A 115,343-nucleotide genomic window follows, 5' to 3' on the forward strand; every position below is an offset into this window, starting at 1 on the left:
TGCAGGATCAGGCGGGTCGAGTCCGCCTTCGGGTCGCAGCCCACGATGAGGATGCGCTGACCAAGCTCGGTCAGGGCCGCAAGCGTGTTCTGGGATGTGGTGGACTTGCCGATGCCACCCTTGCCGTAAAACGCGATCTGTCGCAGCGAAGCCATCTTGCTCTCCTTCGAACCTACTTTGGAAGACCACCGCGCGAATTGGCGCGAGGCCGTTTCTCTCGTCAGCAATATCGATCGGAAACGCCCCGCGGGTTACGGGAAGGAGCGCATCGCTGGCAGCCGGCCTAGGCGTGCACTCAGCCCTCACTCGCTGTTGCGCCATGGCAGGAGCAACCAGCGTGCCAGTCGCCTCCATTTCCCGCAGGCCTTTGATCTCAATCAAATTCCCGGGGTGTGAGGGGGCTTTCCTTGGCCTTTCGGATGGTGTGTCGAACCCGACAGGTGGGTCTTGTGTGTCGGGATTTGGACACATCCCGTGCGCCCCGTGCGCCGTGGCCGGAGCAATCCCCTCCAAACCTGTCGTTGCCGGGGAGGAACGGAACTTGCTTGACGGTCAATCAGCCCGCTCGCGCGCGGATGGCCGTGGCCATGAACCCGGTCCGCTGCAGCTGGCGGGCCGTGCCGACGACGGGGATCGGCGCGCGATAAACGCAAGTAATGAGCGAGGCGACAGATGCAGATCGGCGTTGAGACGTCCAAGGCGGTGGACCAGCGGCGTGTCTTCGTGGTGGACGAAGACGAGATCACCCGCGCGGCGCTCCAGTTCATGCTGCACGACGAGATCGAGACCCACGAGCTCGCCACCCCCGAAGAGGCCTATGAGAAGGGCCAGGGCTGGCTGATGCCGCACGTGATCCTGCTCGGCGTCGGGCTGCTGAAGGCCCGCGGCGATGCGCTGATCGCGGAGATGAAGGCGAAGTTTCCCGGCGTGCGCATCCTGATCGTCACCGACAAGTCGGAAGAGGCGGTGGCAGTGAGCGGGCTCAAGGCCGGCGCTCATGGCGCGGTGGTGAAGCCGCTGACGCTGGAGAGCGTGCGCAAGAAGGTGGATACGGTGCTCGGCCGCGACGGCGGCGCGCAACTCGTCCAGCTGTCCGTGATGAAGTAGGCCGGCCGTGGCCCACGTCACCTTCTGGGAGAAGCCGGGCTGCGGCACCAATGCCCGGCAGAAGCTCGCCCTTGCCAATGCCGGCCACACGCTGGATGTCCGCAGCCTCCTGACCGAGCCGTGGACGGCCGAGCGCCTGAAGGATTTCTTCGGCGCGACGCCGGTCGCCTCCTGGTTCAATCCGGCGGCGCCGAAGGTGAAGTCGGGCGAGGTCAAGCCCGAGGCGGTGGAGGCCGAGGCCGCCATTGCGCTGATGCTGGCGGAGCCATTGCTGATCCGCCGCCCCTTGGTGGAGGTGGAGGGCGCCCGCTGCGCCGGCTTCGACCGCGAGCCCGTCACCTCCCTGCTGGGGCCGGCCGCGCCGGGGGCGAGGCCCCTGGAAGGCTGCTCCCATCCCGGCGAGGCCCATCCCTGTCCGGCCCCCGGCGAACGGAAGGCATCCTGAACATGAACGCGCTGCTGCCCCCCGCGCGTCCCTTCGAGGCTGCGCTGGCCTACCATGCCCGCACCAAGCACAGCCTGAAGGCCTATGCCGCCGGCCCCGAGACGCTGGACTGGGACATGCAGCCCAATCCGTTCCGGGAGTATGAGGGGGCGCCGCGCACTGCTTTGCCGCTGGCGGCGGAAGAGCTCGGCGTCTCCTTTGCCGAGATGGTGTCGGGAACGGTGGCGCCCGCGTCGCTGGACCTTGCCGGCGTCGCCTTGCTGCTCGAACTTTCCTTCGGCCTCGCCGCCTGGAAGCAGCTCGGCCCCGATCGCTGGGCGCTGCGCTGCAATCCCTCTAGCGGCAATCTGCACCCCACCGAGGCCTATGTGATCGCCGGGCGCATCGCCGGTCTCGACGATGGCGTGCACCATTATGTCAGCCGCGACCATGTGCTGGAGCATCGTTTCGCACCGCCGGGGCCGGACGTGGTGGCGGTGGCGAGCGCCTCCGGCTTCGCCATGGAGCAGAGGTTCGGCCCGTCGGGCGGGGCGCCGTCTCTGTTCCTGGCCTTGTCGTCCATCCATTGGCGCGAGGCGTGGAAATATGGCGAGCGGGCCTTCCGCTATTGCCAGCTGGACCTCGGCCACGCGCTGGCCGCCGTGCGCTATGCCGCCTCCTGCCTCGGCTGGACCGCGCGACTGGTGGAGACCATCCCTAGCGCCGACATCGCCCGCCGCATCGGCCTCGACCGCGCGGCGGACTTCGCGGGAGCCGAGCGCGAGGATCCCGACATTTTGATCGCGCTGGCTCCTGCCGGCGGAGATCTGCCGGCCCTTCCGGCGGTGCCGTTTGGCGGGCGCTGGATGGGGCGCGCGAATGTGCTGGACCGGCATCCGCTCTATCGCTGGCCGGTGATCGATCAGGTGAGCCTTGCCACCCATCGCGCCGGTGTCGATGCGGGGGAGGTGCTTACGGCTCCGGCCCTCCCCGCGCGTGATGTCTCCGGCGAGGCGCGGGCGGCGTCGGTCATCCTCGGCCGGCGCAGCGCGCAGCGCTTCACGGCCAAGGGCAGCCTCATGCCCCGCGACGTGTTCCTCGGCCTCATGGATGCGCTGCTGCCGCGCGCCGCGGCGCCGTTCGATGCCGCCCCCTTCGAAGCCCGCGTCCACCCGCTGCTGTTCGTCCACCGGGTGGAGGGGCTCGCCCCCGGCCTTTATGCCCTGCCGCGCCGGGACGGCGTGATGGCGGGCCTCAAGGCCGCGCTGCGCCCCGACTTTACCTGGGAAAAGCCGGAGGGCGTGCCGGCGCACCTGCCGCTCTATCGGCTGGTGGAAACCGACTGCCGGGGCATCGCCCGCACCGTGAGCTGCCATCAGGCCATCGCCAGCGACAGTTCCTTTGCGCTTTCCATGCTGGCGGAGTTCGAGCCGCTGGTGACGGCTGAGGCGTGGCGCTACCGGCAGCTCCATTGGGAGGCGGGCATGGTCGGCCAGTCGCTCTATCTGGAAGCGGAGGCGGCGGGCTTCCGCGGTACCGGCATCGGCTGCTTCTTCGACGACGACCTGCACCAGCTCCTGGGGCTCGAAGGCGGGGCCTTCCAGTCCATCTACCACTTCACCGTCGGGCGCGCCGCCGTCGACGACCGCATCACCACCGAGCCGGCCTATCCCGGCCGGGGCGCTTGAGCACGCGTCGATCTGATTGCGAGGCAATCAGATCGGATAACGCGTTCTCTTTCTTAGAGTTGGAGGGCGATTCACCGATCAAGTTGTTTCAACTTGATCGGATCGCGCTCTGAGCGGGACGGGAGAGACGATCATGAGACAGCGCACGCCCTTCCGCCGCATCGGCGTCGCGGAGGCGGTGGCCATCGTCGGCACGGGCAAGGCCCTGCTGCTCGATGTGCGCGACGCCAATTCCTACGCCGCCGGCCATGTGGAGGGCGCGCGGAACATGGCGTTCGGCAATCTCGGCGACATTATCGGCACCACGCCGAAGGCGCAGCCGGTGGTCATCTATTGCTATCACGGCAATGCCAGCCAGGAGTATGCGCAGGCCTTGTCGGATTTCGGCTTCTCCGACGTGACGAGTGTGGATGGCGGCTATGAGGCCTGGTTCAACCACACGCAGGCGCAAACGCCCGCCGCCGCGCTCTCGGCTTGGATCGCCAGTCGCGGCTTTCCGCCGGACGGGCTGAACGCCACCGCCGAGAACGGCATGACGCCGCTGATGAAGGCCTGTGCCGAAGGACTCCCCGAGACCGTCGCCGCCCTCATCGCCGCCGGTGCCGCCCTCGACATCCGCAATGCGGACGGCAACACGGCGCTGTGGATCGCCTGCGTGGGCGATCATCTCGACATCATCGACGCGCTGGTGGATGCGGGCATCGCCATCGACAGCGCCAACGACAATGGTGCCACGGCCCTGATGTATGCGGCCTCCGCCGGCAAGGCCGCCGTGGTAGAGAGGCTGCTCGCCCGCGGGGCCGATCCAAGGCCGGAGACGCTGGACGGCTTCTCCGCGCTCGATCTCGCCTCCACCATCGAATGCCTCACGCTGCTGCGGCGCGCGACCAAAGAGGCCAGGGTCGCCACCCCGGCCTGATGCCCGATTGTCGCCTTGCGCCTTGCCCCGTGAACCCTGCGGCCCGCTTGCGCGAGCGGCGGGCATTTTCTTCACGCGAACCGGTATCCACGTCGCTCGAAAATGTTTTATGCCTCCTGCTGTATCGGGACTGAGCGAGGATACGGCGCATGACCTACCGCTGGTGGACGCAGGCCATGGTGGATGCCCTCCTCGCCGAGGATGCGCCCTATGGCGACCTCACGACCGAGAGCCTCGGCCTCGCCGGGCGCGACGCGCGCCTTTCCATGGCCGTGCGCGCTGACACCACCCTGTGCGGTGTTGAACTCGCGCGCGAGCTGTTCATCGCCGCCGGCGCCAGGGCCAACCTGCTGGCGGCGAGCGGGGCGCGGGTGCCGCAGGGCGACACCTTCCTTCTCGCCGAGGGCGCGGCCGGCCCCATCTTCCGTGCCTGGAAAGTGGCGCAGACGCTGGTGGAATATCTCTCCGGCATCGCCACCCTTACCGCCGACATCGTGGCCGCTGCCCGTGCGGTGTCGCCCGAGGTGGCGGTGGTGACCACGCGCAAGACCCTGCCCGGTGCCAAGGCGCAGATGATCGCCGCCATCCGCGCCGGCGGCGCCTTCCCGCACCGGCTCGGCCTCTCCGAGACGCTGCTGCTCTTCCCCGAACATGCCGCCTTCCTCGCCGATCTCGGCGAGGGCATCGCGCGGCTGCGCAAGCAGGCGCCGGAGAAGAAGGTGGTGGTGGAGGTGAAGACGCCGGAGGAGGCGGAGGCCGTTCTCCCCGCGCGGCCGGACGTGCTCCAGTGCGAGAAGATGACACCGGACGACATCCGACAGGTGGTCGCCATCACCGCGCAACGCTCCCCCGGCACGAAGGTCGCGGCGGCTGGCGGCGTCAATCTCTCCAACGCCGCCGCCTATGCCGCGGCCGGCGCCCATGTGCTGGTGACGTCCGCGCCCTATTGGGCGAAGCCTGCCGACGTGAAGGTGGTGATCGGCCCGGCCTGAGCGGCGCCTGCCGCCGACCCTCGCGCCGGATGATCTGCTCTCACCTGTGAATTCGTCCGGCTCCGGCAAGAAATGATCGGACGGGAACATGCGGCTACGTAGTTATACGTATGTTCGATACCGACAAGACGGTGTGTCGCACGTGTCTCGTCTGTCGTGATCCTGTCGAACCTCGGACAAGCTTGCCGGCTGTCGGCTTTGCGACAGTTTCGCAGTCCCCGATTTTCATCGATTCCAGAATGGCTTGCGGCAATGGCACGCGGTTTGCGTGATCCCTGTCAGGCGCTGCTGGCTCAAGTGGGCGGTTTCGATGCTCCGGCTCACCACAGGCGTTCAGGGCCAAGGGACTTAGGGTCACGGGACTTGAGGAAGACACCATGCTCGCGAAGTCTCCATCGGTGACATCTGGGCGCTCAGGCCGGGCTTCGGCGGAGGCCGGCGGTTCGGCGAAGGGGGCTGCGGCCACCCGCACGGTCTTCCTGAACGACACCACGCTCCGCGACGGGGAGCAGGCGCCCGGCGTCGCCTTCACCCGCAAGGAGAAGATCGAGATCGCCGAGGCGCTCGCCGCCGCCGGCGTGCCCGAGATCGAGGCCGGCACGCCGGCCATGGGCGACGAGGAGATCGAGACCCTTCGCTCCATCGTCTCGCTCAAGCTGCCCCTGCGCGTCGCGGCCTGGTGCCGGATGAGCGAGGAGGACCTGTTCGCGGCGGTCTCGGCCGGGGTCAATTACGTCAATCTTTCCATTCCCACCTCCGATCGCCAGCTTCAGGGCAAACTGAACCGGGATCGCGAGTGGGCGCTTGCGGCGCTCAAGCATGTGGCGACCCTCGCGACCAAGCTCGGCTTCACCGTCGCCATCGGATGTGAAGACGCGTCCCGCGCCGATCCGGACTTCCTGTGCCGCGTGGCCGAGGCGGCGCGGGAGGCGGGCGCCTTCCGCCTGCGCCTCGCCGACACGCTGGGCGTGCTCGATCCCTTCTCCACCTATGCGCTGGTGCGGCGCGTCGCCAATGCGACGGACCTCGAGATCGAGTTCCACGCCCACGACGATCTCGGCCTCGCCACCGCCAACACGCTCGCCGCCGTCACCGGTGGCGCCCGCCATGCCAGCGTGACCGTGGTCGGGCTCGGCGAGCGGGCCGGCAATGCGGCGCTGGAGGAAGTGGCCATCGCCCTGCGCCAGACCGCCCGCGCCGAAAGCGGCATCGACCCGCGCGCTCTGCGCCCGCTGGCCGAGAAGGTCATGGCCGCCGCCGGCCGCGCCATGCCGCGCACCAAGGCCATCGTGGGCGAGGACGTGTTCACCCACGAGAGCGGCATCCATGTTTCCGGCCTGCTGAAGGATCGAGGCACCTACGAGGCGCTGAACCCGGAGCTGCTCGGCCGCTCCCACCGCGTGGTGCTGGGCAAGCATTCGGGCCTGGCCGCCATCTCCAAGGCGCTCGCCGATGAGGGGCTGGCGGTGGACGAGGCGCGCGGCCGGGCCATCCTCGCCCGGGTGCGCGACTTCTCGGTGCGCACCAAGGAGACGGTGACGCCCCAGGTGCTTCGCCGCTTCTACGAGGACAGCTTCACCGAAGAAGCGCTGAAGCGCCGCCACGCAGCCGTGATGGGAGCCTGACCCATGATCATGGGAAGTCCGAAGTGGCATGGTAGCGAAGTGCCCCTCGCCGCAGCCGTCGCGTCGGATGCGCCCGCGGCGTCCTTCTCGGTCTGGCAGCTCATCCGCGAGGATGTGAACTGCGTGAAGGCGCGGGACCCGGCGGCGCGTCACACGTTCGAGATCGTGCTCACCTATCCCGGCGTCCACGCCATCATCTGGCATCGGCTCGCCAGCCGGCTGTGGCGGCGGGGGGTGAAGTTCCCGGCCCGCTTCCTGTCGTGGCTGGGCCGCTTCCTGACCAATGTGGACATCCACCCCGGCGCCACCATCGGCCGGCGCTTCTTCATCGATCACGGCGCCTGCGTGGTGATCGGCGAGACCGCCGAGATCGGAGATGACGTAACCCTGTACCATGGCGTAACCCTCGGCGGGACGTCCTGGACGTCGGGCAAGCGCCATCCCACTTTGCGTAACGGCGTTCTCGTCGGGGCCGGGGCCAAGATCCTCGGGCCGATCACGGTCGGGGCGGGCTGCCGCGTGGGCGCCAATTCCGTGGTGATCGAGGACGTTCCCCCCGCCATGACGGTAGTGGGCATTCCCGGCCGGGTGGTGAAGCCCACCTCCGACCGCCGCAAGCTCGGCGACGGCCGCATCGACCTCGAGCACCACCTCATGCCCGATCCGGTGGGCGAGGCCATCGTCTCCCTGCTCGACCGGATCGAGTTCCTTGAGGCGCGCCTCTCGCACCTCCAGGGCGAGCGCCAGCGCGGCCGGCCGGCGAGCGCGGACGAGGCGGCGTGACATCCCGGACTTGAGCTGATCGACAGGAGAAAGAGCGACATGTCCATCATCGACAAGCTGAAGTCTCTCCACAGCGCCGAAGAATTCTTCGAGGTGCTGCAGGTGGAATACCAGCCGGAAGTGTTGCAGGTGCTGCGCCTCCACATCCTCAGGCGCATGGGCCAGTACCTCGTCTCTGCCGAATTCGACGGCATGAGCGAGGAAGAGATCTATTCCGCCGCCCAGACCATGCTGGGGCAGGCCTATGCCGACTTCATCGCCTCCAACCCCATGGCGGAACGGGTGTTCAAGGTGCTGAAGGAGCACGATCCGAACCGCCCCGCGGCCCCCGCCGCCAAGCCCGCTTTCGTCCAGCTCGGCTCGCTCAAGACCGGAAGCTGAGACGGCCTCCTTCGTCCCGCCCGCCGGCTTTCGTGCCCGGCGGCGGGGCCAACCTTCCGCCGGAGCGCCCCGAAGTGCTCCGGCCGGCTGCCCTCTCCCTGCTGATTGTTCGTTGATATTGACGTTGTTTTATTTTTTTCATCCGGCTGGTCGCTCGGCCGTGTGCGGGGAGAGGGCAGATTTTCCTGGGTTCCGGCGCCTCATTGCGCCGATGAAAGCGCGGCTATGACCGCGCTGCGCGCGCCCTGGTGCCGATGGCCGCCGGGCTGCTCCCGGCTCTTTAGCCAGCCATCCGTGCGCGTGCGGACAGAGCGCGCGCTTCGCGCCAGTGGCGCCCCAAATTCCACATTCCACGGCAGATATCGCGCGGTCCCGTCTGCAAACGGCCGGACCTTCGCGCCTTTTTCAAAATCGCACGGTGCTGCACCGGACCGGCTCGGCCCTGTGATGCTCGCCTGGGCTGTGGCAAGCGTGAGCGTTCCGGGTGCCTCCGGCGGTAGGCCGCTGCACCGCTCTGCGGGATGGTTTTCCGCATGGTGCAAAAGAGCGGAAAATCGGGGTGAAACGACCCGTTTTTGCGGCAAAATCCCGCTCCATGCCACTATTTGTGCAGTGCGGCCGGCTTGAACGCCCGGACGGATGGGAGTAGTCAAGCGCCGCGTTCCTGCGGCGGCTCGTCTCATGTGCCGGCTCGCAGCGTTTTCCGGGGACTTGTGATGGCCCGCAACAAGATCGCCCTCATCGGGGCCGGCCAGATCGGCGGCACGCTCGCCCTTCTGGCTGGACTGAAGGAACTGGGCGACATCGTGCTGTTCGACGTCGCGGACGGCGTTCCCGACGGCAAGGCCCTGGACCTCGCCCAGCTCACCCCTGTGGAGGGGTTCGATGCGGGCATCTGGGGCGCCTCCAGCTATGATGCCATCGCCGGCGCCGACGTGGTGATCGTCACCGCCGGCGTGCCGCGCAAGCCGGGCATGAGCCGGGACGATCTCCTCGCCATCAACCTCAAGGTGATGGAGCAGGTGGGCGCGGGCCTGCGCAAATATGCGCCTGACGCTTTCGTCATCTGCATCACCAATCCGCTCGATGCCATGGTCTGGGCGCTCCAGCGCACCAGTGGCCTGCCGCCGGAGAAGGTGGTGGGCATGGCCGGCGTGCTGGATTCCGCCCGCTTCCGCTTCTTCCTCTCCGAGGAGTTCGGCGTCTCGGTGGAGGATGTGACCGCGTTCGTCATGGGCGGGCACGGCGATACCATGGTGCCGCTGGTGCGCTATTCCGCCGTGGGCGGCATCCCGGTGCCGGACCTCATCCGCATGGGCTGGACCAGCGAGGAGCGCATCGCCGCCATCGTCCAGCGCGTCCGCGACGGCGGGGCGGAGATCGTCAACCTGCTCAAGACCGGCTCGGCCTTCTATGCGCCGGCCGCCGCTGCCATCGCCATGGCGGAGAGCTACCTGAAGGACAAGAAGCGCGTGCTCCCGGTCGCCGCAAGGCTCGATGGGGAATACGGGCTCAGGGACATCTATCTCGGCGTGCCGGCTGTCATCGGCGCGCGGGGGGTGGAGCGTATCGTGGAGGTCGAGCTCGACCGATCCGAACGCGCCATGTTCGAAAGATCGGTCGCCGCAGTCGAAGGACTGGTGGAGGCCTGCCTGAAGATCGCACCCGGCCTCGGGAAGTGATCTCGCTCATGACGGCGTGCCGGAAGGCGCGCCGTTTTCGTGCCGGGGTACAACCGGCGTGGTGAAGGAGACGAGTGTTCCCCTCCTCGGGGGAGACCGCATCTTCGCCCCAGTCCTTCGGGCCGGGGTGGTGGCGCGGGTCCCCCTTCTGCGGTGGAGGCGGTTCGGACAGGGTGGTCCCGCAATTGCGCGGGATCCGGGACGGGCCGGGGCGGGGAAAGGGACACATCGCAACCCTGAGGGACACGGAAGATGAATATTCACGAGTATCAGGCCAAGGCGCTGCTGAAGAGCTTCGGCGCCCCGGTCTCGCGCGGCATTCCCGTGCTGAAGGTCGAGGAGGCGGAAGCCGCCGCCAAGGAGCTGGGTGGCCCGCTCTGGGTTGTGAAGTCGCAGATCCACGCCGGCGGCCGCGGCAAGGGCAAGTTCAAGGAGCCCGAGGCCGGCGAGAAGGGCGGCGTGCGCCTCGCCAAGTCCGTGGAAGAGGTGAAGGAGTTCGTCGGCCAGATGCTCGGCCGCACCCTCGTCACCATCCAGACCGGCCCGGCCGGCAAGCAGGTGAACCGCCTCTACATCGAGGAAGGCTCGGACATCGAGAAGGAGTTCTACATCTCCCTGCTCGTGGACCGCGTCACCTCGCGCGTGGCCTTCGTGGTCTCCACCGAAGGGGGCATGGACATCGAGGAAGTCGCCCACTCCACCCCTGAGAAGATCGTGACCTTCTCGGTGGACCCGGTGACCGGCGTGCAGGGCTTCCACGGCCGCAAGATCGCCAAGGCCCTCGGCCTCTCCGGTGAACTCGCCAAGCAGGCCGGCAAGCTCGCCGAGGTGCTCTACACCGCCTTCGTCGAGACCGACATGGCGATGCTGGAGATCAACCCGCTCATCGTCACCAAGGACGGCAACCTGCGCGTGCTCGACGCCAAGGTGTCCTTCGATTCCAACTCCCTGTTCCGCCATCCCAAGCTCACCGAGCTGCGCGACCTGACGGAAGAGGACGAGAAGGAGATCGAGGCGTCCAAGTACGACCTCGCCTACATCGCCCTCGACGGCACCATCGGCTGCATGGTCAATGGCGCGGGCCTCGCCATGGCGACCCTCGACATCATCCAGCTCTACGGCGAAAGCCCGGCGAACTTCCTCGACGTGGGCGGCGGCGCCAACGAGGAGAAGGTGACGGCGGCGTTCAAGATCATCACCGCCGACCCGAACGTGAAGGGCATCCTCGTCAACATCTTCGGCGGCATCATGAAGTGCGACGTGATCGCCAACGGCGTGATCGCGGCGGTGAAGGCGGTGGGCCTGCAGGTGCCCCTCGTGGTGCGCCTCGAAGGCACCAATGTGGAAGAAGGCAAGCAGATCATCCGTGAGAGCGGGCTCAATGTGATCCCTGCCGATGATCTCGATGACGCGGCGCAGAAGATCGTCGCTGCCGTGAAGAAGGATGCTGCGTGATGTCCGTGCTGATCGACGCCAACACCAAGGTCATCACCCAGGGCTTCACCGGTAAGAACGGCACCTTCCACGCCCAGCAGGCCATCGCCTACGGGACGAAGATGGTCGGCGGCACCTCGCCGGGCAAGGGTGGCACCACCCACCTCAACCTGCCGGTGTTCGACACCGTGCTGGAAGCCAAGGAAGCCACCGGCGCCGACGCCTCGGTGATCTACGTGCCGCCTCCGGGCGCCGCCGACGCCATCCTTGAGGCGATCGACGCGGAAATCCCGCTCATCGTCTGCATCACCGAGGGCATCCCGGTCCTCGACATGGTGAAGGTGAAGCGCGCCCTCTCGGGCTCAAAGAGCCGCCTCATCGGCCCCAACTGCCCCGGCATCGTCACCGCCGGCCAGTCGAAGATCGGCATCATGCCGGCCAACATCTTCAAGACCGGCTCGGTGGGCGTGGTCTCGCGCTCTGGCACGCTGACCTACGAAGCCGTGTTCCAGACCTCGCAGGTGGGCCTCGGCCAGACCTCGGCGGTGGGCATCGGTGGCGACCCGGTGAAGGGCACCGAGTTCATCGACGTTCTGGAGATGTTCCTGGCTGATCCCAAGACCGAGTCGATCATCATGATCGGCGAGATCGGCGGCTCGGCCGAGGAAGAGGCCGCGCAGTTCATCGCCGACGAGGCGAAGAAGGGCCGCAAGAAGCCGATGGTCGGCTTCATCGCCGGCCGCACTGCCCCTCCCGGCCGTCGCATGGGCCATGCCGGCGCCATCATCTCCGGTGGCAAGGGCGGCGCCGAGGACAAGATCGCGGCCATGGAGGCGGCGGGCATCCGCGTGTCTCCGTCCCCCGCGCGCCTCGGCAAGACCCTCGTCGAGGTGCTGAAGGGCTGAGGCTGATCCCCCGGCCGGGCCGGGGGATCGCCACACGGATGGACCGGGAGCGGGGACGCCGGGCGAAAGCCGATGAGGCCAAAGCCTTGGAATTCCGCTCCCGCAAGGGCATCCGCCGCGCAATCGCCATGAAGTTCGGCGACTGGCGAGCGCGGTTCGGGTGGGGCGCGGAACCGGCCTTTCGGCTGGTGGCAGCCCTGCCCATATAAAGGTTGTCGAGCACCGCTGTCGAAGGCCGCCACGAGCCTCGCAGGGGTGACGGGGCGTCCGGCAAGGGCCGGGCGCCGGATTTGTGGCAGACGAGCGGCCTTGGGGCTTCATTTTCCGAGCGAAATGCGCTCAAGGAGAGTGAGGCGCCCACGGTCTTCCGGGAACAAGCCCATGTCGCGCGCGGAACAGAACGACGTTTTCCTGAACACCTCCTTCCTCTATGGCGCCAATGCCGCCTGGATCGAGGATCTCTACGCCCGCTATGAGACCGATCCCAATTCGGTCAGCGCTGAGTGGCAGGCCTTCTTCGCGGCGTTGAAGGACGATCCCAACCAGGTGATCGAGAACGCCCGCGGCGCCTCCTGGAAGAAGCCCAACTGGCCGGTGCACGCCAATGGCGAGCTGGTCTCGGCCATGGACGGCCAGTGGATCGAGGTGGAGAAGGCCATCGCCGACAAGGTGAAGGCCAAGGCGCAGAAGTCCGGCGTCGAGTTCTCCGCCACCGAGGTGCAGCAGGCCACCCGCGATTCCGTCAAGGCGCTGATGATGATCCGCGCCTACCGCATGCGCGGCCACCTGCACGCCAATCTCGACCCGCTGGGCCTGACCCCGCCGCGCGAGGCGCCCGAGCTCGACCCGGCCTCCTACGGCTTCTACGAGGCCGACCTCGACCGCAAGATCTTCATCGACCACGTGCTGGGCCTTGAATTCGCGACCGTCCGCGAGATGGTCGCCATCCTGCGCCGCACCTATTGCGCGTCCGTGGGCGTCGAGTTCATGCACATCTCCTCGCCCGAGGAGAAGGCGTGGATCCAGGAGCGCATCGAAGGGCCGGACAAGGAAGTCACCTTCACCCGCGAGGGCAAGCGCGCCATCCTCAACAAGCTGGTTGAGGCCGAGGGCTTCGAGAAGTTCCTCGACGTGAAGTTCACCGGCACCAAGCGCTTCGGCCTCGACGGCGGCGAGAGCCTGATCCCGGCGCTGGAGCAGATCATCAAGCGCGGCGGCAATCTCGGCCTCAAGGAGATCGTGTTCGGCATGGCCCATCGTGGCCGCCTGAACGTGCTGACCCAGGTGATGGGCAAGCCGCACCGCGCGCTGTTCCACGAGTTCAAGGGCGGCTCCTGGGCCCCCGACGACGTGGAAGGCTCGGGCGACGTGAAGTACCACCTCGGTGCCTCGTCCGACCGCGAGTTCGACAACAACAAGGTCCACCTGTCGCTGACCGCCAACCCCTCGCACCTGGAGATCGTCGATCCCGTGGTGCTGGGCAAGGCGCGCGCCAAGCAGGACCAGCTGGGCGACACCGAGCGCACCAAGGTGCTGCCGCTGCTGCTGCACGGCGACGCCGCCTTCGCCGGCCAGGGCGTGGTGGCCGAGTGCCTCGGCCTCTCCGGCCTGAAGGGTCACCGCACCGGCGGCTCGATCCACTTCATCATCAATAACCAGATCGGCTTCACCACCAATCCGCGCTACTCGCGGTCCTCGCCCTATCCGTCGGATGTGGCGAAGATGATCGAGGCGCCGATCTTCCACTGCAACGGCGACGACCCGGAATCCGTGGTGTTCTGCGCCAAGGTGGCCACCGAGTTCCGCCAGCGCTTCCACAAGCCGGTGGTGGTGGACATGTTCTGCTACCGCCGCTTCGGCCACAACGAGGGCGACGAGCCCGCGTTCACCCAGCCGAAGATGTACAAGGTGATCCGCCAGCACCCGAGCGTGCTCGAGCTCTACACCAAGAAGCTGGAGAGCGAGGGCGTGGTGACCGCCGGCGAGGTGGACACCATGCGCAATGCGTGGCGCGACCGCCTCGAGGCCGAGCACGAGGCCGGCCAGGCCTACAAGCCCAACAAGGCCGACTGGCTCGACGGCCGCTGGGCCGGCTTCAAGCCCACCCACGAGGATGACGATCCGCGCCGCGGCAATACCGGCCTGCCGGAAGACGAGCTGAAGGCCATCGGCGCCAAGATCACCACCGTGCCGGAGGGCTTCCAGGTCCACCGCACGATCCAGCGCTTCCTCGACAACCGGAAGAAGGCCATCGAGGACGGCAAGGGCATCGACTGGGCGACCGGCGAGGCGCTCGCCTTCTCCTCCCTGCTGCTGGAGGGCCACCCGGTCCGCCTGTCGGGCCAGGACGTGGAGCGCGGCACCTTCTCCCAGCGCCATTCGGTGCTGCTCGACCAGGAGACCGAGGCCCGCTACAAGCCCTTCAACCACCTCTCCGAAACCCAGGCCAAGTACGAGGTCATCAACTCGATGCTCTCGGAAGAGGCGGTGCTCGGCTTCGAGTATGGCTACACGCTGTCCGAGCCCAACACTTTGGTGCTCTGGGAGGCGCAGTTCGGCGACTTCGCCAACGGCGCGCAGGTGGTGTTCGACCAGTTCATCTCCTCGGGCGAGCGCAAGTGGCTGCGCATGTCCGGCCTCGTCTGCCTGCTGCCGCACGGCTATGAGGGCCAGGGTCCGGAGCACTCCTCCGCCCGCCTCGAGCGCTATCTGCAGCTGTGCGCCGAGGACAACATGCAGGTGGCCAACGTCACCACCCCGGCCAACTACTTCCACATCCTGCGCCGGCAGATGAAGCGGGAGTTCCGCAAGCCGCTGATCCTGATGACGCCCAAGTCGCTGCTGCGCCACAAGCGGGCGGTGTCCAACCTGTCGGAGATGGTGACCGGCACCACCTTCCACCGCGTGCTGTGGGACGACGCCCAGTCGCACCCGGACGAGAGCGCCATCAAGCTCCAGCCGGACGACAAGATCCGCCGTGTCGTGCTGTCCTCGGGCAAGGTCTATTACGACCTGCTGGAGGAGCGCGAGAAGCGGGGCGTGGACGACGTCTACCTGATGCGCGTGGAGCAGCTCTATCCGTTCCCGCTCAAGACGCTGGTGCAGGAACTCGGCCGCTTCAAGAACGCCGAGGTGGTGTGGTGCCAGGAAGAGCCGAAGAACCAGGGGTCCTGGGCCTTCGTGCAGCCCTACCTGGAGTGGGTGCTGGAGCAGGCTGGCGGCGCCGCCAAGCGTCCGCGCTATGCCGGGCGTCCGGCGTCCGCCGCCACCGCCACGGGCCTGATGTCCAAGCACATGGCGCAGCTCAAGGCCTTCCTCGAAGAAGCCTTGGGCTGATCCGACCCCAGTAACGGTCACAAGACCCGCCCCGAAAGAGGACGCGCCGTGCCGCACTTCCTGCTCCGCCTCTCCCCACCGCGCCCGAGCTTTCCCTCGGACGCGAGCGCGGCCGAGATGGACGCCATGGGCGCGCACTTCGCCTTCTGGCAGGCCGAGGCGGAGGCCGGTACGGCCCTCGCCGTCGGTCCGGTGGCGGACCCGGCGGGCATCTGGGGGATGGCCGTCATCGAAGTACCCGACGAGGCCGCCGCGACCGGCCTCTCGCTTCGGGATCCCGTCATCAAGGCGGACCTGGGCTTCACCTATGCGGTGATGCCCATTCTGTCGCTCATCGAGCGCCGGGCGCCACGCCCGGCCCAAGCCGAAGTCTGAGGGAGGCCCCCTCAAGGGGCGAACACAATGACCGAGATCCGCGTGCCCACCCTGGGCGAGTCCGTTACCGAGGCGACCATCGGCAAGTGGTTCAAGAAGCCCGGCGATGCCGTCAAGGCTGATGAGCCGCTGGTGGAGCTCGAGACCGACAAGGTGACCGTCGAGGTGCCGGCTCCGGCCTCCGGCGTCCTCTCCGAGATCGTCGCCAAGGACGGCGAGACCGTCGGCGTCGGCGCGCTGCTCGGCAATATCGGTGCCGGCTCGGGTGCCGAGGCGGCGCCTGCCGCTGCCCCTGCCGCAGCTCCGGCTCCCGCCGCTGCGCCCGCTCCGGCGCCGGCCGCCGCTCCCGCCGCCGCTGTTGCGGCCGGCAGCAACGGCCCGGCCGTCGGCCGCATCGCCGCCGAGACCGGCGTGAACCCGGCGGACGTGTCCGGCTCCGGCAAGGATGGCCGCGTCACCAAGGGTGACATGCTGGCCGCCATCGCTTCGGGCGTTTCGGCGGCTCCCGCCGCCGCCCCTGTGGCGGTGCGTGCCCCCTCGGCGCCCACCGACGCCGCCCGCGAGGAGCGGGTGAAGATGACCAAGCTGCGCCAGACCATCGCGCGGCGCCTGAAGGATGCGCAGAACACTGCCGCCATGCTCACCACGTTCAACGACGTGGACATGACCGCGGTGATGAGCCTGCGCAGCCAGTTCAAGGATGCCTTCGAGAAGAAGCACGGCACCAAGCTCGGCTTCATGGGCTTCTTCACCAAGGCGGTGATCGCGGCCTTGAAGGACATCCCGGCGGTGAACGCCGAGATCGACGGCCAGGATCTCGTCTACAAGAACTACTACAACATCGGTATCGCGGTGGGCACCGAGAAGGGCCTCGTGGTTCCGGTGGTGCGCGATGCGGACCTGCTCTCCGTCGCCGAGATCGAGAAGGCCATTGCCGGCTACGGCCGCAAGGCGCGTGACGGCAAGCTCGGCATCGAGGAGATGCAGGGTGGCACCTTCACCATCACCAACGGCGGCATCTACGGCTCGCTGATGTCCACCCCCATCCTCAACGCGCCGCAGTCGGGCATCCTCGGCATGCACCGCATCGAGGAGCGCCCGGTGGTGATCAAGGGGCAGATCGTGATCCGCCCGATGATGTACCTCGCTCTCTCCTACGACCACCGCATCGTCGACGGCCGCGAGGCCGTGACCTTCCTGGTGCGTGTGAAGGAGACCCTGGAAGATCCCGCGCGCCTCGTGCTGGATCTGTGATTGATAAAATAAGGGAAGCCGTCCGGTTCTGGGCGGCTTCCCAACCCCTTGTGTCTGAAGTCTGGCTTTTCGGAAGTAGAGCGAAGGGCGTCTCTCGCCCGGGCTCCGACGTGGATCTTGCGATCGTCATTTCCGCTTCTGGGGAAGGTGTTCGACTGGCCTTCTGGATCGAAAATGCAGATCGCTGGAAAGCGGAACTTTCCAGACAACTCGGACTGGACGTAAGTGTAAACCACCTCGACTGGAGTCGATCAGTCGGCATTGTCGCTGAAGCTGTCCGAAAAGATGGACAACGGCTTTACTTGAGGGCTGGAGATTAAAGCAATGTCCTACGATCTCATCGTCATCGGCACCGGCCCCGGCGGCTATGTGTGCGCCATCCGCGCGGCCCAGCTCGGCCTCAAGGTCGCGGTGGTGGAAAAGCGCGGCACCCATGGCGGCACCTGCCTGAACGTGGGCTGCATCCCCTCCAAGGCGCTGCTCTATGCCTCCGAGCTGTTCGAGGAAGCCGGCCACAAGTTCGGCGAGATGGGCATCGGCGTCCCCGCCCCCAAGCTCGACCTGCCCGCCATGCTGGCCTTCAAGGACCGCGGCGTGGACGGCAATGTGAAGGGCGTCGAGTTCCTGCTGAAGAAGAACAAGGTCGACGTCTATATGGGCGCCGGCAAGATCCTCGGCCCCGGCAAGGTGGAAGTCACCCTCAATGCCGACGGCAAGGTCGAGGTGCTGGAGACGAAGAACATCGTCATCGCCACCGGTTCGGACGTCGCTCCGCTTCCGGGCGTCACCATCGACGAGGAGCGCATCGTCTCCTCCACCGGCGCGCTGAAGCTGCCCAAGGTGCCCGGCAAGCTCGTCGTGGTGGGCGCGGGCGTCATCGGCCTCGAGCTCGGCTCGGTGTGGCGGCGCCTCGGTGCGCAGGTCACCGTGGTGGAATTCCTCGACCGCATCCTGCCCGGCATGGATTCGGACGTGGCCAAGTCCTTCCAGCGCATCCTCGACAAGCAGGGCTTCACCTTCAAGCTCGGCACCAAGGTCACCGGCGTGGACACCAAGGGCAAGACCCTGAAGGTCTCGGTGGAGCCCGCCGCGGGCGGCGCCGCCGAGGTGCTGGAGGCCGACGTGGTGCTGGTCGCCATCGGCCGCATCCCCTACACCGCCGGCCTTGGGCTGGAGGAGGCGGGCGTCGCCAAGGATGCGCGCGGCCGCGTGGTCACCGACCACCACTTCGCCACCAACGTTCCCGGCATCTATGCCATCGGCGACGTGATCGTCGGCCCCATGCTCGCCCACAAGGCCGAGGACGAGGGCGTGGCGCTGGCGGAGCAGCTGGCCGGCAAGGCTGGCCATGTGAACTATGACGTGATCCCCGGCGTGGTCTACACCTTCCCGGAGGTCGCCTCCGTCGGCAAGACCGAGGACGAGCTGAAGGCCGCGGGCGTCGCCTATAAGGTCGGCAAGTTCCCCTTCACCGCCAACGGCCGCACCAAGGTGAACAACACCACGGACGGCTTCGTGAAGATCATCGCCGACGCCGCCACCGACAAGGTGCTCGGCGCCCACATCATCGGCCCCGAGGCCGGCGAGATGATCCACGAATGCGCGGTGCTCATGGAGTTCGGCGGCTCGTCGGAAGACCTCGCCCGCACCTGCCACGCCCACCCCACCCGCTCTGAAGCGGTGAAGGAGGCGGCCATGGCCGTGGAGAAGCGCGCCATCCACATGTGAGGGCGCGGCGCCTCGGCGCTGCCAATGGTTTGAGCGTGAGCGGCCGGCGGGCATCCCGCCGGCCGTTTGCGTTTCGCGCATAAAAAAGCCCCGGCCCGAGGGCCGGGGAACGGAGGTTCCGTCCGGGAGGAAGCCGAGGCGCGACGTGCGCCGAAATCAGCCGCCCTTCTGGGTCACCGGATTGCTGGCGGTGGTGGTGGTGTCGCCGATGGAGGCGTTGGTCATGCCCGGGCATGCGAGCGCCGGGCCGGCGAGGATGCTCAGGGCGCACACGACGAAAGCGATCCGCTTCATCTTCCTCTCCTGCCTGTCACGGGGTTGGACCCGATGATTAGGCCAGAGAAGGGCGCGGCGGGAAAGCCCTCCGCCCGTACCGCGCGATCACGAACCCGCGCGGCTTGGCCATAGCGCAGACCGTGCGCGGATGGTTTCTCAGCGCGCGGGCGCGTCCGGCTGGGCGAGGATAAGCGCCCAATAGACCTTGTACTTGGAATTGGGGGCATTGGCCGTGGCGATGCCCATGCGGGTCACGCCCGGCTCCAGCATGTTCTTGTTGTGCGAGGGAGAGTCCCGCCAGCCGGAGAAGGCTTCGGCCAGGGTGTGGTAGCCGGCGCCCACATTCTCCACCGCCCGCTTCGCGTCATAGCCCGACGCCTTGATGCGGGTGATGAAATTGCGCCCGCCCACCTCGTGGGAGAGGTTGTCCGCCTTGGCCATGGCATTGGCCTGGTCCTGGGCGAGGCGGCTCAGCGTGTCGTCAATGGTCACCGCCGGCAGGCCGCGCGCGGTGCGGTAGTCGGAGAGGAGCGAGGCCGCGGCGGCGGCGTCCACCGGCTTACCGGTCTTGGCGAGGTTGATGTAGAAGGCCGGCTGGGTGTCGATCTGCTCGGTGGTGGCGCAGCCGGCGATGGCGGCGAGAAGCGCAAGGCCGGCACCGGCGAGGAGTGAGCGGCGGAGGATCTGTTCGCGCATGTCTCGGCTTCCGGCTGGCCTTTTCGGGCGGGCTTTCGGGGGCGGCCCCCGGCGGTCCCCCTGTCTTGTGCGCCGGGAGGGTTGAGGAAGCGTTAGCGCGCGCCGCCCTCCCGGCACCGGCCTATTGCAGCGGATCAGGCGGGGCCGGCGGCGGGGGCACCATGTCGCGGGGGGCGCGGGCGAGGGCGGCCCAGGGCTGGGCCACCATGCCCACATGCGCCTTGCGGAAGCGCGAGAGCACCTGGAAGTGCAGGTCGCTCTTCACGGTCAGCGCATAGTCCACGTTGGCCACCACGCAGCGCAGCTCGAACACGATGCCCGAATCGGCGAACTTCATCAGGAACACCCGCGGCGGCGGCGTCTGGAGCACCTGCGGATGGTCGCAGGCGCAGCCGACGAGGATGTCGCGCACCTCCTCCGGGTCGCTGTCATAGGAGACGGTGACGGCGACGATGATGCGGCCGGTGGTGTTGGAGTGCGTCCAGTTCTTCACCATGCCGGTGATGAGGTCGGCATTGGGCACGATCACCGTGGCGCGCTCGAAGGTCTCGATCTCGGTGGAGCGCACCGAGATGCGCCGCACATAGCCTTCCTCGCCCTTCACGTTGATGGTGTCGCCCACCCGGATCGGCCGCTCGGCGAGCAGGATCAGGCCGGAGACGAAGTTCGAAACGATCGACTGCAGGCCGAAACCGATACCGACGGAGAGGGCACCGGCGACCAGCGCGATGTTCTCGAGGTTCAGCCCCAACTGGCCCATGGCCACCATGACGGCGACGATGGTGCCCACATAGCCGACGATGGTGGCGATGGAGGATTGCAGCGAGGGCTCTAGCCCGGTGCGGGGCAGGAGCGCGCTCGACACCCATTTCTGCAGCCCGCGCGCCGCCGCCAGGCTGACGAGCAGCAGCAGCACGGCATAGACCACGCTCCACAACGTGATCGTGGCGTTGCCGATGCGCACGCCGAAGGACACGCGCTCCACCGTCTCCATCATGTCGGCGGTGGAGGTGCCCCAACTGCCGACGATGAGAAAGGCGGCGACCACGAACAGCTGCAGCTTGAGCAAGCCCGACGCCAGGACGCCGATCAGCTCCACCCGCTCCGGCTTCAGGCCGAGCATGCTGGAGATCATCCGCGCGCGATGGGTCTCGGCCGAAAGCCCCTCGCCGAAGAAGGCGTCGATGAGGGCATAGAGCAGATAGAGCACGCCGAGCACGGCGGCCGCGATGACCATGCGCGCGGCCACGAAGGCGGCGAAGCTGATGTAGCCGGCCACCAGCGCGCCGATGAGCGCGAACACCGCCACCCACACGAACAGGCGGATGTAGCGCGGCGGCGCCTGCGAGGGGCCGGTGGCAGCGATGGCCGAGGGGTCGGTGGTTTCCTTTGCCGTATCCGCATTGGCCTCGGCGCGGGCGGCGCCGACGAGGAAGCGCGAGATGAAGCCGGCGATGAGCAGCGACATGATCGCGCTCGTCACCACCGTCAGCCCCACCGGCGCGAACAGCACCCGGTGCAGGGCGTTGAGCGCGGCGGCGATGGCCAGCGTCCACACGGTGAAGGAGTAGTAGCGGAAGGCGAGGGCGGCGGCCGTGTCCGAGAGCTGCGGAAGGCGGCGCCACGGTTCGTTCGGCGCCAGGAAGGCGCGGCCCACGGCATTGCCGATGGCCTTGATGAAGATGGCGATGATGATGCCCTGCACCAGTTCCTCGGCGCGGGGCGGGATGATCTCGAAGGCGCCGATGAAGGCGATGGCCGCCATGGCCGCGGCTGGCGCGACGGTGGCGTTGAGGAACAGCACCTTCATCGCCTCGCGCGCCGAGCGCAGGCGGGTGAAGCTCTCGCCCTCGCCGGGCGGCGGGGTGCGCAGGCGCTTGCGCAGCAGGCGTCCGCCCGCCACCACGGCGCCCATGATGCCGAGGCCGCCGAGGAGGATGCCGATCACCGCCAGCGGCGACAGGCGCCGCACCGAATAGGCGCGCAGGTCGTTTCCGAAATAGCTCAGGGCGCGGAATTCGGAGGAGAGCGCGTTAAAGGCGTTGGTCCACAGGTCCGGGTCGATGATGGAATCCACCCGCTCGAACAGCTGCCCGGTGAACAAAGCGCGGCGGCGCGAGCTGATGCGGTCGGAAATCTGGTCGCCGCGCAGCACCAGCGCGCGGTTCTGCTTCAGCACGGCGCCGAGATCGGCGGAGATCTTGGTGAGGCGCTCGCGGTCGGCGGCGATGGTGGGTTCTTCGGTGGCGCCTTCGGCGGGCTTGGGGCCGAGGCCGTTGAGCCGGCTCTCCGCGTCCGCGACGCGGGGGGCGATCTGGTCGGAGACGGCGGCAAGGTCCTTGCGGGCCGGGTCGAGGCGCTGGCGCAGTTCATCAAGGTCGCCGGGGCGCAGACCCTCCACCGCGAGGGCGGCGTCGATGGAATCGAGGGCGGAACGGGCCGCCTCCATCTTCTCCCGCGCAGCGACGATGGTCGGATCGGGCGGCACCGGCGCGGGCTTGGCCACCGGCTGCACCGGTGTGGCCTCGCCGGCGGCCGGGGCGCCGGCAGGTGCGGCCGCCGGCGCGGCGGGGGGCGAGGCTGCGGCATTGGGCGTGGCAGCGGCGGGCGCAGCCTGTCCGTGGCCCTGTGTCTGGCCCTGTCCCTGCTGTTGTCCCTGCGCCGGCGGGCTGGCAGCCTGCTGGGCGCCGGCCTGGGCCAGGGGGAAAACCGACAGGGCGAGCGCGACCAGAAAGGCCGCGGACGTCTTCACCTTCATATTGAACCTCCGCGGCGGCGTTCCTGTCGCCTGAAGGCGGCAGCCTCGTGGCGGATGGGGGATAAAGGCGGACAAGTCGCCCCAAACCACGACAAAACCGCTGGAAAGACCAGCGCCTTTGCCGCTATCTCGACATCCCCCGGTAGCGAAGGGCTTTCCTGATGACCGCCGATGCTTCCGTCAAGCCCGAGCTTCGGGCAAATGTCCCCGATGCGCTGACGCTGGCGACCGAACTGATCCGGGCGCCGTCCGTGACCCCCGATTCGGGCGGCGCGCTGGAAATCGTCGCCCGCCGTCTGGAGGCCTTCGGATACCATGTCGAGCGCCTGACCTTCGACAGCGGCGGCATCCCCATTCCCAACATCTACGCCCGCATCGGCACCGGCGCCCCCAATCTGTGCTTCGCCGGCCATGTGGACGTGGTGCCCGAGGGCGATCCCGCCCACTGGCTGCACGGCCCCTTCGCCGGCACCGTGGAGGACGGCAAGCTCTTCGGCCGCGGCGCGGTGGACATGAAGGGCGCGGTGGCCGCCTTCCTCGCCGCTGCGCTGGCCCATGGGCGGCCGGAGACGGGTAGCCTCTCCTTCCTCATCACCGGCGACGAGGAAGGCCCGGCCCTCGATGGCACCGTGAAGGTGGTGGAGTGGCTGAAGGAGAAGGGCGAGGTCATCGACCACTGCGTCCTCGGCGAGCCCACCAACCCGCAGGCCATGGGCGATGCCTTCAAGGTGGGCCGGCGTGGCAGCCTGTCCGGCATCCTCACGGTGAAGGGCGTGCAGGGGCACGTGGCCTATCCGCACCTCGCCGACAATCCCATTCCCCGCCTGCTGAAGCTGGTGGGCGAGCTGACGTCCGCCCCCCTCGACCACGGCTCGGATTTCTTCCCGCCGTCGAACCTGGAGGTGGTCTCCATCGACGTGGGCAATCCGGTGTTCAACCTGATCCCGGCCGAGGCCACCGCTCGCTTCAACGTGCGCTTCAACGACCTCTATTCGCTGGAGACGCTGAAGTCCGAGATCATCCGCCGGATCGACGGTGCCGGCCTCACCTATGATCTCGAATTCCAGCCCGGGGCCAGCCAGAGCTTCCTCACCGCGCCCGGCCCGTTCGTGGAGCTGGTGGCCGATGCGGTGGAGGCCGAGACCGGGCGGCGGCCGGAGGCCTCCACCTCGGGTGGCACCTCGGACGCGCGCTTCATCAAGGACATCTGCCCGGTGGTGGAGTTCGGCCTCGTCGGCCAGACCATGCACAAAGTGGACGAGGCGACGCCCATCGCCGACCTCGAAGTGCTGACGCGCATCTATTCCCGCATCATCGCGCGCTATTTCGCCACCTTCGCCTGAGCTGACGCCATGACCGAGACCATCCCCGGCGAAACCGCCTCCACCCTCGACGTGGACGGCCGCGCCATCGCCATCCGCGCCATTCCCGGCGCGGCGCCCGGCCTGTTCTGGCTCGGCGGCTTCAAGTCGGACATGACCGGCACCAAGGCCGAGCACCTCGCCCGCTGGGCGCAGGGGCGGGGGCAGGCGAACGTGCGGTTCGACTATTCCGGCCATGGCGCATCCGGCGGGGCGTTCGAGGAGAGCACGATCTCGCGCTGGCTCGGCGAGGCGCTGGCGGTATTCGACCAAGCCACCTCCGGCCCGCAGGTGGTGATCGGCTCGTCCATGGGGGGCTGGATCGCGCTGCTGCTCGCCCGCGCCCTCGCGGCGCGGGGGGAGAAGCGGCTGAAGGGGCTGGTGCTGGTGGCGCCGGCGCCGGACTTCACCGAGGCCCTGATGTGGGACAAGTTCCCGCCCCCGGTGCGTGAGCTGATCGAGACCTCCGGCCGCTTCCTCAAGCCGACGCTCTATGGCGAGGATCCCTATGTCATCACCCGCGAGCTGATCGAGGACGGGCGCCGCCATCTGCTGCTCGGCACGCCGTTCGCGGTGGGCTGCCCGGTGCGCATCCTTCAGGGCGCGCGGGACGAGGACGTGCCGTGGGAGCACGCCATGCGCCTCGTGAGCTGCCTTGCCGAGGACGACGTGGTGTTCTCCCTCATCAAGGACGGCGACCACCGCCTGTCCCGCCCGGAGGATCTGGAGCGGCTGACGGAGGCGGTGGAAGGGCTGGTGTGAGACCGTTCCCGGGACAAGCGACGGCAAGCGACGGCGCAGCCGGAGCGCTGATCCGGGGGCCAGCGCGAGGCTCCCGCGCAGCGGGCAGCCTGAAGGCTGTAGGGTTCGGAAGCGCCTTCGGCCAACTCTTGCGCTGGGCCCCGGCTCGCATTCCGCTGTCGCCGCATGCGTCCGGGGCGCGAGGGGCGCGCCCGCCCCTCAGCGGCGCATCTGCTGGAGCAGGGCGAGGTCGGGATAGCCGTCCGGCAGCAGGCCGGCGCGGACTTGGAAGTCCTGGATGGCGACGCGGCTCTTCTGGCCGAGGATGCCGTCCACGTTGCCGATGTCGTAGCCCATCTGGGCGAGGCGGCCCTGGATTTCCTGCCGCTCGGCCTTGGAGAGGCCGCGCTCTTCCTTCGGCCAGGACTGGACGAAGGCACCGCCGCCACGCAGCCGGTCGGCGAGATGGCCGATGGCGAGGGCGTAGGCGTCCGCCGGGTTGTACTTCAGGATGGCGTCGAAATTCTTCATCATCAGGAAGGCGGGGCCGTTGGCGCCGCCCGGCAGCAGCAGATAGGCGGTGTCCGTGGGCCGCGGGAAGGCGACGCCGTTGGCCCGGCGCACGCCGAGCGCGTTCCATTCCCCCAGCGTCTTCTTGGTGCTGCGGCTGGCGAGGCGGTAGTCGAAGCCCTGCGGCAGCGCCACCTCATAGCCCCACGCCTTGCCGAACTCCCAGCCATCGAGCTTCAGGTTGTTGGCGGTGGAGGCGATGATGTCGGGGATGGAATCCACCACGTTGCGCTTGCCGTCGCCGTCGAAGTCCACGGCAAAGCGCTGGAACGAGGTCGGCATGAACTGGGTGGGGCCGAACGCGCCCGCCCACGACCCCTTCAGGTGGTCGTAGGGCACGTCGCCCTTTTCCAGGATCTGCAGGGTGGCGATGAATTCGTCGCGGAAATAGTCCTGCCGCCGGCCGATGCAGGCGAGGGTGGCCGTGGATTCCAGCACGTTGCGCGAGCCGATGCCGTTCGGGTCGCCATAGGTGGATTCGATGCCCCAGATGGCGGTCACGGCGTAGCGGTCGACCCCGTAGGCCTTCTCCGCGCGGTCGAAGATGGGCTTGTAGCGCTCCAGCACCTCCCGGCCCTTCTTCACCCGCCACTCGGTGACGAGCATGTTCACATAGGCGCCGATGGGCTTGGAAAATTCCGGCTGGCTGTCCATGAAGTCCATGATCTTCATCTGCGGTTGCAGCGAAGCCGTGTACTTGTCGAACGTGCGCCTTGAGACGCCCTTGGCCTGCGCCAGCGGCCACAGATTGGCGATGCACTGGGGAAAGTTCGCCTCGGCCTGGGCGAGGGCCTGCGGCGTCATCAGCGGATGGCCGGCGCCGGCCGGAGGGGTCTGCTGGGCCGGCGGGAAGCCGAAGATGGAGCCGGTGGTCTGGGCCTGTCCGGCGGCGGGACTGACGAGGCCGGCGAACAGCGCGAGCGTCACGGCCACGCCGCTTCCGAATGTGGTCCTTTCGCGCGTCGTCGATGCCATCTTGAAAGCCTTCCCTTTCCGGCCTGCCGCGAGGGCGCCGGGATGATCGTCTGAGGCTCCTACTGGGCGGCAATATGGTTGCGTCGCGGTTAATGGATGGCAAGTTTCAACGGCCGGTATGCCGTTGGGGCGGCATTAACCGAAGTTGGGGAACACGGCCGCGATCTCTGCCGTTGCCACTCGGCTGCCATAGGGGCAGGAAAGGTTTCTAGGCGGCGGCGTGCCGCGAAGGGCGCCGTCCGCGCCAAGCTGTGCTAGACGACGGGCGTGGGTATTCAGGAGGGGCATTACTCAAGATGCGTAGACCCATTCGCAAGGCGATCCTACCCGTCGCGGGCCTCGGCACGCGCTTCCTGCCGGCGACCAAGGCGGTGCCGAAGGAGATGCTGACGGTGGTGGACCGGCCCGTCGTGCAGCACGTGGTGGACGAAGCCCGCGCCGCCGGCATCGAGCACATCGTCTTCGTCACCGGCCGCAACAAGGCGGTGATCGAGGACCATTTCGACCGCCAGTTCGAGTTGGAGCGCACCCTGCAGGAGCGTGGCAAGGTCAAGGAGCTGGAGCAGCTCGACCGCGACACGCCCAAGGCCGGCACCACCTCCTTCACCCGCCAGCAGCTGCCCCTCGGCCTCGGCCACGCGGTGTGGTGCGCGCGCGACATCATCGGCGACGAGCCGTTCGCGCTGCTGCTGCCCGACATGCTCCACATGCCGAAAAATGGCCACGGCTGCCTCGCCTCCATGGTCGAGGCCTACAACGAGACCGGCGGCAACGTGGTTTCGGTGTACGAGGTGCCGGACGACCAGACCCACCAATACGGCATCGTCGGCACCGGCGCCGAGGCGGGCAAGGGCGCCAAGGCCATCACCCAGATGGTCGAGAAGCCCAAGGCCGGCACGGCGCCGAGCAACCTCGCCATTTCCGGCCGCTACATCCTCCAGCCGGGCATCTTCGACCTGCTGGCCAAGCAGGAGCGCGGCGCCGGCAACGAGATCCAGCTCACCGATTCCATGCTGAAGCTGAAGGAAACCGAGGCGTTCTATTCGGTGCAGTTCGACGGCCACGTCTATGACTGCGGCTCGAAGATCGGCTTCCTCATGGCCAACGTCGCCTACGCGCTGTCCCGCCCCGACATCGAGGGTGAGTTCCGCGCTGAGCTGAAGGCCATCCTGGGCGGGAACTGAGAGTTCTCCTCCCTCTCCCCTCGAAGTCGGCTTTTGCCGACTTCGATCTCCACGAACCGAACTCGGCTGCTGCCGAGTTCGGGCGGGAGAGGGGTCGGGGGTAAGGGGGAGCGTAGTCTCCGCCTCGCCGGCGTCGGGGGCAAGCGAACTCGCCGGCGTCGGGGGCAAGCGGAGCGGCCCCCTCATCCGTCTCGCGGCTTGCGCCGCGATCCACCTTCTCCCGCGAGGGGAGAAGGGATTTCTCCGAGACCTACTCCGCCGCCACGGCGGTGGGAGCCGGCGGGTTGCGGAAGCGGGCGAGGAGGTCCTTCTCCTCGGCCTTGGCGGCTTCCAGGTGCCGCAGCTTCACGTGGCCGAAGCCGCGGATCTTCTCCGGGATCGAGGCGATGGCCACCGCGATGGCGTGGTTGGCGGGATCGAGCTTCGCCAGCAGTTCACCCACCGTGCGCTCATAGTCCGCGATCAGCGCCCGCTCGGTCTTGCGCTCGTCCGTGTAGCCGAAGACGTCGAAGGCGGTGCCGCGCAGGCCCTTGAGCTTCGCCAGCAAGCCAAAACCCTTCATCATCCACGGCCCGAGGGTGATCTTGCGCGGCTCCCCCGTCGTCTCGTTGCGGCGGGCGAGGAGCGGCGGGGCGAGGTGAAATTCGAACCTCAGATCGCCGTCGAAGGCCGCGTCCGCCTGGGCGCGGAAGGCGCCGTCGGCATAGAGCCGGGCGACCTCGTACTCGTCCTTGTAGGCCATGAGCTTGTAGAGATTCTTCGCCACCGCCTCGGCGAGACCGCCACGGCCGGGCGCCTTCGCGCCTTCCGCCGCGCGCACCTTGTCCAACAGAGCCTTGTAGCGGGCCGCATAAGCGGCGTTCTGGTAGAGCGTGAGGTCGGCGACGCGGCGGGCAATCACCTCGTCGAGGCTCTGGGAGAGGCGGCGGGCATCGCTGGAGACGGTGCCCTTCGGCGTGGCGATGGCCTCCACGGCGGCCGGATCATGGGCGGCGCGGCGGCCCCACAGGAAGGCGGCCTTGTTCATGGCCACCGCTTCCCCGTTCAGTTCGATGGCCCGCTCGATGGCGGCGGCCGAGAGGGGCAAAGCGCCGAACTGGTAGGCATAGCCCACCATGAAGATGTTCTGCGCCAGCGCATTGCCGAACAGCGCCTGGGCGAGGCGGCTCGCCTCGATGAAGTGGGTCTGCGGCTCGCCCACCGCCTCGCGGATGGTGCGCTTGATGCGCTCGGTGGGCAGGGAATAGTCGGCATTGCGGGTGAAGTCGCCGGGCAGCACCTCGTGGGTGTTGACCACACAGATGGTCTTGCCCGGCTTCACCGCCGCCAGCACCTTCTTGGTGCCGGCCACCACCAGGTCACCGCCCAGCACCACGTCGGCCCCGCGCGCCGGCACGCGGATGGCGGTGATGTCGGCGGGATCGTTGGCGAGGCGGATATGGCTGTAGACGGCGCCGCCCTTCTGGGCGAGGCCGGCCATGTCGATCATGCCGCAGGCCTTGCCTTCCAGATGCGCGGCCATGCCGAGGATGGCGCCGATGGTGACGACGCCGGTGCCACCGACGCCCGTGGCGATGACGCCATAGGTGCCGTGGATTTCAGGATGCGCCGGCTCCGGCAATTCGGGCCAGCTGTCGGCGCCGGCCGCCGCGCCGGCGCTCTTCTTCGGCTTGGCGCCCTTCACCGTGACGAAGGAGGGGCAAAAGCCGTTCACGCAGGAGAAGTCCTTGTTGCAGGACGACTGATCGATCTCGCGCTTGCGGCCCCATTCGGTCTCCAGCGGCTGCACGGAGACGCAGTTGGACTTCACCCCGCAATCGCCGCAGCCCTCGCAGACGCGCTCATTGATGAGCACCCGCTTGTCCGGATCGGGGAACTGGCCGCGCTTCCTGCGCCGGCGCTTCTCGGAGGCGCAGGTCTGGTCGTAGATCAGCACGGTGACGCCGGGCACCGCCGCCAGCTCGCGCTGCACCGCATCCAGCTCGTCGCGGTGGTGGATGGTGAGGCCGGCCGGCCAGAGGGTGTTGGCCGCGTACTTGTCCGGCTCGTCGGTGACGACGACGACGCGCTCCACCCCTTCCGCCGCCACCTGCCGGGCGATGACGGGGACGGTGAGGTCGCCGTCATGCTTCTGGCCGCCGGTCATGGCGACCGCATCGTTGAAGAGGATCTTGTAGGTGACGTTCACCTTGGCGGCGCAGGCGGCGCGAAGGGCGAGGTAGCCCGAATGGTTGTAGGTGCCGTCGCCGAGATTCTGGAACACGTGGTTGCGCTTGGAGAAGGAGGCTTCGCCGATCCAGTTGGCGCCCTCGCCGCCCATCTGGGTGAAGCCGGTGGTCTCCCGGTCCATCCACTGCACCATGTAGTGGCAGCCGATGCCGGCATAGGCGCGCATGCCCTCGGGCACCTTGGTGGACGAATTGTGCGGGCAGCCGGAGCAGAAATAGGGGATGCGGGTCGCCACGTCCGAGGTGGCGGCGAGCACCCGCTGGGCATCCTCCAGCTCCGCGACGCGGGCGGCGATGTCCGGAATGTCGCCATAGGCGAGGAGCCGGCGGCCGAGCTGGATGGCGATGTCGTTGGGGTCGAGCGCGCCCTTCACCGGGAACATCCAGCGGCCCTGCTCGTCCTTCTTGCCGATGCAGACGGGCTGGTTGGCGGTGCCGTACAGCTCCTCGCGCACCTGCACCTCGATGAGGGAGCGCTTCTCCTCCACCACCATGATGAGGTCGAGGCCCTTGGCGAACTCGTAGAGGCCCTGCGTCTCCAGCGGCCAGGGGCAGGCCACCTTCCAGATGCGCAGGCCGAGATCGTTGGCGCGCACTTCGTCGATGCCGAGTTCGTCCAGCGCGAGGCGCACGTCGAGGTAGGACTTGCCCACGGTGGCGATGCCGATGCGCGGACGGGCGCCGCCGGAGGTGATGAAGCGGTTGAGGCGATTGGCCCGCAGGAAGTGCAGCACGGCGTCGCGCTTGAACTCCTGAAGCCGCTCCTCCTGCGCGATCGGCGTGTCGCCGAGGCGGATGTTGAGGCCGCCGGGCGGCATGGCGAAGCCGAGCGCCGGCTCGATGCGCACGCGGTCCAGCCGCCCGTCCACGATGCCGGTACTCTCGATGGTGTCTTTCACCGCCTTGAGGCCGACCCAGGTGCCGGCGAAGCGCGACAGCGCCCAGCCATAGAGGCCGTAATCGATGATCTCCTGCACGCCGGCGGGGTTCAGCACCGGGATCATCACGTCGACGAAGTGGAATTCGCTCTGGTGGGCGGTGGTGGAGCTTTCGCAGGTGTGGTCGTCGCCCATCAGGGCGAGCACGCCGCCGTGGCGGGAGGTGCCGGCATTGTTGGCGTGGCGGAACACGTCGCCGGAACGGTCGACGCCCGGCCCCTTGCCGTACCAGAGGCCGAACACGCCGTCATACTTGCCCTCGCCACGCAGCTCCGCCTGCTGGGAGCCCCAGAGCGCGGTGGCGGCGAGGTCCTCGTTGAGGCCGGACATGAACTTGATGTCGTTGGCCTTGAGCACCTTTTCGGCGCGCAGGAACTGCTGGTCGAGGCCGCCGAGCGGGGAGCCGCGATAGCCGGTGACGTAGCCGGCCGTGTTGAGGCCGGCGCGCCGGTCGCGTTCCTTCTGCATCAAGGCGAGGCGGACCAGAGCCTGCGTGCCCGATACGAACACGCGCTCCTGGGACAGGTCATATTTGTCGTCGAGCGAAACAGGCTTCAGAGCCATCGCGACGCCTCCAGCGGGGCCGGGCAGGGGACGGCGTCGCGTGGAAATCACGCGCACCGTTCGCCTTTAGGCTGGCACGGAGTGTCGCACCCGGCAATTTCGTTGTTCCAATTCAAGGCGCAACGAAATTGCTGAAAAGCTGGGCGTGACGAATTTTGGTGCATTGCACCTGAAATTGGCTGCGTTGCGGCATTCAGCCCGGCAGCAGGCGCTCGCTTTCCAGATAGCCGGTGAGCAGGCCGAAACCGAACAGCATCACCAGCAGGGCGGCGCCAAGCTCCACCCCCAGCCGGGCCATGACCGACCACTTGGTGTCGCGGCCGGCGATGCGCACGGCGAGCCGCTTGCCGTAGACGGCGATGGCGGCGATGGCCGTCACGGTGGCGGCGGTGCCGAGGCCCATGGCGAAAGCGGCGGCGACACCGCTCATGAACACGCCCTGCGATAAAGCGAAGGTCAAAACGAGGATGGCGCCCGAGCACGGCCGCGCCCCGGCCGAGACCACGGCGACGGCGGCGCGCTTCCATCCGCCCTGTCCCACCAGCAGCATGGGATCGGGCGCGTGGCTATCGCCGCAATCGCAGTCGGCGGCGTGGACGTGCGCCGCGTCGCCCCGCGCCGCAGCAACGAGGGCGCGGCCCTTCACGATCGCGAGATAAAGCCCGAACAGGCCGATGCCGCCATAGGCCGCGACCTCCACCACCGTCATGGCCTGCGCCATGGAGACGGCGGTGGCGCCCAGCACCAGCGCGAGAATGCCGACGAAGAGGATGGCCGCCACCGCCTGCACCATGCCGGCGGCCAGCGACAGCACGGCGCCCCGGCGCAGCGTGCCGCCATCGGCGAGGAGATAGGAGGAGATCACCGCCTTGCCGTGCCCCGGACCTGCGGCATGGAAGACGCCGTAGGCGAAGGACAGGCCGGCGAGGAGGAAGGTGGCGTGGCCGTCCTGCTTGGCAGCACGCACCGCCTGCACCAGCGAGCGGTAGAATTCCGACTGCTTGGCGAGGATGAAGCCGGTGATGCCCGAGGGCGGCGCGCCGCCGCCGCCGAGGCCGAAGGGCGTCGCCTTCGGTCCGCCGCCACCGGGCGGGCCGAAGCCCTGCGCGAAGGCGAGATCAGGATAGAGCACCAGCGCCACGAGCAGCCCGAACAGCAGCGCCGCGCCAAGGCCGAGGGCGATCAGGCCCGCCCGGCGCATCCGGCCGGTGACGGCCGCGGTGGGTGCACTCACGGGCACTTCACCGTGATCTTGTCCGCGAACTGGGCGCCATAGGTGCTGCCCGAGGTGAGGCCGGCGAAGAAGGACTCGTTGAGGGTCGAGCTGGGCGGCGGCTCCGGCGAGGTGACTTCCTGCGTGCAGCCGGCCGGCGCCGCGACCATCTTCACCGGGTCGTTGTCGGCGAAGGAGAAGGAGACGAAGACGGTGGGGTCGTAGATCTCGATGGTGGCCGCCCCCTTCACCGCGATGGGCTTCGCCAGCGGCAGGGTGAAGTGCAGGGTCAGCAGATCGTTCTCGTAGGTGAGGTAATAATCCACCGGGTCCTTGAAGGCCAGCTTGCCGGTGGCGGTCTTTCCTCGCACGAAATAGTCATATTCTTTCAAGGACGTGACATTCACCTCGGCGAGCGGCTTCAGCACGTCGTCGCCATAGGAGCCGTCCTTCTGCTTCTCCAGCCCCTGCAAGGCGAAGGCGGTGAAGGCGTCGTCGAAGGTCCAGGCCTGCTTGAGGGCGGTGAGCTTGCCGTCGGCGCCGTAGACGACTTCGGTCTTCATGGTCACCCAGACATGGGGATGCGCCTCGGCCGCCCTGGGCAGGAGCGCCGCGGCGAGCAGCATGACGACGGGCAGCAGGCGCGCCAGCATCCGAATCTACTTCCTTGTGTCGGGGCGAACCCCTCTCAGGTCGCGCGAGACTTCGGCGGAATGGTGACGCCGGTCCCTACAGGCCTCATGACACGCGGATATGACACGCGGGTGTGACAGGGCCTGCCCGAGCGTCATATTCCGTGCGTCACATTGGCCGGCGCGCTCTTCCCGAGGGTCAGCTGTCCTCGTGCTTCGGCTTTTCCGCCGCGCGGCGGCCGAAGTCGGGGGCGGCGGTCTCCTGGCCCTGCTCGATGATGGAGCGGCGGATGGCGCGGGTGCGGGCGAAGTGCTCGAACAGCACGTCCCCGTCGCCGTAGCGGATGGCCCGCTGCAGGGCGGTCAGATCCTCGGTGAAGCGGCCGAGCATCTCCAGCACCGCTTCCCGGTTGGTCAGGAACACGTCGCGCCACATGGTGGGGTCGGACGAGGCGATGCGGGTGAAGTCGCGGAAGCCGCCGGCGGAGAACTTGATGACCTCGGAGGTCAGCGTCTCCTCCAGATGCGCCGCCGTGCCCACGATGTTGTAGGCGATGAGGTGGGGCACATGGCTGGTGATGGCGAGCACCAGATCATGGTGCTGGGCGCTCATGGTCTCCACGTTCGCCCCGGCCGCCCGCCACAAGGCGACGATGCGCGCCACCGCCTCGGGGTCCGCGCCCTCGGGCGGGGTGACGATGCACCAGCGGTTCTCGAACAAGGTGGCGAAGCCCGCGTCGGGGCCGGAGAATTCCGTGCCGGCCACCGGATGGGCGGGGATGAGATGGGCGTGGGCGGGCACATGGGGGGCCATGGCCTCCACCACGAAGCCCTTCACCGATCCCACGTCCGAGAGGATGGCGCCCGGCTTCAGACGCGGTCCCACCACCTCGGCGACCTTGCCGGAGGCGCCGACCGGCACGGCGACGACCACGATGTCGGAGCCTTCGGCGGCCTCTGCGGCATCCACCGTCACCACGTCGGCGAAGCCGAGTTGCCGCACGCGCTCGCACACGGCGGGATCGGCATCGGCGACGACGAGGGTGCCGGCGAGATGCTTCTCCCGCGCCGCGCGCGCCAGCGAGGAGCCGATGAGACCCGCGCCGATGATGGCGAGGCGCGGCACGAGGGGCTGGATCACTTGGTGGTCCCCGCCGCTCCGCTGGCCATGAATTCGGTGAGGGCGGCGACCACCAGTTCGTTGGCCTCCTCGGTGCCCACCGTCATGCGGAGGGCATTGGGCAGGCCGTAGCTCGACACCTGCCGCAGCACCAGCCCCCGGCGCGTGAGGAAGGCGTCCGCCTCCTTCGCCGTGCGGCCGGGCTCTTCCGGGAAGTGGATGAGCAGGAAGTTGGCGACGGACGGCGTCACCTGAAGCCCCAGCGCCTCGATCTTGCCGGTGAGCCACGGCAGCCACTGCGCATTATGCGCCACGGCCTTTTCCACGTGCGCCGCATCCGCGATGGCCGCGGCGCCCGCCAGCAGGGCCGGGGTGTTCATGTTGAACGGCCCGCGGATGCGGTTCATGGCGTCGATGACATGGGCCGGACCCACCGCCCAGCCGATGCGCAGCGCGGCGAGGCCGTGGATCTTGGAGAAGGTGCGGGTCATGAGCACGTTCTCGGTGGAGAGCGCCAGCTCCAGCCCGGTCTCGTAATCGTTGCGGCGGACATATTCGGCATAGGCCGCGTCCAGCACGAGGAGCACGTTGGAGGGCAGGCCCGCGTGCAGGCGCTTCACCTCGTCGAACGGCAGGTAGGTGCCGGTGGGGTTGTTCGGGTTGGCGAGGAAGACGAGGCGCGTCTTCGGCGTCACCAGCGCGAGCATCGCGTCCACGTCGGCGGTGAGGTCGCGTTCCTTTGCCACCACCGGCACACCGCCGGCGGCCAGCGTCGCGATCTTGTAAACGAGGAAGCCGTGCTCCGAATAGATCACCTCGTCGCCCGCCGCCACATAGGTGTGGGTCACGAGGTTCAGGATCTCGTCCGAGCCGGCGCCGCAGATGATGCGGTCGGGATCAAGCCCGTTGGCCTTGGCGATGGCCTGGCGCAGCGCGCTCGCAGAGCCGTCGGGATAGTCCTCCAGCCGGCGGCCGGCCTCGGCGAAGGCGGCGAGGGCCTTCTCGCTCGGGCCGAGGGGGGTCTCGTTGGAGGAGAGCTTGAACACCTTCTCCACCCCCGGCGCGTGGCTCTTGCCCGGCACATAGGCCTCGATGGCGAGCACGCCCGGCTTCGGCTCGGGCCGGCCGGTGGGGGTCGGGTCGTTCAGCACGGCGGACATCTCAGGTAACTCCAGACAATCTTTCTTCACGGCCGGGCGGCGGGGCGCACCACCTTGTGGGTGGCGGCGTGGCTGCCCACCTCGGCGACGGCACGGATGCCCGCGCCCGCCTCGGCGAGGGCGCCCGTCACCTCGTCCACGGCATGGCCGGGGGGCAGGGACACGAGCAAGGCGGCGCCGTCGAGGGCTTCATCCGGCGCCACCACCACCTCGGCGAAGGCGGGTATGGCACGGCCGGCGGCCGCGCTCCATCCCGTCACGCGCAGCGAATAGACGCGGACCTCGCGCACGGCGGCGTCCGCAATCGGGTGGGAGACCACGAACACCGGCAGGCCGGCGGGGTGGTCGTCGCGCTCCACGAAGGGCAGGCGGGCGATGATCTTGGGCGCGCCTTCCGCCTCCAGCGCTGTCCACCACGGATCGGCGGCCGAGGGAGAGGGGGCGGCGGCGAGCAGGCCGAGATCGCCGCGCGAGCCGGCCACCGCATCGATCACGCCCCGCGCGCCCATGTGGGGCAGGAACGGCACGGTGAAGCCGAAATGGAAGCGCGCGCTGTCGCGCATGGGCGCCTCGCCGCCGGAGAGGTCGGCGTGCACGGAATAGGGCGCCTGCACATAGGTGAAGGTGGCGATGATGACGCGCCAGATGCTCTCCACCGTGTCGAGGGGGAGCAGGCCGCGGTGGCGCTCCACCAGCCGGCGCATCATGTCCGCCTCGCGGGCGGGGCGGAAGGCGGAGCCGCCCTCGGTGCCCTGCGTGTGCTTCACCTGCACGAGGCGATCGATGATCTCGCTGCGCTCCATGAGCAGCTGGTGCATGGCCGCATCGATGCGGTCGATCTCGGAGCGCAGGTCGGCGAGGGAGAGGGGAGCGTCGTTCTGTGTCGCGTTCTGGGTCATGGCGCTCTGGGTCATGGCGTTCGCGCGTCCGGAGCGCACGCCCAGGCGGATGAAGTCCGTCCGCCGGATGAAACGCCCCTCCAACTCGGGGACGGAGACCGCGGGACCCGATCCGCCTGCGTTGCAGGCTTCCGGCACGCCCTCCAGCCGGCGAGGCTTACCGGGAACGGGCGCGGGAATCAAAACTTTGTTGCGCGGCTCGCCGGTAACAAGGCGCTCTAGCGCTTGAAATAGCCCTTCGCCAGATGCTGGGCGACGAAGGCGTCGATGGCGGCATGGATGGTGTCCCAGCGGGGCAGGGCGCTCGCCGGCACCTCCACGGCGGCCGACCAGACGGGGGTCTGGAACCAGAGCTGCGCGCGGGCGTCGGCGGCATCGGGGCTCGCCGGCAGGCGGGCAAGCACGCCGCGATCCTCGGAGATGCGCACCAGATAATCGCCCCCCGCCGCCGGAAACCGCTCCAGATCGTTGAGGAAGCCCTGCCTCTTGTCCTCCCGCCGGACGCTGGCGATGGTTTTGGTCATGCCGGCGAAATCGGGATGGGGGCCGAGGTAGAAGGCGGTGACCCGGATGGCCGGGTCATCCGGCGCCGGGTCGCCTTCTTTGCGCGGGGGCGCGACGCCGGGCGTCGCGGCATGGGCCGCCATGGCGGCGGCCATGTCCGAGAGGGGGAAGGCGAAGGCGGTCTCCCGGCTGCGGATGACGCAGCCGAGCAGGCCCAGCTCCGGCGGGGCGAGGGCATAGCGCACCGGAAAGGCGAAGAGGTCGTCCCCGGCGCGGAAAAACAGCGTCTCGCCATACTTCGCCACCGCCGCCCGCCGCGCCTCCTCCGCCTTGCCCGAAGGGGCCGGGGCGGGTTTGGCAGCAGGCTTCGCGGCAGGTTTCGCGACCGGCGCGGGCTGGCAGATGGCGGGAGGGACGTCGGGAACGGGAGCCATCCCGCAACTCTACTCCGTCAGGTCAGGCCGATGCGATAGGCCTGGGGAAACGGCGTGCCGGCCATGTCCACCGGCGCCAGCGGGCGGGCGGCGGGGCGCAGCAGCACGCGCTTCACGATCTCCGGGATCATGGTGCCGCCCACATAGCGGCCGAGGCATTCGTGGTGCCCGTAGCCGAAATGCAGGTAGGTGTGGAACGGCCGGTCCGGCTTGAAGGCGTCCGGCTCCGGCACGAAGTCCGGGTCGAACATGGCGGAGAGGCTCAAGGGGAGCACCACCGTGCCCTTGCCCAGCACCTTCTCCCGCGCCGTGCCTTTGGCGAGGGTGTAGGTCGCCGCCGCCTCGCGGAACATGAAGGCGACGATGGGCGAGAAGCGCAGCGCCTCCCACACATAGCCGTCGAACAGCGCATCGTCCCCCGCGGCCGCCGCCGCCCGCGCGCCGGCCAGCGCCTCGGGGCGGGCGAACAGTTCGGCGAGGGCGTTGATGACGGCTTCCGCCGTGGTCTCGATGGCGCCGATGAGCAGGCCGCCGATATTGATGACCACCCGGTCCATGCCGAAATGGTCCGCCGCCGGCAGATTGAGGCTGAGGATGCGGGTGAGGCTGTCGTCCGGCGCGGTGCCGGCCTTGATCTCGGCGATGCGCGCCGGGATGAGGGCGGCGAACAGGGCCCGCAGCTTCACCCGGCTGTCCTCCGCCGCCTGGTGGATGGCATCGGCGTCCGGGCGGTCGTCGTAGGGCAGGTTGTTGAACTGGTCCATCTGGTTGGCATAGGACCAGTCGAGCATGTCCTGGTCCGGCCCCTTGATGCCGAAGAAGCGCTGCACGATGCGCAGGGGCACGAGCCGCGCCAGCTTCTGCACCGCCTCGATCTCGCCGCCCGCCGCGTTCAGCGCCTCATCCGCGATTTCCGCCACGGCGGCGCGGATCTTCGGCAGGTCGTCCCAGGCGAGGATGGCGCGCATCACGGACTTGTCGCGGTAGTTCACCACCGTCTCGTCCATGGCGAGCATGAAGTCGCCCATCTTGGGCTTGTAGAGATCGACGGTGAACACCTTCGGCACCGACAGGATCTCGATCACGTCCGCTCGCTTGGCGACGAGCGTCACCTCGCTGGTCTCGTAGACCGGCGCGTGGGCGCGCAGCTCGGCGAAGAAGGGGCGCGGCTCGCTGGAAATCCAGCCCCGCGCCAGCGGCCAGCGCTCGGCGGGACGGACGGCGGCGAGCTTGTCGAGATAGGGCGTGTAGGGGCGCACGCGCGCCGCGGCCTCAGTGGCGGACATCGGGCCCCTCCAGGACCTTGAGATATTCGATGATGGCATAGCGATCCTCGGGGGAGAGCTTCGCCCCGGTGGGGAAGGCGTGGCCGCGGTTGGAATTGCCGGGCAGGCTGGTGTCGAAGCGCGACAGGCGCGGGCGCTCGGCCTCGGGGATCGAATCGTAGGACGAGACGAAGCCCAGCTTCTCCGCGTCGAAACGCTTCGAGCCCACATAGAACACTGCCGGGCGCTCCTCCTCGGGGGAGAGCAGGTCATAGATGGTAGGCACCGAGCCGTTGTGCAGGAACGGCCCCGTGGCCCACACGCCGGCGAGCGGGCCGGCCTTGTAGCTCGGCGGCAGCAGCCAGCCGGATTGCGGCGTGGTGCTGCCGGGGGCGAAGCGCCAGCCATAGGCGGCCTTGCGCGCATCGCCGGTGATGCCGCGGGCGCGCAGGTCGTTCTCGGTGATGGTGCTCACCGCCGCCAGCAGCAGGGAGCCGGCGAGCACCTGCTGGCCATCCGGGGAATGCGGCGCCGTGCCCAGGAGCGGGGCAAGAGCGCCGGGCTTGGCGTAGCGGGTGATGAAGTTCATCGCCATCTTCGGGTCGGTCTTCACGGTGTTGACGTCCACCATGGAGACGGCCAGCCACTGCCGCCCGCCCTCGGTCTCGGCGGCGGGGGTGAGGCGATAGTCCGGGCCGCCGTGGCAGCCGGCGCAATTGGCCTTGAACAGTTCGGCGCCGCGCTTCGCCTTGGCGGCGTCCACCTTGCCCAGCACCTTCTCCGGCCACGGCGGCGGCTTCAGGCCGGAGACCCAGGCTTCGAGCGCGACGAGGTTTTCACCCAGCGCGGTGGAGCTGGCGGCGGCGAGGTTGCCGTTGGCGAAGTCCGCATGGCCGAACACGCCCAGCACCTCGCCGAGATTGCGGCCGAGCGGATTGCCGGCGACGCCGTTCCACTGCACGTAACGCTGCCAGGGCGTGGTCCACAGGAAGGGGTAACTTACGGGCGCATCGGGTATGCGGTAGTTGGCCGGCTCGTTGATGGCGGTCGCGGCGACCGCGTTCAGGATGTGGCCGAAGGCATCGAGCCGTCCGCGGCCATAGGGCACCGGAGTCCAGGAGGCGGCCTCAAGGCGCCGGATCTCGGTGGCGAGGGCTTCCAGCGCCGGGCGCACGGTCTTGGGGTCCATGGCCACGAGCCGCGCCGCGAAGCGCTGGAACTTGGCGGGATCGGCGAGGGTGATGTCGAGCGCCTTGCTGAGGCGCGCCATCAAAAGCTGGTAGTCGCCCTGCGAGGCGCCCCCGTCGATGCGGATCAGCGTGCCGTTCTTCGCCTCGATGTCGGCGGTGTGGCAGGCGGCGCAGGTGAGCCCCACCATGGGGCCGAGCGCGCCCGTAGCGGGGCGCGGGTCCTTCACGAAGCCGATGGGCAGGCCATCCGGATTGAGCGCAGAGGGGCCGTCCGCGGGCAGGAAGCCCATTTCCGCCACGTGGGCGGGATCGAGGAACGGCTTGTCGGACAGCGGCTGCTCCAGCGCCCGCAGCATGGCGTAGGGCATCAGCTGTGAGCCCTGGGAGGTGAAATAGAATTTCTCGCGCAGCTCTTTCGACCAGCCCTGGTCGAGCGCCTGCGCCTTGCCCGGCTCAGCCGGCGCCTCATTGCGCGACATGATGACGTCGGTGAGGGCGGCCAGCCCGAGAAACACGATGACCCCCGCCCCGAGGATCAGACCCTTGCGCCCCAACATTCTTTCCCCCGCATCCTGCCGCATCCCCGGCCCCTGCCGGCGGACGCCCGTTGCAACCCCTCAAGCGTGAGCGGCCGCGCCATCTCGGGCGCGGCCGTATGATGTTCACGCGACATGAACGCGCGATGAAGCGTCAGACCAGCGACAGATCGAGGCTCTCGCGCAGCCGTGCGACGAGCTCGCCCTGCCGGTTGGTGCCGGTCTTTTCGTAGAGCGCCTTCAGCTGGCTGCGCGCGGTGGAGAGCGCCACGTTGCGCTGCTGGGCGAAGTCGGCGAGGGAGGCCCCCACCGCCAGCGCCGCCGCCAGCGCCGCCTCGGAGGGCGTGAGCTTGAAGGTGGTCTGGATGCGCCGCGCCACATCGGCGCCGCCGCGCCCGGGCTGACGCACCACCACCGCGATCTGCGAGCGGGTGGCGAGGCGCGGGCTGCCCTCGCCTGCGGGCAGCGGGTGCAGCGACACCCGGAAGGGGCCGGCATCCTCGCCGGCGCGCGCCACTTCCATGTGCTCGGCATGGGTGATGTTCGCCTCGCCCCGCGCGGCGGCCAGCGCCAGCGCCACGGCGGCGGCCACCTGCCGCGAGGCGCGGTCGTCGCGGAAGGCGAGCCGCCCCTGCCGCACGGCAATGTCGCCGGACTTCACCATGGTCTCGCCGGCGCGGTTGACGTGGGCGACGTGCATCTCCGCATCCACGAGGAAGATGCCGGCATCCACGATGTCGAGGGCGGCGGCGATGTCGCCCACCTTCGCCTTCGCCTCGTCGAGCAGCGCGTAAAGCTCGAACGCACGCCGCAGGTGCGGCACCACGAGGCCGAGCTTCTGCCGCTCGGTCTGCCCGAACGGGCCCTGCGCCCGTCCGCGCATGGCGCAGATGGTGGCCATCACGTCGGCTTCCTGGGCGAAGTAGGAGACGAGCGAATGCTCGATGTCCATGGGCTCCACCACCTCGCGGAAGAGGGCGGAGGCGCGGAACTGGTCGGGGTCCACCCCGTCCTCGCCGCAGATGACGCGGCCGGGATTGGAGAGGATGTAAGAGAGGCGGGGGTCTTCCGTCGCATGGCGATAGAGGAAGGTCTTGTAATCGTTGTGGTCGTGGCCCCACACGCGCCAGGTCGGCTTGGTCTGCTGCTTGAGGCTGAAGACCGCGAGCTGGCCGACGCGCCCGTCGATGAAGCGGGTGACGCCCTCCAGGAGGATGCCCCACTGACGGGGATCGCCGGAAAGCTCGTAAACGTCCCCGACGAGGCGGGAGTAGTGATCGAGTTCGCCCATGTCCGTCCCATTTTTCGCGAGGCGATATCTCCGGCCGGGCCGGCGATCGCGTCGCCATGATCCGATGGGCCGCCATGGCCCACCCCGCGAGGACCGGACGGCGACTGTGTCTGCGTGCCTTGGTGACTGCCGCTGCCGAAGGGCGGCCCACGGAGATCGTGAGCGCAGCATTGCACAACCACCTCAGGCTGCAAGACGTCCCAAGGTCGGTCATCCCCCATTCGGATGATGCTTCCCGAACCGTTGGAATGCTGACGTAAGGGGGAGCCCCGGGGCGGGGGCATCAGAGGAGCGTGCCCTGAGAATGCGTGTCGAAAGGCCCCTTGAGATGACCACCGGAAGCGACGAGCAGCGCCCCTCGACCCGGGAGGCGATCAGCGCGCGCGTCCGGAGCCTCGCCATCGAGGCGGGTGCGCGGCCGAGCGACCATGGCTTCGGTCGCATGTTTCCTGCCCTCGCGACGCCCTCGCGCGGCATCGGCGAGGGACCGCGGACGCTGAAGGACCTCGCCCGCCTCGCCACCGCCATGGCAGCCTGCGCCGAGGCGCCGGACGGGCGCCCGCCCCGTCGCCGCGGCGAAGGCGATGCCGACATTCCCGCCGCCTATGCCTTCCTCGTGGAGTTCGTGCTCAACGATCTCGTGTGGGAGCGTCGGCCGGTGGAAGAGGCCGGGGCGACGGGCTGTGCCCCCATCGGCACCTTCTCTTCCTTGTTCAACCGCCGCTCCGGCTGCCTCGACCTCGAATCGGTCTATGACGCGCCGCGCGATCCCGCCGCCGTGCGGCGGATGCTGCTGGGGGAGGTGTGGCGCAATCCGCTGGGCGAGCCGGCGCTGCCGCCGAAGAAGAGCCCGCGCAACGACCTGCCGCGCCACCCCCGCGCCCTCGACCCGGCCCGTGATCGCGTGCCGCGCATGAGCGACGCGCGCAACGACCGCAGCCTGCCGCTCAGCCAGCTCCACGTCGCCTTCCTCAAGGCGCACAACGCATTGGTCGCCACCGGCCGCTCCTTCGAGGCGGCGCGCCGGGCGCTGCGCCAGCGCTATCAATGGATGGTGCTGTTCGACCTCCTGCCCAAGATCGCCGATCCGGCGGTGGTGGAGGCGGTGATGAGCGAGGGGCCGCTTCTGTGGCGGCAGGACAGGCCGGGGGACATCTTCATCCCCGTGGAATTCTGGGCGGCGGCCTTCGCCATTGCCCCCAGCCTCGCCCGGCCGAGCTACGACTTCAACCGCCACCTGAGGGATACGGAAGCCGCGGCCCTGTCAACCCGCGCCGCCCTCGGCCCCTCCGGCTCGGGCCCGGACGGCCTGCCGGCGAACCTCGTCATCGCCTGGGAAGGCTTTCTGCCGCTGGAGGCGGAGGCGCCGCAGCGGGCGCGGCGGCTCGACACCACCCTTGCCGGCGCGCCGGATACGGTGGAGGCGGCAGCGCTCCGGCACCTGTCGCGCGGCTACCGCCTCGGTCTGCCCAGCGGACAGGCGGTGGCGCAGCATCTCGGCCTGAAGCCGCTCCGGGACGACACGCTGCTCGCCGCTCTGCCGGAAGCCCAGCGCGTTGCCGCTTTGCCGTTCTGCGAGGCGACGCCGCTCTGGTTCTACATCCTCGCCGAGGCGGGCGATCCCGCCGGGCCGGCCGGGAAGCATCTCGGGCCGGTGGGCAGCCGCATCGTCGCCGAGGCCCTGTGGACGCTGGCCCGCCATTCGGATGCTTCCATCCTCGCGCCGGGCGAGCTGCGCGACTTCGACCGCTTCACCCTGAGCGACCTCGTCCTGCTCGCCGCCGAAGAGGACGGCTGAGCCAGACGGGTCATCGCGACTGGCCGAAAAAGGCCGCCGGCGCGCTGGGTGCCGGCGGCCTCTTCGCGTCGGCACAACCGCAGGGAGGTGCGGTGCGGGCAAGCTTGAGTATTGGCGCATTAATCTTGTTCACGCTGCCCGAAAATAAAGCAGAATGATCGGTAATCTGGTAAGCGTTATTCCTATTATGGTACCGTCTCAAAGTATTTATGCAAAAGCTCAAGAATTGGTGATGACAATATTTTTGATATGAGCCTATTTTGCGGTGCGGGATCACACGGAAGGGGGCGCTTCCGATGGACAGTGTCGATCTGCTCGACGGCGAGTTGAAAGCCGTCATCTCCCACTCTCTCACCGAAACGCAGGCCACCGAAACTCTGGCGGTCGCCGTGGTCGGCATCGGCTGCCGGTTTCCCGGCGGCATCGCGAGCGGATCGGATTACTGGTCCTTCCTCGTCGGCAAAAGATGCGGCATCCGGGAAATTCCGGCGGATCGCTGGAATTACCGCAACTATTACGATCCGGACCCCGAATGCGCGGGGCGCTCCTATTCCAAATGGGGCGGTTTTCTCACCGGCGACGTCTTCAGCTTTGATCCGGCCTTCTTCGACATGGCCCCGCGGGAGGTCATGTCCATGGACCCGCAGCAGCGGCTGCTGCTGCAGGTGGCGTTCGAGACCGTCGAGGATTCCGGCATCACGCTGCGCACGCTGCAGAAGAAGCGCACCGGCGTGTTCGTCGGGATTTCCACGTCCGACTTCAGCTATTCCCAGCGCTACCGGCGCGTCGCCACCGACATCTTCGCGGGCACGGGATCGGCCTATTCCATCGCCGCCAACCGCATCTCCCACCGGCTCGACCTTACCGGCCCGAGCATCGCCCTCGACACCGCCTGCTCCTCGGCGCTGGTGGCGGTGGACCAGGCGATCCGCCATCTCTCCATGGGCACCTGCGACGTGGCGCTCGCCGGCGGCGTGAACATGATGCTGGACCCCGGCCCGTTCGTCGCCTTCTCCAGTGCCAACATGCTGTCCGCGACGGGTGCCATCTACACCTTCGATGCCCGCGCCGACGGCTTCGTGCGCGGCGAGGGCTGCGGCCTCGTTCTGCTGAAGCCGCTCGCCCGCGCGGTGGCGGACGGCGACCGCATCTATGGCGTGCTGCGCGGCTCCACCGTGAACCAGGACGGCCGCACGCCGACCCTCACCGCCCCCAGCGACGTGGCCCAGACGGCCATGCTCAACAGCCTGCTGGAACAGACCGGCATCGATCCGGAGGACGTCGGCTATGTGGAAGCCCACGGGACCGGCACGCCGGTGGGCGACCCCATCGAGGCCAGCGCCATCGGCCGCGTGTTCGGCGCGGGGCGGGTGGACCGGCCGGTGCTGGTGGGCTCCTTCAAGCCCAATCTCGGGCATCTGGAATCCGCCTCCGGTATCGCCGGCCTCATCAAGATCGTGCTTTCGGCCCACCATGGCGTGGTCCCGCCCAACCTGAATTTCGAGCGGCCGAACCCCAACATCCCGTTCGACGCCCTCGGCCTGAAAGTCCCGGTGGAGCCGACGCCCTACGATGCCGAGGACGGGGTGCGCCTCAGCGTGGTGAACTCCTTCGGATTCGGCGGCACCAATGCCTCGGTGGCGGTGGAGAGCTGGCACGGCGGCGGACGCGCCGCGAAGGCCGCGCCCGCGCGGGCCGTTCCCTCGGATGATCCCGCCTTCATTCCGCTGTCCGCCAACGGCAAGCCGGCGCTCGCCCTCTGGGCCGAGGAACTGGCCGAGGCGGTGGACATGGGCGGCGCCCTCGCCGGCGTGTCCTATGACAGCCTCTCGCAGGTGCTGAAGACCAGCCGCGACCATCTCAGCGAGCGCGCTGTCCTCCTCGCCGACCGCGCGGCGCAGGATCTGCCCCACAAGCTGCGCATGCTGGCGCTCGGCGCCGATGCGCCGGCCGAGGAGGCGGAGGCTGTCGCCCCCTACATCATCACCGGCCGCGCCCGGCCGCGCCGGCTCGCCTTCACCTTCTCGGGCCAGGGCGGGCAATGGTGGGCCATGGGCCGCAAGCTGCTCACCACCGAGCCCACCTACCGCGCCTTCGTGGAGGAGTTCGACGCCGTGCTGAAGCCGTGGACCGGCTGGTCCGTGGTGGAGGAGGTGCTGAAGGCCGAGGACAAGACCCGCATCAATGATGCGGACGTGACGCAGGCCTCCATCTTCACCATGCAGGTCGGCCTCTACCGCATGTGGCGCGAGCGCGGCCTGACCCCCGAGCTGCTGGTGGGCCACAGCTTCGGCGAGGTGGCGACCACCTATATCGCCGGCTGTATCGATCTCGAAACCTGCGCCAAGATCATCTACCACCGCGGCCTCATCCCCCACGGCAGTACGCGGCGCGGCGCCATGGCGACGCTGGGCGTCACCTTCGACCAGCTCGCGCCGCTCTTGCCCGATGACGGCAGCGTGGTGGTGGCGGCCTATAACGGCCCCACCGCGCAGACCATCTCCGGCATGGAAGCCCCGGTGGATGCCGTGCTCGCCGAGGTGCGCCGGCTGTTCCCGGATGTCACCGCCCGCCGCCTCACCATGGATTTCGGCTGGCACTCGCCCCACCTCGACGATTGCGAGGCGAAGTTTCGCGAGGGCCTCGGCGAGATCGACTGGAAGCCGCCATCCATCCCCATCGTCTCCACCGTCACCGCCATGCTGGAGACGCGGTTCGACAGCGAATACTGGTGGCAGAACCTGCGCCAGCCGGTGAATTACAAGAAGGCCATCGATTTCTGCCTCGATCTCGGCATCGACGCCTTCCTGGAACTGGGGCCGCACCGCACGGTGACGCCGCTCATCCACGGCATCGCGCAGGAGCGCAATGCGTCGGTGGTCGCTGTGCCCTCGCTGGAGCGCAACGGCGACGACCGGCTCGTCATGGCCCGCTCCATGGCGAACCTTTATGTGAACGGCGTCGGCTTCGACTGGACCGAGGCGGCCAAGGACGGGGAGGCCGATGCCCCCGCCCGCCCTGAGCATCTGGCCTTGCCGCGCCGCCCGTGGGTCACCGAGCGGCTGGTGCAACTGCCGCTGGAGGCTCGGCAATTCCTGTTCGACACCGACCGCCACCCGCTCTTGGGCTGGCGCGAGAGCGGGCCGGAGCCGGCCTGGACCAACGAGATCACGCTGAAAAGCCTGAAGTATCTCGCCGACCATCGCCCCGGCGGCGACTGCCTGTTCCCCACCGTCGGCTATGTGGAGATGATGGCGGCGGCGCTGCGCGAGCTGTTCGGCGCGGCGCCGGTGGAATTGCGCGACTTCAAGATCATGGAGGCGCTCTCCATCGGTTCCGACGACGTGGTGCTGCTGCGCACCTCCTATGATCCCGTCACCAGCCGCCTGCGCATCTCCTCTTTGAAGCGCGACACCGAGGAGGACTGGCGCCTGCGGGTGGAGGCCTATGGCTGGCAGCACGCCTTCACGCTTCCCAAAGCGACGTTCGATCCGGCCGTGCTCTCCGGTACCCCCGCCATCACGCGGGAGGATTTCTATCGCCTCACCGCCCGCCACGGGCTCGATTACGGCCCTTCCTTCCAGGCGGTGGAGGCGCTGTGGCTGCCCGGCCCGCGCCATGCGGTGGCGCGCATCGTCAGCGCCGAGGCGGCGCGGCGCACCGGCTTTGTCGCCTTCCCCGGCCTGTTCGATTCCGTGCTGCAGGCCGGCCTCGTGGTGGACGACGTGGAGGCAGGCCTCTGGATCCCCGGCGAGCCCTTGCCGGAGATGGACGAGGTGGGCGGCAAATATCGCCTCATGCTCCCCGTGGGCATCCGCAAGGTGATGGTGGCCGGGCCGCTGCCGAGCGAGGTGATCTGCGAATTCTTCACTGATCCGCGCGACGACACCGGCATCTATCGCGTCTACGCCACCGACGGCACCCCGCTGCTGGCGGTGGAGAACCTGCAGGTGAAGACGCTGGGCGCGCTGAAGGCGTCGACCAGCGAGGGCGCCGTCGTCATCGACGAGACCTATGAGAGCGACGCCGACAAGGCTCCGGCCCCGCTGCGCACCGGCCGCTGGCTGCTGGTGACCGGCGATGCGGCCGAGACCGCCCCGCTCGCCGCCGCGCTGGAGGCTCAGGGCTCCACGGTGGAGACCATGGACCCGGCGCCCCTGTTCGCCATGGAAGCCGATGCCTTCACCGCGCAGGTGGAGGCGATGCTCGCATCGCCGGAAGGCCTCGCCGGCATCCTCTATGCCGCCACCATTGGCGCCCACCTCGCCGATGCGGATGCCCTGTCCACGCCGGCGCTGCTGGCAGCCGTGGAGCCCGCCGCCAATGGCCTTGTCACGGTGGGCAAGGCGCTGGATCGCCTGCGCACCGCGCCCCTGCGGCCCACCCTCGTGGTGCTCGGCCGCGCCGGGCGGCGGGTGCCGGGCGACGGCGCCATGACCACGGACGGCCTCGCCGACGCGCCGCTCCTCGGCCTCACCCGCACCATCGCCAATGAATGCCCCGAATTCGCCGTCCGCCATGTGGACTCGGATTCTTCGGCCTTCGCGGCCGGGGCGACCCTCGCCCAGGCGGTGGCGGAGGAGAGCGCGGAGGCGGAGATCGTGCTGCGCGGCGCCGGACGCCTCGTGCCGCGCCTGCGCCAGAGCGAGCTTTCCGCCCAGGCGCCGAAGCATCGGGTGATCGCGGCGGCAACCGACCGCTCCAACTTCACGGTGACGATGACCCAGCCCGGCGTCATCGACAATGTGGTGCTGCGCGCCTGCCCCTATCCCACCCCCAAAGCGGGCGAGGTGGTGGTGGAAGTCGCGGCCGTGGGCCTCAACTTCCGCGACATCATGGCCGCCACCTCCATCCTGCCCGACGAGCAGGACGGGGCGGGGGCGTGGTGGCGCAATCTCGGCCTCGAATTCGCCGGCACCATCCAGATGGTGGGCGAAGGCGTCACCGGCTTTTCGCCCGGCGACCGGGTGATGGGCATGGGCAAGGGCTTCCTGCGCCGCTTCGCCGCCGCCGATGCCCGTTTCCTCATGCACGTGCCGGATCACGTGGACCTGAAGGACGCGGCGACCCTGCCGGCCGCCTTCATGACCGCCCATTATGCGCTGGTGGACATCGGCCGCCTGCTGCCGGAGGAGCAGGTGCTGGTGCATCTCGCCACCGGCGGCGTGGGTCTCGCGGCCATCCAGGTGGCGCGCAATATCGGCGCCGGCATCCTCGCTTCCGCTGGCTCGGACGCAAAGCGAGATCATCTGCGGGCTCTGGGCATCACCTGCGTGATGAACTCACGCAGCCTGGAGTTTGCCGAGGACGTGCGTGCGGCCACGAGCGGGCGCGGCGTGGATGTGGTGCTGAACGCCCTCTCCGGCGCGGGCATCGACAAGGGGCTGGAATGCCTCGCGCCGTTCGGCCGCTTTGTGGAGATCGGCAAGCGCGACCTCGCGCAGGACAAGCCCATCGGCCTCAAGTCCCTCTATTACAACAATTCCTATTCCGTCATCGACCTTTCCACCATCGCCGACGAGCGCCCCGCGCGGCTCTCCTCTTTGCTGCGGGCGGTGGAGGCGGAAGTGGCGCGCGGTGCCTACCGGCCGCTTGTGGCGACGCGCTTCCCCGTATCGCGGGCGGCGGATGCCATGCGGCTGTTCGCCAAGGCGCAGCACATCGGCAAGGTGGTGCTCACCTTCGACGAGCCGGAGGTGGAGGTGGAAATCGACCTCGCCCAGCCGATGCAGCTTTCGGCGGAGGCGAGCTATCTCGTCACCGGCGGCCTGCGCGGCTTCGGTGTCGCGGTGGCGGATTATCTGAGCAAGGCCGGTGCCGGGCGCCTGCTGCTCGCGGGCCGCAACGGCACGCCGGATGAGGATGCGGCGCCGGTCATCGCCGCCATCGCGGCGCGGGGCACGCAGGTGGTGCCGCTCGCCCTCGATGTCACCGACCCGGAAGCGGTGGAGGCGGTGATCGCGGCCCATGCCGCGTCCGACAAGCCGCTGAAGGGCATCGTCCACGGCGCGGCGGTGATCGAGGACGGCTTCCTCGCCCAGCTCGACGCGGCGCAGATCAGCCGTGTCATCCGCCCCAAGGTGGGCGGCGGCTGGAGCCTGCATCGCGCGGTGGCCAAGCACGGCGTGGCGCTGGATTTCTTCGTCAGCTTCTCCTCGCTGGCGCAGGTCATCGGCAGCCCGGGGCAGGCCAACTACACGGCGGCCAACGCCTTTCTCAATGCGCTGGGCTCGTTCCGCAAGGGGCGCGGCGTCGCCGGCTCGTCGGTGGCGTGGGGCTCCATCGCCGGCTCGGGCTTCGTCTCCCGTTCGGAGGCGCTGGGCAATTATCTCGAAAGCATCGGCATGAAGCCGGTGCCGGACACCGAGGCGGCGGCTTCGCTGGGCACGCTCCTGCGCGCGGAGGGGGAGAACCCCGCCTTCGCCCGCGCCGACTGGTCCGCCATCGCCCGCGCGCTGGCGCGCACCGCCGCCACCGGCCGCGTGAAGCCGCTCCTGGCGCAGCGCTCGGCCGGCCGCTCGCGCATCCAGGCGGATCTTCTCGCCGCCCCCCGCGAACAGTGGGACGCCATGCTCGCCGATCTCATCCGCGGCGAGGTGGCGAAGGTGCTGAAGGTGGCCGCCGCCGATATCCCGCCCGACCGGCGCCTGTCGGAGCTGGGGCTCGATTCCCTCTCCTCCTTCGAGCTGAAGAACCGCATCGAGGCCCATGTGGATGTGAACATCCCGGTGGCCAAGTTCCTGCAGACGCCCACCATCACCGGCCTGTCCGGCGTGGTGGCCGCCACCTTCGAGGCGGCGCAGAAGGCCCGCGCGGCGAGTGCGGAAGCCCTCGCGGCCGGCGGCGAAGGGGCGGCCGGAAGCGCCGGCCCGCTCGCCTTCCGTCCGCTGGTGCGGCAGGAGGCGATGCTTGCCCTCGCCACCCGTCCCATGACCACGCAGGCGGTGCGCGGCGCGCTGGAGGTGGCGGCGTCACGCCCCGTCCCGACTGGCCTTGCCTTCGAGCCGCTGGCGCGAGCGCTGGCGGACCTCGCGGCGGCGCAGGATGCCTTGCGCCTCACCGCCACCGAGACCGGCGCCATCGTGCTGAACGGCGCGCCGGACCTTGAATGGGTGACCTCCGCCGAAGCCCTCGCGCCGGTGACGCAGCCGGGGCCGCTGTGGCGGTTCGGCGTCTCCAAGGGTGAGGATGGCACGCTCACGCTCCATGCCCGCGCCCACCGCGCGGCGGCGGATGCGCTTTCGCCCCATCTCGCCCTCGTTGCTTTGATCGCGGCCGTGGAGACGGCCCCCGCGCCCGGCGCGCCTGTCACTGCGTTTGCGGCGGAGGGGCGGCCGGCCGATGGCTCGCCGGAGCAGGGGCGCCATCTCGCCTTCTGGAAGGAAGTGCTGCGCGCGGTGCCGCCCGCTCTCGCCACCGGCGTGCGCTCGCTGGCGCTGGCGCCGGCCGGCTTCGGCATCAATCGTGGTCCGGTGGGGCGCATCTCCGCCCGCATCGCCATGCCCGGCTTCGCCGCCTTGCCGGCGACCGAGCAGGAGGCGCTGCTGCTCTCCGCTTTCGCACGCACCCTCGCCACACGGCACAGCGCGATTGCGCTCGCCATCGAGTGCCACGACCCGGCGCGACGCGACGGGCTGCTCGGCCCGGTCTCCACCTCCGTGCCACTGCTGCTGGATCGGCTGTGCGAAGCCGACCGGCTGGTGCGCCGCACCCGCCAGCGCCTCGCCATGGCCCGCGATCATCGGGCCATCGACACGGCGGCGCTGGAAGCCATTCTCGGGGCCAAGCTCAATGCCGCCGGGGCGGCGCTCCGGCAACTGGGCTTCTCCTATCTGGATGCCGCGTCCGCCTCGGCTCTCGCCGCGCTCGGCATCGCCGATCCGCTGGCGGCGCTGGCCGATCCGTTCAACGAGCTGCGGCTCGATGCTCTGGCGGAGGGCGACGGCGTGCGGCTCGTCCTCGCCCTCGACACGGCGGCCTTCGACGCCGGGGGCGGGAAGGCCTTCATCGATGCCTTCGCCACCACGCTGGAAGCCCTCGGCGGCAGTGCCGCAAGCGTCTGCGACGCCACATGGCACGCCCCCGCCGAGCCCCTGCGCCGCTCCGCCGCGGCAGTGCCCGAGCCGGTGGCGGCGGCGTCCGCGCCGGTGCATGTGAGCGGCGAGCGGGAGGTGCCCCTCTCGCTCAAGCAGGGCCTGCTGCTGCGCTCCTTCCTGAAGCCCGAGACCGGCCATGCCTGCCGCTCGGCCTGGACGGTCAACCGCGCCTTCCGCATCACCCCGCGCATGGACCTCGAACGCCTGCGCCGCGCGCTGCGGCTGGTGGAGGAGCGGCAGGAGGCGCTGCGCTCGCGCTTCGTCCTCGGCGATGACGGGCGCCCGCGCGTGTTCATCCTGCCCCCCGGCGAGCCGCCGCTGGTGGTGGAGGACATGCCCGAGGCCGGTGAGGCCGTGGACGCCCGCATCGCCGCCCTGATGGACGACGAGATGGACCCCTTCACCAACCCGCCCTATCGCATCACCGTCCTGCGCTGCGGGCCGGAGGGCGACGTGGTGGTGGCGCACGGGCACCACACGGTGTTCGACGGCTGGTCCCTCGGCCTGTTCGTGGAAGAGCTGTTCCAGGCCTTCCTCGGCATCCCGCTGCCACCGCCGGAGATGGATGTCGCGACCTACGTCAACACGTTCGAGCGGGCGACGGACCCGGTCTTCATGGCCGAGCGCGACGCCTATCTGCGCAGCCTCTATGCGGTGGACCCGCCGCCGGTGCCGCACTTCGGCCGCCGGGCCAAGGGCCTTGCGCCGAACTTCGACCTCACCCAGGGCGGGCCGTCCGGCGAGATGTTCGCCTTCCTCAGCGCCGACGGCCAGCAACGGCTGCAAGCCCGCGCCCGGGCCTCCGGCGTCACCGAGACGGCGCTGCTCATCGCCGCCGTCGCGCAGACGGTGGCGGCGCGTGGCGGGGTGGACGACGTGATGCTGAACGTGCCCGCCGCCATGCGCACGGACCGCCGGCTCAACGGCTTCATCAGCTGGGTCGCCGGCTCGGCTTTGCTCCGGGCGCCGGCCCGCGCGCTGCCGCAGCTGGAGACGCTGGCCGCGAGCCTCGCCGACCAGCTCAACCGGGCCATGCCCTATGTGCCGTTCGAATATGCGGCGCTGGACGGCGCGGTGCATGACGAGGTGATCGCCGCCGGCTCCTACCTCGCTTTGTACCAGACCGGCATGCAGGCGCCCGACCGCTTCGCCCGCGGCGCCACCACATCGACGCTGCAACGGCAGGGCAAGAGCGAGGTGCTGGACCTCGGCCACATCAAGGTCGCGCCCGTCAGCTCGCGGCTCATGCGCTACGCCATCAACGAGTTCGACCTGCGCTCCTTCCAGAGCACGGACGGGCTCGCCTACCGCCTCGGCTTCGACCTCACCGCCTTGACTCCCGCCGAAGGGCGCGGCCTCTTGGAGGAGGTGCTGGACCGGATGGAACTCGGCGGCGAGGGCTGCACCGCCATCGTCGATGCGGACGAGGAGCAGCCCGCGTGAGCGTCAGCGAAGACTTAGCGTCCCCCACCGGCGTGCGTCGCGGGGGACGCCCGTGAAGCCGGAGCGCGTCCAGCCCGTTCATCTCAAGCCCGACCATTCGGCCGGGTGGCGGCGCTTCGCCGTGGTGATGCTGCTGGCCCTCGCTGCCGGCGGCGCCGGCTTCTGGTGGTACGTGCTGCCGACCCCGGTGGCGTACCACGAGGTGCGGCTGCGGATGATGAGCCTCGAGATCAACGGCCCAGGCCTCCTCGACGCCATCAACCGCGTGGTGGTGACGAGCCGCATCCAGGGCTTCCTCAAGGCCATCGAGGCCGACCGCAACGACAGCGTGAAGCGCGGGCAGGTGCTGGCCCGCCTCGAATCCGTCGACCTGCAGAACCAGCTCGCCGCCGCCCAGGCGGAAGCGAGCGCCGCCGGGCGCATGGTTACGGAGGCGCAGGCCGACCGCGCCCGCGCGCAGGCGGTGCTGGACAAGACCAAGATCGAATATGAGCGCCGCGTGACCCTCGTGCGCCTCAACGCCGCCTCGCAGGCGGAGCTGACCACCACGGAAGCCGCCTTCAAGCAGGCCGAGGCGGACATGGCCCGTTCGGAGGCCGGCATCGAGCGGGCGCGGGCGCAGGTCCTCTCCCAGGAGGCCAATGTGAAGGTGCTGGAGGCGCGCCTCGGCGAGGCCACCATCAGCGCGCCGCTGGACGGCGTGGTGATCTCCCGCGAGCGCAATCCCGGCGACCTGCTGCTGCCCGGCGCCAATTTGATGCAGGTGGTGGAGCTCTCCTCCATCATCATTTCCGCCCGCTTCGACGAATCCGCCCGCGCCACCATCAAGGCCGGCCAGCCGGCGCGCGTCACCTTCGCCGCCGATCCGGGGCGGGTGTGGAACGGGCGCGTGCTGCGCCTGTCGCGGCAGGTGGACCAGGAAACGCGCGAGTTCACCGCCGACATCACCCTCGATTCCCTGCCCGACAGCTGGGCCATGGGCCAGCGCGCCAATGTGGCGGTGGAGGCGCAATCGCCCGAGCAGGTCATCGGCATCCCGGAATCGCTGGTGATGCGCCGCGACGGACGGGCCGGGGTGTGGCTGGCCCAGCGCGGCCGCGCCAGCTGGACGCCGGTGACGCTGGGCTACATCAGCGGTTCCAACGTGGTGGTGACGCGCGGCCTGAAGGAGGGCGACGTGGTGCTGGCCCCGGCCGGGCGCTACGCCTTCCAGCCGGTCAGCCTCGGCACCCGGCTGCCCTGAGGCGGTGCCATGAAAAGCGCATCATGAACATCGCCCTGAGAGACATGCGCTTTTCCGCCCTGCGTTTCGCGCTGACGGCGGTGGGCATCGGCATGCTTCTGGGCGCCACCATGGGGATGATCGGCCTCTATCGGGGCATCGTCCACGAGGCGCTGCTCATCATCAACGACATCGGCGCCGATCTCTGGGTGGTGGAGGGCGGGCGCTCCGGCCCCTTCGCAGAGACCTCGGCCGTGCCGGCCAATCTCGACCGGCGGGTGGAGGGCGTGCCGGGGGTCAGTGGGACCCGCCGCTTCATCCAGTACAATCAGCAATACACGATCGACGGCAAGCCGGTGCGCCTCGCCGTGACCGGCGTGGACTATCCCAAGGATTCCGCCGCCTGGATCCCGCTCATTGACGGGCGCGCCTTCCGTTCCACCCGCTACGAGGCCATCGCCGACCAGTCCACCGGCCTCCTGGTGAGCGACGTGATCCGCCTCGGCCATGACGACTACACGGTGGTGGGCCTCACCAAGGGCCAGGTGGACATGGGCGGTGATGGGATGTTCTTCGTCACCATTCCCGATGCACAATCCATCAACCGCGTGCTGCCTTCCGAGGCCGTGCTGCTCAACCGCCTCGCCAAGGGTCGCTCGCGCATGGGCATGGGCGATGGCGGCTCCGTCGCCGCGGTGATGGTGGAGCTAAAGCCCAATGCGGACGTGAAGGAGGTGCAGCGCCGCATCAAGGCGTGGGGCGACGTGGAGGTGCTGACCCAGGACGAAGAGCGCGACATGCTGCTGAACGGCCGCCTGTGGCGCCTCAGGGTGCAGATCCTCGCCTTCACCGCCATGACGCTGCTGGTGGCGGGCTCCATCATCGCGCTGACGATCTACATGCTGACGCTGGAGAAGATCAACCAGATCGCCCTCTTGAAGCTCATCGGGGCGCGGGACCGGGTCATCATCGGCCTCATCGTGCAGCAGGCGCTGTGGATCGGCGTGCTGGGCTATGGGGTGGCGCTGGCCATCTCCTTCACCCTCTATCCGAACTTCCCGCGCACCGTGCTGCTGCTGCCTGATGACCTCGCCTGGATCGCCTTTTCCCTGCTTCTCATCAGCCTGTTCGCCAGCTGGTTCGCCATCCGCCGCGCCATGCGAGTGCGGGCGCAGGAGGTGCTGGCATGAGCGCCCTCGCCGGGCCGGATGCCGCATCCGCCCCCCGTCCCGCCGCGCCGTCGCCGGAGGTGGTGATGGAGGTGCGCGGCGCCAGCAAGATCTATCTCTCCGGCCCCAATGCGGTGGCCGCGCTCTCGGACATGACGCTGGCGCTGAATGCCGGCGAGCTGACCGGCATCGTCGGCCCCTCCGGCTCGGGCAAGACCACCTTCCTGATGATCGCCGGACTGCTGGAGCCGCCCTCCACCGGCGTCGTCCACTTCCGTGGCCGGCCCATCGCCGATCCGCAGACGAAGCTCAACAGCCTGCGCGACTTCCGCCGCACCCATGTAGGCTTCATCTTCCAGAAGGCGAACCTCATCCCCTTCCTGACGGCGGTGGAGAACGTGCAGATCGCGCTGGAGATCAACGATGTCAGGCCGAAGCTGGCGCGGGAGCGGGCGCGGGAGCTGCTGGCCCAGTTCGGCCTTGGCCATCGGGAGGACAATTACCCCACCCAGCTTTCCGGCGGCGAGCAGCAGCGTGTCTCCATCGCCCGCGCGCTGGCCAACGATCCGGTGCTGCTGCTGGCGGACGAACCCACGGCGGCGCTGGACGGCACGCGCGGCCGGCAGGTGATGGAGGTGTTCCGCGCCCTGGCCGACGAGCGGCGGGTGGCGGTGGGGGTGGTCACCCACGATCCGCGCTGGTCTGACATCTTCGACCGCATCGTGGAGATGAGCGACGGCCGCATGGTGTCAGAGCGTGCCGGAGGCGTGGCGGGGCATCTCTAGGCCCCACCAACCCCGGACCCTCACACCAGCGGCGAGACCTGTTCGCGGGCGGTCTCGATCTTCCCGTCGGGGGCGAGGTAGTCGATCAGCTTGAGGGTGCGGTCGCCGGTGCCCGCGAGCTTCGAGATGATGGTGCGCATGGCGCGGAACTCGCTCGCCGAGAGTGGTCCGAACAACGTGTCGTTGGCCGGCGCCTGGACCCGCGTCAGCTCGGCGAGGCGCTGCTCCGCCTCGGGCGTGACAGCGAGGAGCACCCGGCGGCGGTCGCCCGGATTGACGGCCTTGCTGACGAGCCCGGCCGCAACCAGCTTGTTCACCTCGATGGTGACGAAGGCGCCGGAGAGATGCAGGTGCTCGGCGAGGGTGGCGACGCCCAGCTCGGGCACCTTGCCGGTCAGTCGGGCGATGGACATCAGGATCGTGTACTGGGTGCCCGACAGGCCGATGAGGCCGCCGAGGCGATTGCGCACCTCCTGGATGGCGGCCGCGAACGCCAGCATGTCATGCACCAACTCACGGAATTCGGTGTCCGAACCGTCGATAAGCAAGGCGGCGCGTGACGCTGTCAAAGGCAACGGCCTCCGGCCACGCCCGTTCGTCGTCTTCGGCATGAACGCGTGCTCCCGCGCGCCGTGGGCCCTCTCCCTGCAGAGGGGCGGCGTGCGGAAATGTTTTTAGCCGGGGAGGGGGCTTGACGTCCATCACCCATTTGATAATAGCTTTATTACAAAGCTATCTAGCTCCGTGGACATTGCCCCATGTCTTCGCCCCGCTCTTCCGGCGCGACCGAGTTTGACCCGCGCGCCTTCCGCCAGACGCTGGGGGCGTTCGCGACCGGCGTCGCCGTGGTGGCGGCCGAGGCGGCCGACGGCACGCTCATCGGCATGACCATGAGCTCCTTCAATTCGGTGTCGCTCGACCCGCCGCTGGTGCTGTTTTCCGTTGCCCGCACGGCGCTTTCGCTGCCGGCTCTGCGGTCGGCTGCGGCCTACGGCATCTCCGTTCTCGCCCACGACCAGCAGGACCTGTCCGGCCGCTTCGCCCGTGCTCACGGCGAGAAGTGGACCGGTGTGGACCATCTGCGCGGCCATGGCGGCGCGCCGCTGCTTGCCGGTGCGGCAGCGCATCTGGAGTGCGTGCCCCACGCCATCCATGGCGGCGGCGATCACGAAGTTTTCATCGCCCGCGTCGTCGCCCATCGCTCGGCCGTGGCCGAGCCGCTTATCTTCCATGCCGGACGCTACCGCACGCTTGCGGCTGTCGCCGGCTGAACCGAACTTGAGGACCATGCCATGATCAAGACCGGTGCCGAGCACATCGAGAGCCTGAAGGACGGCCGGGAAATCTTCATCGAAGGCCAGCGCGTGGGTGATGCCACCACCCATCACGCCTTCCGCCGGTCCATCGCATCGGTCGGGAAGATGTTCGACTTTCACAGCGCCCCGGAAAACCGGGAGCTGATGACCTTCGAGACCGACACCGGCACCCGCGCCAACCGCATCTGGCAGCTTCCGACCAGCTATGAGGATCTGAAGACCCGCCGCCGGGGCCTCGAGGCCTGGACCGAGCTGCATGGCGGCTTCCTCGGCCGCGCGCCGGATCACGTCGCCTCCTGCATCTCCGGCATGTATATGGGCCTCGACCAGTTCGAGCTCTACGACCCGGCCCGCGCCCGCGCTCTGGCGGACTATTACCGCTACGCCCGCGACAACGATCTCTATCTCACCTACGTCATCATCAACCCGCAGGCCGACCGCTCCAAGAATGCGGCCGAGCAGGCCGACCCCTTCCTCTCCGCGGCCATCGTGGACGAGGACACTTCGGGCATCACCGTGCGTGGCGCCAAGATGCTGGCCACCGGCGGCATCATGGCCAATGAGGTGTTCGTCACCTGCATCCAGCCCCTGCAGAAGGGTGAGGAGCCCTATGCGCTCTCCTTCTGCATCCCGATGAATGCGAAGGGCCTGAAGATCCTCTCCCGCAAGTCCTATGAGGCGGGCGCGCCCAGCGTGTTCGACAACCCGCTGTCGAGCCGCTTCGACGAGAATGACGCGGTGCTCTACTTCGACGACGTGAAGGTGCCGTGGGACCGCATCTTCATCGCCCGCGACATCGCCATGACGAACAAGCAGTTCCATGCGACGCCGGCGCACGTCTACCAGAACTACCAGGCGCAGATCCGCCTCTCGGTGAAGCTGAAGTTCCTGCTCGGCATCGCCCGCCGCATCACCGAGGTGAACGGCACCACCAACTTCCCGCAGGTGCGCGAGACGCTCGGCCAGCTCGCCGCCGAGGCCGGCATGGTGGATGCCTTCGTGGCCGCCATGGAGGCCAAGGGCAGCCATTACGGCCCCTATTTCGTGCCCGACCGCCACACCCTCTACGCCGCGCAGACGCTGGCCCAGCAGCTCTACGGCAAGTTCATCACCACCCTGCGCGAGCTGGCGGGCGGCGGCATGATCATGCTGCCCTCCTCGGTGCATGATTACGAGAATGCCGAGCTGGTCCGCCTCATCGGCAAGACCCAGCAGTCTCCCGCCGCCAGCGCCGAGGAGAAGGTGAAGTTCTACAAGCTCGCCTGGGATGCGGTGGGCTCGGAATTCGCCTCGCGCCACACCCAGTACGAGATGTTCTATGCGGGCGCCTCCTTCGTGGTGAAGGGCCATTCCTTCCGCACCTATGACTGGGCGGGGGCGGAGAAGCTGCTCGCCTCCATGCTCTCCTCCTACGACCTCGCCGACGAGGTGACGCCGCGCGTCGCCCGCGCCGCCGAGTGACCTGAGATCCACCGGAAGACACAGCCATGGCCATCAACAAGATCCACGACGAGTTCCATACCCTGGACCTGACGACCGGCTGGGAAGTGCCCCCCGGCTATCCCTCGGGCATCCAGCAGAAGATCCTCTCCGGCGGCCTCGATGAAGAGAACCGCGCCGGCTCGCGCTCGCGCCTCCTGAGGTTCGAGCCCGGCGTGTTCACCACGAAGCCCTTCGTGCACGAATACTGGGAAGAGGTGTTCCTCGTCTCCGGCGACCTCACCGTGGGCAATGACGAGAAGGGCGAGGGTGGCGAGAGCTTTCCCCCCTTCACCTATGCTGTGCGTCCCCCGGGCGCCGTGCACGGGCCGTTCAAGTCGGATAAGGGCTGCATCCTGTTCGAAATCCATTATTTCGATCCGGCCTGATTTCTCTTCTTTCGGACGCCCCCATGCTGCCCACCCTCGCCGACCTCGCCGATGATCTCGCCTCCGGCCGCACCACGGCGCGGGCGCTGGTGGAGGCGTGCATCGCCCGTATCGATGATCCGGACGGGGAGGGCGGGCGCGCTTTCGTGCGCGTGAACCGGGAGGCGGCCCGCGCGGCCGCCGATGCGCAGGACCTGCTGCGCAAGGCGGGGGCCGCGCCCTCGCCCTTCGCCGGCATCCCCATCGGGGTGAAAGATCTGTTCGACGTCGCCGGCGAGGTGACGGCGGCAGGCTCGAAGGTGCTGCGCGATTCTCCTCCGGCGAAAGCTGATGCCCCCGCCGTGGCGCGCCTGCGCCGGGCCGGCTTCGTGCTCGTCGGCCGCAACACCATGACCGAGTTCGCCTATTCCGGCCTCGGCATGAACCCCCACACCGGCAACCCCGCCGCCCCCTTCGAGCGGGCGACGACGCCGCGCGTCTCCGGCGGCTCGTCTTCCGGCGGTGCGGTAGCGGTGGCGGATGGCATGGCCCATGCGGCGCTCGGTACCGACACGGGCGGCTCCTGCCGCATCCCGGCGGCCTTCTGCGGCCTCGTCGGCTTCAAGCCCACCGCGCGCCGCGTGCCGCGCGAGGGCGCCTTCCCGCTGTCAACGACGCTCGATTCCATCGGCCCCATCGCCCGCTCGGTGGCCTGCTGCGCGACGCTCGATGCCATCCTCTCGGGCGGTGACGCGCCGCTTCCGGCCCGCCCGGTCGCGGGCCTGCGCCTTCTCGTGCCCACCACCGTCGCCCTCGACGGGCTGGATGCGCCGGTGGCCGCCGCCTTCGAGGCTGCGCTCGAGCGTCTCGCCAAGGCCGGCGCGCACATCGTCTCCGCGCCCTTCCCCGAGTTCGGCGAGATCGCCACCCTCAATGCCAAGGGAGGGTTCGCCGCGGCGGAAAGCTACGCGGTCCACCGCCGCCTGCTGGCCGAGAAGGGCGAGGGCTACGACCCGCGCGTCTCCGTCCGCGTGCGCCGTGGCTCCGAGCAGTCGGCGGCGGATTATGTGGAGCTGGTCGCTGCCCGCGCCGGCCTCGTCGCCCGCGCCGCCGCGCGGCTCGCCGGCTTCGACGCGCTGGCGCTGCCCACCGTCGCCATCGCCCCGCCGCGCATCGCCGACCTTCTGACGGACGACGACGCCTATGGCCGCGCCAATCTGATGGCCCTGCGCAACCCCACCCTCATCAACATGATCGACGGCTGCGCCATCTCCCTGCCCCTCACCGGCGAAGGCGGGCTGCCCGCCGGCCTCATGCTGGCCGGCGCACCGGGGACGGATGCCGCCCTCTTCGCCGTGGCCGCCGGGGTCGAGGCGGCGCTGAAAAACTGAGGGCGTCCCTCAGGACACGCGCCCGTTTGGCGCCGGCTTCGGCAGCCGCACCGTGAGGCGGGCGCCGCCGCCGGGGCGGTCTTGGATGGTGACGCGGCCGCCATGCCCCTCGGCGATCTGCCTGACGATGGTGAGGCCGAGCCCGGCGCCGCCGCTGTCGCGGTTGCGCGAGGGCTCCAGCCGGTAGAAGGGCTCGAACACCGTCTCCCGTTCGCCCGCAGGAATGCCCGGTCCGCGATCCTCCACCACGAGGTCCACCGCGTCGCCGCGATCCTGAAGCGTGATGTCCGCGCACGTGCCATAGGCGATGGCGTTCCCTACGAGATTGGCGAGCACGCGGGCGAGCGCGCCGCGATTGCCGGCGACCACCAGCTCCGCGTCGGCGCCATGGAGCGTGACGGCCGCGCCCTGCGCCCGGCGCGCCTCGCACTCGGTCCGCGCCAGCGCGGCGAGATCCACGGTCTCCCCGGAGGCGGGGGCGAAGGAGGCACGGGCGAAGGCGAGGGCGTCGTCCACCAGCGCCTGCATCCCGTCGAGGTCGGCGCGGGCCTTCTCCACCTGGTCGCCGGGCGGCATCAGTTCCAGCCGCAGCCGCAGGCGCGTGAGATAGGTGCGCAGATCGTGGCTGATGGCGCCGAGCACGAGGGTGCGCATGCGCACCAGCTCCGAGATGCGGGCTTGCATGGCGTTCACCGTCCGGATCACCAGCCGCATGTCGGCGGCGCCGCGCTCCGTCACATGCGAGGGCTGGAGCTGGGCGCCGAACCGCTCCACCGCCGCCGCGAGATCGGAGAGGGGGCGGGTCTCGCGCCGTACCGCGAGAAGGGCGGCGAGGGCCACGAGGAAGCCGAGGATGCCGCCGAGGAACCCCACCGGCAGGCCGAGGAAGCGCACCGTCACGTCGCCTCCGGCCACGATCTCCAGATAGCTGCCGTCGGCCAGCGCAAAGGCCACGGTGAGCCTTGCGCCGCGCAGGTCGCGCAGGCGCTCGACGAGGCCGTGGGGGTGATCGTCTCCCGCGAGCGACAGCGCGATGAAGCGGTCCGGCGGCAGTCCCGTGAGCAGCCGGAGCCGGCGCTCGGCAAAGCCGAGCAGGCGCGGCGTCTCTATGTCCGGTTTCTCGGCCCGGATGGCGACGAGGAAGCCCGGCCCGGCGGTCGCGCGCACGGCCAGATCGCGCTCGGCTGGGGGCAGCCGATCCAGCAGCTGCGCCAGCGCGGCGATCCGCTGCATCACCACCAGGACGGCGACAGGCGAGGAGGACCGCTGGCGCTCCAGCACGTAGGCGGCGAGCATCAGCAGTTGCACCGCCAAGAGGCCGGCGACGATGATCAGCGCCAGCCGCGTGCCGAGCCCGAACCGGCGATGGGGGCGCGCCGCCGCCGGATCAGAGCGGGCGGACATCGGCGGTGAGCAGATAGCCGCCATTGCGGACGGTCTTGATGAGCAGGGCGGCTTCTTCGGAGACGGCGGAGAGCTTGCGCCGCAAGCGACTGACCGAGACGTCGATGGTGCGGTCGAACGGGTCCGCCGAGCGCCCGCGGGTCCAGTCCAGAAGCTGGTCGCGGGAGAGCACGCGCTTCGGCCGCTCCAGGAAGCATGCGAGCAGCTCGAATTCCGCCGAGGTGAGATCGAGGAGAGGGCCATCGGCCTCGGCGACGCTGCGGGCGTCGAGATCGGCCACGAAGCCGGCGAAGGCGACGCGGCGGTTGCGCGGCGTGGGCTCCGCCAGCGTCCCGTCCGCCCGGCGCAGCACCGCCCGGATGCGGGCGAGCAGCTCGCGCGGGTTGAACGGCTTCGGCAGATAATCGTCGGCGCCCATCTCCAGCCCGACGATGCGGTCCACGTCGTCGCCCTTGGCGGTGAGCATGAGGATGGGCATCCCGCCCCGCGCCCGGAGGCGGCGGCAGATGGAAAGCCCGTCCTCGCCCGGCAGCATGAGGTCGAGGATCACCATGTCGGGTCGCGCGCTGGCGAGGATGCGGTCCATGGCGACGCCATCCTCCGCCGCCAGCACGCCATAGCCCTCGCGGCCGAGGAAGTCCGCGAGCAAAGCGCGGATCTCGCGGTCGTCCTCGACGATGAGCAGCGTGCGCGGGGCCAAAAGCGGGTCTCCAGGGGGTGGCGAGGGTCTCGGCCGGGACGGGGCGAGTTTCGCCGGACGGGAGCACGCCATCAATGCGCGGCCGTGTCGAGGATACAAAACGTTACAGCACCTCACCGGCAGGCAAACGCGATGCAACGGGCATCCGTGAAGCTCTCACCATCGCAACCGGCCATGCCCTCCGGGATGGCGCCTGAGTGAGACCCGAGATGCCCAGCCTGATCCCCTTCTCCCGTTCCGCCGCCATCATCACCGTCGCCGGCTTCACGATGCTCTCGGGCATCTGCGAAGCGGCCGCCTGGACACGGACCGGCAGCACCACCACGCCGCGCGGCACCTACAACAGTTCGGGTGCCGGCGGCTGCGCGGGCGGCACCTGCAGCCGCGCCTCCACCGTCACCGGCCCCGCCGGCGGCGCGGCTTCCCATACCGGCAGCGTTACCCGCACCTCTCCCGGCACCTATTCCTACCAGGGCTCCAGCACCGGCCCGGCCGGCAACAGCGTGAGCCGTTCGGGCACGGTGAGCCGCTACTGACCCCAGGTCTCGGTTCCGGGCCGCAAGGCCCGGAAAGCCGGGTCGCGGCAAGCCGCCCCTAGCCGCGGCCCGGCTGATTTCTTTCATCGTTCAGGTAGCGGGGCGGGGGGCTCCACACGGGACCATCGCTATGTTCGGCATTCTCGCCAGCGGCACCGCCGTGCCCCATCCGCTCGCCTTCGCGCTGATCGCGCTGGCCCTGATGCTGGTGGAATACCTGTTTCACAGGCTCAACCATCACGACAGCTACGATCCCAGGGAGACCGCCGCCTCCCTCGCCATCGCCGTCGGCCACAGGGTGATTGAAGCGTTCACCGTGGGGATCGTCGCGGCGCCCGTCATCTTCGTCTCCGGCCACCGGCTGTTCGACATCCCCATGAGCGGTGCCCTAGCCTGGATCGCCCTCTTCCTCGGGGTGGAGCTGAGCTACTATGTCCACCACTTCGCCATGCACAAGGTGCGCTGGCTGTGGGCGACTCATGCCGTCCATCACTCTGCCACCCGCCTCAACCTCTCGGCGGCGGTACGGCTCGGCTGGGGCGGGCATCTCACCGGCGGGTTCGTGTTCTACCTGCCGCTGGTGCTGATCGGCTTCCCGCCGCTCGCGGTGTTCGGCATGCTGGGGGCGAGCCTCGTCTACCAGTTCTTCCTCCACCTCGCCGCACCGCCCCATCTCGGGCCGCTGGAATGGGTGCTGAACACGCCCCGCCATCATCAGGTGCACCATGCGGCCAACAGCGCGGTGCTCGACCGCAATTTCGGCGGCGTACTGATCATCTTCGACCGGATGTTCGGCACTTTCGCCGAGGCGCCGAGGGGCGAGCCGCTGGTGTTCGGCGTGGCCGGTGTGGAATCGAGCCTGAACCCCATCCGAATCGTCTCGAATACCTGGGTGGACATGTACCGGCAGTGGGGTGTCAGCAGGGGAGTCAGAGCCCGCCTCCGCCTCTTGTTCGGCCCGCCGGGTTGAGTGGGTATCAAGGTAGGTGGAGATTTGCGTGGAATGCATTTCTGGAATGCGGAAAATATGCGTGCTGCATCGCAGCAAGTCCGCTATGGTGCACCACAGCTAAAGCGCACCGAGATCTTGGCCGCGGGCCGCACGGAGCGCAGCGAGGCTGACATGAAGAACATCCTCCTCGCCGGCGTTGCCGGCCTCCTTTCCGCGACCTCTGTGATCGCGGCCGCCCCTGCCTTCGCCGGTGAGACTCTCCCCGCCGAGCGTCAGGCCATCGTGACCAATCTGGGTGGCAAGGCTTCCGCCGTCACCTATTTTGTTCGCAATACCAAGGGCTACCAGGTGGTGACCACCCTCGACGCCGCCGGCGAGCCCGGTGCCGCGCCGGCCGTGGTTCGCGTGTCCACCGTGCTCCAGCAGCCCGGCGACGAGCAGATCGTCTCCCTCCCCGGCCCGGTCGGCCGCGACGGCACCTCGCTGCGCATCGTCCGCGTCGGCGACGCCATCCAGGTGGAAAAGGTGGGCGCGCTCGCCTACTGACATTTTGCCGCACCGCAGCAGAAAGGCGCCCGTCGGGCGCCTTTTTTGTTGGCTGCGGGAGGGCCTGGTTACCGTTTTCTCAGCTTCGCGTCGCCATATCCGCCCCCCGTCGGGGTGACGATTATGACCGCCTCACCCGCCTCCAATACCTTCTGGTCGCAGCCCTGAAGGACCTCGATGGAGCCATCCAGGCGGCGCACAAACCCTTCTCCCAACTGGCCTTTCTCGCCACCGTCCACGCCGAAGGGATGGATGCGGCGGTGGGAGGAGAGGAGGGCGCAGTCCATCGTCTCAAGGAAGCGGATGCGCCGGTAAGTCCCTGATCCCGCATGCCAACGCCCCCGCCCGCCGGAGCCGGGACGGATGTGGAAATCTTCCAGCAGCACGGGAAAGCGCGTCTCCAGCACCTCCGGATCGGTGAGGCGGGAATTGGTCATGTGCACATGCACGCCATCCGTCCCGTCAAAGCCGGGGCCGGCGGGGGAGCCGGAGCAGATGGTCTCGTAATACTGGTAGATGTCGTTGCCGAAGGTGAGGTTGTTCATGGTGCCCTGAGAGGCGGACATGGCCTTCAGCGCGCCGAACAGGCAGTTGGTAACCGCCTGCGAAGTCTCGACATTTCCTGCCACGACCGCAGCCGGATAGACCGGCGACAGCATGCACCCTTCCGGCACCACGATGCGGATGGGGCGCAGGCAGCCCGCATTCATGGGGATCTCGTCCTCCACCATCACGCGGAACACATAGAGCACCGCGGCGCGGGTCACGGGGGCCGGGGCGTTGAAATTGGTGGGCTGCTGGGGCGAGGTGCCGGTGAAATCCACCGTCGCCTCACGTTTCTCCTTGTCCACCGAGATCTTGACCTTGATGACGGTGCCCTGGTCCATCTCATAATGGAAGGAGCAGTCGTCAAGACGACCCAGAACACGGCGGACACTTTCGGCCGCATTGTCCTGCACATGACCCATATAGGCCTGCACCACATCGAGGCCGAACGTGTCGATCATCTTCAGAAGTTCGCGCACGCCCTTCTCGTTGGCGGCGATCTGCGCCTTGAGGTCCGCGATATTCTGCACGGGATTGCGGGCCGGATAGCGCGCGGAGGTCAGGAGATGGCGCAGCTCCGCCTCACGGAAGGTGCCTTCCGAGACCAGCTTGAAGTTGTCGATATAGACGCCTTCTTCCTCGATATGGGTGGCCAGCGGGCTCATGGAACCGGGGGCGACGCCGCCCACGTCCGCATGGTGTCCGCGGGAGGCGACCCAGAACAGGATGGCCTTTCCGGCGTCGTCGAAAACAGGCGTTACCACTGTAATATCAGGCAGATGCGTCCCGCCATTGTAGGGCGCGTTGAGGGCGAATACATCGCCGGGGTGGATGTCGCCGGCGTTTTCGCGGATGACGGTTTCCACCGAGCGGTCCATGGAGCCGAGATGGACCGGCATGTGCGGCGCGTTGGCGACGAGATCGCCCTCCGCGGAGAAGACTGCGCAGGAAAAGTCCAGTCTTTCCTTGATGTTGACCGAGTAGGCGGTGTTCTGGAGGGTGACCCCCATCTGCTCGGCGATGGACATGAAGAGGTTGTTGAAGACCTCCAGCATCACCGGGTCGGCATGGGTGCCAACTGCTTCTGAGCGTTGAAGTTTTTCCGTCCGGGTGAGGATCAGGTGGTTCTTGGGCGAGACTTCCGCCCGCCAGCCCTTCTCCACCACCACCGTCTGGTTCGGTTCGATGACGATGGCCGGGCCTTGCAAGCCCATGCCGGGCTTGAAGTTTTCCCGCTTCACCACGGGCGCGTCATGCCATGCGCCGCGGGCGAAAAAGCGGGTTTGGGAGGTATTAAAAGGGGTACCGGCATTCAGTGGAAGGTCCGGCTCGGCGATGCCGGCGCCGCCGCCCGCCGAAATCACTTCAAGCGCTTCCACTACAATGGTTTTTTCCGGCGAGACGAAGCCGAACTGGGCCCGGTGCTTGGTCTCGAACTCGGCGGTCATCGCCGCGATGTCGGTGAGTTGAACCGGCAGTGCAGTATCGGTTCCACCATATCTCAGGTGGGCTTTCGCCTCTGTCAGGATCGAGTCAGTCCGGATGCCCTGCGTGGCCAGCTCGGCCTGGGTGGCCGCTGCCAGTTCGGCCTTGAGTTCAACCAGACCGGGAATGAGGGTTGTGGTCATCTCCTCGCCCACCGCGCGGGTGCGCTGGGCACGGACCGAGGCGAGGCCCATGCCATAGGCGGAGAGGAGGCCGGAGAAGGGGTGCAGCAGCACCTTGGTCATGCCCAGCGCGTCGGCGACGAGGCAGGCGTGCTGGCCGCCGGCGCCGCCGAAGCAGTTCAGGGCGTAGCGGGTCACGTCATAGCCGCGCTCCACCGAGATCTTCTTGATGGCATTGGCCATGTTCTCCACCGCGATGGTGACGAAGCCGTCCGCCACCTCCTCGGGGGAGCGGCCGCCGCCGATCTCCTCGGCCAGCGCCGAGAACTTCCGGCGCACCACCTCGGCGTCCAGCGGCTGGTCCTGGGCGGGGCCGAAGATCTTCGGGAAGTAGTCGGGGATCAGCTTGCCCAGCATCACGTTGGCGTCGGTGACGGCCAGCGGCCCGCCGCGGCGATAGCAGGCGGGGCCGGGATTGGCGCCGGCAGAATCCGGGCCGACGCGGAAGCGCGCGCCGTCATAATGCAGGATGGAGCCGCCGCCCGCCGCCACCGTGTGGATGCGCATCATGGGCGCGCGGATGCGCACGCCCGCCACCTCCGTGTCGAAGGCGGTCTCCAGCTCCCCGTCATAGTGGCAGACATCGGTGGAGGTGCCGCCCATGTCGAAGCCGATGATGCGGTCGAAGCCCGCCAGCGCCCCGGTCTCCGCCGCGCCCACCACGCCGCCGGCAGGTCCCGAAAGCAGGGCGTCCTTGCCCTGGAACAGGTCGGCGGCGGTGAGGCCGCCCGAGGACATCATGAACATCAGGCGGATGGCTTCGCTCGCAGCTTGGCCCTCGCCCTCGCGCCCGCCGGACAGTTCCTCCGCCACCTGCCGCACATAGCGGCGCAGGATGGGGGAGAGATAGGCGTCGGCCACCGTGGTGTCGCCGCGCCCCACCAGCTTGATGAGGGGCGAGACCTCGTGGGAGACGGAGACCTGCGGGAAGCCGATCTCCCGCGCCAACGTCGCCACCTGCTGCTCATGCTCGGGGAAGCGATAGCCGTGCATGAAGACGATGGCGACGGCGGCGATGCCGTCCGCCTTCGCCTGCTCCAGAGCGGCACGCACGGTGGCAAGGTCGGGGGCGGCCTCCACGGTGCCGTCGGCGCGCACCCGCTCGTCCACTTCCAGCACGCTCTCGAACAGCATGTCCGGCAGCACGATCTTCTTGGCGAAGATCTTCGGCCGGGCCTGATAGCCGATCCTGAGCGCATCCTTGAAGCCACGGGTGGTGACGAGCAGGGTGCGGTCGCCCTTGCGCTCCAGAAGGGCATTGGTGGCGACCGTGGTGCCCATCTTCACGGCAGAAACGAGCCCCGGCGGGATCGCGGCGCCGGCGGGGAGGCCGAGCAGTTCGCGGATGCCGTGCACCGCGGCGTCGCGATAGGCCTCCGGATTTTCCGACAGCACCTTGTGGGCGACGAGGCTGCCATCCGGCTTGCGGCCGACGATATCGGTGAAGGTGCCGCCCCGGTCGATCCAGAATTCCCAAGGGGCGGGCGAGGGTGTGGCGGCGGACGGAGAGGGGGGCGCCGCGGCGTCGGTTTCAGCGGCTGCGCTCGTCTTCACATCGTCGCTCGACATCGGCCCCGTTTCCCGTCTGGATGGTGGCTGGCGGGGTTGGCAGGCTTCCTGCTCCCCAGTTCGGGCGCAGCAAGGGCGCGCCCGCGAAGCACTCTCGCCCCGCCTGCGAATAAGGAAGTCACGGGGGCGATAAAACGTCAACAATTTGTTGACGAAATATAGAAGGCAGGAGAACATCCTTCCAAGAGCGCCCGATAGACCGGTTCTTCTTGGCCGGCAGAACAAGGGTGCCGGTCTCCAGAGGGGTTCCGATGACCAGCGAAGAATTCCGTCACCGAACGGGGGCCGCGCGGACCTGCGCCCTGGCCCCGGCGCACACCCCGGGGGTGTCGCGATGATCCGCAAGCTGCTCGATGGCCTTTATTTCGCGTCCGGCGTCGCTGCGGCCGGTTTTCTGGTGCTCATCTTCGCGTTGATGATGGGTCTGTCGGTGGGCCGGCAGTTCGGCATCAACATTCCCTCCGGCGACGACTTCGCCGCATGGTCCATGGCCGCCATGGCCTTTCTCGGCCTCGCCCACACCTTCCGCTATGGCGAGATGATCCGCGTGGGCCTCGTGCTGGAGCGGCTCACCGGGCGGCGGCGGCAGGCGCTGGAACTGTTCTCGCTCACGGTGGGCGTCGCCTTCCTCGCCTATTTCACCTGGAATGCCGGTCGCCTCGCCTTTGATTCCTGGCGCTTCAATGACATGTCGCAGGGCGTCGTCGCCGTTCCGCTGTGGTTCCCCCAGCTGGGCTATGCCGGCGGCCTCGCCATCCTGCTCATCGCCATGACGGACGAACTCGTGAACGTGGCGTGCGGCAACCGCCCCCGCTACGAGAAGGAGCCGGTCTCCTCGCCCGATGAGCTGGTCGACCGCATCGCGTCGGGGGGAGGCGTCTGAGCATGCCCCACCTCGATCTCATCCAGCTCTCGCTGGTCCTCCTCGTGTTCCTCATCGCGATCCTCGCCTCCGGCGTGTGGATCGCCCTCGGCCTCGGCCTCGTCGGGCTGCTGGCCATGGTGCTGACCACGCCGGTGCCCATCGGCCAGGTGCTCGCCACCACGGTGTGGAGCGCCAGCGCCTCGTGGACCCTCGCCGCCCTTCCGCTCTTCATCTGGATGGGCGAAATCCTGTTCCGAACCCGATTGTCGGAGGAGATGTTCCGGGGCCTCGCCCCATGGCTGCAATGGCTCCCGGGCCGGCTGCTGCATGTGAACGTGATCGGCTGCGGCATCTTCGCGGCGGTGTCCGGCTCCTCGGCCGCCACTTGCGCCACCATCGGCAAGATCGCCTTGCCGGAGTTGGACAAGCGCGGCTACGACAAGGGCATGAGCCTCGGCTCGCTGGCGGGCTCCGGCACGCTTGGCCTGCTCATCCCGCCGTCGATCCCCATGGTGGTCTACGCGGTGACGGCCAACGTCTCCGTGCTGCAGGTCTTTCTGGCGGGTTTCCTGCCGGGCCTTCTCGTGATGGGGCTCTATTCGGGCTACATCATGCTGTGGTCGCTGCTCAATCCCGGCCGCACGCCGCCGCGCGACCCGCACATGCCGTTCGCCGAGAAGCTCCGGCAGTCGGCCAAACTGGTGCCCTGCCTCCTGCTCATCGCGGCGGTGTTCCTGTCGCTGGTGCTCGGCATCGCCACCGCCACTGAATGCGCCGCATGGGGCGTCACCGGCGCGCTGGCACTGGCGTGGTGGAGCGGCACGCTCACATGGAAGACGCTGATTGAAAGCGTGATGAGCGCCACGCGGCTCAGCTGCATGATCATGCTCATCATCGCCGGCGCCGCCTTCACCACCGCGGCCATGGCCTATACGGGCATTCCCGTCGCTCTGGCGGAGTGGGTGCAGGGGCTGAACCTCACCCCCGGCAAGCTCGCCCTGGCGCTGACCGTGATGTACATCATCCTCGGCTGCCTCGTGGACGGCATCTCCATGATCGTGCTCACCGCGGTCATCGTGCTGCCCATGGTGAAGCAGGCGGGCTTCGACTTGGTGTGGTTCGGCGTCTATCTCGTGATCCACGTGGAGATGGCGCAGATCACCCCGCCGGTGGGCTTCAACCTGTTCGTGCTGCAGAACATGAGCGGGCGCGATACCTTCTCGGTGGCGAAGGCGGCGTTTCCCTTCTTCATTCTTCTCAACATCGCGGTCATCATCATCACGACGTTTCCGGAGATTGCCCTCGTGCTGCCGCGCTGGGTGTTTCCGGGCGGCTGAGAGACGCGTTCGAGACCTTCCCACGAACCAGAGAGAGATCAAGACATGGCGCCTTTCCGCACGCTTGCTCCCGCGCTCCTCGCCGCCGGCATCGCCGCTTTGGCGAGCACCGCGCCTGCCGCCGCGCAGACCAAGTGGAACCTCGCCTCGGCCTATCCGGCGGACAATTTCCACACCGAGAACCTCGCCCAGTTCGCCAAGGACGTGGAGGCGGCCAGCGGCGGCAAGCTCGCCGTGACGCTCCAGCCCAACGCCGTCCTGTTCAAGGCGCCCGAGATCAAGCGCGCCGTCGCCACCGGGCAGGTGCAGGCGGGCGAGGTGCTCATCTCCATCCATGAGAACGAGGACCCGATCTTCGGCGTGGACGTGGTGCCCTTCCTCGCCACCTCCTACGGCGCCTCCAAGAAGCTGTGGGATGCCTCCCGCCCGGCGGTGGAGAAGAAGCTCGCCGCCCAGGGCATCAAGCTGCTTTATGCGGTGCCGTGGCCGCCGCAGGGCCTGTTCTCCAAGAATGCCGTCGCCAAGGTGGAAGACCTGAAGGGCGCCAAGTGGCGGGCCTACAATGCCGGCACCTCGCGCATCGGCGAGGCGGTAGGCGCCCAGTCCGTCACCGTGCAGCAGGCCGAGCTGGCGCAGGCGCTCGCCACCGGCGTTGTCAACGCCCTCATCACCTCCAGCGCCACCGGCAATGACGTGAAGATCTGGGAGAGCATTCCCTATTTCTACGACATCCAGGCCTGGCTGCCGAAGAACGTCATCTTCGTGAATCAGGCGGCGTTCGACGCCCTCGACAAGCCCACCCAGGAAGCGGTGCTGAAGGCCGCCGCCGACGCCGAGGCCCGCGGCTGGAAGCTCTCCGAGGAGAAGACCAAGGCCTACATGGACATCCTCGCCTCCAAGGGCATGACGGTGGCCCCGCCCTCGCCCGAGCTGAAGGCCGGCTTCGAGAAGATCGGCGGCACCCTCACCGAGGCGTGGCTCGCCAAGGCCGGCCCGGCGGGCCAGGAGATCATCGCTGCCTACAAGAAGTGAGCCCGACGTGACCCCGCGGCCGGGGAGGGTGTCTCTCCCCGGCCGCCCCACAGGATCGATCCCGTGACCAAGGACACCCCCCCGAAGGCGCTCGAGGGCGCCCGCCGCAAGGCCGGCCCCTCCATCGTCTCCTCCGCCCATCTCGCGGACGGGGCGCTGCCGGCGCTGTCCGAGTTCGAGTTCGGGCTCAACATGCTCACCCACGCCTATGGCCGCTGGATGGTGCGCTGCATGGCGGCGGCTGGCGTGCCGGACCTTTCGGCCCTCGACGTGCTGATCCTGCACCACGTGGTCCATCGCGACCGTCCGAAGACCATCGCCGACCTCTGCCTCGTGCTCGACGTGGAGGACACCCACCTCGTGACCTATGCGGCCAAGAAGCTGCAGGGCCTCGGCCTCGTGGAAGGCGGCCGCCGCGGCAAGGAGAAGACGCTCTCCGCCAGCGAGACCGGCCGCGCCGTCTGCGCGCGCTATCGCGAGGTGCGCGAGGCGCTGCTGGCCGATGCTGTCGCCGCCACCGGCATCGATCCGGCCCGGCTCTCCGAGATGGCGGCGCTGTTGCGCACCCTTTCCGGCCATTACGACCAGGCCGCGCGCGCCGCCGCGTCGCTCTGAAGCCGGCTTAAGATTCCGCCCGCGCGGGCATGGTGCGCCGGGGGCGTTCGGCTATGATGGGCCGTCGCCCCCACCCGGACCGCAAAGGACGGACCGCGCCCCATGTGGCTTGACGATCTGCGTCCCTTCCGTCCCGCAGCGGCCGACACGCTCCCCTGCGCGACCGAGGACGCCTATCGCGCGTTCGGGCTGGCGAGCGGCACGGTGCGCGACGAGGTTCCGGCCAGCCTTCCCTTCGGCCGGCTGCGGCTGTTCTCGCGCCCGGATTCGCCCGCCCGCAGCGTGCTGGTGGTGGCGCCCATCGCCGGCGGCTATCCCTTCCTCATGCGCGATCTTCTCGCCGCGCTGCTGCCGGGCGCCGGCCGGGTCGGCATCACCGAATGGCCCAATGCGCGCTATCTGCCGCTCGATGCCGGACGCTTCGGCTTCGCCGAGAACTGCCTGGAGGCGGCGCAGATGGCCCGCGCGCTGGCGGTAGCGGGACCCGTGCATGTGGTGGGCGTGTGCCAGGGGGCGCTGCCTGCCTTTGCCGCCGCCTGCCTCTTGGCGGACGAGGGCCTGCCGGTGGCGAGCCTGAGCCTCGTGGGCGGCCCCATGGACCCCGCCCGCAATCCCACCCGCCTGTGGAAGATGCTGCAGGAGCGCTCTCTGGAATCGCTCGAGGCGCAGGTGATGGAGGAGGTGCCGCAGGGCCTGCCCGGCGCCGGGCGCCGCGTGTTCCCGGCCTGGCGGCAGATCGACACCTTCGCCCTCTACCTCTGGCGGCAGTCCATCACCGGCGGCGAGCTGCCCATGCGCCTCTTGTTCGACGACGGCGACGACCCGCTGCGCTTCCCGCTTTCCCGGCTGTGCTGGACCATGATGGACGTGCCGGCGGAATTCTTCATGGAGAACGTCTCCACCATCTTCCGCGACAACGCCCTCGCCCATGGCAGGCTGGAGATCGGCGGCCACGCGGTGCGGGCGGAGGCCTTTCGCAGCGCGCTGCTCACCATCGAGGGCACCGACGACGACATTTCCGCCCCCGGCCAGACGCAAGCCGCCCACGATCTGTGCCGCGCCGTCCCGGACGCCCTTCGCCGTCATGTCAGCGTGGCGGGCGCCGGCCATTTCGGCCTGTTCTACGGCCGCCGCATGCGCGCCACCGTGGTGCCCGCGCTGATCGAGGCCATGGAGGCGGGCGAGCGGGCGCTGTGAGCGTGCCACGGCCCGCCAGGGCCGCGCGCTAAGCGGGTGCCAGCGCTCAGTTGCGCAGGCCCGGCGCTTCCTGCCCCGTGCGGGCGACATATTCCGTGTAGCCGCCATTGTACTGGTGGATGCCGTCTTCCGTCAGCTCCAGCACCCGGTTGGAGAGGGCGGCCAGGAAGTGGCGGTCATGCGAGACGAACAGCATCGTTCCCTCGTAGTTCGCCAGCGCCTCCACCAGCATCTCCTTGGTGGTCATGTCGAGATGGTTGGTGGGCTCGTCGAGCACGAGGAAGTTCGGCGGGTCGAACAGCATCTTGGCCATCACGAGCCGCGCCTTCTCGCCGCCCGAGAGCACGCGGCAGCGCTTTTCCGCGTCGTCGCCGGAGAAGCCGAAGCAGCCGGCGAGCGTGCGCAGGGCGCCCTGTCCGGCCTGCGGGAAGGCGTCCTCCAGCGTCTCGAATACGGTGCGCTCGCCCTCCAGGAGGTCCATGGCGTGCTGGGCGAAATAGCCCATCTTCACGCTGCCGCCGACATTCACCGTGCCGTCGTCCGGCGTGGCGGCACCGGCGATGAGCTTGAGCAAAGTGGACTTGCCGGCGCCGTTGACGCCCATGACGCACCAGCGCTCGCGGCGGCGGATGTGGAAATCCAGCCCCTCATAGATGACCTTGCTGCCATAGCGCTTGTGGACGCCCTTGAGGCTCGCCACGTCCTCGCCGGAGCGGGGGGCGGGGGCGAACTCGAAGGCCACTGCCTCGCGCCGGCGGGGCGGCTCCACCCGGTCGATCTTCTCCAGCTTCTTCACCCGGCTCTGCACCTGCGCGGCGTGGGAGGCGCGGGCCTTGAAGCGCTCGATGAAAGCAATCTCCTTGGCCAGCATGGCCTGCTGGCGCTCGTACTGCGCCTGCTGCTGCTTCTCGTTCATCGCCCGCTGGCCGGCGTAGAACTCGTAGTCGCCGGAATAGGTGTTGAGGCTGCCGGCGTCGATCTCGACGATCTTGTTGACGATGCGGTTCATGAAGGCGCGGTCGTGCGACGTCATCATCAGCGCGCCGTCGAAGCCCTTCAGGAAGCTCTCCAGCCAGATCAGGCTCTCGATGTCGAGATGGTTGGAGGGTTCGTCCAGCAGCATCACGTCCGGGCGCATGAGGAGGATGCGGGCGAGGGCCACGCGCATCTTCCAGCCGCCGGAGAGCTTGCCCACGTCGCCGTCCATCATCTCCTGGGTGAAGCCGAGGCCGGCGAGAACCTCCGCCGCGCGGCCCTCCAGCGCGTAGCCGCCCAGTTCCTCGAAGCGGCCCTGCACCTCACCGTAGCGCTCCACCAGCGCATCCATCTCGTCCATGCGGTCGGGATCGCCCAGCGCCGCCTCGATCTCCTTCAGCTCGGCCGCGACGACGCTGACCGGGCCGGCGCCGTCCATCACCTCGGCGAGGGCGGAGCGGCCAGACATCTCGCCCACGTCCTGGCTGAAATAGCCGATGGTGATGCCGCGATCGGCGGAGACCTGGCCCTCATCCGGCGTCTCCTGCCCGGTCATCATGCGGAACAACGTGGTCTTGCCGGCGCCGTTGGGGCCGACGAGACCCACCTTCTCCCCCTTCAGCAGCGCCGCCGACGCCTCGATGAAGACGAGCTGCCGGCCGTTCTGCTTGCTGATGTTGTCGAGGCGGATCATGGGACAGGGGCACCCGGGGCGTTGGAGAGGTTGCGCGCAAGGTCGCGCGCTTTCCCGGGGGGCTTAATCCATCCTGCTGCGGTGCGAAAGGGGCGGGGGCTCAAGCCGGCCATGCGGTCATGCGGACAGGCGAGCGTCGCTCGTCCCTTCTCCCCTCGCGGGAGAAGGTGGATCGCACTCTACCTCCGATGTCATCGCCCGGCTCGTCCGGGCGATCCACGGTTGGTCTGGCACGGGACTCCTGACCATCGCGCGAGCGGATGGGTGGATCCCCCGGACGAGCCGGGGGATGACGCGCGGTGCGGGAGAGGGGAGCCCCCCTCAGGGCACCAGCATCCGCACGATGGCCTCGGCGGCGTCCTCCGCATCCATGGCGGTGGTGTCCACGCGCAGCTCGGGGGCGGCGGGGGCCTCGTAGGGGCTGTCGATGCCGGTGAAGTTCTTGAGCTGGCCGGCGCGGGCCTTCTTGTAGAGGCCCTTCACGTCGCGCCGCTCGGCCTCGGCCAGCGGCGTGTCGATGAACACCTCGAAGAACTCGCCCGGCTGCATCATGCCGCGCACCATGTCCCGCTCGGCGCGGAACGGGCTGATGAAGGCGGTGATGACGATGAGGCCGGCATCGGTCATCAGCTTCGCCACCTCGCCCACGCGGCGGATGTTCTCCACCCGGTCGGCGGCGGTGAAGCCGAGGTCCTTGTTGAGGCCGTGGCGCACATTGTCGCCGTCCAGCAGGAAGGTGTGCCGGTTCATCCGGGCGAGCTTCTTCTCCACCAGATTGGCGATGGTGGACTTGCCCGCACCCGAGAGACCCGTGAGCCAGACCACCGCCGGCTTCTGGTTCTTCAGCGCCGCATGGTGCTCGCGGGAGATGTCGGTGGCCTGCCAGTGGACGTTGTCCGACCGCCTGAGCGCGAAGTGGATCATGCCCGCGCCGACGGTGGCATTCGTCATCTTGTCGATGAGGATGAAGCCGCCCAGCTCGCGGTTCTCCCCATAGGGCTCGAACGGGATGCGCCGGTCGGTGGCGATGTTGCAGGAACCGATGGCGTTCAGCTCCAGCGTCTTCGCCGCCAGGTGGTCCATGTTGTTGACGTTCACCTGGTACTTGGGCTCGGTCACGGTGGCGGACACCGTCTGGGTGCCGAGCTTCAGCCAGTAGGGGCGGCCGGGCAGCATGGGCTGCTCGTCCATCCACACGATCACCGCCTCGAACTGGTCGGCCGCCTGCACGGGGGCCTCCGCCGCCGCGATCACGTCGCCGCGCGAGCAGTCGATCTCGTCCGCGAGGCACAGGGTAACGGACTGGCCGGCCACGGCCTCCTTGAGGTCGCCGTCCAGCGTCACGATGCGCGCGACGGTGCTGGTCTTGCCCGAGGGCAGCACGCGGATGGCATCGCCCGGCTTCACCGTGCCGGTGGAGATGAGGCCGGCGAAGCCGCGGAAATCGAGATTGGGCCGGTTCACCCACTGCACGGCCATGCGGAAGGGCTTTGCCGCATCATGGGCGGCGTCGATCTCCACCGTCTCCAGATGCTCCATCAGCGTCGGGCCGGCATGCCACGGCGTGTTGGGGGAGAGGGTGGTGATGTTGTCGCCCTTGAAGCCGGAGATGGGCAAGGCGACGAAATCGGTGATGCCGATGGAGGTGGCGAACGCTCGGTAGTCCGCCACGATTTTCTCAAACACCTCGCGGTTGTAGCCCACGAGGTCCATCTTGTTCACGGCCAGCACGATGTTGCGGATGCCGATGAGGTGGGCGAGGTAGGAATGCCGCCGCGTCTGGGTGAGCACGCCCTTGCGCGCGTCCACCAGGATCACCGCGAGGTCGGCGGTGGAGGCGCCCGTCACCATGTTGCGCGTGTATTGCTCGTGGCCGGGGGTGTCGGCGACGATGAATTTCCGCTTCTCGGTGGCGAAGAAGCGGTAGGCCACATCGATGGTGATGCCCTGCTCGCGCTCGGCGGCGAGGCCGTCCACCAGCAGCGCGAAGTCCAGCTCCTGCCCCTGGGTGCCGACCTTCTTGGAATCGGCCTCCAGCGCGGCGAGCTGATCCTCGAAGATCATCTTGGAATCATAAAGCAGCCGCCCGATGAGGGTGGACTTGCCGTCGTCCACGCTGCCGCAGGTGATGAAGCGCAGCATGGTCTTGTGCTGGTGCACGTCGAGATACTTGTCGATGTCATCGGCGATGAGGGCGTCGGTCTTGTAGACGGGATCGAGGGGCGCGCTCATCAGAAATACCCCTCCTGCTTCTTCTTCTCCATGCCGGCGCCGCCGGCATCTTTGTCAATCGCGCGGCCCTGTCGCTCGGAGGTGGTGGTGAGCAGCATTTCCTGGATCACCTGGGGCAGGGTGTCGGCCGTGCTCTCCACCGCGCCGGTGAGCGGGTAGCAGCCCAGCGTGCGGAAGCGCACGGAGCGCATCTGCGGCTGTTCGCCGGGGCGCAGCGGGAAGCGGTCGTCATCCACCATCAGGATCAGGCCGTCGCGCTCCACGGTGGGGCGCGGGGCGGCGAAATAGAGCGGCACGATGCGGATGCCTTCGAGGTGGATGTATTGCCAGATGTCCAGCTCGGTCCAGTTGGAGATGGGGAAGACGCGCATGCTCTCCCCCTTGTTCTTGCGAGCGTTGTAGAGGTGCCAGAGCTCCGGCCGCTGGTTCTTGGGGTCCCAACGGTGGTTGGCCGAGCGGAAGGAAAAGACGCGCTCCTTGGCGCGGCTCTTCTCCTCGTCGCGGCGGGCGCCGCCGAAGGCCGCGTCGAAGCCCCACTTGTCCAGCGCCTGCTTCAGGCCTTCCGTCTTCCACATGTCGGTGTGGAGCGGGCCGTGGTCGAACGGGTTGATGCCCTTTTCCAGCGCGTCTGGGTTCTGGTGGACGAGAAGGTCCATGCCGGCGTCGCGCGCGGCCTGATCGCGCAGCTCGTACATGGCGCGGAACTTCCAGGTGGTGTCCACATGGAGCAGCGGGAAGGGCGGCGGGGAGGGAAAGAAGGCCTTCTTGGCGAGATGCAGCATCACCGCTGAATCCTTGCCCACCGAATAGAGCATCACCGGGCGCTCGGCCTCGGCGACGACCTCGCGCATGATGTGGATGCTCTCCGCCTCGAGGCGCTGGAGATGGGTCAGGCTCATCTTGTCTTCGCTCTTCGGTCCCAACGCGACGCAACGGACGGCGCAGGGACACCGTCCTATTCCGCATCTGTGAGATGTGGATATCTTATTTCTACTCCACATTTCGACAAAACGCGAGCCGCCTGCGCGGGAAGGCGCGTGGTCCCGGTCGACAGCCGATACCTGAAACCAGAGTGCGCCGCGCGCCCGGGTGCGGGGCGGCGGCGTGTTCTGTGTACAGGTCGAAGGAAGGCGAGCAGCGGCGCGCACGATGGGAGGGGAGAGGGAGAGCTGCGGGCGGCGCAAGGGGGCGGCAATACCGCCCGCAGCTCATGTCCCCACCGGCCAAGTTTGCGGCCACGCCGGCGGAGGAGGGGCAGCTTTGCTGCTCAGGGAGGCCACCGCATCGATTCAGGGTCCGATGCCGGTCAGCGGCCCCGGCGAGCGGGCTGCAATCACCCTTCCAGTCTAGCTCAGATTGGCCCGATAACAAACCGTCTGGACGGTTTTAATCGCAAATATTTTCGGCCCGGTATCGGGATCTATAGCGGCGGTGCTCGAGGATGGCGTCGCGGCTGGCGCCGGTGTGGGGATGCCGCCTGCGCGAGATCAGGAGGGGGGGCGACGGGAGCGCCGGGGCTTTGCGGCGGGCGCGGGCGCGGCGGGGTCGGCTGGCCAGTTTCGGTCGTCGAGCAGGTAGTCGAACATCTGTTCGCGCTCGGCGTCGCCCAGCGGGCAGGTGCCCAGCATGGCCGACAAGGCGAGGCCGCGCGCGGAGAACAGGCGACTGAGGGAGCGCGCCGGGTTTCTCGCCTGCTTGAGGATGAGCGCGACGGTCTCCTCGTCGCGCACGCGCACCGGGCTCATGAAGGTCGGCTCCTGCGCGGCCACCGCGAGGATGGCGAAGGCGATGGAGTTCGAGCCCTTGACCACCTCGCGAAACACGGCGATCTGCGCGGCGAGGGCCGGCTCCGCATAGTCGGCGCCCTGCGCCTCCACGAAGGCCTCGGCGAACCTGGTGTAATAGTCCGCCTGATACTCCAGCAGGGCCGCGAGTACCGCGCGCTTGTTGGTGAACTGGTGCAGCAGCCCGCCCTTGCTGACGCCGCTCTCCTTGGCGATGGCATCGAGGGTGAGGCGGCCGGCGCCGTCGCGGGCGATGATGGCGAGGGCCGCCTGGATGACGGCGGCCTTCGTGCGTTCGGAACGCGCGGTGTTATCCATGCCTCAGGCTGACGCCCCTGTCGTGGCGCGAAAAATACTTCGCCTCAACAGGACATAACGTCGATGGCGCCGGCGAGACAAGTCATTCCGACACCACCGGGGACATGCCGTGGCGCGACCCGCGCGGCCGCGCTTCGCAGCACGCCGGGGTGACGTTGCGGCGGCCTACCGCCCGCCCATCACATATTCGCCGCGCTCGTGCACGGTGTTGGCCCGGCCCACCAGCAGGGCCTCCACCGGGCCGATGCGCTTCTGGTCCTTGTCCTTGTAGGGCAGGGAATGCAGCACGTAGCGCATGGCATTGATGCGGGCGCGCTTCTTGTCGTCGGACTTGATGACCGTCCAGGGCGAATCCGCCGTGTCGGTGTGGAAGAACATGGCTTCCTTGGCGCGGGTGTAGTCGTCCCACTTGTCGAGGGAGGCGAGATCGACGGGCGAGAGCTTCCACTGCTTCAGCGGATGCACCTTGCGCTCCTTGAAGCGGCGGCGTTGTTCGTCTTGGCTCACCGAGAACCAGAACTTGATGAGGTGGATGCCGCTGCGCACGAGGTTGCGCTCGAATTCCGGCGCCTGGCGCAGGAACTCGCGATATTCGTCCTCCGTGCAGAAGCCCATCACCCGCTCGACGCCCGCCCGGTTGTACCAGGAGCGGTCGAACATCACGATCTCGCCGGTGGTGGGCAGGTGCTCCACATAGCGCTGGAAATACCACTGGCCGCGCTCCACCTCGCTCGGCTTCTCCAGCGCCACCACCCGCGCGCCGCGAGGGTTGAGGTGCTCCATGAAGCGCTTGATGGCGCCGCCCTTGCCGGCGGCGTCGCGCCCCTCGAACAGGATGATGACGCGTTGGCGGGAATCCTTCACCCAGGACTGCAGCTTGAGAAGCTCGGTCTGGAGGATGAACTTCTGCTGCTCGTAGTCCCGCCGCAGCATCTTGTACTTGAAGGGATAGCCGCCGGTGCGCCAGTCGTCGGAAAGCTCGTCGCTGGTCACGCGCGGCTGGCCGGTGGGCTTGGGCATGCCGAGCGACTTGCGCAGCCGCACGGCGTCGTCGGGCGAGGCGCCGGCGAGGATGGCGGCGATGCCGGCCTTCACGTCGTCCACGCCCGCCGCCGTGGTGGGCTGGGCCGCTTCCAGGGAAGCCGACAAGGCGGTGACGGCGGACAGTTCCGCCTCCTGCGCCGCCAGCTGGCGCTCCTCGGCCAGCGAGCGCTCCATCTCGGCGGGAATGGCGTCGGTGCCGGCCGCGTGCGGGAGGTCGTCGGTGCTGGCCATGCTGTGCTCCTTCGGCGCCGAGGCGCGCGCCATCCGCGGCTGAAAAACCGCGTGAAAACATGGGCCTTAGCCGGCTGAAGAGCGTTGATCGAGATCAAGGGGAAGGGGAGGTAGGGGGCGGGGTTCTCCCGTCCCGGCCGCGTGCAGCGTCAGCGGGTCCGGCACAATCCCATCCGCTTGTCATCGCCCGGATGAGCCGGGCGATCCACCGAGCCGCACGAGCAATGACCGAAAGATCGACACGGCCCAACCGTGGATCGCCTGGACAAGCCGGGCGGTGACGCTGCGTGGGAGCCCTGCTCTGGACCCCGGATCAGCGCTCCGGCTGCGCCGTCGCTTGTCCGGGGAACGGGGCGCCCCATGCCCTCACTTCGGGGCGAATTGCCCGTAGAGGTGCTTCAGCACTTCGGTGGTGGCGGCCTCGGCCTTCTGGCCGGGATAGTTGGTGACCGCCTCCACCGACATGTCGCTCACCGGCTCCACCAGGATCTTGGCGAAGTTCATGCTGTTGGAGCCGTTGTGGGTGAGCACCGGCGTCTTCGTCCAGTCGAGCTTCACCACGCCCCAGCCGAAGGCGTAATCGCCGGTGGAGGGGGTGCCGGGGGGCGGGTCCTTGAACGGCGGGGTGGTGACGTGGGGCTTGTGGATGACGGCCAGCGTCTCCGGCGAGACAATGTGCGGGCCGCGCTTGCCCTGGCCGGCGTTCCAGTCGCCCCAGCGGGCGAAGTCCAGCACCGACATGTGGCCGATGCCGGCCGGGCCGACCACGGGTGGAATATCCGCCGAGGGCCCCCAGGCCATGGGCGTGGCGTTGCCCTTGTCGTCGAGCATGTGGCCGATGGGGGCGTCATACTTGCCGAAGGTGGCCTGTGGGCCGAAGCCGGCGCTCTTCAGGCCGAGCGGCGCATAGATGCGCTCTTCCACCAGGCGCTCCCACGGCTTGCCGGAAACTTCTTCCAGCATGGCGCCGGCGAAGGTGTAGCCGAGGTTGGAATACTGGAACGGCGAGCCGGTCTTGGGCACCTCCGGGGCGTGCTTCTTCCACCGCTCCAGCGCGTCGAGGCGCAGCTGGGTGGGGGTCATCTCGAAGCCGACCGCATTGAAGTAGATGCCGACGATCTCCGGCGTGTCGGAAGGGATGCCGCTGGTGTGGGAGAGAAGCTGCTCCAGTGTCACCGCCGCCAGCTTCGGGTCCATGTCCTTCACCTTGCCGCCCAGCACCTCGCCGAGCGTGCTGGTCCACTTGATCTTGCCTTCATCCACCAGCGTGCCAGCGACGGTGGCGGTGAAGGCCTTGGTGTCGGAGCCGAGATGGAAGCGGTCCTCCACCGTTACTGGCACGTCGAGGCCGAGCGCGCGCTTGCCCACGGCCCCCGATGCGACGATCTCGCCCGAGCGGGTGACGGCGGCGGCCAACGCCGGCAGGCCGTATTTGGCGCGCACGCCTTCCAGATAGCTGTCGAGGTTTTCCGCGGCACGGACGGGCGCCGATAGAGCGAGGGCCGCCGCAACGCCAAGGGCGATCCTCGCAAGGGGATGGGTGAAGGCTGATTGCGCGGGTCTGAAGTCCATGAACGATCCCCCTGTCGCCACGCCGTTGATCCGGCCAAGCGTGGCCGCATGAACGCAGGCAAACCGGCCCGCTGGCAAGGGGCATTCGGCGGTGCGGGCGGCGGCGCTGGCGTGCCCGGGCAACACGGATGCGGCGCGGCTGCGGCCGCTCATCCGGCTACACGCCGGCCCTCCGGGCGTGTAGAACCAAAGGCAAAGCTCAAGCGCGCGACCGCCCGCAGAGGCGAGAGGCTGCCGGTGTGGCCAAGCCGGACGCGCGAGGAGGAAATGCATGTTCGCAGCCCCGCCCGCCGTCGTCGCCCGCCCGTTCGTGGTGATGCCCGACGCCCTCCGGATCGAGGGGCGCCGCTCCGAGTGGAGCGAGGTCCAGTTCGGCGGCGTGCCGCTGACCACTTTCCTCGAAGGCCCCTCCTTCGATCGCGCGGGCAATCTGTGGGTCGTGGACATTCCGTGGGGGCGGCTCATCAAGGTGACGCCGCAGGGGAAGGTCAGCGTCGAGGCGGAATATGACGGCGAGCCCAACGGCCTGAAGTTCCACAAGGACGGGCGCGGCTTCATCGCCGACCACCGGCACGGCATCATGGTCTTCGATCCCGCCACCGGGCGGGTGGAACCCTATCTCGAACGGGCCATGCTCCAGCGCTTCAAGGGCGTGAACGACCTGATCTTCGCCGCCAACGGCGACCTCTATTTCACCGACCAGGGCCAGACCGGCCTGCACGACCCGTCCGGTTGCCTCTATCGCCTGCGGACGGACGGGCGGCTCGACTGCGTGCTGAAGGGCATCCCGAGCCCCAACGGCCTCGTGCTCAACAAGGCCGAGACGGTGCTCTTCCTCGCGGTGACGCGGGCCAACGCCATATGGCGCGTGCCGCTGATGCGCGACGGCACGGCGAGCAAGGTGGGCACCTTCATCCAGCTCTCAGGGGGCGGGGGGCCGGACGGTCTCGCCATCGACGAGGAGGACAACCTCGTCATCTGCCACATGGGCCTCGGCTCGGTCTGGCTGTTCAGCGCGCTTGGCGAGCCCATGCTGCGCATTAGGTCGCCGGAGGGCCATCTGACCACCAATTGCGCCTTTGGCGGGCCGGACAACCGGACGCTCTTCATCACGGAATCGAAGACCGGCACCATCCTCTGCGCCGATCTGCCGGTGCCGGGCCGGCGCATGTATTCCCATGCCTGAAATCGGGAATGGGGATCTTCGGCCTCATGGCCGGGCGTGGCGGAGCCCCACCACGCCGTCTGTTCCGCGTCTCTCCGCCGGATCGGCAGAGGCTGCCGCTCAGGCCTTGTATTCGTAGAGCAGGCGGGCGCGGATGGTGCCTTCCAGGGCGCGGATCTCGGAGAGGATGGCCTGGCTGTCCACGGCGGAGGCGTCCGCGTCGAGCACCACATAGCCGATGTCGGCATTGGTCTCGTAATACTGCGCGGCGATGTTGACCGCGTGGCGGGCCAGCACCTCGTTGAGGCGGCCGAGCATGCCCGGCAGGTTGCGCTGCACCTGGATGAAGCGGGTGCCGGTGGGGCGCGCGGGCAGCTGCACCTGCGGGAAGTTCACCGCGCCCATGGTGGAGCCGGTGTCGCTGTAGTCGAGCAGCTTGCGGGCCACCTCGGCGCCGATGCGCTCCTGCGCCTCCTCGGTGGAGCCGCCGATATGCGGCGTGAGGATCACGTTGGCGAGGCCCTGCAGCGGGGAGACGAACTTCTGGCCGTTGGCGCTGGGCTCCACGGGGAACACGTCCACCGCCGCGCCGCGCAGGTGCCCTGCCTTCAGCGCGTCGGCAAGGGCGTCGAGGTCCACCACCGTGCCGCGGCTGTTGTTGATGAGATACGCGCCCTTCTTCATGGCGGCGATCTCGGCGCGGCCGATCAGCCCGTGGGTGGCGGGGGTCTCGGGCACGTGCAGGCTCACCACGTCGCTCTGGGAGAGCACCTCGGCCATGGTCGCCACCGGCTCGGTGTTGCCGTGGCGGAGCTTGTCGGTGTGATCGTAATAGATCACCCGCATGCCCATCGCCTCGGCGAGGTTGGAGAGCTGCGAGCCGATATTGCCGTAGCCGATGATGCCCAGCGTCTTGCCGCGCACCTCGTGGCTGTCGGTGGCCGACTTGTCCCACAGGCCCTCATGGGCGGCGGCGGAGCGGTTGGGGATGCGGCGCAGCAGCATCACGATCTCGCCGATCACCAGCTCCGCCACGCTGCGGGTATTGGAGAAGGGGGCGTTGAACACCGGGATGCCGGCGATGCGGGTGGCGTCGATGTCCACCTGGTTGGTGCCGACGCTGAAGCAGCCGATGGCGATGAGACGGTCGGCCGCCTCCAGCACGTCGGCGGTGATCTGGGTGCGCGAGCGGATGCCGAGCAGGTAGACGCCCTTCAGCGCCTCCTTCAGCGCCTCGCCGTCCAGCGCCTTGGGCAGGCGGGTCAGGTTGGTGTAGCCGGCAGCGAGCATCATCTCGACGGCGCTGTCGTTGACGCCTTCGAGGAGCAGCACCTTGATCTTGTCGCGGGACAGGGACAGGTGGGGGGCGTTTTGGGTCACGGGGCGCGACGTCCTTCGGCGATCAACAGGCGAACCCGCGCGGAAATGAGCTGCCGCAAATGAGGTTCGGCTTGAAATGGTGGTTGCCGGGTGGCGGATGCGGCCCGGCGGCGGCGCGAAATTAGCGATTTTGCCGCGCCAGTCCAGACATCGCGCGCCTTTGCCGCGGCTGGGGCTTGACGACAGGGCAGGGGAGGGGCCGCTCCGTGAGGCGGGATCGCCCCCTCAATCCTCGCGTGAGGAGGGGTGGAAGCGGTCGGTCAGCGCCAGCACGGCGTAGGCGGCGACGAAGATGATGTTGGCGACCACCAGCCATCTCACCTGCGCTTCGCTCACGTCCGTCTCCAGCCGCATCAGCGCCTTCAGGAGCGTGATGCCGGTGATGGCCATGAGCGAGGCGAACAGCTTCAGCTTCAGCCCCGAGAAGGAGATGCGCGTCATCCAGACCGGCGAGGAGGGGGTGTCGGCGCGGTCGATCTTCTCGACGAAGTTCTCGTAGCCCGAGGAGATCACCACCACCAGCAGCCCGCCCACCAGGGCAAGGTCGATGAGGGTGAGGATGCCCATGATGACGTGCGTCTCGTTCATGCTCGGCAGGGCGATGGCGAAGCGCACGAGTTCCAGAAGGAAGGCGACGACGAGCAAGGCGAGCGCCACCGAGAGCCCCGCGAACAGCGGCACCATGGCCCAGCGGCTCAGCGTCACCAGCCGTACGATCGCCTTGCGCATCGCTTTGTCCCCTCCCGCTCAGAAGCTGCCGACCAGCGTGCCGAGCCCGATCACCACGGCCAGCGCGATGAGGGCGCCCACCACGGCGGCCATCACGATGTCGAGGTAGCCTTCCTTGTGGGTCACGCCGCACACGGAGAGCAGCGTCACCACTGCGCCGTTGTGGGGCAGGCTGTCCAGCGTGCCGGAGCCGATGACGGCGACGCGGTGCATGAGGGACGGATCCATGCCGATCTCGTGGGCGATCTTCATGTAGGTCGGCCCCAGCGCGTCGAGGGCGATGGTGAGGCCGCCGGAGGCCGAGCCGGTGAGGGCGGCGAGGATGTTGGTGGCCACCGCCAGCGACACCAGCGGCCCGCCCTCGATGCCCAGCACGAAGTTGCGCACGTCGGTGAAGGCCGGCAGCGCCGCGACGATGGCGCCGAAGCCGACGAGGCTCGCCACCGACAGGATCGGCAGCACCGAGGCATTGGCGCCCGCCGTCATGGTGGCGCGCAGTTCCGGCACGCTGGTGAAGTTGATGATGATGCAGGTGACGATGGCCGCCGCCAGCGCCACGATCACCGACCACACGCCACCCACCGCCGAGAGCGTCACGCCGCCCCACTGGGGATCGGCGAGGAAGCTCACGTCCATGCGCGGTAGCACCACGAAGGACATGAGGAGGTTGACGACGATCACCACCACGATGGGCAGCGCCGCCAAAAGGATGGGCGGCGCGCGGGGGGATTCATCGCTGGAATGGATCTCGGAGGGATCGAACGGGCCGGCTGTCGAGGCGCGTTCGCGCACGATGGGATCGTCCGCCGCGAGGTCCGCGCTCTCGTCCGGGGCGGCGATGAGCGAGCCGAAGCCCTCGCCGGCGGCACGCGCCGCAGTCTCCCGCCGCTTCAGCCACCACATGCCGAAGCCCAGCATGATGAGCGAGGCGATGATGCCGAGCCCCGGCGCCGCGAACGGCGTGGTGCCGAAGAACGGCATGGGGATGGCGTTCTGGATGGAGGGCGTGCCGGGCATGGCCGACATGGTGAAGGTGGAGGTACCAAGCGCGATGGCCGCCGGCATCAGCCGCCGCGGCACGCCGGCCGCGCGGAACAAAGCGACGCCCATGGGCGCAAGCACGAAGAAGGCGACGAACAGCGACACGCCGCCATAGGTGACGATGGCGCCGGCCAGCACCACGGCGAGGATGGCGCGGCTGGGGCCGAGCTTTTCCGTCATGTAGTTGGCGATGGAGGTGACCGAGCCGGAATCCTCCATCAGCTTGCCGAACACCGCTCCCAGCAGGAACAGTGGGAAGAATTGCGCGACGAAATCCGCCGCGTTGCGCATGAAGGTCTGCGTCCAGCTGGCCAGCAGCGGCTCGCCGGAGAAGGCGGCCGCGATGAGGCCCGCGATGGGCGCGAGGATGAGGATGGAGGAGCCGCGGAAGGCCAGGAAGATGAGGACCGCGAGGCCGACCAGAATGCCGATGAGACCCATGGATCAAAGCTCCGCCATCAGCTGGTCGAAATTGACGGTGGAGGCCTTGCCGATGTCGTGGGCGTGCTCGGTGAGGAAGAGGTCGGCGGCCTTGCGCCCCTCGTCCCTCAGCCAGGTGAGGAAGTCCCACTCGGCATTCAGCTTGGAGGAGAAGCCCAGCTCGTTCATCACCGGGTTGCGCACCACATGGACGCGCATCCGCGCCCAGTTGCAGGCCTCGCTGTCGCCGGAAAGCTCGTTCACGTGGCGCTGGAGCAGCGCCATCATGTACAGCTCCTTGATCGCCACCGAATTGAACGACACCTCGTTGAGGCGGTTGAGGATCTCCGCCGGGGTCTTGGGCGTGCCGGGGCGCTCCAGCGGGTTGATGGGCACGAGGATGGTGTCGTCGGACTTCAGCTCGCTCACCAGCGGCGCCAGCGTCGGGTTGCCGGAATAGCCGCCGTCCCAATAGGCCTCGCCGTCGATCTCCACCGCCTGGAACAGCGTGGGCAGGCAGGCGGAGGCCATCAGCACGTCCGGGGTGATCTCGGCGTTGCGGAACACGCGCGGGCGGCCGGTGCGCACGTTGGTGGCGGTGATGAAGACCTTGATGGGGGAGGAGCGCAGCCGCTCGAAGTCGATCTGCTTTTCGAGGATCGGCGCAAGCGCATTCCCGCCCAGGGGATTGTACTGGTAGGGCGAGAACATGCGCGTCATGAAATCCATCATCAGGAAGCCCGGCGCGGTGTCCATGGACCAGCGGCCGAGCATCTTGTCGAAGGGCGAGCGCTTGAACGGGCTGAAGCGGGCCGCCTCGGAGACGTGGGTCCAGTAGCTCTCAAGGGCGAGCTTGGCGCCCTCGCGGCCGCCGGCGGCGAAGCCATCCGCCAGCACGGCGGCGTTCATGGCGCCGGCCGAGGTGCCGGAGACGCCCTCGATCTCGAGCCAGCGTTCGTCGAGGAGCCGGTCGAGCACCCCCCAGGTGAAGGCCCCGTGGGAGCCGCCGCCCTGCAGGGCGAGATCGACGAGTACCGGTTCCCGTTCCATCTGAGACCTCATTCACAAGCAGGCCGCATCTGATGCGGGCCTGTCGCCGTTTGGCGGGGCGGGCGATCCTCGGGTCGGCTGTTATCGTTGGCGGCGGCGGGAGGGCCCGCCGTCCGCAGGCCGGTCACGCCGGCTGGGCGTTGGCCGGTTGCGTCTTTCCCGCGCCCGCGACGCGCTCCGGCCCGGTGTCGGGGCCGAACCACGCCACATAGAGCGCCGGCAGGAAGATGAGGGTTAGCAGCGTGCCCACCAAGAGCCCGCCCATGATGGCGAAGGCCATGGGCCCCCAGAACACGGTGGGCGCGATGGGGATCATGCCCAGCACGGTGGAGACCGCGGTGAGCATGATGGGCCGGAAGCGCATGGAGGAGGCGGAAACCACCGCATCCCACACGGTCTTGCCCGCCGCCCGGTCCGCCTCGATCTGGCCGATGAGGATGACCGCGTTCTTGGTGATCATGCCGATGAGCGCCAGCACGCCGAGGATGGCGACGAAGCCCAGCGGCCGGCCGGAGGCGAGCAGCGCCGCCACCACGCCGATGAGGCCGAGCGGCGCCACCGACAGTACGATGACGAGCCGCTGGAAGCTCTTCAACTCGAACATCAGCACGGTGAACATGAGCAGCAGCATCACCGGCACCACGGCGACGACGGAGGCGAGGGACGACGCGCTCTCCTCCACCGTGCCGCCGGTGGTGATGGCGTAGCCGGCGGGCAGCGTGCGGCGCAGGGCCTCGATCTTCGGGTCGAGCTTCTCCACCACGCTCTCGGGCAGCACGCCGCGCTTCACGTCCGACTGGACGGTCAGCGTCGGCACCCGGTCGCGGCGCCAGATGGCGGGATAATCCTGCCCGTATTCGAAGGTGGCGATCTGCGAGAGGGGCACGGTGCGCCCGCCCGGCAGTGGCACCTGCAGGGTGGCGAGGGAGGAAAGCGAAACACGCTCCTCGTCGGTGGCGCGGGCCACCACGTTGACGAGGTAGATGTCGTCGCGCACCTGCGTCACCGGCTGGCCGGAGAGCACGGTGTTGAGCACGCCGGCGAGCTGCGCCGTGGAGAGGCCCAGCAGCCGCGCCTCGTCCTGGTCGACGCGGATGGAGACCTGCCGCGCGGGCTCGATCCAGTTGTAGTTGACCGTCTCCACCTGCGGGTTTTCGGCCATCACCTTCGCGAGGTCGAAGGCGATGGCGCGCACCTTCTCGATCTCCGGGCCTGAGACGCGATACTGCACCGGCCAGCCCACGGGCGGCCCCAGCTCCAGCGGCGAGATGCGCGCCACGAGCTGCGGGAAGTCGGTGGCGAGCACCTTCTCCAGCTTGACGCGCAGCCGCTCGCGGGCGGCCACGTCCTGCGCCACGATCACGCTCTGGGCGAAGAAGTCGTTGGGCAACTGCACGTCGAGGGGCAGATAGAAGCGGATGGCGCCGCGGCCCACATAGGTGGACCAGCGGGCCACGTCCGGATCATTGGCCAGCACCTTGTCGAACGCCTCGGCGACGCTCTGCGAGGCGTAGATGGAGGCGTTCTGCGGCGAGGCGAGGTCCACCAGCAGCTCGGGCCGGTCGGAGGAGGGGAAGAACTGCCGCGGGATCAGAGGCAGCGCCAGCACCGACAGCACGAACAGGCCGGCGGTGACGGCGAGCGTCACCCAGCGCAGGCGCAGGCAGAGGATGAGGAAGGCGCGGTACATCCCCATCACGCCCTTTGGCGGGGCGTCGGGATCGGGGATCTTGTCCTTCGCCGGCGCGCGCAGGATGAGCACCTGAAGCAGCGGCGCGAACAGCACCGCCACGATCCACGAGACGAGGAGCGCGATGGCCACCACCGCGAACAAGGTGAAGGTGTATTCGCCCGCCGAGGAGGCGGCGAAGCCCACCGGCACGAAGCCCGCCACCGTCACCAGCGTGCCCGCGAGCATCGCCGCCGCATAGGCCTTGAAGGCGTAGGAGGCGGCGGTGGGCGGGTCGTCGCCGGCCGCGAGGCGCGTCAGCGTCGCGTCCGTGGTGGTCATGGCGTCGTCCACCATCAGCGCCAGCGCGATGATGAGGGCGCCCAGCGAAATGCGCTGCATGTCGATGTGCGCGATCTGCATCAGCGCGAACACGATGGCGAGGGTGAGCGGGATGGCGAGCGCCACGATGGCGCCGGCCCTCACCCCGAGCGCGATGAACGACACCACGAGGATGATGCCCACCGCCTGCCACAGGCTCTCCATGAACTCGGAGATGGCGCTCTTCACCGTCACCGCCTGGTCGGCCACCAGCGTCGCGTCGATGCCCACGGGCATGTTGGCGAGGATGCGCGTCATGGCGCGGTCGATGTTGGCGCCCATGGCGAGGATGTCGCCGCCGTCGCGCATGGCGATGGCGAGGCCGATGGCATCCTTGCCGTTCACCCGGAACATGGGCTGGGGCGGATCGGCGAAGCCGCGGCGGATGGTGGCGATGTCGGCGAGGCGGATGAGCCGCCCGTTCACCGCGAGGTTCACATTGGCGATGTCGGCTTCCGAGGCGAAGGCGCCGGAAACGCGGACGGAGATGTTCTCCTTGCCGGTCTGGATCTCGCCGGAGGGGCGCACGATGTTCTGCGCCGCCAGCGCCGAGAGCACCGCCTGCCGGTCGATGCCGAGGCTCGCCAGCTCCTGCATGGAGAATTCGATGAAGATGCGCTCGTCCTGCGCGCCGAGGATCTCGATCTTCGACACGTCCGGCACGTGCAGCAGCTCGGAGCGCGCCTCCTCCACATAGTCGCGCAGCTCGCGATGGGAGAAGCCGTCCGCCGTGAAGCCGTAGATGATGCCGAAGGTGTCGCCGAACTCGTCGTTGAAGAACGGCCCCACGATGCCCTGCGGCAGGGTGTGGCGGATATCGGCGATGCTTTTCCTCACGTGGTACCAGATGTCCGGCACCTCGGCGGCGGTGGCCGAGCCCTTCAGATGCACGAACACCGTGGTGACGCCGGGCTTGGTGTAGCTTTCCAGGAAGTTCAGCTGCGGCGTTTCCTGGAGCTTGCGCTCCAGCCGTTCCGTCACCTGCCGGAAGGTCTCTTCCAGCGTGGCGCCCGGCCAGTTGGCCTGCACCACCATGGTCTTGATGACGAAGGTCGGGTCTTCCGCCCGGCCGAGGTTGCGGAACGCCATCACGCCGGCCACCACGGAGATGGCCATGAGGTAGATGATGACGGAGCGGTGTTTCAGCGCCCAGGCTGAAAGGTTGAAGCCGCCGCTCACAGGCTGGCTCCCGCGGGCGCCGCGAGCAGGCGCACCTTCTGGCCGGGATGCAGGGCCTGCACGCCCGCCGTCACCACGATCTCGGAGGGCTTCAGCCCCTCGCCGACGCTGACGGAGGCCGGGCCGAAGCGCAGCACCTCGATGGTGCGCAGCGCCACCGTCTGGGTCTTGGGATCGACCACCCACACGGCGGGCTTGTCATTGAGGCGGGTGAGGGCGCTCGCCGGGATTTCCACCACCGGCCCGCGATCCACCATCACCCGGCCGACCACCGTGGTGCCGAGGCGCAGCGCCTCCGGCGGATTGGTGAGGCCGACGCGGACCCGGAAGGTGCGTGTCACCGGATCGGCCTGCGGCGCCACCTCGCGCACGCGGCCGGTGGCGGTGACGGCGGGATCGGTGGCGAGCGCCACCGTCACCTCGGGATCGCCCGGCAGGCCGGAGAGCATGGCGGCGGGCACGTCGAACACCGCGTCGCGGCCGTCCTGGCGCGCCACCTCGATCACCGGCTGGCCGGCCTGCACCACTTCGCCGGGCTCGGCCCGGCGCTGGGTGACGACGCCGGCGCTGTCGGCCTTCAATTCCGTGAAGCCGAGGCGGTCCTCGGCCATCTGCAGGCGCGCTTCCGCGTCGTCCACCTGCGCGCGGGCGTTCAGGAAGGCCTGCTCGGCCTGCTCATACTGGGCGCGCGGGGTGAAGCCGCGGGCGAGGAGCTGGCGCTGGCGCTCATACTGGTTGCGGGTCTGGGTGAGGTTGGCATTGGCCGCGCCGAGCGCCGCCTGGGCCGAGCGCAGGGCATTCTGCTCGTCCTGGGGATCGAGGCGGGCGAGCACCTGGCCGGGGGCGACGCGATCGCCCACGTTCACGAGGCGGTCGATGACGCGGCCGGAGATGCGGAAGCCGTAGGTGGCCTCGTTCTGCGCCTCCACCACGCCGGTGAGGCTCACGGCGTCGCTGGCCGCGCGGTTGGTGGCCACGACCGTGCGCACCGGCCGCGGCTCTTGCGCTTGCGGCTTCTGCGCCTCGCCGCAGGCCGAAAGGAAGAAGCACGCGCCGAGCACGCCCAGCAGCATGTGCTTACCTTTGACCACGCCAGCATCCTGCCCGCGATTTACCCGATGGTCGCGCACGAGCAGCTCCTCTTCGCAGTGCAACTAGCGTGGCTATAGAGGAGACTTGCGCATTAGACCAGCGAGTTAACTGAAAGCGCCTTCCTATACGTCGACGTTTCTGCCATTCCCGTGATCGATAGGCGCGATATGCGCCAAAAGGAGAAACTCCACATGGCAGAGGTCAAGGTCGCCGTCGTCACCGCGGGCGGTTCGGGCATGGGCGCGGCGTGCGCGCGGCGTCTCGCGGCGGACGGCTATGCGGTTGCCATCCTGTCCTCGTCCGGCAAGGGCGAAGCGCTGGCGGCGGAACTGGGCGGCCTCGGCGTCACCGGCTCCAACCAGAACAGCGAGGACATCGCGCGGTTCGTGGATCAGGTGATGGCCCGCTACGGCCGCATCGACGTGCTGGTGAACAGCGCCGGCCACGGCCCGCGCGACACCATCACCGCCATCACCGACGAGCAGTGGCACCAGGGCCTCGACGTCTATCTCATGAATGTGATCCGCTCGGTGCGGCTCGTCACCCCCGTCATGGTGGCGCAGAAGAGCGGGGCGATCGTCAACATCTCCACCGCCTGGGCGTTCGAGCCGGCGGCCATGTTCCCCACCTCGGCCGTGTTCCGCGCCGGGCTTGCTGCCTACACCAAGATCTTCGCCGACACCTATGCCGCCGACAATGTGCGCATGAACAACGTGCTGCCCGGCTGGATCGACAGCCTGCCGCAGACCGACGAGCGCCGGGCCGGCGTGCCCATGGGCCGCTATGGCACCAGCGCCGAAATCGCCGCTACGGTGGCCTTCCTCGCCTCCGAAGGCGCCGGCTACATCACCGGCCAGAATTTGAAGGTGGACGGCGGCCTGATGCGCTCGGTGTGAGCGGGGCGCATTTGGCTTGGGGTAGGGGTGAGCGATGGGGCCGGCCTTCGAAGCCGGGCCTCTCACGCGCCTTGCGCGTCCCCATGGCGATATCTTGTGGCAAAGGTTAAGTTGGTTGACCGCAGGAGTGTTTCCCGTGAAGAATGTGGTCTACCTTCTCAGTCTGTCATTATTGACTTGCGCCCTGCCTTTGGGAGCAGCGCCCGCACATGCCGAATTCGCCATCGCCTGGGGTCAGAGAGACAGCCAGTTTTGGCATGGATGGGCAAAAAACAAAAAAACAGCAGCGGAGGCGAAAAAGATCGCCATGGACCTGTGCCAGAAGGGCGGCACGCGTGAATGCCGGCTGATCGTCACCGGCAACAAGCAGTGTGTCGCCCTTGCCGTTCCCGACAAGGGCAAGGCTGTCGGCTACTGGTCCAAGAAGTTCCTTCGGGGCGATGCGGAAACAGCGGCCGCAAACAGTTGCGAAGCCAAGGGCGTGACGTGTACCATTCGAATTGCATTCTGCGATGACTACGTGAAGCCGTGATATTCTAAATCAGATACTTGTGCCCTTCGTCCTCTCGGCCCGCGCGTCCCGTGCCACATGCACCATCATCAGCTCGCCGACATTTTCCGGCGTGAGCAGGCCCACGAGCCGGCCGCCGGGGGCGTCGAGCACGCCGACGGCGGGGACCTGGGCACTGGTGATGAGCTTCAGCGCCACATCGAGTTTCGAGCGCGCCTCGACGGTGGGGATGTCGTGCTGCATCACCTCGATGACGGGCGTGGTCGGCCCCTGCTCCTTCAGAGCCCGGATCATGGCGTCGCGGGTGAGCACGCCGCGCAGGTGGCCGGCGCCGTCCACCACCGGGAATTCCTTCTGGGTGGAGCGGATGAGCGCCTCCGCCGCATCGTCCACGGTGGATTGCGGCCCCAGCGTCTCGAAATGGGTGATCATGGCGTCGGCCACGATATGCCCGCGCGAGGCCTCCCTCAGCTGCACCTGCCCGGCCTCGCCGGAAGCGGCGAGGAAGACGAAGACACCGATGATCATCAGCATCGGATTGGTGAAGATGCCCAGCAGCCCGAGGCCGATGGCGAGGCCCTGGCCGATGGAGGCGGCGAGGGCGGTGGCGCGGGCAAAACCCATCCTCATGGCGAGGAGCGCGCGCAACACCCGCCCGCCGTCCATGGGGAAGGCAGGGATGAGGTTGAACAGCACGAGGAAGATGTTGGCGCCCGCGAGCTTGACCAGCATGGACGTGCCGGGGTCCTCGACCTTCGCCAGATCCTCCGCCTTCAGGTCGCCGCCCGTGAGGGTGAGGCTCAGCACCGCCAGCAGCACGACGGCGATCACCACGTTCACCGCCGGCCCGGCGATGGCCACCACCAGCTCCTGCGAGGGCTTCTCCGGGATGCGCTCCAGATTGGCGATGCCACCGAACGGCCAGAGCGTGATGTCCGGCGTCTTCACCCCGTAGCGGCGGGCGGCGAAGACGTGCCCCAGCTCGTGCAGCAGCACGCAGAAGAACAGCAGCGCCACGAACAGCACGCCCTCCCACGCCGCCTGCGACCCGCCGGACCGGTAATAGGCCGCCCAGATCCACACCAGGAACAGGAGGAAGGTCACGTGGATGCGGATGGCGGTCTCGCCGAGGCGGCCGATGGTCAGGGACCAGGGCATTCGAAGTCTCCCTGAGGGATGTCGCTCCACACATAGCGCCTCGGGCCGGCCGCGCAATGACGGGTGCCAGGGCTCGCGGAATTGTCGCTGCAGGGAGGATTGCACCTCTTGTTGATAAGGTAAGCTTATTATATTGTGACCTTATGGATCACCCTCTTCCCGTCCCGACCCCGCAGCTCGGCTTCATGCTCGTGGACGCCGGTCGCCTCTACCGGGCCCGCATGGACGGCGCCTTCGAGCATGCCGGCCTCGGCCTGACCCCCGGGGAGGCGCGGGCGCTGGCCTACGTCAATATCCATCGCGGCCTGCGCCAGACGGCCCTGGCGGAGAAGATGAGCGTGGAGCCGATGACGCTCGTCGGCTTCCTCGACCGGCTGGAAGGCCTCGGCCTGGTGGTCCGCGAGAGCGATCCCACCGACCGGCGGGCCAAGATCGTCGTGCTGACGCCGGCCGCGCAGCCCTATCTCGAAGGCGTCGAGCTGGCGGCCAGCAAGGTCCGCGCGGATGCCACGCGCGGCTTTTCCGACGAAGAGCGCGCCCAGCTCCGCGACTTCCTCGACCGCATCCGCGGCAACCTCGCCCGCGAATGCATGAGCCGCGAGGGCGCATCGCGCGAGACCCGCACGAAGGAGGCGCGTCGGTGACGGCGACCCATTCCGCAGAGGCCCCGACGCCGCCCGCGCCGCTCATGACCGAGCGCGAGGTGTCCATCATCGGCGGCATGATGGTCATGCTCGGCCCGGTCAGCCTCTCGCTCTACACGCCGGCTTTGCCGACTTTGGTGGAGGTGTTCGGCACGTCCATCGCGACGGTGAAGCTCACCCTCACCGTCTTCTTCTTCGGCTTCGCCGTGTCGCAGCTGATCTGCGGGCCGCTTTCCGATGCCTATGGCCGGCGGCCGGTGGCGCTCGGCTTCTTCGGCATCTACCTGTCGGGGGCGGTGGTTGCCATGCTGGCCCCCACCATCGGCTGGCTGGTGGCCGGGCGCATCCTGCAGGGCATCGGCGCGGCGGCGGGCATCGCTCTGTCCCGCGCGCTGGTGCGCGACCAATATACGGGGCAGGCCTCGGCGCGGGTGATGAACCTCATCGGCACCATCCTCGCCATCGGTCCGGCCATCTCGCCCACCATTGGCGGCTTCCTGCTCGGCGCCTTCGGCTGGCATTCGGTGTTCGTGGCCATGACCTGTTTCGGCCTCGCCTTGATGACGCTGCTGCTGCTGCGCGTGCCGGAGACCAACCGCACACCCGACCCGCGCCTTGCCGCCCCGCGCGCGGTGGCGGCGAGCTATCGTCGCCTCCTCAGCGACCGCGGCTTCATGCGCGCCGCGCTCACTGCCGGCTCCGCGCTGGGCGGCATCTACACGCTGGCGGCGGCGCTGCCCTTCGTGCTCATCGATCGGGTGGGGCTCTCGCCCACGCAATTCGGCGTCGCCATGATGATGCAGACCGGCGCCTTCATGTTCGGCACCCTCATCGCCCGCCCGCTGCTCAACCGCTTCAAGGCGCAGCAGCTCATCCTGCCCGGACTGCTGCTGGTGCTCACCGGGGCCATCGCCATGGCGGTGGGCCCGCATGTGGTGGCGCTCTCGACCCTGAGCGTGATGCTGCCCATCTCCTTCTGGGCCTGCGGCTGCGCGCTGCTGCTGCCCGGCTGCACCACCAATGCGCTGGCCCGCTTCGGCTCCATCGCCGGCGCCGCCTCCGCGCTCACCGGCTTCCTGCAGATCGGCAGCGGCTTCATCGGCACGTCCATCTCGGCGCTGCTGCCCTCGCCGCTGCTGGCCATGACCATCCTCGTGCCCGCCATGGCGGTGATGGCGCTCACCATCCACCTCGTGCTCGCGCCGCGCCGCGAGGCCGCGCCGCTGGAGGTCGAGCCCGCCCGTGACCTCGCCCCCGATCTGGAGCTCGCCGCCGATCCGCTCGGCCTCGTCGGGGCGTCCGGCGACGAGATCGAGGCAGGCACTTACCGTCGGGCATCCTGAACACGCCACGCCCGCGCCCCCGGTTGGTTGACCAAGCGGGAGGTGGAGTGGTCAATTCCCCCTCGGCTCGCGAATCCGGGCTATGGGGGGACATATGAAACTTCGAGGATTGGCCTTGGCGGCCCTGATCGCGCTCGGCGCGGCAGGCGCCGCCGGCAGCGCCCAGGCTCAGACCATGAGTTACGCGCAGGCCGCTGGACTTCTGGCGCAGCATTGCGGCGAAGACATCATGAAGGTCTGCCGTGGCCAGAACCTGGGCAATGGCGCCATCTACAATTGCCTGAGCCAGAATGTGAGCCGCCTCTCGCCCGCATGTGCCGCCAACCATGAGGGCATCCGCCAGATGACCGAGGCGCGCGCCGCTGCCCAGCTCGAGGTCCACAAGGTGTGCGACCGCGACCGCGCCCAGTATTGCCCCGGCCTCGTGCCCGGCGACGGCAACATCGTCTCGTGCCTGCTCGAAGCCTCCAAGGTGGTGAGCCAGGCCTGCACGAGCGCCCTCATCAACGCCGGCTACAATCAGCAGTGAGGGGGAGGGACACATGAAGATCCAGATGCGTTCCGTCCTGCTGCTCTCGGCGGCCCTCATGGCCCCCGTGGCGCTCGCCGCGCCGGCGTCCGCCCAGGCCGTCACCTCCAACGCCCAGATCGTGCAGGGCCTTCAGGCCAGCGTCGCCGACGTGCCGAACGTCTCGGCCGAGGCGCTGCGCGGCCTCGCCGTCGCGCACATGAAGTATACCGGCCCGCCCGAGAGCCGCCCGCCGCTGGCCATCCAACTGGACCAACTGGCGCAGATCAACGTGGAGATCGAGTTCGATCTCAATTCCGCGATGATCAAGCCCTCGTCCTACCGGACGCTTGGCTCCATCGCCGATGCCATGCACAATCCGATCCTGCTCGGCTACAAGTTCCTCGTGGTAGGCAACACCGACACCACCGGCACCCGCGAGATCAATCTCAAGCTCAGCCAGGAACGCGCCGACGCGGTGATGCAGGCGCTCGCCACCACCTTCCGCGTGGACCCGCGCCGGCTCCAGGCCGTGGGCCTCGGCGAGGAAAACCTGCAGGACGTGAAGCATCCACAAGCCGCCATCAACCGGCGTGTGCAGATCTTCAACCTGGGCAGCACGGGCGTCCTCACTCCCTGATCCTGCCGCATCTTCAACAAAAGAACGCCGCCGCCGGGCATCCCCGACGGCGGCGTTCCTGTTTCCAGAGACCTCGAGAGGGCCGAAATGCCGGCCCGTCTCAGGTCGGGTCTCACGCCTTCTTGGCGCGGGCCGGCTTGGCAGCCTTCGACGCGGCCTTGGCCGGAGCCTTGGCGACGGGGGCGGGCGCCGTCTTCACGGCCGCAGCCTTGGCGCGGGCCGCCTTCGGAGCGGGAGCCTTGGGAGCGGGGGCCTTGGGGGCGGGCGCGGCCTTCGGAGCAGCGGCCTTGGGAGCGGCAGTCTTCGGGGCGGCAGGGGCCTTGGCGGCAGCGGTCTTGGGCGCCTTGGCGACCTTGGGGGCCGCAGCCTTCGTCTCGGTGACCTTGGGCTCGGCGGCCTTCGCAGCAGCCTTCGGCGCCGCCTTGGGAGCCGCGGCCTTGGGCGCCTTGGCGGGGGCGGCAGCCTTCGGAGCCGCAGCCTTCACCGCGGTCGCCTTGGGAGCGGCGGTCTTCGGCGCGGCGGTCTTGGGAGCAGCAGCCTTGGGCGCAGCAACCTTGGCGGCCGCCTTCGGGGCCGCAGCCTTCACCGCGGGCGTCTTGGCCGGCGCCTTCGGGGCGGCAGGCTTCGCAGTGGCGGTCTTGGCAGCGGCGGTCTTCGCGGCAGCGGTCTTCGCAGCAGGCTTGGGCTTGTCGGGGGACTGGGTCAGAGCGGAAGCCGCGAGCGACTTGATCTCCGCGTGGGTGAGGCTGCCCGGATCGCGAAGGGCCTTCGCGGCGAGGCTGCTCACTTCGTCACTGGTGACTTCCGGCTTCTTGGCCATGACTCTTCTCCGAAATTCTACGCGCCGGCGCGAATTCCTTGTCGAATCACGACATTCGCCAGCATGTGATCCATCCCCCGGAAAATTTTCGGAATGGTTAACGCCAGTCTTATCAGTGCGTTCCCGCGCGGGGGCGCACGCCCTCCGGCGGCGCCGGGGAGGGTGTCACACCCTCGTCCCACCATCGGTCTAGGGTGCCGAATCAGCAGCGGGCGCGGGGGCGCGATGCTCTCCGTTTCCCGTTATAGATGAAGGGGTTGACATGCCCGGCCGTCCGACCGTGCTCTTCCTGTGCCCCGATAATGGGGCCCTCAGCCTGATGGCCGAGGCGGTGGCGCTCCATCGCCATCCCGACCTGCGCCCCTTCAGCGCCGCCGCGACGACACCGGGCAGTGTCGATCACGCTCTCGTCGCCGCGCTGGAGGACGAGGACGTTCCGGCCGATGGCCTCTCCGCCAAGCCGGCCGGGGTGTTTCTGCTCTCCGGCGCGCCGCGCCTCGATGTGGTGGTGGCGCTGGGCGAGGCGAGCCGGCGGGCCATCCGCCGCCAGCCCTTCCTCGGCCTGTTGCGGCTGGAGACCTGGGGCCTCGCGGAAGTGGTCCGCAGCCTGCCGGCGCCAGCCCGCCGCAGTGCCTATCGCCGTCTCCTGCCGGAAATCGGCGCCGCCATCGCGCGGCTGGAGGAGCGCATCGCGCTCCGCCTCTCCGGGGTCGCCGCGTAGCGCCTTGCATTGCTTTCGCTCAGGCGCCGCGCGGGCTTTTGGCGTTGCCTCCGCTCAAGCGCCGCGCGGGCTGGGATTGCCCGCGCGAAACGCCGGCCTCAGTCGGCGATCTTGCCGCCCAGCTCGTCCTCGATATGGATGCGGATGATCTCCTCGAAGGAGCTTTCCGCCTTGAAGCCCAGCGCCGTCGCGCGGGCGGCGTCGAACTTGCGCGGCCAGCCGGAGACGATGGTCTCGATCACCGGGTCCGGCACCTTCTTGATGCGCCCCACCGCCTTGTCGCCGGCGACCTTGCGCAACGCCTCGATCTGCTCGCCCACCGTCACGGCGAGGCCGGGCATGGTGAGGTTGCGGCGGGTGCCCACGCTGGCGCCGTCGAGGGTGGCGGCGTGGATGAGGAAGCCCACCGCCGAGCGCGGCGAGGCGTGCCAGTGCATCACCTCTTCCGACACGGGCAGGATGGCCTCCTGTCCCGCAAGCGGCTCCCGGATGATGCCGGAGAAGAAGCCGGAGGCCGCCTTGTTCGGCAGGCCCGGCCGCACGCAGATGGTGGGCAGGCGGATGCCGATGCCGTCGAAGAAGCCGCGCCGGGTGTAGTCCGCCAGCAGCAGCTCGCCCATGGCCTTTTGCGTGCCGTAGGAGGTGAGCGGCGTGTGGAAATATTCGTCCGGGATCGCCTCAGGGAAGGGCGCGCCGAACACCGCGATGGACGAGGTGAAGACGAGGCGGGGCGTATAGCCCTCGATCACCCGCACCGCGTCGAACAGATGGCGCGTGCCGTCGAGATTGATGCGGTAGCCCTTCTCGAAATCCGCTTCAGCCTCGCCGGAGACGATGGCGGCGAGATGCAGGATCACGTCCGGCCGGTCCGCCACCAAAGCCGCCGCCTCGCCGGGCACGGAGAGGTCGGAGACGCGGGTGTCGATGGGAAAGGGCGCCTCGGGCGGCTTCGGCGTCACCACGTCGTGGGCGGTGATGCGGGTGATGGGCGTGCCGCCGAGGCGGCCGTCGCGGGCGAGACGCTCGATGAGCTTGCGGCCGACCATGCCGGCGCCGCCGATGACCAGAATGTGCATCTTGGAAAATCCCCTCGCGCTCAGAGCGCCCAGCCGCCGTCGATGATGTGGATCTGCCCCGTGGTGAAGGCGCTTTCATCGGAGGCGAGATAGAGGGCGAGCGCGGCGATCTCCTCCGGCGTGCCGAGGCGCCCCATGGGCTGGCGGCCGACGAAATCGGCGCGCACCTGCTCCAGCGAGCGGCCGGTCTGGGTCGAGACGGCGGCGATGCGCTCGTCCAGCGAGGGCGACTGGATGGTGCCGGGGCAGATGGCGTTGGCGCGCACGCCCTTCAGGATGAAATCCGCAGCCACCGCCTTGGTGAGGCCGATCACCGCCGCCTTGGTGGTGCCGTAGGCGTAGCGGTTCGGCACGCCGCGGATGGAGGAGGCCGCCGAGGCGATGTTGACGATGGAGCCCTTCCCCTTCTCCAGCATGCCCGGCAGGAAGGCGGAGATGGTGCGGTGCATGGACTTCACATTGAGGTCGAAGGAGAAGTCCCAGTCCTTCTCGCTGGTGTCGAAGATGGTGCCCTGGTGCACGTAGCCGGCGGCGTTGACCAGCACGTCCACGGGGCCGATTTCCTTGGCGAGCGCCGTCACCGCGTCGGTGGAGAGAACGTCCAGCCCCCGCGTCTGCGTGCCCGCGAGGCCGGCGAGCTTGCCGACGTCGAGGTCGGTGGCGATGACGCTCGCGCCCTCGCGCACGAAGGTCTCCGCGATGGCGCGGCCGATGCCCTGTCCCGCCGCCGTCACCAGCGCGGTCTTGCCCTGAAGTCGTCCACCCATGTCATGTCCTCTTTCATTGTCGCGCGGGGTCACAGAGCCGCGCGAATGTCCTCCAGCCGCCGGACCTGGCGGCCATCCTCATTGAAATTCTCCGGCGCGAGCCACGCCTCGAAGGCCGCCTTGGCGCGCGGCCATTCGTGGTCGAGCAGCGAGAACCAGGCGGTGTCCCGGTTGCGGCCCTTGACGATCATGTGCTGGCGAAACAGCCCCTCGAAGGTGAAGCCGAGCCGCGCCGCCGCCTGCCGGGAGGGGGCATTGAGCGCGTTGCACTTCCATTCGTAGCGGCGGTAGCCGAGCGCCTCGAAGGCGTGGCGGGCCATGAGATACATGGCTTCCGTCGCCCCCCGCGTGCGCTGCAGCGCGGGGGTGTAGAGGATGTTGCCCACCTCGATCACGCGCTGTGCCGACTCGATGCGCATGTAGGTGGCATGGCCCACCGCCCGGCCGCCCTCGGCTTCCTCGATGGCGAAGAGCAGCGGGTCCGCTTTCTTCGCGGCCTCGCCATAGAAGGCGGTGAAGGCGGCTTCGTTGGGAAAGGGCGCGGGGGAAAGATAGGCCCAGAGCGCCTCCTTGTCCGGCCCGTGGGACAGAGCGAAGAGCGAGGCCGCATGCCGGGGCGCGTCGAATGGCACGAGGCGGACGTGGCGGCCCTCCAGTGTCGTCGGCTCGGGCCGGCGGGCGGGGGCGGTGTCCACGGGCGCGCCGAGGGGGATGGACGGATCGCCGGACATCACTTGTCGCCCCCGGCGCGGAAGAAGCCGTTGATCTCGGCGAAGGGCACCGCGTCCGCGAATTTCTGGAAAGTGCCGGCGTCGCGGATCTCCTCCACTGAGGCGATGAAGGCGCCCCAGGCCACGCGGCTCAAGGTGCTGCCGACGCTGATGCGGCGCGCGCCGAGCCCGGCAAGGTCGGCGACGGAGAGGCCCGTCGCGCCCGGCATCAGCACGTTCACCGGCAGCGGCGCCACCGCTTCCACCACGGCGGAGATGTCGTCCCGTGTCCTGATGCCCGGCGCATAGAGGCAGTCCGCCCCCGCCGCCGCATAGGCCTTCAGGCGGGTGATGACCTCGTTCAGGTCGGTCCGGCCCACCAGGAAGCATTCGGCGCGGGCGGTGAGGATCACATCCGCGCCGGTGGCGTCGATGGCCTTGCGCGCCGCGCGCACCCGCGCCACCGCGGTGTCGAGATCGTAAAGCGGGTGCGCGGCATCCCCCGTCGCGTCCTCGATGGAGAGGCCGGACACGCCGGTTTCGACGCACAGGGTGACGCTCTCGGCGACGCCGGCCGGATCGGGCGCATAGCCCGCCTCGAAGTCCGCATTCATGGGCAGGGAGGTGGCCGCGACCAGATCGGCGATGTGGGCCAGCATCTCGTCCCGCCCCACGGCGCCGTCCGGGCGGCCGGTGGAGAAGGCGTAGCCCGCGCTGGTGGTGGCGAGCGCCTTAAAGCCGGCGGCTTCGAGATAGCGCGTCGTGCCCACGTCCCAGGGGTTGGGCAGCACGAAGCAGCCGCTCTCGTGGAGCGTGCGGAAGGCGCGGCGCTTTTCGGCGGGCGAGGTCATGATGTCATTCCCGTGCGCCGCCGGGGCGTGGCGGCGGGGTGGGAGATTAGGACCGGGGCGGGCGGACGGGAAAGACCCGTCCACCCGTCCGCATCGCGATCAGTGGTTGTCGCGCGGCACGCCCATGGTCTGGGCGATGTGCTGGTATTTCACGGCCGGCTTCAGCACCATGCCCTCGTCGAACTGGGCCACCATGGAGCGCTGGATCTCCTGCCACGGGGTCTGGCTCTCCGGCGCCTTGTAGCCGCCATGGCCCTGAAGGTCGGCGCGGCGCTGGGCGAGCTCTTCCGGCGAGATCAGGATATCGGCGGTGCAGGTGTTGAGGTCGATGCGCACCCGGTCGCCGGTCCGGAGCAGCGCAAGGCCGCCGCCCGCCGCCGCTTCCGGCGAGGCGTTGAGGATGGAGGGCGAGCCCGAGGTGCCGGACTGGCGGCCGTCGCCGATGCAGGGCAGGGCATGGATGCCCTTCTTGATGAGGGCGGCCGGCGGCTGCATGTTCACCACCTCCGCGCCGCCGGGATAGCCCAGCGGGCCGGTGCCGCGGATGAACAGCAGGGTGTATTCGTCGATCCCGAGGGAGGGATCGTCGATGCGGTGGTGGTAGTCCTCCGGCCCGTCGAACACCACGGCGCGGCCCTCGAAAGCCTCCGGGTCGTTGGGGTTGGAGAGGAAGCGCGCGCGGAACTCCTCGGAGATCACCGAGGTCTTCATCACCGCGTTGTCGAACAGGTTGCCGTGCAACACGATGAAGCCGGCATCCTCCTTGAGCGGCGCGTCATAGGCCTTGATGACCTCGCGGTCCCAGGAGAGCTTGCCCTTGCAGTTCTCGCCCATGGTGCGCCCGTTCACGGTGAGCGCGCCTTCGTGGATCTTGCCCTTCTCGATCAGCTCCGCCACCACTGCCGGCACGCCGCCCGCGCGGTGGAATTCCTCGCCGAGATATTCGCCGGCGGGCTGGAGGTTCACCAGCAGCGGGATCTTGTGGCCGACGCTCTGCCAGTCATCCACCGAGAGCGGCACGCCCACATGGCGGGCGATGGCGTTGAGGTGGATGGGGGCGTTGGTGGAGCCGCCGATGGCGCTGTTCACGCGGATGGCGTTCTCGAACGCCTCGCGGGTGAGGATGTCGGAGGGCTTGAGGTCCTCCCACACCATGTCCACGATGCGCTTGCCGGTCTCGTAGGCGATCTGCCCGCGCTCGCGATAGGGCGCGGGGATGGCGGCGCAGCCGGGCAGGGACATGCCGAGGGCTTCCGCCAGCGCGTTCATGGTGGAGGCGGTGCCCATGGTGTTGCAGTGGCCCACCGACGGAGCGGAGGAGGCCACCACATTCATGAACTCATCATAGTCGATCTCGCCGGCGGCGAAGCGCTCGCGGTTCTTCCACACCACGGTGCCGGAGCCGGTGCGCTCGCCCTTCCACCAGCCGTTCAGCATCGGCCCGCCCGAGAGCACGATGGCCGGGATGTTCACGGTGGCGGCGGCCATGATGCAGGCCGGGGTGGTCTTGTCGCAGCCGGTGGTCAGCACCACGCCGTCAAGCGGGTAGCCGTAGAGGATTTCCACGAGGCCGAGATAGGCAAGGTTGCGGTCCAGCGCGGCGGTGGGGCGCTTGCCGGTCTCCTGGATGGGATGGACCGGAAACTCGAACGGCACGCCGCCCATGGCCTCGATGCCCGCGCGCACGCGGTGGGCGAGGTCCAGATGGTGGCGATTGCACGGGGAGAGGTCCGAGCCGGTCTGGGCGATACCGATGATGGGCTTGCCGGACTGCAATTCCTCGCGGGTGAGGCCGAAATTGAGATACCGCTCCAGATAGAGCGCGGTCATGCCGGGATTGTCCGGATTGTCGAACCACAGCTGCGACCTGAGCTTCAGGCCGTGCTTTTCGGGCTGGTCGCCCTTGTGCTCGATCGTTCCCTTTTTTCCCTGGTCGGCAGGACCGGACATGGCTTTCTCCACTGCTCCAGCGTTCGGGTGCGCCGGATTTTAATCGATTTGATCGGCGGGATTTATGCGCCCGGCCGGCGCGGAAATCAATCCGCGAATGCCGCTCGCGCAGTGTGCAATGCACCCTTCGGGCGCCTCCCATACCGATGGCGCTCTTGCCTCAATGCGCGAACCGTTTATCGGAGGAACGCGATCGAGGAGAGGTCATGAGCGAGATGCCCGCCGCCGCCGACATGCGCCCCGCCACCGCGCCCTTCGCGCGGCTCGCTGGCGTCGAGGTGACGCGTGGCGCGCGCACGGTCTTCTCCAATCTCAGCCTCACCCTCACCGAGCGGCGCATCGGCCTCGTCGGCGACAACGGCTCCGGCAAGTCCACTTTGCTGCGGCTGCTCAACGGGCTGATCCTGCCGGACGCCGGCACGGTGACGGTGGAGGGCCTCGACACCCGCCGTCACCGCCGCAAGCTGCCGGCGACGGTGGGCTTCGTGTTCCAGAATGTGGACCATCAGATCATCTTCCCGTCGGTTCGGGAGGAGATCGCCTTTGGTCCCATCCAGCAGGGCACGCCCAAGTCCGAGGCCAATGCGGCGGCCGACCGGCTGCTCGCCCGCCACGGCTGCGCCGGCTGGGGCGATCGGGCGGTGTCGGATCTGTCCGAGGGGCAGAAGCAGCTGGTCTGCATCCTCTCGGCGCTGGCCGCCGGCCCCTCGGTGCTGCTGCTGGACGAGCCCTTCTCCAGCCTCGACCTCACCACCCGCCTCACCCTCGCCTCGCGCCTCGGGGCGCTGGACGTGACCCTGGTGATGGCGAGCCACGACGTGGACCTGTTCGCGGGCTTCGATCGCGTCATCTGGCTGAAGGGCGGGGAGGTGGCGGCGGACGGCGCGCCGGACGAGATCGTGCCGCTCTACGAGGCCGATGCGCGGGCCCGCGCCGAGATCGCCGTAGCCCGCTCGTCCGGGAGGGCGCTGCCGTGATCGCCGGCTATCTCTCCGGCCGCAGCCTGCTGCATCGTCTGCCCGCCGGGGCGAAGCTGATCGCGCTCGCGGTGCTCTCCGTGCTGATCGTGCCGCTGGACAGCCCGGTGCTGCTGGCCATGGCACTCGCCGCCGTGCTCATCGTCTATTCCAGCTTCGGCCGGCCGGGGCTCCGCCGGCTGGCCCAGTGGCGCAGCCTTGCGCCGCTGCTCGTGGTCATCTTCGCGCTGCAGGTGTGGGCGGCATCCGTCGAGGTGGCGCTGGCGAGCGTGCTGCGCATCGCCGTGATGGTGCTGCTCGCCGATCTCGTCACCCTCTCCACCCGCCTGCAGGACATGATGGACGCGCTGGCGCTGCCCATGCGCCCGCTCAAGCGCTTCGGGCTTGATCCGGAGCGCATCGCGCTGGCGGTGGCGCTGGTGCTGCGCTTCGTCCCGGTGCTGCTCGACACCTGGCGGGGGCGCGAGGAAGCCTGGCGGGCGCGCAGCTCACGCCGGCCGGGGCTGCCCCTCATCGGCGCCTTCTTCTCCGGCGCGCTCGCCATGTCCGATCAGGTGGCGGAAGCCCTCGACGCCCGCGGCTTCGGTGCCCCGCGGCGTCCGCGCGCCGCCCGCAAGCCCAAGATTTGAAAGGGGACAGGCCCATGGAAAACCCGACATTTGAAACGCGCACCCTCGTGCGCATCGCTTTGATCGCCGCGCTCATTGCCGCGCTCGGCTTCGTGCCGCCCCTCTATCTGCCCCTCGCGGCCGGCGTGCCCATCACCGCCCAGAGCCTCGGCGTCATGCTCGCCGGCCTGCTACTCGGCTCCCGTGCCGGGGCGGCGGCGGTGGGGCTGTTCGTCTTCGTGGTGCTGCTCGGCGCGCCGCTGCTCTCCGGCGGGCGCGGCGGCCTCGGCGTGCTGGCAAGCCCGACCGCCGGCTTCCTCATTGGCTACGTCGCCGGCGGCTATGTCACCGGCCTCGTTGCCGAGCGCCTCGCCGCCCGCAACCTGCCGGCGCTGGCGACGGCGCTGATCGCGGCCATCACCGGCGGCATCCTCACCGTCTATGCGTTCGGCATTCCCGGGCTGGCGATGATGGCCCATATCAGCCTCGCCAAGGCCTTCATCGGTGCGACCGTCTTCGTGCCGGGCGATCTCATCAAGGCGGTGGGCGCCGCCGTGCTCGCCACCACGGTGCTGCGCAACTGGTCGGTCGCGGCCCCGCACCGGCCGTGAGCATCACGCGCCACCTCGCCCGCCACGCTCTGGTGCGGCCGGAGGCGCCGGCCCTTACCTGCGGCGGCGAAACGCTCACCTATGCCGCGCTTGACGCGCTGGTGGCGCGCTGCGCGACGCGGTTCGCGGCAGCGCCGGCGGGCGGTATCGGGCTCGATCTGCCCAATGGCGCGGCCCTCGCCATCCTGTTCCTCGCGGCGGCCCGTGCGGGGCGGGAGGCGCAGATCCTCGATCCCGGCTGGCCGGAGGAACAGCGCCGGCAGGTGCTGGAACGGGTTAAGCCCGGCCTCCTCGTGAGCGCGCAAGCGGGCGACATCCGCCTTGATCCGGGGCAGGGTGCGGCGGGGCTCGCCGAGGCGATCGGCGCCGGCCCCGTGGAGGCGATCACGGAGCCCGATCCGGACCTGCCCTTCTATGTGGGCTTCACCTCCGGCTCCACGGGCCTGCCCAAGGGCTATCGCCGGGCGCACCATTCGTGGACCGCGAGCTTCGATGCGGACACAGTGGAATTCGGCATCGGCCGCGGGGACGTGATCCTCGCCCCCGGCGCGCTCACCCACTCGCTCTTCCTCTATGCGCTGGCGCGCGGCATCGATGCCGGGGCCCATGTGCTGCTCTCCCCGAGCTTCCGCCCCCGCATCGCCGCAGAGCTCGCCCGCGCTCATGGCGCCACCGTGCTCTATGGCGTGCCCACGCAGATCGCGCTGCTGCTGGACCATCTCGCCGCCGAGGGCGAGACCCTGCCGGGCCTGCGCCTCGTGCTCTGCTCCGGCGCGAAATGGCCGCCGGGGCGGCGGCAGATGCTGGCGCACCGCATGCCCAATGCCGCCTTCGCGGAATTCTACGGCGCCTCCGAACTCTCCTTCGTCACCGTGGCGAAGGAGGCGGAAAAGGTGCCGGCCGGCTCGGTGGGCCGCGCCTTTGCGGGCGTGCGCCTCTCCATCCGCGATGCGGCCGGGCGGCGGCTGCCGGTGGGGCGCACGGGGCGGGTGTTCGTGGCGAGCCCCTTCCTGTTCATGAACTACGCCACCGGCGACAGCCCGGACCTTTATGTGAGCGGCGACGAAGTGAGCGTCGGCGACATGGGCTTCCTCGACGATGCCGGCTTCCTCCACCTCGTCGGCCGCTCGCGGCGGATGATCGTCACCTCGGGCAAGAACCTCTTTCCCGAGGAGGTGGAGCGCGTGCTGGAGACCCACCCCGCCATCGCCGCGGCTGCCGTGCTGGGGATGGCGGACGGCAAGCGGGGCGAGCGGCTGGTGGCGTTCCTTTCGCTTGCCGAAGGTGAGGCGCCCACCCGCGCGGACCTCATCGGCTTCCTCAAATCCCGCCTGCCTTTGTTCAAGGTGCCGCGCCTCTATGCACAGGTAGCCGACTGGCCGCTGACGCCCACGGGGAAGACGGATTTCCCCGCCATCGCCCGCCTGTGGCCCGACCGCTGCGAGCTTCTGCCATGAGGGTCGCGCTCCTCGCCGCCATGCGCACGGCGGTGGCCCCGCGCGGCGGCGCCTTTCGCGATGTGCCGGCCCACAAGCTGGCTGCGGCGCTGATCGGCCCGGTGCTGGAGGCGGCTGGCGTGGCGCCGGACGCGGTGGACGAGGTGATCCTCGGCAATGCCCTCTCCGGCGGCGGCAACATGGCCCGCGTCGCCGCGCTGGCGGCGGGACTGCCGGAAAGCGTGCCGGCGCTCACCCTCGACACCCAATGCTGCTCCGGCCTCGATGCCATCCGCTTGGGCGCGGCGCGCATCGCGGCGGGGGAGGCGCGCTATGTGCTGGCGGGCGGAGCGGAGAGCTTCAGCACCGCGCCGCTGCGCGCCCACCGTCCGCGGGAGAAGGACGGGGCGCCGGATTTCTATCGCCAGCCGGCTTTCACCCCCTGGCCGGAACATGAGATCGCCCTCGATGCCTCGGCCGCCGGCATGGCTGAGGCGGAAGGCCTCTCCCGCGCCGAGCAGGAGGCGTTCGCCGCCGAGAGCCACCGCCGGGCGCTGGCGGTGCCGCCTGCGGATGGCGAGATCGTACCGGTGGCCGGCCTTGCCGCCGATGCCTTCGCGCGGCGCCTCTCGCCGGCCCTGATGGCGCGCCTGCCGGTGCTGGCGGGCGACGCCGCCCATGGCGTCACCGCCGCGACCATCGCGGTGGAGGCGGATGCGGCCGGCCTCGTGCTGCTGGGGCCCGCGCGGGCCGGGGACGTGACGATTGCCGGGGGCCTGGCGCGTGGAGGAGACCCGCTCGTGCCTGCGCTTGCGCCCATCGCGGCGGTGGAGGCCCTGTGCGCCCGCCTCGGCATCGCACCGGGCGCCATCGACCTTGTGGAGCTGATGGAGGCCTATGCGGCGCAGGCTTTGGTCGCCATTCGCTGGCTGGGGCTCGATCCGTCGCGGGTGAATGCGGGGGGCGGCGCATTGGCGCGGGGCCATCCCATCGGCGCGTCGGGTGCAATCCTGGCGGTACGGGCGTATCATCGGTTGAGAGCGATGGAGACAGGCCGCGCGCTGTGTGCCATCGCCGGTGCCGGTGGCATCGCCACCGCCTTGATGCTGGACCGGGACGGAACCGGCCCGGCGTGCGACCGTTGAGCCCGGGTTCCGGAGCAAAATGCCCATGCTGGATGTCGCGACCCCCGATGCCGAACGCGTGACCCCGCCCTTGCCGCCGCCCCGCGCGGCGGGAGATGCGCTGGCGGACGCTCTCGCGGCGACCATCGAGACCGTGGCCGCCGCGGTGGCCGATCCCGATCCGGTGGAGATGGTGCACGACGCCCGCAAGGCCATGAAGCAGTATCGGGCCTTGCTCCGCCTCATTCCCGGCGAGGATGCCAAGGCCGAGCGGCGGCGCACGGCGGAGGTGGCACGCCAGCTTTCCGGCGCCCGTGACCAGGTGGCGGCCCGCGATGCGCTGGACGTGATGGCCAAGGGCGGTTTCCTCCTCGCCTGCGATCAGACCGACGCCGAGGGGGTGCTGGGCGAGGACGCGGCCGATGACCGCGGCGAGCATCGCGCCACGCTCGGGGGCTTCCTCGTCTCCGCCCGCGCGGCCCTGGCCGACACGCTGGCGGCGCAGGCGAGGGAGGCGGATGTGACGAAGGGGCTGGTGAAGGCCTACAGGCAGGCCCGCCGTGCCCCCTTCGATACGCCAGAGGACATGCACGAGGCGCGCAAGCGCGTCGTCACCCACCGCTACCAGATGAGTTTCCTCGCCGAAGCCTTCGGCCACGGGGCGAAGCGCGCCCGCGCCGCGCAGCGGCTGCGCGACCTGCTCGGCGCCTATCAGGACATCGAGACCCTGCGCCCCATGCTGGATGCGGCCGGTGACGCGCTGGCGGAAGGCACGCGCGAGCGGCTCGGCCTCGCCATGGACCGGGCGCAGAAGCGGCTGCGCAAGCGCGCGCTCCGGCAGCACGCGGCCTTGTTCCGGCGCAGCGCCAAGGCCTTTCGCGACAGCTGCCGGGAGCGCGTCGGCGCGGCGTCCAATTGACGCGTATCATTGCCGGTCGCGGCGCGGGGCGGCCTCATCGTCATCAAAGCGCCGTGAGAAGCGGCAAAAGCTAAGTCAGCAAAGCTCGAGCGTCCGGCACGAGGCCGGGCGAGGCTCCGGCATCCGTTTCAAGTCCCGGGCGCGTTCCGCGCCCTGAAGAGATCGGCCGATGGTCAACCTGCCCGCCAATTCGCCCCGTATCCAGCCCCAGACCGTGGGCGGAGCGCCCGCCGCCGCGCCGGAGCCGGCCCCCGCGCCCGCCGTGACCGCGCAGGAGGTGCCGGCGTCCGGTGCCGATCTCGCCCGCGCCGCCATGGATTTCTCCAAGCTGCCCGAGGCCGGGCGGCTGTTTGCCCAGGCGTGGGCGCGCATGGCCTTCCATGACGAGGAGGATTTCGAGCGCGGCCCCGGGCCGGAAGCCCTGCGCGCGGTGGACCGCGCCGCCGCCGCGCTTTCCGCCCGCGCCACTTCGGGTCTCTCGCCCACCGCGCTCTCCCTGTCGCTGATGGACTGGTGGATGCATCTGGCCGCCGCCCCCGGCAAGCAGGCGGAGCTGGCGCTGAAGGCGTGGCGCAAGTCGGCGCGGCTCGGCGCCTACATGGTCGCCTCCAGCTTCGACCGGAACTTTCCCAACTGCATCCAGCCGCTGCCGGGGGATGAGCGGTTCAGCGCCCCGGCGTGGCAGGACTGGCCGTTCCGCTTCTGGTACCAGGCCTTCCTGCTGAACCAGCAATGGTGGCACAACGCCACCCACGGCGTGCCGGGCGTTGCGCCCCACAATGAGGCGGTGGTGGCCTTCACCGCCCGCCAGTTGCTCGACGTCTTCTCCCCCTCCAATTCGCCCTTCACCAATCCCGAGGTGCTGCGCCGGGCGCGGGAGACGGGCGGGCTCAATTTCGTGCAGGGCGCGCGCAACCTTCTGGAGGATGCGGCCCGCAAGGCCTCCGGCCAGCCGCCGATGGGCGCGGAGGCGTTTGAGCCGGGCCGCAACGTGGCGGTAACGCCGGGCGAGGTGATCTTCCGCAATCACCTCGTGGAGCTGATCCAGTATCGCGCAACCACCGCCACGGTCGCCGCCGAGCCGGTGCTGATCGTGCCGGCCTGGATCATGAAATATTACATCCTCGATCTCTCGCCCGAGAACTCGCTGATCCGCTACCTCGTGTCCAAGGGCCACACGGTGTTCTGCCTCTCCTGGCGCAACGTGACGGCGGAGGACCGCGACCTCGGCTTCGACGACTATCGCAGCGAGGGCGTGATGGCGGCGCTGGAGGCCATCAATGCGGTGGTGCCGGGCGAGAAGGTGCATGCGGTGGGCTATTGCCTCGGCGGCACGCTGCTCTCCATCACCGCCGGGGCCATGGCGCGCGATGACGACGACCGGCTCGCCTCCGTGACGCTGTTCGCGGCGCAGACCGATTTCTCCGAGGCGGGCGAGCTGCAATTGTTCGTGGACCCCGGCGAGCTCTACACGCTCGAAAGCATGATGTGGGACCAGGGCGTGCTCTCGTCCGGGCAGATGGCCGGGGCGTTCGAGATGCTGCGCTCCAACGATCTCGTCTGGTCGCGCCTCGTCCATGAATATCTGATGGGCGAGCGCACGCCCATGAACGACCTGATGGCCTGGAACGCCGATGCCACCCGCATGCCCTACCGCATGCATTCCCAGTATCTGCGCCAGCTCTTCCTCGACAACGACCTCGCCGCCGGCCGCTACAAGGTGGAGGGGCGCCCCATCTCGCTGCAGGACATCGACGTGCCGCTATTCGTGGTGGGGACCGAGCGGGACCACGTGGCGCCGTGGCGCTCGGTCTACAAGATCCACCAGCTGACCGACACGGACGTGACCTTCGTGCTGACCTCCGGCGGGCACAATGCCGGTATCGTCAGCGAGCCGGGGCACAAGCACCGGCATTTCCGCCTGCACGAGACCCGCCACGGCGACCACCATCTCGGCCCCGACCAGTGGGTGGAGGCGACGCCGATTGAGGAGGGCTCGTGGTGGCCGGCGTGGGAGGCCTTCCTGTCCGCCCGCTCCACCCCCGGCCGCGCCCTGCCGCCCTTGGGTGCGCCCGGCTATCCGGTGCTCTGCCCGGCGCCGGGAACCTATGTGATGCAGCGCTAGCGAATTTCACGAGACGCATTTTCTTCACGCGAACCGGACTCCACTTCGCTTGAAAATGCTTTGTTACGGCACCAGCACGGCCGCCCCTTCCAGCCGCCCGCCGCGCAAATCGTCCAGCGCGCGGTTGGCCTCGGAGAGGGGATAGGGCGTGACGTGGGTGGAGACGCCGGCCTTGGGCGCTAGCGCGAGGAATTCGTGGGCGTCGGCGCGGGTGAGGTTGGCGACGGAGAGAATCTTCCGCTCCTCCCACAGCCAGCGATAGGGGAAGGCGGGGATGTCGCTCATGTGGATGCCGCCGCACACCACGCGCCCGCCCTTGCGGACGGCTTTGAGCGCCTGCGGCACCAGCTCGCCCGCCGGGGCGAAGATGAGGGCGGCATCCAGCGGCTCCGGCGGCGGGGCATCCGAGCTGCCGGCATAGACGGCACCGAGCGTTCGGGCGAAATCCTGCGCCCGCCGGTCGCCGGGCCGGGTGAAGGCATAGATATCCCGCCCCTGCCAGCGCGCCACCTGGGCGATGATGTGGGCGGCGGCGCCGAAGCCGTAGAGGCCGATGCGCTTGCCCTCGCCTGCCATTTTCAGCGTGCGCCAGCCGATGAGCCCGGCGCAGAGCAAGGGCGCCAGCGCGATGTCCTCGCCCGCCTCGCCGAGGGGATAGACGAAGCGTGCATCGGCGACCGTATGGCTGGCGAAGCCGCCGTCGCGGGTGCAGCCGGTGAAGACCGGCGCATCGCACAGGTTTTCCGCGCCCTCTTCACAATAAGAGCAGCAGCCGCAGGCGCGGCCGAGCCAGCCGACGCCCACCCGCTCGCCGATGTTGAGATGGGAAACCCCCGCGCCCAGTGCCGCGACGCGCCCGACGATCTCATGGCCGGGGATGATGGGCAGCCGCGTCTGCGGCAGCTCGCCGTCCACCACATGCAGATCGGTGCGGCAGACGCCGCAGGCGCCGACCTTGATGAGCACGTCCCCCGGCCCCGGCACGGGATCGGGCCGCTCCTCGGCGACAAGGGGACCGCCGACCTCTTTCAGGACCATGGCGCGCATGAGGGGCCTCGCGATATCGCAGGCAGGCACCCTCTCATGCGGCGGGCGCGGGAGCCATGATCTCCCGCAACGGCAGGCGGCTCAGCTGCCGCCGATGAAGATGCCCGCCGCCAGCACCAGCGCGCCGCCGAGCACGATCTGGAAGACCGAGCGCCAGAAGGGCGTCTCCATGTAGCGGTTCTGGATGAAGGCGATGGCCCACAATTCGATGAAGACCACGATGATGGCGATGGCCGTCGCGGTCCAGAATTCGGGGATGATGTAGGGCAGAGCGTGGCCGAGGCCGCCCACCGCGGTCATGATGCCGGAGGAGAGGCCGCGCTTCAGCGGCGAGCCGCGGCCGGAGATGACGCCGTCATCGTGCAGCGCCTCGGTGAAGCCCATGGAGATGCCGGCGCCCACCGCCGCCGCCAGGCCGACGAGCAGGGTGGTGTGGGAATTCTGCGTGGCGAAGGCGGTGGCGAAGATGGGCGCCAGCGTCGAGACCGAGCCGTCCATCAGGCCCGCGAGGCCCGGCTGCACGAAGGTGAGCAGGAACTGCCGGCGGGCCTTCTCGTCCTCTTCCTTCTTCTTGTCGGCGGGCAAATAGCGGTCGGCGAGGTTGCCGGCGATCTCCTCGTGCTGCAGCTCGGTCTGGTAGAGGCTTTCCAGCAGCTTGCGCGTGCCGGGATCGGACGTCTTCTGCTGCGCATTCAGATAGAAGTTGGCGGCCTCGTCCTCCATCCGCCCCACCTCGGCGCGGATGCGCTCGATGCCGAGGTTCACCACCGCCCAGACCGGCCGGCGGCCGTAATAGCCGGCGATGCTCTCGCGGCGGATCAGCGGCACGGTGCCGCCGTAGCGCCGTTCATATTCGCGGGTGAGGCTGGTCTGATGGCCGCGCTCCTGCGCCGCCATGCTCTCGAACACCTTGGCCGTGTCGGGATACTCGCCGCGCAGCGCTTCGGCATATTCCATGTAGATGCGCGCGTCGTCTTCCTCGGAGGAGACGGCGAGGGCGAGCACTTCCCGTTCCGAAAGGTCTGCAAATCGGCGGCGGCCGGAAAGGAACGACAACATGCCGGGTGACTCCTGTTTAGAACTCTTCTAACAATCTGGTGTGCGCGCGACAACAGCGACGGCAGTGCGACCAAAGCGCCGCACCGGGGGAGAGATGTCGGAGCCGGGCCATATCCAGAGCGAGGCCGCCGCCGGGCGGAACCGGTACCTTCTGCTCGCCGCCGCCGTGCTGCCCCTCGTCGTGGGGCTGCTGCTCCAGCTGATGGGGATGAAGGGGGCCGCCTCGGCCGCCTTCGCCGTGGGCACCGTGCCGGTTCTGGCGGTGCTGCTTATCGACATCGCCCGGTCCCTGCGCGCGGGCCGGTTCGGCCTCGATGTGCTGGCCGCGCTCTCCATGGCCGCGGCTCTGGCCTTCGGCGAGCCTCTGGCGGGCAACGTGGTCGCGCTCATGTATGCGGGCGGCCAGCAGTTGGAGCGGTTCGCGGAAGGCCGTGCCCGACGGGAGATGACCGCCCTTGCCGCCCGCGCCCCGCGCGATGCGGTGCTGCATCTCGATGGCGGGCTGGTGGTCGTCGCGGCGGTGGATCTGGTGGCCGGCGACCGTGTGCTGGTGCGCTCCGGCGATACCGTGCCCGCCGACGGCGCGGTCATTGGCGGCCCGGCGGTGCTCGACCTCTCCTCCCTGACCGGCGAGACGCGGCCGGCCCGGCTGGAGGATGGCGAGGAGGCCCCCTCCGGCGCGGTG

The 115,343-nt window shown here is 68.9% G+C and carries 92 protein-coding genes (1 of these 92 running past the window's edge); 52 read left to right on the top strand and 40 right to left on the bottom strand.

Annotated elements, in window-relative coordinates; all coding sequences use genetic code 11:
- The coding region (locus FHT36_RS21940; protein WP_169124597.1) for an AAA family ATPase at window positions 1-155 on the bottom strand (155 nt) is incomplete at its 3' end.
- Window positions 156-672: 517 nt separating this feature from the next.
- On the opposite strand from FHT36_RS21940, the gene FHT36_RS21945 reads away from it, so the two are divergent.
- The 16 genes from FHT36_RS21945 to lpdA all read left to right on the top strand — a co-directional run bounded on the left by FHT36_RS21945 (window position 673) and on the right by lpdA (window position 18,633).
- Window positions 673-1,107, top strand: coding sequence for a response regulator transcription factor (locus FHT36_RS21945; protein WP_169124598.1), 435 nt, complete (start codon window positions 673-675; stop codon window positions 1,105-1,107).
- 7 nt (window positions 1,108-1,114) lie between these two features.
- Entirely contained in the window at window positions 1,115-1,552 is a 438-nt protein-coding gene (locus tag FHT36_RS21950) for an ArsC/Spx/MgsR family protein (protein ID WP_169124599.1), read from the top strand.
- Between the two features lie 2 nt (window positions 1,553-1,554).
- Window positions 1,555-3,219 (top strand): nitroreductase family protein, encoded by a 1,665-nt coding sequence (locus tag FHT36_RS21955; RefSeq protein ID WP_169124600.1) that lies wholly within the window; start codon window positions 1,555-1,557, stop codon window positions 3,217-3,219.
- A gap of 133 nt (window positions 3,220-3,352) precedes the next feature.
- On the top strand, window positions 3,353-4,138 hold the full coding sequence (locus FHT36_RS21960; RefSeq protein WP_169124601.1) for an ankyrin repeat domain-containing protein: 786 nt from the start codon (window positions 3,353-3,355) through the stop codon (window positions 4,136-4,138).
- 149 nt (window positions 4,139-4,287) lie between these two features.
- The gene (modD, locus tag FHT36_RS21965) at window positions 4,288-5,130 is read left to right on the top strand and encodes a ModD protein (RefSeq protein ID WP_169124602.1); all 843 of its coding nucleotides are present in this window, start codon (window positions 4,288-4,290) and stop codon (window positions 5,128-5,130) included.
- 377 nt (window positions 5,131-5,507) lie between these two features.
- Window positions 5,508-6,755 (top strand): homocitrate synthase, encoded by a 1,248-nt coding sequence (gene nifV / locus FHT36_RS21970; RefSeq protein ID WP_169124603.1) that lies wholly within the window; start codon window positions 5,508-5,510, stop codon window positions 6,753-6,755.
- Between the two features lie 3 nt (window positions 6,756-6,758).
- Window positions 6,759-7,538: a serine O-acetyltransferase gene (gene cysE / locus FHT36_RS21975; RefSeq protein WP_169124604.1), complete on the top strand. Its 780-nt coding sequence runs from the start codon at window positions 6,759-6,761 to the stop codon at window positions 7,536-7,538.
- 39 nt (window positions 7,539-7,577) lie between these two features.
- Window positions 7,578-7,919: a nitrogenase stabilizing/protective protein NifW gene (nifW, locus tag FHT36_RS21980; RefSeq protein WP_169124605.1), complete on the top strand. Its 342-nt coding sequence runs from the start codon at window positions 7,578-7,580 to the stop codon at window positions 7,917-7,919.
- Window positions 7,920-8,635: 716 nt separating this feature from the next.
- Entirely contained in the window at window positions 8,636-9,601 is a 966-nt protein-coding gene (gene mdh / locus FHT36_RS21985) for a malate dehydrogenase (RefSeq protein ID WP_169124606.1), read from the top strand.
- A gap of 252 nt (window positions 9,602-9,853) precedes the next feature.
- Window positions 9,854-11,056 carry an ADP-forming succinate--CoA ligase subunit beta gene (gene sucC, locus FHT36_RS21990; protein WP_169124607.1) on the top strand — a complete coding sequence of 401 codons (1,203 nt, stop codon included), beginning with the start codon at window positions 9,854-9,856 and terminating at the stop codon, window positions 11,054-11,056.
- Window positions 11,056-11,940 (top strand): succinate--CoA ligase subunit alpha, encoded by an 885-nt coding sequence (gene sucD, locus FHT36_RS21995; RefSeq protein ID WP_169124608.1) that lies wholly within the window; start codon window positions 11,056-11,058, stop codon window positions 11,938-11,940. The genes sucC and sucD overlap by 1 nt, the downstream gene beginning before the upstream one ends.
- 381 nt (window positions 11,941-12,321) lie before the next feature.
- Window positions 12,322-15,276, top strand: a complete 2,955-nt coding sequence (locus tag FHT36_RS22000; RefSeq protein WP_169124609.1) for a 2-oxoglutarate dehydrogenase E1 component — start codon at window positions 12,322-12,324, stop codon at window positions 15,274-15,276.
- 48 nt (window positions 15,277-15,324) lie between these two features.
- Window positions 15,325-15,651 (top strand): YciI family protein, encoded by a 327-nt coding sequence (locus FHT36_RS22005; protein WP_024281006.1) that lies wholly within the window; start codon window positions 15,325-15,327, stop codon window positions 15,649-15,651.
- 27 nt (window positions 15,652-15,678) lie between these two features.
- Window positions 15,679-16,905: a 2-oxoglutarate dehydrogenase complex dihydrolipoyllysine-residue succinyltransferase gene (odhB, locus tag FHT36_RS22010; RefSeq protein WP_169124610.1), complete on the top strand. Its 1,227-nt coding sequence runs from the start codon at window positions 15,679-15,681 to the stop codon at window positions 16,903-16,905.
- Window positions 16,902-17,225 carry a nucleotidyltransferase domain-containing protein gene (locus tag FHT36_RS24945; protein WP_210257927.1) on the top strand — a complete coding sequence of 108 codons (324 nt, stop codon included), beginning with the start codon at window positions 16,902-16,904 and terminating at the stop codon, window positions 17,223-17,225. The genes odhB and FHT36_RS24945 overlap by 4 nt, the downstream gene beginning before the upstream one ends.
- A gap of 4 nt (window positions 17,226-17,229) precedes the next feature.
- The gene (lpdA, locus tag FHT36_RS22020) at window positions 17,230-18,633 is read left to right on the top strand and encodes a dihydrolipoyl dehydrogenase (protein WP_169124612.1); all 1,404 of its coding nucleotides are present in this window, start codon (window positions 17,230-17,232) and stop codon (window positions 18,631-18,633) included.
- A 156-nt stretch (window positions 18,634-18,789) separates the two neighbouring features.
- On the opposite strand, the gene FHT36_RS22025 is transcribed toward lpdA, so the two are convergent.
- The 3 genes from FHT36_RS22025 to FHT36_RS22035 all read right to left on the bottom strand — a co-directional run bounded on the left by FHT36_RS22025 (window position 18,790) and on the right by FHT36_RS22035 (window position 22,363).
- Window positions 18,790-18,927, bottom strand: coding sequence for a hypothetical protein (locus FHT36_RS22025; protein ID WP_169124613.1), 138 nt, complete (start codon window positions 18,925-18,927; stop codon window positions 18,790-18,792).
- Between the two features lie 138 nt (window positions 18,928-19,065).
- Complete coding sequence (locus FHT36_RS22030) at window positions 19,066-19,605, bottom strand: CAP domain-containing protein (RefSeq protein WP_169124614.1); 540 nt, start codon at window positions 19,603-19,605, stop codon at window positions 19,066-19,068.
- A 121-nt stretch (window positions 19,606-19,726) separates the two neighbouring features.
- Window positions 19,727-22,363, bottom strand: coding sequence for a DUF3772 domain-containing protein (locus FHT36_RS22035; protein ID WP_169124615.1), 2,637 nt, complete (start codon window positions 22,361-22,363; stop codon window positions 19,727-19,729).
- A gap of 161 nt (window positions 22,364-22,524) precedes the next feature.
- On the opposite strand from FHT36_RS22035, the gene dapE reads away from it, so the two are divergent.
- On the top strand, window positions 22,525-23,706 hold the full coding sequence (dapE, locus tag FHT36_RS22040; RefSeq protein ID WP_169124616.1) for a succinyl-diaminopimelate desuccinylase: 1,182 nt from the start codon (window positions 22,525-22,527) through the stop codon (window positions 23,704-23,706).
- 9 nt (window positions 23,707-23,715) lie between these two features.
- Window positions 23,716-24,486: a carboxylesterase gene (locus tag FHT36_RS22045; protein WP_169124617.1), complete on the top strand. Its 771-nt coding sequence runs from the start codon at window positions 23,716-23,718 to the stop codon at window positions 24,484-24,486.
- Between the two features lie 198 nt (window positions 24,487-24,684).
- On the opposite strand, the gene FHT36_RS22050 is transcribed toward FHT36_RS22045, so the two are convergent.
- Window positions 24,685-25,968 (bottom strand): lytic murein transglycosylase, encoded by a 1,284-nt coding sequence (locus FHT36_RS22050; RefSeq protein WP_281809671.1) that lies wholly within the window; start codon window positions 25,966-25,968, stop codon window positions 24,685-24,687.
- 338 nt (window positions 25,969-26,306) lie between these two features.
- On the opposite strand from FHT36_RS22050, the gene galU reads away from it, so the two are divergent.
- Window positions 26,307-27,194: a UTP--glucose-1-phosphate uridylyltransferase GalU gene (gene galU / locus FHT36_RS22055; protein ID WP_169124619.1), complete on the top strand. Its 888-nt coding sequence runs from the start codon at window positions 26,307-26,309 to the stop codon at window positions 27,192-27,194.
- 250 nt (window positions 27,195-27,444) lie between these two features.
- Here the strand turns inward: galU and FHT36_RS22060 are convergent, their stop codons facing one another.
- From FHT36_RS22060 to FHT36_RS22105, 10 genes are all read right to left on the bottom strand, one after another.
- Window positions 27,445-30,924, bottom strand: coding sequence for an indolepyruvate ferredoxin oxidoreductase family protein (locus FHT36_RS22060; protein ID WP_169124620.1), 3,480 nt, complete (start codon window positions 30,922-30,924; stop codon window positions 27,445-27,447).
- Window positions 30,925-31,117: 193 nt separating this feature from the next.
- Complete coding sequence (locus tag FHT36_RS22065; protein ID WP_348644545.1) at window positions 31,118-32,158, bottom strand: nickel/cobalt transporter; 1,041 nt, start codon at window positions 32,156-32,158, stop codon at window positions 31,118-31,120.
- A complete protein-coding gene (locus FHT36_RS22070; RefSeq protein ID WP_169124621.1) occupies window positions 32,155-32,790 on the bottom strand; it encodes a DUF1007 family protein in 636 nt (211 codons plus the stop codon). The genes FHT36_RS22065 and FHT36_RS22070 overlap by 4 nt, the downstream gene beginning before the upstream one ends.
- 178 nt (window positions 32,791-32,968) lie before the next feature.
- A complete protein-coding gene (locus FHT36_RS22075) occupies window positions 32,969-33,910 on the bottom strand; it encodes a prephenate/arogenate dehydrogenase family protein (protein WP_169124622.1) in 942 nt (313 codons plus the stop codon).
- On the bottom strand, window positions 33,907-35,049 hold the full coding sequence (gene hisC, locus FHT36_RS22080) for a histidinol-phosphate transaminase (RefSeq protein WP_169124623.1): 1,143 nt from the start codon (window positions 35,047-35,049) through the stop codon (window positions 33,907-33,909). Before hisC ends, FHT36_RS22075 begins: the two co-directional genes overlap by 4 nt.
- 26 nt (window positions 35,050-35,075) lie before the next feature.
- Window positions 35,076-35,963: a chorismate mutase gene (locus FHT36_RS22085; protein WP_246702381.1), complete on the bottom strand. Its 888-nt coding sequence runs from the start codon at window positions 35,961-35,963 to the stop codon at window positions 35,076-35,078.
- A 203-nt stretch (window positions 35,964-36,166) separates the two neighbouring features.
- Window positions 36,167-36,886 (bottom strand): hypothetical protein, encoded by a 720-nt coding sequence (locus FHT36_RS22090; protein ID WP_169124624.1) that lies wholly within the window; start codon window positions 36,884-36,886, stop codon window positions 36,167-36,169.
- A gap of 17 nt (window positions 36,887-36,903) precedes the next feature.
- Window positions 36,904-38,172, bottom strand: a complete 1,269-nt coding sequence (locus FHT36_RS22095; RefSeq protein ID WP_169124625.1) for a cytochrome P450 — start codon at window positions 38,170-38,172, stop codon at window positions 36,904-36,906.
- Window positions 38,159-39,898 carry a di-heme-cytochrome C peroxidase gene (locus tag FHT36_RS22100; RefSeq protein WP_169124626.1) on the bottom strand — a complete coding sequence of 580 codons (1,740 nt, stop codon included), beginning with the start codon at window positions 39,896-39,898 and terminating at the stop codon, window positions 38,159-38,161. The genes FHT36_RS22095 and FHT36_RS22100 overlap by 14 nt, the downstream gene beginning before the upstream one ends.
- 133 nt (window positions 39,899-40,031) lie before the next feature.
- Window positions 40,032-41,168, bottom strand: a complete 1,137-nt coding sequence (locus FHT36_RS22105; RefSeq protein ID WP_169124627.1) for a helix-turn-helix transcriptional regulator — start codon at window positions 41,166-41,168, stop codon at window positions 40,032-40,034.
- A 328-nt stretch (window positions 41,169-41,496) separates the two neighbouring features.
- Between FHT36_RS22105 and FHT36_RS22110 the strand changes: the two genes are divergently transcribed.
- The 5 genes from FHT36_RS22110 (at window position 41,497) to FHT36_RS22130 (ending at window position 55,681) form a co-directional block, all read left to right on the top strand.
- The gene (locus tag FHT36_RS22110) at window positions 41,497-42,966 is read left to right on the top strand and encodes a hypothetical protein (protein WP_169124628.1); all 1,470 of its coding nucleotides are present in this window, start codon (window positions 41,497-41,499) and stop codon (window positions 42,964-42,966) included.
- Window positions 42,967-43,262: 296 nt separating this feature from the next.
- The gene (locus FHT36_RS22115; RefSeq protein WP_169124629.1) at window positions 43,263-52,505 is read left to right on the top strand and encodes a type I polyketide synthase; all 9,243 of its coding nucleotides are present in this window, start codon (window positions 43,263-43,265) and stop codon (window positions 52,503-52,505) included.
- 52 nt (window positions 52,506-52,557) lie between these two features.
- Window positions 52,558-53,748 (top strand): efflux RND transporter periplasmic adaptor subunit, encoded by a 1,191-nt coding sequence (locus tag FHT36_RS22120; protein WP_169124630.1) that lies wholly within the window; start codon window positions 52,558-52,560, stop codon window positions 53,746-53,748.
- 23 nt (window positions 53,749-53,771) lie between these two features.
- Complete coding sequence (locus FHT36_RS22125) at window positions 53,772-54,917, top strand: ABC transporter permease (RefSeq protein ID WP_169124631.1); 1,146 nt, start codon at window positions 53,772-53,774, stop codon at window positions 54,915-54,917.
- Entirely contained in the window at window positions 54,914-55,681 is a 768-nt protein-coding gene (locus FHT36_RS22130; protein ID WP_169124632.1) for an ABC transporter ATP-binding protein, read from the top strand. Before FHT36_RS22125 ends, FHT36_RS22130 begins: the two co-directional genes overlap by 4 nt.
- Window positions 55,682-55,701: 20 nt before the next feature.
- Here FHT36_RS22130 and FHT36_RS22135 read toward each other — a convergent pair whose 3' ends face one another.
- Entirely contained in the window at window positions 55,702-56,181 is a 480-nt protein-coding gene (locus FHT36_RS22135) for a MarR family winged helix-turn-helix transcriptional regulator (protein ID WP_246702382.1), read from the bottom strand.
- A 258-nt stretch (window positions 56,182-56,439) separates the two neighbouring features.
- Between FHT36_RS22135 and FHT36_RS22140 the strand changes: the two genes are divergently transcribed.
- Genes FHT36_RS22140 through FHT36_RS22155 form a run of 4 tightly spaced genes read left to right on the top strand, consistent with a single transcriptional unit; the run spans window position 56,440 to window position 60,235 of the window.
- Window positions 56,440-56,952, top strand: a complete 513-nt coding sequence (locus tag FHT36_RS22140; protein ID WP_169124634.1) for a flavin reductase family protein — start codon at window positions 56,440-56,442, stop codon at window positions 56,950-56,952.
- Window positions 56,953-56,973: 21 nt separating this feature from the next.
- Window positions 56,974-58,458 carry a 4-hydroxyphenylacetate 3-hydroxylase family protein gene (locus FHT36_RS22145; protein ID WP_169124635.1) on the top strand — a complete coding sequence of 495 codons (1,485 nt, stop codon included), beginning with the start codon at window positions 56,974-56,976 and terminating at the stop codon, window positions 58,456-58,458.
- A 26-nt stretch (window positions 58,459-58,484) separates the two neighbouring features.
- The gene (locus FHT36_RS22150) at window positions 58,485-58,865 is read left to right on the top strand and encodes a cupin domain-containing protein (RefSeq protein ID WP_169124636.1); all 381 of its coding nucleotides are present in this window, start codon (window positions 58,485-58,487) and stop codon (window positions 58,863-58,865) included.
- A gap of 23 nt (window positions 58,866-58,888) precedes the next feature.
- Complete coding sequence (locus FHT36_RS22155; protein WP_169124637.1) at window positions 58,889-60,235, top strand: amidase; 1,347 nt, start codon at window positions 58,889-58,891, stop codon at window positions 60,233-60,235.
- Between the two features lie 9 nt (window positions 60,236-60,244).
- Here the strand turns inward: FHT36_RS22155 and FHT36_RS22160 are convergent, their stop codons facing one another.
- Both FHT36_RS22160 and FHT36_RS22165 read right to left on the bottom strand, forming a co-directional pair.
- Window positions 60,245-61,639, bottom strand: coding sequence for an ATP-binding protein (locus FHT36_RS22160; RefSeq protein ID WP_169124638.1), 1,395 nt, complete (start codon window positions 61,637-61,639; stop codon window positions 60,245-60,247).
- Window positions 61,623-62,339 carry a response regulator gene (locus tag FHT36_RS22165; RefSeq protein ID WP_169124639.1) on the bottom strand — a complete coding sequence of 239 codons (717 nt, stop codon included), beginning with the start codon at window positions 62,337-62,339 and terminating at the stop codon, window positions 61,623-61,625. Before FHT36_RS22165 ends, FHT36_RS22160 begins: the two co-directional genes overlap by 17 nt.
- 209 nt (window positions 62,340-62,548) lie before the next feature.
- Here FHT36_RS22165 and FHT36_RS22170 point away from each other — a divergent pair, with 209 nt between their 5' ends.
- From FHT36_RS22170 to FHT36_RS22180, 3 genes are all read left to right on the top strand, one after another.
- Window positions 62,549-62,875: a hypothetical protein gene (locus tag FHT36_RS22170; protein WP_169124640.1), complete on the top strand. Its 327-nt coding sequence runs from the start codon at window positions 62,549-62,551 to the stop codon at window positions 62,873-62,875.
- A gap of 130 nt (window positions 62,876-63,005) precedes the next feature.
- Window positions 63,006-63,845: a sterol desaturase family protein gene (locus FHT36_RS22175; RefSeq protein WP_169124641.1), complete on the top strand. Its 840-nt coding sequence runs from the start codon at window positions 63,006-63,008 to the stop codon at window positions 63,843-63,845.
- A 153-nt stretch (window positions 63,846-63,998) separates the two neighbouring features.
- A complete protein-coding gene (locus FHT36_RS22180; RefSeq protein WP_024280968.1) occupies window positions 63,999-64,373 on the top strand; it encodes a hypothetical protein in 375 nt (124 codons plus the stop codon).
- Between the two features lie 68 nt (window positions 64,374-64,441).
- Here the strand turns inward: FHT36_RS22180 and FHT36_RS22185 are convergent, their stop codons facing one another.
- Window positions 64,442-68,155: a hydantoinase B/oxoprolinase family protein gene (locus tag FHT36_RS22185; RefSeq protein WP_169124642.1), complete on the bottom strand. Its 3,714-nt coding sequence runs from the start codon at window positions 68,153-68,155 to the stop codon at window positions 64,442-64,444.
- Between the two features lie 334 nt (window positions 68,156-68,489).
- On the opposite strand from FHT36_RS22185, the gene FHT36_RS22190 reads away from it, so the two are divergent.
- The 5 genes from FHT36_RS22190 to FHT36_RS22210 all read left to right on the top strand — a co-directional run bounded on the left by FHT36_RS22190 (window position 68,490) and on the right by FHT36_RS22210 (window position 73,201).
- Window positions 68,490-69,038, top strand: coding sequence for a TRAP transporter small permease (locus FHT36_RS22190; RefSeq protein WP_169124643.1), 549 nt, complete (start codon window positions 68,490-68,492; stop codon window positions 69,036-69,038).
- A gap of 2 nt (window positions 69,039-69,040) precedes the next feature.
- Entirely contained in the window at window positions 69,041-70,357 is a 1,317-nt protein-coding gene (locus FHT36_RS22195) for a TRAP transporter large permease (RefSeq protein WP_169124644.1), read from the top strand.
- Between the two features lie 45 nt (window positions 70,358-70,402).
- The gene (locus FHT36_RS22200; RefSeq protein WP_169124645.1) at window positions 70,403-71,389 is read left to right on the top strand and encodes a TRAP transporter substrate-binding protein; all 987 of its coding nucleotides are present in this window, start codon (window positions 70,403-70,405) and stop codon (window positions 71,387-71,389) included.
- Between the two features lie 63 nt (window positions 71,390-71,452).
- Entirely contained in the window at window positions 71,453-72,004 is a 552-nt protein-coding gene (locus FHT36_RS22205) for a winged helix DNA-binding protein (RefSeq protein ID WP_169124646.1), read from the top strand.
- Between the two features lie 102 nt (window positions 72,005-72,106).
- On the top strand, window positions 72,107-73,201 hold the full coding sequence (locus tag FHT36_RS22210; protein ID WP_169124647.1) for a hypothetical protein: 1,095 nt from the start codon (window positions 72,107-72,109) through the stop codon (window positions 73,199-73,201).
- A 46-nt stretch (window positions 73,202-73,247) separates the two neighbouring features.
- On the opposite strand, the gene FHT36_RS22215 is transcribed toward FHT36_RS22210, so the two are convergent.
- From FHT36_RS22215 to FHT36_RS22240, 6 genes are all read right to left on the bottom strand, one after another.
- Window positions 73,248-74,870: an ABC-F family ATP-binding cassette domain-containing protein gene (locus FHT36_RS22215; RefSeq protein WP_169124648.1), complete on the bottom strand. Its 1,623-nt coding sequence runs from the start codon at window positions 74,868-74,870 to the stop codon at window positions 73,248-73,250.
- A 321-nt stretch (window positions 74,871-75,191) separates the two neighbouring features.
- Window positions 75,192-77,102 (bottom strand): sulfate adenylyltransferase subunit CysN, encoded by a 1,911-nt coding sequence (gene cysN / locus FHT36_RS22220; RefSeq protein WP_169124649.1) that lies wholly within the window; start codon window positions 77,100-77,102, stop codon window positions 75,192-75,194.
- A complete protein-coding gene (gene cysD, locus FHT36_RS22225; RefSeq protein ID WP_169124650.1) occupies window positions 77,102-78,001 on the bottom strand; it encodes a sulfate adenylyltransferase subunit CysD in 900 nt (299 codons plus the stop codon). The genes cysN and cysD overlap by 1 nt, the downstream gene beginning before the upstream one ends.
- A 588-nt stretch (window positions 78,002-78,589) precedes the next feature.
- Window positions 78,590-79,204 (bottom strand): TetR/AcrR family transcriptional regulator, encoded by a 615-nt coding sequence (locus FHT36_RS22230; protein ID WP_169124651.1) that lies wholly within the window; start codon window positions 79,202-79,204, stop codon window positions 78,590-78,592.
- Window positions 79,205-79,369: 165 nt separating this feature from the next.
- Window positions 79,370-80,479 carry a polyphosphate kinase 2 gene (ppk2, locus tag FHT36_RS22235; RefSeq protein ID WP_246702383.1) on the bottom strand — a complete coding sequence of 370 codons (1,110 nt, stop codon included), beginning with the start codon at window positions 80,477-80,479 and terminating at the stop codon, window positions 79,370-79,372.
- A gap of 366 nt (window positions 80,480-80,845) precedes the next feature.
- Window positions 80,846-82,051 (bottom strand): serine hydrolase, encoded by a 1,206-nt coding sequence (locus tag FHT36_RS22240; RefSeq protein ID WP_169124653.1) that lies wholly within the window; start codon window positions 82,049-82,051, stop codon window positions 80,846-80,848.
- Window positions 82,052-82,322: 271 nt separating this feature from the next.
- On the opposite strand from FHT36_RS22240, the gene FHT36_RS22245 reads away from it, so the two are divergent.
- Window positions 82,323-83,237 carry an SMP-30/gluconolactonase/LRE family protein gene (locus FHT36_RS22245; protein ID WP_169124654.1) on the top strand — a complete coding sequence of 305 codons (915 nt, stop codon included), beginning with the start codon at window positions 82,323-82,325 and terminating at the stop codon, window positions 83,235-83,237.
- A 99-nt stretch (window positions 83,238-83,336) separates the two neighbouring features.
- Here the strand turns inward: FHT36_RS22245 and serA are convergent, their stop codons facing one another.
- The 6 genes from serA to FHT36_RS22275 all read right to left on the bottom strand — a co-directional run bounded on the left by serA (window position 83,337) and on the right by FHT36_RS22275 (window position 92,156).
- A complete protein-coding gene (serA, locus tag FHT36_RS22250) occupies window positions 83,337-84,596 on the bottom strand; it encodes a phosphoglycerate dehydrogenase (protein ID WP_169124655.1) in 1,260 nt (419 codons plus the stop codon).
- A 225-nt stretch (window positions 84,597-84,821) separates the two neighbouring features.
- Window positions 84,822-85,325: a YqhA family protein gene (locus FHT36_RS22255; RefSeq protein WP_024280948.1), complete on the bottom strand. Its 504-nt coding sequence runs from the start codon at window positions 85,323-85,325 to the stop codon at window positions 84,822-84,824.
- 18 nt (window positions 85,326-85,343) lie between these two features.
- Window positions 85,344-86,807, bottom strand: a complete 1,464-nt coding sequence (locus FHT36_RS22260) for a GntP family permease (protein WP_169124656.1) — start codon at window positions 86,805-86,807, stop codon at window positions 85,344-85,346.
- A 3-nt stretch (window positions 86,808-86,810) separates the two neighbouring features.
- Entirely contained in the window at window positions 86,811-87,836 is a 1,026-nt protein-coding gene (locus FHT36_RS22265; RefSeq protein ID WP_169124657.1) for a patatin-like phospholipase family protein, read from the bottom strand.
- 124 nt (window positions 87,837-87,960) lie between these two features.
- Window positions 87,961-91,065 (bottom strand): efflux RND transporter permease subunit, encoded by a 3,105-nt coding sequence (locus tag FHT36_RS22270; RefSeq protein ID WP_169124658.1) that lies wholly within the window; start codon window positions 91,063-91,065, stop codon window positions 87,961-87,963.
- Window positions 91,062-92,156 (bottom strand): efflux RND transporter periplasmic adaptor subunit, encoded by a 1,095-nt coding sequence (locus FHT36_RS22275; RefSeq protein WP_281809630.1) that lies wholly within the window; start codon window positions 92,154-92,156, stop codon window positions 91,062-91,064. The genes FHT36_RS22270 and FHT36_RS22275 overlap by 4 nt, the downstream gene beginning before the upstream one ends.
- Window positions 92,157-92,348: 192 nt before the next feature.
- On the opposite strand from FHT36_RS22275, the gene FHT36_RS22280 reads away from it, so the two are divergent.
- Together FHT36_RS22280 and FHT36_RS22285 are read left to right on the top strand one after the other, a co-directional pair.
- Window positions 92,349-93,053 (top strand): SDR family oxidoreductase, encoded by a 705-nt coding sequence (locus tag FHT36_RS22280; protein ID WP_024280943.1) that lies wholly within the window; start codon window positions 92,349-92,351, stop codon window positions 93,051-93,053.
- Between the two features lie 136 nt (window positions 93,054-93,189).
- Entirely contained in the window at window positions 93,190-93,585 is a 396-nt protein-coding gene (locus tag FHT36_RS22285) for a DUF4189 domain-containing protein (protein WP_169124659.1), read from the top strand.
- 9 nt (window positions 93,586-93,594) lie between these two features.
- Here the strand turns inward: FHT36_RS22285 and FHT36_RS22290 are convergent, their stop codons facing one another.
- The gene (locus FHT36_RS22290; protein WP_169124660.1) at window positions 93,595-94,722 is read right to left on the bottom strand and encodes a site-2 protease family protein; all 1,128 of its coding nucleotides are present in this window, start codon (window positions 94,720-94,722) and stop codon (window positions 93,595-93,597) included.
- 143 nt (window positions 94,723-94,865) lie between these two features.
- On the opposite strand from FHT36_RS22290, the gene FHT36_RS22295 reads away from it, so the two are divergent.
- From FHT36_RS22295 to FHT36_RS22310, 4 genes are all read left to right on the top strand, one after another.
- Window positions 94,866-95,366 carry a MarR family winged helix-turn-helix transcriptional regulator gene (locus tag FHT36_RS22295; RefSeq protein ID WP_169124661.1) on the top strand — a complete coding sequence of 167 codons (501 nt, stop codon included), beginning with the start codon at window positions 94,866-94,868 and terminating at the stop codon, window positions 95,364-95,366.
- Window positions 95,363-96,709 carry a multidrug effflux MFS transporter gene (locus tag FHT36_RS22300; protein ID WP_348644547.1) on the top strand — a complete coding sequence of 449 codons (1,347 nt, stop codon included), beginning with the start codon at window positions 95,363-95,365 and terminating at the stop codon, window positions 96,707-96,709. The genes FHT36_RS22295 and FHT36_RS22300 overlap by 4 nt, the downstream gene beginning before the upstream one ends.
- 115 nt (window positions 96,710-96,824) lie before the next feature.
- The gene (locus tag FHT36_RS22305) at window positions 96,825-97,238 is read left to right on the top strand and encodes a hypothetical protein (RefSeq protein ID WP_169124663.1); all 414 of its coding nucleotides are present in this window, start codon (window positions 96,825-96,827) and stop codon (window positions 97,236-97,238) included.
- A 13-nt stretch (window positions 97,239-97,251) separates the two neighbouring features.
- Window positions 97,252-97,857, top strand: coding sequence for an OmpA family protein (locus FHT36_RS22310; RefSeq protein ID WP_169124664.1), 606 nt, complete (start codon window positions 97,252-97,254; stop codon window positions 97,855-97,857).
- 112 nt (window positions 97,858-97,969) lie between these two features.
- Here the strand turns inward: FHT36_RS22310 and FHT36_RS24230 are convergent, their stop codons facing one another.
- Window positions 97,970-98,677, bottom strand: a complete 708-nt coding sequence (locus FHT36_RS24230) for a hypothetical protein (protein ID WP_210257929.1) — start codon at window positions 98,675-98,677, stop codon at window positions 97,970-97,972.
- 262 nt (window positions 98,678-98,939) lie between these two features.
- Between FHT36_RS24230 and FHT36_RS22320 the strand changes: the two genes are divergently transcribed.
- Window positions 98,940-99,398 carry a hypothetical protein gene (locus tag FHT36_RS22320; protein WP_169124665.1) on the top strand — a complete coding sequence of 153 codons (459 nt, stop codon included), beginning with the start codon at window positions 98,940-98,942 and terminating at the stop codon, window positions 99,396-99,398.
- A gap of 98 nt (window positions 99,399-99,496) precedes the next feature.
- On the opposite strand, the gene denD is transcribed toward FHT36_RS22320, so the two are convergent.
- The 5 genes from denD to FHT36_RS22345 form a co-directional block, all read right to left on the bottom strand.
- Window positions 99,497-100,474 carry a D-erythronate dehydrogenase gene (denD, locus tag FHT36_RS22325; protein WP_169124666.1) on the bottom strand — a complete coding sequence of 326 codons (978 nt, stop codon included), beginning with the start codon at window positions 100,472-100,474 and terminating at the stop codon, window positions 99,497-99,499.
- A gap of 20 nt (window positions 100,475-100,494) precedes the next feature.
- A complete protein-coding gene (locus FHT36_RS22330; protein ID WP_169124667.1) occupies window positions 100,495-101,241 on the bottom strand; it encodes an SDR family oxidoreductase in 747 nt (248 codons plus the stop codon).
- Window positions 101,242-101,270: 29 nt separating this feature from the next.
- Window positions 101,271-101,972: a GNAT family N-acetyltransferase gene (locus tag FHT36_RS22335; RefSeq protein ID WP_169124668.1), complete on the bottom strand. Its 702-nt coding sequence runs from the start codon at window positions 101,970-101,972 to the stop codon at window positions 101,271-101,273.
- Window positions 101,972-102,802 carry an oxaloacetate decarboxylase gene (locus FHT36_RS22340; RefSeq protein ID WP_169124669.1) on the bottom strand — a complete coding sequence of 277 codons (831 nt, stop codon included), beginning with the start codon at window positions 102,800-102,802 and terminating at the stop codon, window positions 101,972-101,974. The genes FHT36_RS22335 and FHT36_RS22340 overlap by 1 nt, the downstream gene beginning before the upstream one ends.
- A gap of 99 nt (window positions 102,803-102,901) precedes the next feature.
- The gene (locus tag FHT36_RS22345) at window positions 102,902-104,752 is read right to left on the bottom strand and encodes an IlvD/Edd family dehydratase (protein ID WP_237355382.1); all 1,851 of its coding nucleotides are present in this window, start codon (window positions 104,750-104,752) and stop codon (window positions 102,902-102,904) included.
- Window positions 104,753-104,985: 233 nt separating this feature from the next.
- Between FHT36_RS22345 and FHT36_RS22350 the strand changes: the two genes are divergently transcribed.
- The 7 genes from FHT36_RS22350 to FHT36_RS22380 all read left to right on the top strand — a co-directional run bounded on the left by FHT36_RS22350 (window position 104,986) and on the right by FHT36_RS22380 (window position 112,552).
- Window positions 104,986-105,729, top strand: a complete 744-nt coding sequence (locus tag FHT36_RS22350; RefSeq protein WP_169124772.1) for an ABC transporter ATP-binding protein — start codon at window positions 104,986-104,988, stop codon at window positions 105,727-105,729.
- Window positions 105,726-106,358 (top strand): energy-coupling factor transporter transmembrane component T, encoded by a 633-nt coding sequence (locus tag FHT36_RS22355; RefSeq protein ID WP_169124670.1) that lies wholly within the window; start codon window positions 105,726-105,728, stop codon window positions 106,356-106,358. Before FHT36_RS22350 ends, FHT36_RS22355 begins: the two co-directional genes overlap by 4 nt.
- Window positions 106,359-106,372: 14 nt before the next feature.
- Window positions 106,373-106,948: a biotin transporter BioY gene (locus FHT36_RS22360; RefSeq protein ID WP_169124671.1), complete on the top strand. Its 576-nt coding sequence runs from the start codon at window positions 106,373-106,375 to the stop codon at window positions 106,946-106,948.
- Entirely contained in the window at window positions 106,945-108,405 is a 1,461-nt protein-coding gene (locus FHT36_RS22365; RefSeq protein ID WP_169124672.1) for an AMP-binding protein, read from the top strand. The genes FHT36_RS22360 and FHT36_RS22365 overlap by 4 nt, the downstream gene beginning before the upstream one ends.
- Complete coding sequence (locus tag FHT36_RS22370) at window positions 108,402-109,529, top strand: thiolase family protein (protein ID WP_169124673.1); 1,128 nt, start codon at window positions 108,402-108,404, stop codon at window positions 109,527-109,529. Before FHT36_RS22365 ends, FHT36_RS22370 begins: the two co-directional genes overlap by 4 nt.
- Window positions 109,530-109,554: 25 nt before the next feature.
- Window positions 109,555-110,427 carry a CHAD domain-containing protein gene (locus tag FHT36_RS22375; protein WP_169124674.1) on the top strand — a complete coding sequence of 291 codons (873 nt, stop codon included), beginning with the start codon at window positions 109,555-109,557 and terminating at the stop codon, window positions 110,425-110,427.
- Between the two features lie 370 nt (window positions 110,428-110,797).
- Window positions 110,798-112,552, top strand: coding sequence for an alpha/beta hydrolase (locus tag FHT36_RS22380; protein WP_246702394.1), 1,755 nt, complete (start codon window positions 110,798-110,800; stop codon window positions 112,550-112,552).
- 63 nt (window positions 112,553-112,615) lie between these two features.
- Here FHT36_RS22380 and FHT36_RS22385 read toward each other — a convergent pair whose 3' ends face one another.
- Together FHT36_RS22385 and mbfA are read right to left on the bottom strand one after the other, a co-directional pair.
- Complete coding sequence (locus FHT36_RS22385) at window positions 112,616-113,599, bottom strand: zinc-dependent alcohol dehydrogenase family protein (protein ID WP_169124675.1); 984 nt, start codon at window positions 113,597-113,599, stop codon at window positions 112,616-112,618.
- A gap of 81 nt (window positions 113,600-113,680) precedes the next feature.
- Entirely contained in the window at window positions 113,681-114,658 is a 978-nt protein-coding gene (gene mbfA, locus FHT36_RS22390; RefSeq protein WP_169124676.1) for an iron exporter MbfA, read from the bottom strand.
- Window positions 114,659-114,752: 94 nt separating this feature from the next.
- On the opposite strand from mbfA, the gene FHT36_RS22395 reads away from it, so the two are divergent.
- Window positions 114,753-115,343 carry the 5' end (the start) of a heavy metal translocating P-type ATPase gene (locus FHT36_RS22395; RefSeq protein ID WP_169124677.1) on the top strand. It continues 1,293 nt past the right edge of the window, so 591 of the gene's 1,884 nt are visible here — the first part of the coding sequence; its start codon is at window positions 114,753-114,755; its stop codon lies off the right edge, out of view.

The organism is Xanthobacter sp. SG618 (genome assembly GCF_012932745.1).
GTDB lineage: Bacteria > Pseudomonadota > Alphaproteobacteria > Rhizobiales > Xanthobacteraceae > Xanthobacter > Xanthobacter flavus.

Bases quoted from the DNA above. Each gene is read 5' to 3' on its own strand.
- FHT36_RS22280 (WP_024280943.1), top strand. From the start codon at position 92,349: ATGGCAGAGGTCAAGGTCGCCGTCGTCACCGCGGGCGGTTCGGGCATG.
- FHT36_RS22290 (WP_169124660.1), bottom strand. From the start codon at position 94,722: ATGCCCTGGTCCCTGACCATCGGCCGCCTCGGCGAGACCGCCATCCGC.
- FHT36_RS22360 (WP_169124671.1), top strand. From the start codon at position 106,373: ATGGAAAACCCGACATTTGAAACGCGCACCCTCGTGCGCATCGCTTTG.
- modD (WP_169124602.1), top strand. From the start codon at position 4,288: ATGACCTACCGCTGGTGGACGCAGGCCATGGTGGATGCCCTCCTCGCC.
- FHT36_RS22035 (WP_169124615.1), bottom strand. From the start codon at position 22,363: ATGAAGGTGAAGACGTCCGCGGCCTTTCTGGTCGCGCTCGCCCTGTCG.
- FHT36_RS22245 (WP_169124654.1), top strand. From the start codon at position 82,323: ATGTTCGCAGCCCCGCCCGCCGTCGTCGCCCGCCCGTTCGTGGTGATG.
- FHT36_RS22045 (WP_169124617.1), top strand. From the start codon at position 23,716: ATGACCGAGACCATCCCCGGCGAAACCGCCTCCACCCTCGACGTGGAC.
- mbfA (WP_169124676.1), bottom strand. From the start codon at position 114,658: ATGTTGTCGTTCCTTTCCGGCCGCCGCCGATTTGCAGACCTTTCGGAA.
- FHT36_RS22025 (WP_169124613.1), bottom strand. From the start codon at position 18,927: ATGAAGCGGATCGCTTTCGTCGTGTGCGCCCTGAGCATCCTCGCCGGC.
- FHT36_RS22115 (WP_169124629.1), top strand. From the start codon at position 43,263: ATGGACAGTGTCGATCTGCTCGACGGCGAGTTGAAAGCCGTCATCTCC.
- FHT36_RS22105 (WP_169124627.1), bottom strand. From the start codon at position 41,168: ATGGGCGAACTCGATCACTACTCCCGCCTCGTCGGGGACGTTTACGAG.
- cysN (WP_169124649.1), bottom strand. From the start codon at position 77,102: ATGAGCGCGCCCCTCGATCCCGTCTACAAGACCGACGCCCTCATCGCC.
- FHT36_RS22195 (WP_169124644.1), top strand. From the start codon at position 69,041: ATGCCCCACCTCGATCTCATCCAGCTCTCGCTGGTCCTCCTCGTGTTC.
- FHT36_RS22090 (WP_169124624.1), bottom strand. From the start codon at position 36,886: ATGGCTCCCGTTCCCGACGTCCCTCCCGCCATCTGCCAGCCCGCGCCG.
- FHT36_RS22230 (WP_169124651.1), bottom strand. From the start codon at position 79,204: ATGGATAACACCGCGCGTTCCGAACGCACGAAGGCCGCCGTCATCCAG.
- nifW (WP_169124605.1), top strand. From the start codon at position 7,578: ATGTCCATCATCGACAAGCTGAAGTCTCTCCACAGCGCCGAAGAATTC.
- FHT36_RS22320 (WP_169124665.1), top strand. From the start codon at position 98,940: ATGCCCGGCCGTCCGACCGTGCTCTTCCTGTGCCCCGATAATGGGGCC.
- FHT36_RS22260 (WP_169124656.1), bottom strand. From the start codon at position 86,807: ATGGGTCTCATCGGCATTCTGGTCGGCCTCGCGGTCCTCATCTTCCTG.
- FHT36_RS22385 (WP_169124675.1), bottom strand. From the start codon at position 113,599: ATGCGCGCCATGGTCCTGAAAGAGGTCGGCGGTCCCCTTGTCGCCGAG.
- FHT36_RS22345 (WP_237355382.1), bottom strand. From the start codon at position 104,752: ATGTCCGGTCCTGCCGACCAGGGAAAAAAGGGAACGATCGAGCACAAG.
- FHT36_RS22175 (WP_169124641.1), top strand. From the start codon at position 63,006: ATGTTCGGCATTCTCGCCAGCGGCACCGCCGTGCCCCATCCGCTCGCC.
- FHT36_RS22335 (WP_169124668.1), bottom strand. From the start codon at position 101,972: ATGTCCGGCGATCCGTCCATCCCCCTCGGCGCGCCCGTGGACACCGCC.
- FHT36_RS22340 (WP_169124669.1), bottom strand. From the start codon at position 102,802: ATGACCTCGCCCGCCGAAAAGCGCCGCGCCTTCCGCACGCTCCACGAG.
- galU (WP_169124619.1), top strand. From the start codon at position 26,307: ATGCGTAGACCCATTCGCAAGGCGATCCTACCCGTCGCGGGCCTCGGC.
- FHT36_RS22295 (WP_169124661.1), top strand. From the start codon at position 94,866: ATGGATCACCCTCTTCCCGTCCCGACCCCGCAGCTCGGCTTCATGCTC.
- FHT36_RS22180 (WP_024280968.1), top strand. From the start codon at position 63,999: ATGAAGAACATCCTCCTCGCCGGCGTTGCCGGCCTCCTTTCCGCGACC.
- dapE (WP_169124616.1), top strand. From the start codon at position 22,525: ATGACCGCCGATGCTTCCGTCAAGCCCGAGCTTCGGGCAAATGTCCCC.
- hisC (WP_169124623.1), bottom strand. From the start codon at position 35,049: ATGTCCGCCGTGCTGAACGACCCGACCCCCACCGGCCGGCCCGAGCCG.
- FHT36_RS21945 (WP_169124598.1), top strand. From the start codon at position 673: ATGCAGATCGGCGTTGAGACGTCCAAGGCGGTGGACCAGCGGCGTGTC.
- FHT36_RS22190 (WP_169124643.1), top strand. From the start codon at position 68,490: ATGATCCGCAAGCTGCTCGATGGCCTTTATTTCGCGTCCGGCGTCGCT.
- FHT36_RS22215 (WP_169124648.1), bottom strand. From the start codon at position 74,870: ATGATCCGCCTCGACAACATCAGCAAGCAGAACGGCCGGCAGCTCGTC.
- FHT36_RS22240 (WP_169124653.1), bottom strand. From the start codon at position 82,051: ATGGACTTCAGACCCGCGCAATCAGCCTTCACCCATCCCCTTGCGAGG.
- FHT36_RS22155 (WP_169124637.1), top strand. From the start codon at position 58,889: ATGCTGCCCACCCTCGCCGACCTCGCCGATGATCTCGCCTCCGGCCGC.
- ppk2 (WP_246702383.1), bottom strand. From the start codon at position 80,479: ATGGCCAGCACCGACGACCTCCCGCACGCGGCCGGCACCGACGCCATT.
- FHT36_RS22255 (WP_024280948.1), bottom strand. From the start codon at position 85,325: ATGCGCAAGGCGATCGTACGGCTGGTGACGCTGAGCCGCTGGGCCATG.
- FHT36_RS22375 (WP_169124674.1), top strand. From the start codon at position 109,555: ATGCTGGATGTCGCGACCCCCGATGCCGAACGCGTGACCCCGCCCTTG.
- FHT36_RS22265 (WP_169124657.1), bottom strand. From the start codon at position 87,836: ATGGAACGGGAACCGGTACTCGTCGATCTCGCCCTGCAGGGCGGCGGC.
- odhB (WP_169124610.1), top strand. From the start codon at position 15,679: ATGACCGAGATCCGCGTGCCCACCCTGGGCGAGTCCGTTACCGAGGCG.
- FHT36_RS22145 (WP_169124635.1), top strand. From the start codon at position 56,974: ATGATCAAGACCGGTGCCGAGCACATCGAGAGCCTGAAGGACGGCCGG.
- FHT36_RS22130 (WP_169124632.1), top strand. From the start codon at position 54,914: ATGAGCGCCCTCGCCGGGCCGGATGCCGCATCCGCCCCCCGTCCCGCC.
- FHT36_RS22350 (WP_169124772.1), top strand. From the start codon at position 104,986: ATGCGCCCCGCCACCGCGCCCTTCGCGCGGCTCGCTGGCGTCGAGGTG.
- cysD (WP_169124650.1), bottom strand. From the start codon at position 78,001: ATGAGCCTGACCCATCTCCAGCGCCTCGAGGCGGAGAGCATCCACATC.
- FHT36_RS22100 (WP_169124626.1), bottom strand. From the start codon at position 39,898: ATGTTGGGGCGCAAGGGTCTGATCCTCGGGGCGGGGGTCATCGTGTTT.
- denD (WP_169124666.1), bottom strand. From the start codon at position 100,474: ATGCACATTCTGGTCATCGGCGGCGCCGGCATGGTCGGCCGCAAGCTC.
- lpdA (WP_169124612.1), top strand. From the start codon at position 17,230: ATGTCCTACGATCTCATCGTCATCGGCACCGGCCCCGGCGGCTATGTG.
- FHT36_RS22135 (WP_246702382.1), bottom strand. From the start codon at position 56,181: ATGCTGGCGTTCGCGGCCGCCATCCAGGAGGTGCGCAATCGCCTCGGC.
- FHT36_RS22210 (WP_169124647.1), top strand. From the start codon at position 72,107: ATGTGGCTTGACGATCTGCGTCCCTTCCGTCCCGCAGCGGCCGACACG.
- sucD (WP_169124608.1), top strand. From the start codon at position 11,056: ATGTCCGTGCTGATCGACGCCAACACCAAGGTCATCACCCAGGGCTTC.
- FHT36_RS22150 (WP_169124636.1), top strand. From the start codon at position 58,485: ATGGCCATCAACAAGATCCACGACGAGTTCCATACCCTGGACCTGACG.
- FHT36_RS22160 (WP_169124638.1), bottom strand. From the start codon at position 61,639: ATGTCCGCCCGCTCTGATCCGGCGGCGGCGCGCCCCCATCGCCGGTTC.
- FHT36_RS22070 (WP_169124621.1), bottom strand. From the start codon at position 32,790: ATGCTGGCGCGCCTGCTGCCCGTCGTCATGCTGCTCGCCGCGGCGCTC.
- FHT36_RS22085 (WP_246702381.1), bottom strand. From the start codon at position 35,963: ATGACCCAGAGCGCCATGACCCAGAACGCGACACAGAACGACGCTCCC.
- FHT36_RS22030 (WP_169124614.1), bottom strand. From the start codon at position 19,605: ATGCGCGAACAGATCCTCCGCCGCTCACTCCTCGCCGGTGCCGGCCTT.
- FHT36_RS22185 (WP_169124642.1), bottom strand. From the start codon at position 68,155: ATGTCGAGCGACGATGTGAAGACGAGCGCAGCCGCTGAAACCGACGCC.
- sucC (WP_169124607.1), top strand. From the start codon at position 9,854: ATGAATATTCACGAGTATCAGGCCAAGGCGCTGCTGAAGAGCTTCGGC.
- FHT36_RS22380 (WP_246702394.1), top strand. From the start codon at position 110,798: ATGGCCTTCCATGACGAGGAGGATTTCGAGCGCGGCCCCGGGCCGGAA.
- FHT36_RS22110 (WP_169124628.1), top strand. From the start codon at position 41,497: ATGACCACCGGAAGCGACGAGCAGCGCCCCTCGACCCGGGAGGCGATC.
- FHT36_RS22060 (WP_169124620.1), bottom strand. From the start codon at position 30,924: ATGGCTCTGAAGCCTGTTTCGCTCGACGACAAATATGACCTGTCCCAG.
- cysE (WP_169124604.1), top strand. From the start codon at position 6,759: ATGATCATGGGAAGTCCGAAGTGGCATGGTAGCGAAGTGCCCCTCGCC.
- FHT36_RS22200 (WP_169124645.1), top strand. From the start codon at position 70,403: ATGGCGCCTTTCCGCACGCTTGCTCCCGCGCTCCTCGCCGCCGGCATC.
- FHT36_RS22140 (WP_169124634.1), top strand. From the start codon at position 56,440: ATGTCTTCGCCCCGCTCTTCCGGCGCGACCGAGTTTGACCCGCGCGCC.
- FHT36_RS22170 (WP_169124640.1), top strand. From the start codon at position 62,549: ATGCCCAGCCTGATCCCCTTCTCCCGTTCCGCCGCCATCATCACCGTC.
- FHT36_RS22330 (WP_169124667.1), bottom strand. From the start codon at position 101,241: ATGGGTGGACGACTTCAGGGCAAGACCGCGCTGGTGACGGCGGCGGGA.
- FHT36_RS22125 (WP_169124631.1), top strand. From the start codon at position 53,772: ATGAACATCGCCCTGAGAGACATGCGCTTTTCCGCCCTGCGTTTCGCG.
- FHT36_RS24230 (WP_210257929.1), bottom strand. From the start codon at position 98,677: ATGGCCAAGAAGCCGGAAGTCACCAGTGACGAAGTGAGCAGCCTCGCC.
- FHT36_RS22095 (WP_169124625.1), bottom strand. From the start codon at position 38,172: ATGTCCGCCACTGAGGCCGCGGCGCGCGTGCGCCCCTACACGCCCTAT.
- FHT36_RS22310 (WP_169124664.1), top strand. From the start codon at position 97,252: ATGAAGATCCAGATGCGTTCCGTCCTGCTGCTCTCGGCGGCCCTCATG.
- nifV (WP_169124603.1), top strand. From the start codon at position 5,508: ATGCTCGCGAAGTCTCCATCGGTGACATCTGGGCGCTCAGGCCGGGCT.
- FHT36_RS21960 (WP_169124601.1), top strand. From the start codon at position 3,353: ATGAGACAGCGCACGCCCTTCCGCCGCATCGGCGTCGCGGAGGCGGTG.
- FHT36_RS22000 (WP_169124609.1), top strand. From the start codon at position 12,322: ATGTCGCGCGCGGAACAGAACGACGTTTTCCTGAACACCTCCTTCCTC.
- mdh (WP_169124606.1), top strand. From the start codon at position 8,636: ATGGCCCGCAACAAGATCGCCCTCATCGGGGCCGGCCAGATCGGCGGC.
- FHT36_RS22370 (WP_169124673.1), top strand. From the start codon at position 108,402: ATGAGGGTCGCGCTCCTCGCCGCCATGCGCACGGCGGTGGCCCCGCGC.
- FHT36_RS21955 (WP_169124600.1), top strand. From the start codon at position 1,555: ATGAACGCGCTGCTGCCCCCCGCGCGTCCCTTCGAGGCTGCGCTGGCC.